Source organism: Pseudomonas rustica, assembly GCF_049959085.1.
Taxonomy (GTDB): domain Bacteria; phylum Pseudomonadota; class Gammaproteobacteria; order Pseudomonadales; family Pseudomonadaceae; genus Aquipseudomonas; species Aquipseudomonas rustica.
The window spans coordinates 1807441-1917879 of record NZ_CP188200.1; the positions used below are offsets into that span (position 1 = coordinate 1807441).

At 59.2% G+C, this 110439-nt stretch carries 110 protein-coding genes and 1 pseudogene (2 of these 111 cut by a window edge); 42 read left to right on the forward strand and 69 right to left on the reverse strand.

The window, feature by feature from the left end; translation table 11 throughout:
* The 30 genes and pseudogenes from ACP3TY_RS08435 to ACP3TY_RS08580 form a co-directional block, all read right to left on the reverse strand.
* On the reverse strand, window positions 1-70 hold the 5' portion of the coding sequence (locus tag ACP3TY_RS08435; RefSeq protein ID WP_027614657.1) for a helix-turn-helix domain-containing protein. 245 nt of this gene lie to the left of the window's left edge; the window shows 70 of its 315 coding nt (coding positions 1-70); its start codon is at window positions 68-70; its stop codon lies off the left edge, out of view.
* The gene (locus ACP3TY_RS08440) at window positions 60-410 is read right to left on the reverse strand and encodes a toxin (protein ID WP_426619711.1); all 351 of its coding nucleotides are present in this window, start codon (window positions 408-410) and stop codon (window positions 60-62) included. Before ACP3TY_RS08440 ends, ACP3TY_RS08435 begins: the two co-directional genes overlap by 11 nt.
* A gap of 844 nt (window positions 411-1254) precedes the next feature.
* Window positions 1255-2718, reverse strand: a complete 1464-nt coding sequence (gene nuoN / locus ACP3TY_RS08445) for an NADH-quinone oxidoreductase subunit NuoN (RefSeq protein WP_159813898.1) — start codon at window positions 2716-2718, stop codon at window positions 1255-1257.
* A 7-nt stretch (window positions 2719-2725) separates the two neighbouring features.
* A complete protein-coding gene (gene nuoM, locus ACP3TY_RS08450; RefSeq protein WP_008082846.1) occupies window positions 2726-4258 on the reverse strand; it encodes an NADH-quinone oxidoreductase subunit M in 1533 nt (510 codons plus the stop codon).
* 39 nt (window positions 4259-4297) lie between these two features.
* Complete coding sequence (nuoL, locus tag ACP3TY_RS08455) at window positions 4298-6151, reverse strand: NADH-quinone oxidoreductase subunit L (RefSeq protein ID WP_008082848.1); 1854 nt, start codon at window positions 6149-6151, stop codon at window positions 4298-4300.
* Window positions 6148-6456 carry an NADH-quinone oxidoreductase subunit NuoK gene (nuoK, locus tag ACP3TY_RS08460; RefSeq protein ID WP_003223790.1) on the reverse strand — a complete coding sequence of 103 codons (309 nt, stop codon included), beginning with the start codon at window positions 6454-6456 and terminating at the stop codon, window positions 6148-6150. Before nuoK ends, nuoL begins: the two co-directional genes overlap by 4 nt.
* A 3-nt stretch (window positions 6457-6459) precedes the next feature.
* On the reverse strand, window positions 6460-6960 hold the full coding sequence (gene nuoJ / locus ACP3TY_RS08465; protein ID WP_426619712.1) for an NADH-quinone oxidoreductase subunit J: 501 nt from the start codon (window positions 6958-6960) through the stop codon (window positions 6460-6462).
* A gap of 9 nt (window positions 6961-6969) precedes the next feature.
* Window positions 6970-7518: an NADH-quinone oxidoreductase subunit NuoI gene (gene nuoI / locus ACP3TY_RS08470; RefSeq protein ID WP_007920177.1), complete on the reverse strand. Its 549-nt coding sequence runs from the start codon at window positions 7516-7518 to the stop codon at window positions 6970-6972.
* Window positions 7519-7529: 11 nt separating this feature from the next.
* Window positions 7530-8537: an NADH-quinone oxidoreductase subunit NuoH gene (gene nuoH, locus ACP3TY_RS08475; RefSeq protein ID WP_008082852.1), complete on the reverse strand. Its 1008-nt coding sequence runs from the start codon at window positions 8535-8537 to the stop codon at window positions 7530-7532.
* Entirely contained in the window at window positions 8534-11248 is a 2715-nt protein-coding gene (gene nuoG / locus ACP3TY_RS08480) for an NADH-quinone oxidoreductase subunit NuoG (RefSeq protein WP_212551195.1), read from the reverse strand. The genes nuoH and nuoG overlap by 4 nt, the downstream gene beginning before the upstream one ends.
* 134 nt (window positions 11249-11382) lie before the next feature.
* A complete protein-coding gene (nuoF, locus tag ACP3TY_RS08485) occupies window positions 11383-12738 on the reverse strand; it encodes an NADH-quinone oxidoreductase subunit NuoF (protein WP_008082856.1) in 1356 nt (451 codons plus the stop codon).
* Window positions 12735-13232 (reverse strand): NADH-quinone oxidoreductase subunit NuoE, encoded by a 498-nt coding sequence (gene nuoE, locus ACP3TY_RS08490; RefSeq protein WP_007920186.1) that lies wholly within the window; start codon window positions 13230-13232, stop codon window positions 12735-12737. Before nuoE ends, nuoF begins: the two co-directional genes overlap by 4 nt.
* A gap of 2 nt (window positions 13233-13234) precedes the next feature.
* Complete coding sequence (gene nuoC, locus ACP3TY_RS08495) at window positions 13235-15019, reverse strand: NADH-quinone oxidoreductase subunit C/D (protein ID WP_008082858.1); 1785 nt, start codon at window positions 15017-15019, stop codon at window positions 13235-13237.
* 73 nt (window positions 15020-15092) lie between these two features.
* Entirely contained in the window at window positions 15093-15767 is a 675-nt protein-coding gene (locus tag ACP3TY_RS08500) for a NuoB/complex I 20 kDa subunit family protein (RefSeq protein WP_053121628.1), read from the reverse strand.
* 10 nt (window positions 15768-15777) lie between these two features.
* Entirely contained in the window at window positions 15778-16191 is a 414-nt protein-coding gene (locus tag ACP3TY_RS08505; RefSeq protein WP_003223812.1) for an NADH-quinone oxidoreductase subunit A, read from the reverse strand.
* Window positions 16192-17245: 1054 nt separating this feature from the next.
* Window positions 17246-18487 (reverse strand): aspartate aminotransferase family protein, encoded by a 1242-nt coding sequence (locus ACP3TY_RS08510; protein WP_426619713.1) that lies wholly within the window; start codon window positions 18485-18487, stop codon window positions 17246-17248.
* A 32-nt stretch (window positions 18488-18519) separates the two neighbouring features.
* Entirely contained in the window at window positions 18520-19431 is a 912-nt protein-coding gene (locus ACP3TY_RS08515; RefSeq protein WP_400755604.1) for a LysR family transcriptional regulator, read from the reverse strand.
* A gap of 42 nt (window positions 19432-19473) precedes the next feature.
* A complete protein-coding gene (locus ACP3TY_RS08520) occupies window positions 19474-20010 on the reverse strand; it encodes a 2,4'-dihydroxyacetophenone dioxygenase family protein (protein WP_159813890.1) in 537 nt (178 codons plus the stop codon).
* A 139-nt stretch (window positions 20011-20149) separates the two neighbouring features.
* Window positions 20150-21574, reverse strand: a complete 1425-nt coding sequence (locus tag ACP3TY_RS08525) for an amino acid permease (RefSeq protein ID WP_426619714.1) — start codon at window positions 21572-21574, stop codon at window positions 20150-20152.
* Between the two features lie 566 nt (window positions 21575-22140).
* The gene (locus tag ACP3TY_RS08530) at window positions 22141-22500 is read right to left on the reverse strand and encodes a DUF6124 family protein (protein ID WP_426620444.1); all 360 of its coding nucleotides are present in this window, start codon (window positions 22498-22500) and stop codon (window positions 22141-22143) included.
* A 136-nt stretch (window positions 22501-22636) separates the two neighbouring features.
* A pseudogene (locus ACP3TY_RS08535) lies at window positions 22637-22903 on the reverse strand (DUF6124 family protein); the annotation flags it as partial.
* Window positions 22904-23016: 113 nt separating this feature from the next.
* A complete protein-coding gene (gene aceA, locus ACP3TY_RS08540; RefSeq protein ID WP_008032724.1) occupies window positions 23017-24342 on the reverse strand; it encodes an isocitrate lyase in 1326 nt (441 codons plus the stop codon).
* A gap of 474 nt (window positions 24343-24816) precedes the next feature.
* A complete protein-coding gene (locus ACP3TY_RS08545) occupies window positions 24817-25578 on the reverse strand; it encodes a secretin N-terminal domain-containing protein (RefSeq protein WP_426619715.1) in 762 nt (253 codons plus the stop codon).
* A gap of 370 nt (window positions 25579-25948) precedes the next feature.
* Complete coding sequence (locus tag ACP3TY_RS08550; RefSeq protein WP_053121618.1) at window positions 25949-26374, reverse strand: GNAT family N-acetyltransferase; 426 nt, start codon at window positions 26372-26374, stop codon at window positions 25949-25951.
* Window positions 26367-27536 (reverse strand): cupin domain-containing protein, encoded by a 1170-nt coding sequence (locus ACP3TY_RS08555; protein WP_053121616.1) that lies wholly within the window; start codon window positions 27534-27536, stop codon window positions 26367-26369. The genes ACP3TY_RS08550 and ACP3TY_RS08555 overlap by 8 nt, the downstream gene beginning before the upstream one ends.
* Window positions 27537-27622: 86 nt before the next feature.
* Window positions 27623-28993, reverse strand: a complete 1371-nt coding sequence (gene purB, locus ACP3TY_RS08560) for an adenylosuccinate lyase (RefSeq protein ID WP_008082884.1) — start codon at window positions 28991-28993, stop codon at window positions 27623-27625.
* Window positions 28994-29119: 126 nt separating this feature from the next.
* Window positions 29120-29743, reverse strand: a complete 624-nt coding sequence (gene hflD, locus ACP3TY_RS08565; protein ID WP_053121613.1) for a high frequency lysogenization protein HflD — start codon at window positions 29741-29743, stop codon at window positions 29120-29122.
* A complete protein-coding gene (gene mnmA / locus ACP3TY_RS08570; RefSeq protein WP_127928939.1) occupies window positions 29740-30864 on the reverse strand; it encodes a tRNA 2-thiouridine(34) synthase MnmA in 1125 nt (374 codons plus the stop codon). The genes hflD and mnmA overlap by 4 nt, the downstream gene beginning before the upstream one ends.
* A 59-nt stretch (window positions 30865-30923) precedes the next feature.
* Entirely contained in the window at window positions 30924-31370 is a 447-nt protein-coding gene (locus tag ACP3TY_RS08575) for an NUDIX hydrolase (RefSeq protein WP_053121609.1), read from the reverse strand.
* Window positions 31371-31570: 200 nt separating this feature from the next.
* Window positions 31571-33796 carry an NADP-dependent isocitrate dehydrogenase gene (locus ACP3TY_RS08580; protein ID WP_426619716.1) on the reverse strand — a complete coding sequence of 742 codons (2226 nt, stop codon included), beginning with the start codon at window positions 33794-33796 and terminating at the stop codon, window positions 31571-31573.
* 481 nt (window positions 33797-34277) lie between these two features.
* Here ACP3TY_RS08580 and icd point away from each other — a divergent pair, with 481 nt between their 5' ends.
* Entirely contained in the window at window positions 34278-35534 is a 1257-nt protein-coding gene (icd, locus tag ACP3TY_RS08585; RefSeq protein ID WP_159813875.1) for an NADP-dependent isocitrate dehydrogenase, read from the forward strand.
* Between the two features lie 76 nt (window positions 35535-35610).
* On the opposite strand, the gene ACP3TY_RS08590 is transcribed toward icd, so the two are convergent.
* On the reverse strand, window positions 35611-35892 hold the full coding sequence (locus ACP3TY_RS08590; protein ID WP_053121605.1) for a cold shock domain-containing protein: 282 nt from the start codon (window positions 35890-35892) through the stop codon (window positions 35611-35613).
* A 224-nt stretch (window positions 35893-36116) separates the two neighbouring features.
* On the opposite strand from ACP3TY_RS08590, the gene clpS reads away from it, so the two are divergent.
* On the forward strand, window positions 36117-36500 hold the full coding sequence (gene clpS / locus ACP3TY_RS08595) for an ATP-dependent Clp protease adapter ClpS (RefSeq protein ID WP_053121602.1): 384 nt from the start codon (window positions 36117-36119) through the stop codon (window positions 36498-36500).
* Window positions 36501-36530: 30 nt separating this feature from the next.
* On the forward strand, window positions 36531-38801 hold the full coding sequence (clpA, locus tag ACP3TY_RS08600) for an ATP-dependent Clp protease ATP-binding subunit ClpA (RefSeq protein ID WP_053121600.1): 2271 nt from the start codon (window positions 36531-36533) through the stop codon (window positions 38799-38801).
* Between the two features lie 947 nt (window positions 38802-39748).
* On the opposite strand, the gene infA is transcribed toward clpA, so the two are convergent.
* The 4 genes from infA to ACP3TY_RS08620 all read right to left on the reverse strand — a co-directional run bounded on the left by infA (window position 39749) and on the right by ACP3TY_RS08620 (window position 41777).
* On the reverse strand, window positions 39749-39967 hold the full coding sequence (gene infA / locus ACP3TY_RS08605) for a translation initiation factor IF-1 (RefSeq protein ID WP_002553999.1): 219 nt from the start codon (window positions 39965-39967) through the stop codon (window positions 39749-39751).
* Window positions 39968-40079: 112 nt separating this feature from the next.
* Window positions 40080-40787, reverse strand: coding sequence for an arginyltransferase (locus tag ACP3TY_RS08610; protein WP_053121598.1), 708 nt, complete (start codon window positions 40785-40787; stop codon window positions 40080-40082).
* Between the two features lie 57 nt (window positions 40788-40844).
* Window positions 40845-41525 carry a leucyl/phenylalanyl-tRNA--protein transferase gene (gene aat, locus ACP3TY_RS08615; RefSeq protein WP_426619717.1) on the reverse strand — a complete coding sequence of 227 codons (681 nt, stop codon included), beginning with the start codon at window positions 41523-41525 and terminating at the stop codon, window positions 40845-40847.
* Window positions 41526-41588: 63 nt separating this feature from the next.
* A complete protein-coding gene (locus ACP3TY_RS08620) occupies window positions 41589-41777 on the reverse strand; it encodes a hypothetical protein (RefSeq protein ID WP_401244588.1) in 189 nt (62 codons plus the stop codon).
* A 297-nt stretch (window positions 41778-42074) separates the two neighbouring features.
* Here ACP3TY_RS08620 and ACP3TY_RS08625 point away from each other — a divergent pair, with 297 nt between their 5' ends.
* The 6 genes from ACP3TY_RS08625 (at window position 42075) to cysG (ending at window position 49714) form a co-directional block, all read left to right on the forward strand.
* The gene (locus ACP3TY_RS08625) at window positions 42075-44483 is read left to right on the forward strand and encodes a DNA translocase FtsK (protein ID WP_053121593.1); all 2409 of its coding nucleotides are present in this window, start codon (window positions 42075-42077) and stop codon (window positions 44481-44483) included.
* A gap of 67 nt (window positions 44484-44550) precedes the next feature.
* Window positions 44551-45171 carry an outer membrane lipoprotein chaperone LolA gene (gene lolA / locus ACP3TY_RS08630; RefSeq protein WP_053121592.1) on the forward strand — a complete coding sequence of 207 codons (621 nt, stop codon included), beginning with the start codon at window positions 44551-44553 and terminating at the stop codon, window positions 45169-45171.
* A gap of 155 nt (window positions 45172-45326) precedes the next feature.
* The gene (locus tag ACP3TY_RS08635; RefSeq protein ID WP_053121590.1) at window positions 45327-46649 is read left to right on the forward strand and encodes a replication-associated recombination protein A; all 1323 of its coding nucleotides are present in this window, start codon (window positions 45327-45329) and stop codon (window positions 46647-46649) included.
* Window positions 46649-47023, forward strand: coding sequence for a fluoride efflux transporter CrcB (gene crcB / locus ACP3TY_RS08640; protein ID WP_053121588.1), 375 nt, complete (start codon window positions 46649-46651; stop codon window positions 47021-47023). The genes ACP3TY_RS08635 and crcB overlap by 1 nt, the downstream gene beginning before the upstream one ends.
* Before the next feature lie 15 nt (window positions 47024-47038).
* A complete protein-coding gene (gene serS / locus ACP3TY_RS08645; RefSeq protein ID WP_053121586.1) occupies window positions 47039-48319 on the forward strand; it encodes a serine--tRNA ligase in 1281 nt (426 codons plus the stop codon).
* Window positions 48320-49714, forward strand: coding sequence for a siroheme synthase CysG (gene cysG, locus ACP3TY_RS08650; protein ID WP_426619718.1), 1395 nt, complete (start codon window positions 48320-48322; stop codon window positions 49712-49714).
* A gap of 95 nt (window positions 49715-49809) precedes the next feature.
* On the opposite strand, the gene ACP3TY_RS08655 is transcribed toward cysG, so the two are convergent.
* The 8 genes from ACP3TY_RS08655 to ACP3TY_RS08690 form a co-directional block, all read right to left on the reverse strand.
* Window positions 49810-50811 carry a glutathione S-transferase family protein gene (locus ACP3TY_RS08655; protein ID WP_426619719.1) on the reverse strand — a complete coding sequence of 334 codons (1002 nt, stop codon included), beginning with the start codon at window positions 50809-50811 and terminating at the stop codon, window positions 49810-49812.
* Between the two features lie 91 nt (window positions 50812-50902).
* Entirely contained in the window at window positions 50903-51904 is a 1002-nt protein-coding gene (locus ACP3TY_RS08660) for a glycosyl transferase family protein (protein ID WP_426619720.1), read from the reverse strand.
* Window positions 51901-52236: a TusE/DsrC/DsvC family sulfur relay protein gene (locus ACP3TY_RS08665; RefSeq protein ID WP_426619721.1), complete on the reverse strand. Its 336-nt coding sequence runs from the start codon at window positions 52234-52236 to the stop codon at window positions 51901-51903. Before ACP3TY_RS08665 ends, ACP3TY_RS08660 begins: the two co-directional genes overlap by 4 nt.
* On the reverse strand, window positions 52233-52526 hold the full coding sequence (gene tusB, locus ACP3TY_RS08670) for a sulfurtransferase complex subunit TusB (protein ID WP_426619722.1): 294 nt from the start codon (window positions 52524-52526) through the stop codon (window positions 52233-52235). Before tusB ends, ACP3TY_RS08665 begins: the two co-directional genes overlap by 4 nt.
* Window positions 52526-52882, reverse strand: coding sequence for a sulfurtransferase complex subunit TusC (tusC, locus tag ACP3TY_RS08675; protein WP_212544686.1), 357 nt, complete (start codon window positions 52880-52882; stop codon window positions 52526-52528). The genes tusB and tusC overlap by 1 nt, the downstream gene beginning before the upstream one ends.
* A gap of 1 nt (window position 52883) precedes the next feature.
* Window positions 52884-53276, reverse strand: a complete 393-nt coding sequence (gene tusD / locus ACP3TY_RS08680) for a sulfurtransferase complex subunit TusD (RefSeq protein ID WP_426619723.1) — start codon at window positions 53274-53276, stop codon at window positions 52884-52886.
* Between the two features lie 181 nt (window positions 53277-53457).
* Window positions 53458-54162, reverse strand: a complete 705-nt coding sequence (locus ACP3TY_RS08685; RefSeq protein ID WP_426619724.1) for a YoaK family protein — start codon at window positions 54160-54162, stop codon at window positions 53458-53460.
* Window positions 54163-54188: 26 nt separating this feature from the next.
* Window positions 54189-54518 carry a DUF6388 family protein gene (locus tag ACP3TY_RS08690; RefSeq protein WP_426619725.1) on the reverse strand — a complete coding sequence of 110 codons (330 nt, stop codon included), beginning with the start codon at window positions 54516-54518 and terminating at the stop codon, window positions 54189-54191.
* Between the two features lie 135 nt (window positions 54519-54653).
* Between ACP3TY_RS08690 and ACP3TY_RS08695 the strand changes: the two genes are divergently transcribed.
* Window positions 54654-55004 carry a hypothetical protein gene (locus ACP3TY_RS08695; RefSeq protein WP_053121569.1) on the forward strand — a complete coding sequence of 117 codons (351 nt, stop codon included), beginning with the start codon at window positions 54654-54656 and terminating at the stop codon, window positions 55002-55004.
* A 103-nt stretch (window positions 55005-55107) separates the two neighbouring features.
* Here ACP3TY_RS08695 and ACP3TY_RS08700 read toward each other — a convergent pair whose 3' ends face one another.
* Window positions 55108-55533, reverse strand: coding sequence for a GNAT family N-acetyltransferase (locus ACP3TY_RS08700; protein WP_212551472.1), 426 nt, complete (start codon window positions 55531-55533; stop codon window positions 55108-55110).
* Window positions 55534-55682: 149 nt separating this feature from the next.
* Between ACP3TY_RS08700 and ACP3TY_RS08705 the strand changes: the two genes are divergently transcribed.
* On the forward strand, window positions 55683-56126 hold the full coding sequence (locus tag ACP3TY_RS08705) for a hemerythrin domain-containing protein (RefSeq protein WP_053121565.1): 444 nt from the start codon (window positions 55683-55685) through the stop codon (window positions 56124-56126).
* 28 nt (window positions 56127-56154) lie between these two features.
* On the opposite strand, the gene ACP3TY_RS08710 is transcribed toward ACP3TY_RS08705, so the two are convergent.
* Window positions 56155-56691, reverse strand: coding sequence for a methylated-DNA--[protein]-cysteine S-methyltransferase (locus tag ACP3TY_RS08710; protein ID WP_426619726.1), 537 nt, complete (start codon window positions 56689-56691; stop codon window positions 56155-56157).
* Window positions 56692-56842: 151 nt separating this feature from the next.
* Between ACP3TY_RS08710 and ggt the strand changes: the two genes are divergently transcribed.
* Together ggt and ACP3TY_RS08720 are read left to right on the forward strand one after the other, a co-directional pair.
* Window positions 56843-58570: a gamma-glutamyltransferase gene (gene ggt / locus ACP3TY_RS08715; RefSeq protein ID WP_212551473.1), complete on the forward strand. Its 1728-nt coding sequence runs from the start codon at window positions 56843-56845 to the stop codon at window positions 58568-58570.
* A gap of 66 nt (window positions 58571-58636) precedes the next feature.
* Window positions 58637-59170, forward strand: coding sequence for a cysteine hydrolase family protein (locus tag ACP3TY_RS08720; RefSeq protein ID WP_426619727.1), 534 nt, complete (start codon window positions 58637-58639; stop codon window positions 59168-59170).
* A gap of 140 nt (window positions 59171-59310) precedes the next feature.
* Here ACP3TY_RS08720 and ACP3TY_RS08725 read toward each other — a convergent pair whose 3' ends face one another.
* Window positions 59311-59952: a TetR/AcrR family transcriptional regulator gene (locus ACP3TY_RS08725; protein ID WP_212551475.1), complete on the reverse strand. Its 642-nt coding sequence runs from the start codon at window positions 59950-59952 to the stop codon at window positions 59311-59313.
* 142 nt (window positions 59953-60094) lie between these two features.
* On the opposite strand from ACP3TY_RS08725, the gene ACP3TY_RS08730 reads away from it, so the two are divergent.
* Together ACP3TY_RS08730 and ACP3TY_RS08735 are read left to right on the forward strand one after the other, a co-directional pair.
* Window positions 60095-60553 (forward strand): N-acetyltransferase family protein, encoded by a 459-nt coding sequence (locus ACP3TY_RS08730; RefSeq protein WP_426619728.1) that lies wholly within the window; start codon window positions 60095-60097, stop codon window positions 60551-60553.
* Window positions 60554-60680: 127 nt separating this feature from the next.
* Window positions 60681-61316 (forward strand): hypothetical protein, encoded by a 636-nt coding sequence (locus tag ACP3TY_RS08735; RefSeq protein WP_159815207.1) that lies wholly within the window; start codon window positions 60681-60683, stop codon window positions 61314-61316.
* Between the two features lie 43 nt (window positions 61317-61359).
* Here the strand turns inward: ACP3TY_RS08735 and ACP3TY_RS08740 are convergent, their stop codons facing one another.
* Both ACP3TY_RS08740 and ACP3TY_RS08745 read right to left on the reverse strand, forming a co-directional pair.
* The gene (locus tag ACP3TY_RS08740; protein ID WP_426619729.1) at window positions 61360-61905 is read right to left on the reverse strand and encodes a hypothetical protein; all 546 of its coding nucleotides are present in this window, start codon (window positions 61903-61905) and stop codon (window positions 61360-61362) included.
* A 51-nt stretch (window positions 61906-61956) separates the two neighbouring features.
* On the reverse strand, window positions 61957-62274 hold the full coding sequence (locus ACP3TY_RS08745) for a DUF7693 family protein (RefSeq protein ID WP_426619730.1): 318 nt from the start codon (window positions 62272-62274) through the stop codon (window positions 61957-61959).
* 157 nt (window positions 62275-62431) lie between these two features.
* On the opposite strand from ACP3TY_RS08745, the gene ACP3TY_RS08750 reads away from it, so the two are divergent.
* Window positions 62432-63877, forward strand: coding sequence for a SulP family inorganic anion transporter (locus ACP3TY_RS08750; RefSeq protein ID WP_426619731.1), 1446 nt, complete (start codon window positions 62432-62434; stop codon window positions 63875-63877).
* A 177-nt stretch (window positions 63878-64054) separates the two neighbouring features.
* Here the strand turns inward: ACP3TY_RS08750 and ACP3TY_RS08755 are convergent, their stop codons facing one another.
* On the reverse strand, window positions 64055-64573 hold the full coding sequence (locus ACP3TY_RS08755; RefSeq protein ID WP_426619732.1) for a carboxymuconolactone decarboxylase family protein: 519 nt from the start codon (window positions 64571-64573) through the stop codon (window positions 64055-64057).
* A 133-nt stretch (window positions 64574-64706) separates the two neighbouring features.
* Between ACP3TY_RS08755 and ACP3TY_RS08760 the strand changes: the two genes are divergently transcribed.
* The gene (locus ACP3TY_RS08760) at window positions 64707-65522 is read left to right on the forward strand and encodes a cupin domain-containing protein (protein ID WP_426619733.1); all 816 of its coding nucleotides are present in this window, start codon (window positions 64707-64709) and stop codon (window positions 65520-65522) included.
* A 3-nt stretch (window positions 65523-65525) separates the two neighbouring features.
* On the opposite strand, the gene ACP3TY_RS08765 is transcribed toward ACP3TY_RS08760, so the two are convergent.
* Complete coding sequence (locus ACP3TY_RS08765) at window positions 65526-66419, reverse strand: DMT family transporter (RefSeq protein WP_426619734.1); 894 nt, start codon at window positions 66417-66419, stop codon at window positions 65526-65528.
* A 90-nt stretch (window positions 66420-66509) separates the two neighbouring features.
* On the opposite strand from ACP3TY_RS08765, the gene ACP3TY_RS08770 reads away from it, so the two are divergent.
* Together ACP3TY_RS08770 and ACP3TY_RS08775 are read left to right on the forward strand one after the other, a co-directional pair.
* On the forward strand, window positions 66510-67841 hold the full coding sequence (locus ACP3TY_RS08770) for a PLP-dependent aminotransferase family protein (RefSeq protein ID WP_426619735.1): 1332 nt from the start codon (window positions 66510-66512) through the stop codon (window positions 67839-67841).
* 65 nt (window positions 67842-67906) lie between these two features.
* Window positions 67907-68293 (forward strand): c-type cytochrome, encoded by a 387-nt coding sequence (locus tag ACP3TY_RS08775; protein ID WP_053121541.1) that lies wholly within the window; start codon window positions 67907-67909, stop codon window positions 68291-68293.
* Between the two features lie 75 nt (window positions 68294-68368).
* Here ACP3TY_RS08775 and ACP3TY_RS08780 read toward each other — a convergent pair whose 3' ends face one another.
* Window positions 68369-69259 (reverse strand): LysR family transcriptional regulator, encoded by an 891-nt coding sequence (locus ACP3TY_RS08780; RefSeq protein WP_426619736.1) that lies wholly within the window; start codon window positions 69257-69259, stop codon window positions 68369-68371.
* 160 nt (window positions 69260-69419) lie between these two features.
* Between ACP3TY_RS08780 and ACP3TY_RS08785 the strand changes: the two genes are divergently transcribed.
* The 3 genes from ACP3TY_RS08785 to ACP3TY_RS08795 all read left to right on the forward strand — a co-directional run bounded on the left by ACP3TY_RS08785 (window position 69420) and on the right by ACP3TY_RS08795 (window position 72245).
* Window positions 69420-70721: an NAD(P)/FAD-dependent oxidoreductase gene (locus ACP3TY_RS08785; protein WP_426619737.1), complete on the forward strand. Its 1302-nt coding sequence runs from the start codon at window positions 69420-69422 to the stop codon at window positions 70719-70721.
* 52 nt (window positions 70722-70773) lie between these two features.
* Entirely contained in the window at window positions 70774-71862 is a 1089-nt protein-coding gene (locus ACP3TY_RS08790; protein ID WP_426619738.1) for a polyamine ABC transporter substrate-binding protein, read from the forward strand.
* 89 nt (window positions 71863-71951) lie between these two features.
* Window positions 71952-72245, forward strand: a complete 294-nt coding sequence (locus tag ACP3TY_RS08795) for a hypothetical protein (protein WP_159815219.1) — start codon at window positions 71952-71954, stop codon at window positions 72243-72245.
* Here ACP3TY_RS08795 and ACP3TY_RS08800 read toward each other — a convergent pair whose 3' ends face one another.
* Window positions 72246-73889 carry a sensor domain-containing diguanylate cyclase gene (locus ACP3TY_RS08800; RefSeq protein ID WP_426619739.1) on the reverse strand — a complete coding sequence of 548 codons (1644 nt, stop codon included), beginning with the start codon at window positions 73887-73889 and terminating at the stop codon, window positions 72246-72248.
* 144 nt (window positions 73890-74033) lie between these two features.
* On the reverse strand, window positions 74034-74600 hold the full coding sequence (locus ACP3TY_RS08805; RefSeq protein WP_426619740.1) for a chorismate mutase: 567 nt from the start codon (window positions 74598-74600) through the stop codon (window positions 74034-74036).
* Between the two features lie 170 nt (window positions 74601-74770).
* Here ACP3TY_RS08805 and ACP3TY_RS08810 point away from each other — a divergent pair, with 170 nt between their 5' ends.
* From ACP3TY_RS08810 to ACP3TY_RS08820, 3 genes are all read left to right on the forward strand, one after another.
* On the forward strand, window positions 74771-76129 hold the full coding sequence (locus tag ACP3TY_RS08810; protein ID WP_053121529.1) for an MATE family efflux transporter: 1359 nt from the start codon (window positions 74771-74773) through the stop codon (window positions 76127-76129).
* Between the two features lie 92 nt (window positions 76130-76221).
* Entirely contained in the window at window positions 76222-76779 is a 558-nt protein-coding gene (locus tag ACP3TY_RS08815) for a YceI family protein (RefSeq protein ID WP_426619741.1), read from the forward strand.
* A 159-nt stretch (window positions 76780-76938) separates the two neighbouring features.
* Window positions 76939-77625, forward strand: coding sequence for a GNAT family N-acetyltransferase (locus ACP3TY_RS08820; RefSeq protein WP_426619742.1), 687 nt, complete (start codon window positions 76939-76941; stop codon window positions 77623-77625).
* On the opposite strand, the gene ACP3TY_RS08825 is transcribed toward ACP3TY_RS08820, so the two are convergent.
* Entirely contained in the window at window positions 77622-78248 is a 627-nt protein-coding gene (locus ACP3TY_RS08825) for a TetR/AcrR family transcriptional regulator (protein ID WP_426619743.1), read from the reverse strand. The genes ACP3TY_RS08820 and ACP3TY_RS08825 overlap by 4 nt on opposite strands.
* An 85-nt stretch (window positions 78249-78333) precedes the next feature.
* On the opposite strand from ACP3TY_RS08825, the gene ACP3TY_RS08830 reads away from it, so the two are divergent.
* Complete coding sequence (locus ACP3TY_RS08830) at window positions 78334-78921, forward strand: NAD(P)H-dependent oxidoreductase (protein WP_426619744.1); 588 nt, start codon at window positions 78334-78336, stop codon at window positions 78919-78921.
* Between the two features lie 96 nt (window positions 78922-79017).
* Here ACP3TY_RS08830 and ACP3TY_RS08835 read toward each other — a convergent pair whose 3' ends face one another.
* Window positions 79018-80136 carry a P1 family peptidase gene (locus tag ACP3TY_RS08835; protein WP_426619745.1) on the reverse strand — a complete coding sequence of 373 codons (1119 nt, stop codon included), beginning with the start codon at window positions 80134-80136 and terminating at the stop codon, window positions 79018-79020.
* Between the two features lie 294 nt (window positions 80137-80430).
* Here ACP3TY_RS08835 and ACP3TY_RS08840 point away from each other — a divergent pair, with 294 nt between their 5' ends.
* Window positions 80431-81204, forward strand: coding sequence for a helix-turn-helix transcriptional regulator (locus ACP3TY_RS08840; RefSeq protein WP_426619746.1), 774 nt, complete (start codon window positions 80431-80433; stop codon window positions 81202-81204).
* 115 nt (window positions 81205-81319) lie between these two features.
* Here the strand turns inward: ACP3TY_RS08840 and ACP3TY_RS08845 are convergent, their stop codons facing one another.
* On the reverse strand, window positions 81320-82261 hold the full coding sequence (locus ACP3TY_RS08845; RefSeq protein ID WP_426619747.1) for a class I SAM-dependent methyltransferase: 942 nt from the start codon (window positions 82259-82261) through the stop codon (window positions 81320-81322).
* A gap of 199 nt (window positions 82262-82460) precedes the next feature.
* On the opposite strand from ACP3TY_RS08845, the gene ACP3TY_RS08850 reads away from it, so the two are divergent.
* Window positions 82461-82874 carry a response regulator gene (locus tag ACP3TY_RS08850; protein WP_053121513.1) on the forward strand — a complete coding sequence of 138 codons (414 nt, stop codon included), beginning with the start codon at window positions 82461-82463 and terminating at the stop codon, window positions 82872-82874.
* Window positions 82875-82930: 56 nt separating this feature from the next.
* A complete protein-coding gene (locus ACP3TY_RS08855) occupies window positions 82931-83596 on the forward strand; it encodes an HAD family hydrolase (protein ID WP_426619748.1) in 666 nt (221 codons plus the stop codon).
* A gap of 111 nt (window positions 83597-83707) precedes the next feature.
* On the opposite strand, the gene ACP3TY_RS08860 is transcribed toward ACP3TY_RS08855, so the two are convergent.
* On the reverse strand, window positions 83708-84367 hold the full coding sequence (locus ACP3TY_RS08860; protein WP_053121509.1) for a methyltransferase family protein: 660 nt from the start codon (window positions 84365-84367) through the stop codon (window positions 83708-83710).
* Window positions 84368-84572: 205 nt separating this feature from the next.
* On the reverse strand, window positions 84573-85520 hold the full coding sequence (locus ACP3TY_RS08865) for a LysR substrate-binding domain-containing protein (protein WP_426619749.1): 948 nt from the start codon (window positions 85518-85520) through the stop codon (window positions 84573-84575).
* 112 nt (window positions 85521-85632) lie between these two features.
* Between ACP3TY_RS08865 and ACP3TY_RS08870 the strand changes: the two genes are divergently transcribed.
* Genes ACP3TY_RS08870 through ACP3TY_RS08880 form a run of 3 tightly spaced genes read left to right on the forward strand, consistent with a single transcriptional unit; the run spans window position 85633 to window position 87883 of the window.
* Window positions 85633-86655 (forward strand): aldo/keto reductase, encoded by a 1023-nt coding sequence (locus tag ACP3TY_RS08870; RefSeq protein ID WP_426619750.1) that lies wholly within the window; start codon window positions 85633-85635, stop codon window positions 86653-86655.
* Window positions 86652-87449: an SDR family NAD(P)-dependent oxidoreductase gene (locus ACP3TY_RS08875; protein WP_053121494.1), complete on the forward strand. Its 798-nt coding sequence runs from the start codon at window positions 86652-86654 to the stop codon at window positions 87447-87449. Before ACP3TY_RS08870 ends, ACP3TY_RS08875 begins: the two co-directional genes overlap by 4 nt.
* 23 nt (window positions 87450-87472) lie before the next feature.
* Entirely contained in the window at window positions 87473-87883 is a 411-nt protein-coding gene (locus ACP3TY_RS08880; protein WP_159814704.1) for an SRPBCC family protein, read from the forward strand.
* A gap of 810 nt (window positions 87884-88693) precedes the next feature.
* On the opposite strand, the gene ACP3TY_RS08885 is transcribed toward ACP3TY_RS08880, so the two are convergent.
* Both ACP3TY_RS08885 and ACP3TY_RS08890 read right to left on the reverse strand, forming a co-directional pair.
* A complete protein-coding gene (locus tag ACP3TY_RS08885) occupies window positions 88694-90088 on the reverse strand; it encodes a sensor histidine kinase (protein ID WP_426619751.1) in 1395 nt (464 codons plus the stop codon).
* Entirely contained in the window at window positions 90066-90749 is a 684-nt protein-coding gene (locus ACP3TY_RS08890; RefSeq protein WP_426619752.1) for a response regulator transcription factor, read from the reverse strand. Before ACP3TY_RS08890 ends, ACP3TY_RS08885 begins: the two co-directional genes overlap by 23 nt.
* 309 nt (window positions 90750-91058) lie before the next feature.
* Here ACP3TY_RS08890 and ACP3TY_RS08895 point away from each other — a divergent pair, with 309 nt between their 5' ends.
* The 4 genes from ACP3TY_RS08895 (at window position 91059) to hcnC (ending at window position 95345) form a co-directional block, all read left to right on the forward strand.
* Window positions 91059-91991, forward strand: coding sequence for a hypothetical protein (locus tag ACP3TY_RS08895; protein WP_053121485.1), 933 nt, complete (start codon window positions 91059-91061; stop codon window positions 91989-91991).
* A gap of 381 nt (window positions 91992-92372) precedes the next feature.
* Window positions 92373-92687 carry a cyanide-forming glycine dehydrogenase subunit HcnA gene (gene hcnA / locus ACP3TY_RS08900; RefSeq protein ID WP_053121483.1) on the forward strand — a complete coding sequence of 105 codons (315 nt, stop codon included), beginning with the start codon at window positions 92373-92375 and terminating at the stop codon, window positions 92685-92687.
* On the forward strand, window positions 92684-94093 hold the full coding sequence (hcnB, locus tag ACP3TY_RS08905; RefSeq protein ID WP_426619753.1) for a cyanide-forming glycine dehydrogenase subunit HcnB: 1410 nt from the start codon (window positions 92684-92686) through the stop codon (window positions 94091-94093). Before hcnA ends, hcnB begins: the two co-directional genes overlap by 4 nt.
* Entirely contained in the window at window positions 94086-95345 is a 1260-nt protein-coding gene (hcnC, locus tag ACP3TY_RS08910; RefSeq protein ID WP_426619754.1) for a cyanide-forming glycine dehydrogenase subunit HcnC, read from the forward strand. The genes hcnB and hcnC overlap by 8 nt, the downstream gene beginning before the upstream one ends.
* Before the next feature lie 134 nt (window positions 95346-95479).
* Here the strand turns inward: hcnC and ACP3TY_RS08915 are convergent, their stop codons facing one another.
* Window positions 95480-97288 (reverse strand): monovalent cation:proton antiporter-2 (CPA2) family protein, encoded by a 1809-nt coding sequence (locus ACP3TY_RS08915; RefSeq protein WP_426619755.1) that lies wholly within the window; start codon window positions 97286-97288, stop codon window positions 95480-95482.
* Window positions 97289-97573: 285 nt separating this feature from the next.
* Between ACP3TY_RS08915 and ACP3TY_RS08920 the strand changes: the two genes are divergently transcribed.
* Window positions 97574-98488, forward strand: a complete 915-nt coding sequence (locus tag ACP3TY_RS08920) for a LysR family transcriptional regulator (RefSeq protein ID WP_053121474.1) — start codon at window positions 97574-97576, stop codon at window positions 98486-98488.
* Here ACP3TY_RS08920 and ACP3TY_RS08925 read toward each other — a convergent pair.
* The gene (locus ACP3TY_RS08925; protein WP_212551500.1) at window positions 98478-99245 is read right to left on the reverse strand and encodes a substrate-binding domain-containing protein; all 768 of its coding nucleotides are present in this window, start codon (window positions 99243-99245) and stop codon (window positions 98478-98480) included. The two genes, ACP3TY_RS08920 and ACP3TY_RS08925, sit on opposite strands and share 11 nt — an antisense overlap.
* A gap of 12 nt (window positions 99246-99257) precedes the next feature.
* Window positions 99258-100550, reverse strand: coding sequence for an MFS transporter (locus ACP3TY_RS08930; RefSeq protein ID WP_426619756.1), 1293 nt, complete (start codon window positions 100548-100550; stop codon window positions 99258-99260).
* A gap of 424 nt (window positions 100551-100974) precedes the next feature.
* Between ACP3TY_RS08930 and ACP3TY_RS08935 the strand changes: the two genes are divergently transcribed.
* Window positions 100975-101280 carry an RcnB family protein gene (locus tag ACP3TY_RS08935; protein ID WP_053121466.1) on the forward strand — a complete coding sequence of 102 codons (306 nt, stop codon included), beginning with the start codon at window positions 100975-100977 and terminating at the stop codon, window positions 101278-101280.
* 8 nt (window positions 101281-101288) lie between these two features.
* Here ACP3TY_RS08935 and ACP3TY_RS08940 read toward each other — a convergent pair whose 3' ends face one another.
* A complete protein-coding gene (locus tag ACP3TY_RS08940) occupies window positions 101289-102368 on the reverse strand; it encodes a diguanylate cyclase domain-containing protein (protein ID WP_426619757.1) in 1080 nt (359 codons plus the stop codon).
* Between the two features lie 163 nt (window positions 102369-102531).
* Here ACP3TY_RS08940 and ACP3TY_RS08945 point away from each other — a divergent pair, with 163 nt between their 5' ends.
* Window positions 102532-102870, forward strand: coding sequence for an FKBP-type peptidyl-prolyl cis-trans isomerase (locus tag ACP3TY_RS08945; protein WP_053121462.1), 339 nt, complete (start codon window positions 102532-102534; stop codon window positions 102868-102870).
* Window positions 102871-103003: 133 nt separating this feature from the next.
* Here ACP3TY_RS08945 and ACP3TY_RS08950 read toward each other — a convergent pair whose 3' ends face one another.
* The 3 genes from ACP3TY_RS08950 to ACP3TY_RS08960 form a co-directional block, all read right to left on the reverse strand.
* Window positions 103004-103354 carry a helix-turn-helix domain-containing protein gene (locus tag ACP3TY_RS08950; RefSeq protein ID WP_426619758.1) on the reverse strand — a complete coding sequence of 117 codons (351 nt, stop codon included), beginning with the start codon at window positions 103352-103354 and terminating at the stop codon, window positions 103004-103006.
* Window positions 103355-103556: 202 nt separating this feature from the next.
* Window positions 103557-103934, reverse strand: coding sequence for a DUF6124 family protein (locus ACP3TY_RS08955; protein WP_426619759.1), 378 nt, complete (start codon window positions 103932-103934; stop codon window positions 103557-103559).
* 433 nt (window positions 103935-104367) lie between these two features.
* Window positions 104368-105471, reverse strand: a complete 1104-nt coding sequence (locus ACP3TY_RS08960) for a cytochrome P450 (RefSeq protein ID WP_401237415.1) — start codon at window positions 105469-105471, stop codon at window positions 104368-104370.
* Between the two features lie 78 nt (window positions 105472-105549).
* Here ACP3TY_RS08960 and ACP3TY_RS08965 point away from each other — a divergent pair, with 78 nt between their 5' ends.
* The 3 genes from ACP3TY_RS08965 to ACP3TY_RS08975 all read left to right on the forward strand — a co-directional run bounded on the left by ACP3TY_RS08965 (window position 105550) and on the right by ACP3TY_RS08975 (window position 108492).
* Window positions 105550-106311: an ArsR/SmtB family transcription factor gene (locus ACP3TY_RS08965; protein ID WP_426619760.1), complete on the forward strand. Its 762-nt coding sequence runs from the start codon at window positions 105550-105552 to the stop codon at window positions 106309-106311.
* A gap of 142 nt (window positions 106312-106453) precedes the next feature.
* On the forward strand, window positions 106454-107674 hold the full coding sequence (locus tag ACP3TY_RS08970; protein WP_212551534.1) for a putative DNA modification/repair radical SAM protein: 1221 nt from the start codon (window positions 106454-106456) through the stop codon (window positions 107672-107674).
* Complete coding sequence (locus ACP3TY_RS08975) at window positions 107671-108492, forward strand: TIGR03915 family putative DNA repair protein (RefSeq protein ID WP_426619761.1); 822 nt, start codon at window positions 107671-107673, stop codon at window positions 108490-108492. The genes ACP3TY_RS08970 and ACP3TY_RS08975 overlap by 4 nt, the downstream gene beginning before the upstream one ends.
* A gap of 129 nt (window positions 108493-108621) precedes the next feature.
* On the opposite strand, the gene ACP3TY_RS08980 is transcribed toward ACP3TY_RS08975, so the two are convergent.
* Together ACP3TY_RS08980 and lpdA are read right to left on the reverse strand one after the other, a co-directional pair.
* Entirely contained in the window at window positions 108622-109641 is a 1020-nt protein-coding gene (locus ACP3TY_RS08980) for a branched-chain amino acid aminotransferase (RefSeq protein WP_053121443.1), read from the reverse strand.
* A 214-nt stretch (window positions 109642-109855) separates the two neighbouring features.
* Window positions 109856-110439: the final stretch of a dihydrolipoyl dehydrogenase gene (gene lpdA, locus ACP3TY_RS08985; protein WP_426619762.1), read on the reverse strand. Its footprint extends 790 nt past the window's final position; 584 of the gene's 1374 nt are visible here — the last part of the coding sequence; the start codon falls outside the window, past its right edge — the gene reads right to left on this strand; its stop codon occupies window positions 109856-109858.

Consider the following 110439-nt stretch of genomic DNA (forward strand, 5'->3'; position numbering starts at 1 on the left):
TTTTGCCTTGGCGTTCATCGGCCAGTGCTTCAAGTCCATCCATCAGTTCGGAAAAAATGTCACGTTTCATAGCGGGTTCTCGCGTTGAGTTCTTTATTGAGTGTTTGTCTGAAAAGTTTTTTCTGGGCAGGCGTCAGATTGTCCTGTTCGTTCTTGCTGTAAACGGTGAAAAGCCAAAACTGGTCGTAACCGGACCACCAGTAATAGATCACCCGCAAACCACCACGCTTGCCTTTGTTTCTGCGCTGGTCGGAAAAACGAATTTTGCGCAGCCCTCCGGTTTCTTCTATGAGGTCGCCTGCTTCCGGGTTTTTCAGCAATTCCAATTGGAAGCTGCGAAACAGCTCATCGTCCAGATAATCGTCTCGATGCTTCTGAAACGCAGGTAGTTCGATAAATAGAGCATCCATGTTCTGTACGTTGCCTGCGTATAGTGTTGTCTCGATAATCGAATAGGTCAAGGCCTGCTGGCCTTGCTCTTCGCCCCTTTTTCAACGGTAGACGTCGGTCGTAAAATCACCTGTAGGACGAGTAGACGGGAGAGGTAGGATCGTTCGACTGATCTGTGAAGAGCCTTCGCAACTCACGTGTCAGAACAATTCGCAGCAGTGTCCAGCACCGAATAGCGATAGCGGCGGGGTGTCAGGCTGTGAAGAGGTTGAATGTGCCGATGCCTTCGCGAGCAGGCTCACTCCCACAATGATCCGGGATGGCCGCAGAATTTATGCACGACACATAACCCGTAGGAGCAGAGCCTGCTCGCGAAAGCGGTGGGTCAAGCAATGAAGATATTTGAATGTGCCGACGCCTTCGCGAGCAGGCTCGCTCCCACAATGATCCGGGATGGCCGCAGAATTTGTGCACGACACATAACTTGTAGGAGCGAGCCTGCTCGCGAAAGCGGTGGGTCAAGCAATGAAGATGTTGAATGTGCCGACGCCTTCGCGAGCAGGCTCACTCCTACAATGATCCGGGATGACCGCAGAATTTGTGCACCACACATAACCTGTGGGAGCGAGCCTGCTCGCGAAAGCGGTGGTTCAGGCAATGAAGATGTTGAATGTGCCGATGCCTTCGCGGGCGAGCCCAGCTCCCACAATGATCCGGGATAACCGCAGAATTTGTGCACCACACATAACCTGTGGGAGCGGGCTTGCTCGCGAATGCGGTGGGTCAGGCAATGAAAATGTTAAATCCCACAAAAACAAAAACGGCACCCGAAGGTGCCGTTTTCATGTGTAGCCAGCCGAGCAATCAGCCCGCCAGACCCGCCTGCTGAACCAGTGTCAGCAATGGCTGCGGGTACACACCCAGGAAGAATGCGACCAGGGCGATGGCCAGCAGCATCACGCCGCCTGCCTTTTGTTCCCAGTGCAGTTGGGCGTCGTGGCGACGCAGGTTTGGTTCGATCAGGTACAGGGTGACCATCACGCGCAGGTAGTAGAAGACGCCGATGGCGCTGCCCAGAACCAACGAACCGACCAGCCACCATTGGTGCGCTTCAACACCGGTGGCGATGATGTAGAACTTGCCGATGAAGCCAGCGGTCAGCGGGATACCCGCCAGCGACAGCATCATCACGGTCAGCACGGCGGTCAGGTACGGACGGCGCCAGAACAGGCCGCGGTATTCGTACAGGGCGTCCGCGTCACGGCCGTTGTACGGCGAGGACATCAGGGTGATCACGCCGAAGGCGCCGAGGCTGGTGATCACATAAGTCACCAGGTACACGCCGATGGCTTCCACCGCCAGACCCTTGCTCGCCACCAGTGCGATCAGCAGGTAGCCGAAGTGCGCGATGGACGAGTAACCGAGCAGACGCTTGAGGTTGCTCTGGGTCAGGGCCAGCAGGTTACCGAACAGGATCGAGGCGATGGCGATAACGGTCAGCACGTCGCTCAGTACACCACTGCTGGCGGCAGGGGAGATCTGGAACAGACGCACCATCACCGCAAACACTGCAACCTTCGACGCGGTCGCAAGAAACGCGGCCACCGGCGCTGGAGCACCTTCGTAGACGTCCGGCGTCCACAGGTGGAACGGTACCAGCGACAGCTTGAACGCCAGACCGATCAGCATCATGCCCAGGCCCAGTTGTGCCAGCGGGCTAGGCAGACCTGTCGCGGCCAGTGCCTGGCCGATACCGGTGAAGCTCAGGGAACCGGCGTCAGCGTAGAGCAGGGCCATACCGAACAACAGGAACGCGGAACCGGCCGCCGACAGCACCATGTATTTGATGCCGGCTTCCAGCGAACGCTTGTTGAAGAAGGCGTAAGCCACCAGACCGTAAACCGGTACCGAGAGCAGTTCCAGACCGATGAACAAACCGGCCAGGTGCTGCGCGCTGACCAGAACCAGACCACCGGCGGCGGCCATCAGGATCAGCAAGTACAGTTCTTCACGGTTGCCCGGGTAACCCGAACCGCCATCACCCAAATAGGCGTGGGCGAGGGTGACGCAGGCGAGGGTGGCGACCAGGATCAGCGCCATGTACAGGCAGGCAAACGAGTCGATCTGCAGCAACGGGGTCACGGCCAGAGGCGCGACTTTCAGGGCTGGCAGGATCGACAACAGGGCCAGGTTCAGACCGGCGACCGAGATCAGGAAGGTCTGCGAGTGGTTGCGGCGCCAGGCGATTGCCAGCATCACCACGATAATGGTGAGGCTGGTGATCAACAGTGGCGCAAGCGCAATAAAGTGTTGAATCGTGAATTCCATAGCGCTCTTACCGGGCCGAAGCGAGTTGAGTGAAGGCGGTGCCGAGCCACTGCTGAACGCCATGCATCGTGGCGGCAGAAGTGTCGAGGAACGGTTGCGGGTAGACGCCGATGTAGATCAGCAACACCGCAAGGCCTAGCACCATGATCAGTTCGCGAGCGTCCATACCGTGTAGGATCGAATCCGATTTCGCCGGGCCGAAGTAGGCACGGTGGATCATGATCAGCGAGTAGACCGAACCGAACACCAGACCGGAAGTGGCAATCGCAGTAATCCACGGCCAGCTCGCGAAAGAGCCGATCAGGATCAGGAACTCACCGACAAAGTTACCGGTACCCGGCAGACCCAAGGACGCGGCTGCGAAGAACAGGCTGATTGCCGGCAGGTAAGCGATACGCGACCACACACCGCCCATCTCACGCATGTCACGAGTGTGCAGACGCTCGTACAACTGACCGCTGAGGATAAACAGTGCCGCCGCCGACACACCGTGCGCGAGCATCTGGATCACTGCACCTTGCAGGGCCAGTTGGCTGCCGGAGTAGATGCCGATCAACACGAAACCCATGTGGGAAACGGACGAGAAGGCGATCAGACGCTTGATGTCGGTTTGCGCGAATGCGAGGAACGCGCCGTAGAAGATCCCGATCAGACCAAGGGTCATGGCGATCGGCGCGAACTCGGCCGAGGCATTCGGGAACAGCGGCAGGGCGAAACGCAGCAGACCGTAAGCAGCGGTTTTCAGCAAGATACCGGCGAGGTCGACGGAACCTGCAGTCGGCGCCTGGGCGTGAGCATCAGGCAACCAGGAGTGGAACGGTACAACCGGCAGCTTGACCGCGAAGGCGATGAAGAAGCCGAGCATCAGGATGTACTCGGTGGTCATCGACATCTTGGTTTTCAACAGGTCGGCGTAGTTGAAGGTAATCACGCCAGTGTTGTTGAAGTTGACCAGCACCAGACCGAGGATCGCCACCAGCATGATCAGGCCGGACGCCTGAGTGAAGATGAAGAACTTGGTCGCCGCGTAGATCCGGGTTTTCTTGCCGTCCGAAGAACTGTGACCCCAGAGCGCGATGAGGAAGTACATCGGCACCAGCATCATTTCCCAGAAGAAGAAGAACATGAACAGGTCGAGGGCGAGGAACACGCCGACAACGCCGCCCAGGATCCACATCAGGTTCAGGTGGAAGAAGCCAACGTGACGTTGAATCTCTTTCCACGAGCAGAGTACCGAGAGGATACCCAGCAGACCGGTCAGCAGGATCATCAACAGCGACAGGCCGTCGAGGGCCAGGTGTACGCTGATGCCGAAACGCGCGATCCAGATGTGCTTGAACTCAAGCGCCCAGGTCGGATCGGCGCCAGGCGCCGGGGCAAATGAATAGTCACCGTGGGCCCACAGCCAGAGGCCGAGGGCGAGTTCCAGGGTCATGGTCAACAGCGCAATCCAGCGCGGGAGGGTAGCGCCGAAGCGCTCACCCATCCAGCACAGCAGGCCGCCGATGAAGGGGATCAGGATTAGCCAAGGCAGAATCATGACGGGCTCGTTTCCTTTCGCAAATTCGCAAGGTTCATATCAGACCGCTACCAGCACGATGGCGCCAATAACCAGCACGGCACCAGCAGCCATCGAAGCAGCGTACCAACGCAGTTGACCGGTCTCGGTGCGGCTCAGGGCGGTGTGACCACCCTTGGCCATACGCGGGATCAGACCGATGGTCTGGTCGAGCGGGTCTTTGCGCAGTACGTGGCTGATCGCCAGGTAAGGCTTGACGAACAGTTTGTCGTAGATCCAGTCGAAGCCCCAGGCAGCGAACCACCAGGCCGAAAGGAAACGGCCGATGCCGCTGTTGGCGATCGCCGTGACGAAGCGACGCTTGCCGAGGAACAGCAGCGCTGCCAGGAGGATACCGGCCAGGGCGATGGCGCCCGAAGCGATTTCCAGACTGTGCTTGGCTTCGCCACCGGCATGGCCAACGCTTTCTGGCAGTACGCCGTGCAGTGGCGGAACGATCATCGCGCCAATGGCGGTGGACAATACGATCAGCACCGACAGCGGCAGCCAGTGAGCGATGCCGTGACCGGCGTGGGCTTCGGTCTTGGCTTCACCGTGGAACGTGATGAAGATCAGGCGGAAGGTGTACAGCGACGTCATGAACGCGCCGACCAGACCTGCGTAGAGCAGACCGTGGTTGCCGCTGGCGAACGCTTCCCAAAGGATTTCGTCCTTGGAGTAGAAGCCTGCGGTGACCAGTGGCAGGGCAGCCAGTGCCGCGCCGCCGACGATGAAGCTGGCGTAGGCCAGTGGCAGTTTCTTCCACAGACCGCCCATCTTGAAGATGTTCTGCTCGTGGTGGCAGGCAACGATCACCGCACCGGAAGCAAGGAACAGCAGGGCTTTGAAGAAGGCGTGGGTCATCAGGTGGAAAATCGCGCCATCCCAAGCACCAACGCCCAGCGCCAGGAACATGTAGCCGATCTGGCTCATGGTCGAGTAGGCGAGGATACGTTTGATGTCGGTTTGTACCAGCGCGGCGAAACCAGCCAGAACCAGAGTCACACCACCGACGATGCCCACCAGATGGAGGATTTCCGGCGCCAGGGTGAACAGGCCGTGGGTACGGGCGATCAGGTAAACACCGGCAGTCACCATCGTTGCGGCGTGGATCAGTGCCGAAACCGGGGTCGGGCCGGCCATCGCGTCCGCAAGCCAGGTTTGCAGCGGCAGTTGTGCCGATTTACCGACTGCACCACCCAGCAGCATCAAGGTTGCCAAGGTGATCCAGAAGTCGCCGACCTGGAATTTCTGCGGTGCCAGCACCAGCAGTTCCTGGATGTTCAGCGTGCCCACTTGCTGGAACAGGATGAACAGGCCGATGGCCATGAACACGTCGCCGATCCGGGTCACGATGAAGGCTTTGAGTGCGGCGTTACCGTTGTTGCGGTTGCTGTAGTAGAAACCGATCAACAGGTACGAGCACAGGCCCACGCCTTCCCAGCCGAAGTACAGGAACAACAGGTTATCGCCGAGCACCAGGAACAGCATGCTGGCGATAAACAGGTTGGTGTACGAGAAGAAGCGCGAGTAGCCCGCTTCGCCGCGCATGTACCAGGACGCGAACAGGTGGATCAGGAAACCGACGCCAACCACCACACCAAGCATGGTGACCGACAGGCCGTCGACGTAGAGGGCGAAGTCAGGCTTGAAGCCTTCGACCGCCATCCACTTCCACAGCACCAGGGTGTAGTGACCGCCTTCGGGTGGTGCGACGTTGAATTGCCAGATGACGTAAGCGGCGACAATCGCCGACAAGCCAATGGAACCGACGCCGATCAGCGCCGAGAGGTTTTCCGACCAGCGTCCACGGGAGAACGACAGCAGCAGGAAACCGATCAGAGGGAATACGAAAGTCAGAAAGATCAGGTTCATCCGCGCATCTCACTGGCAGCGTCGATATCGAGCGTATGGAAGCGGCGATACAGTTGCAGCAGGATCGCCAGACCAATACTGGCCTCGGCAGCTGCAAGGCTGATCACCAGGATGAACATGATCTGTCCATCCGGCTGGCCCCAACGGGCGCCCGCGACAATGAACGCCAGTGCAGAGGCGTTCATCATCACTTCCAGACTCATCAACACGAACAAAATGTTGCGGCGGACCATCAGGCCGACCAGACCAAGGCAGAACAGGATGCCGGCGACGGCCAGTCCATGTTCGAGAGGGATAGCAGGCATGACTTACTCCTTCGCCTCGTTACGGCCCAAATGGAACGCCGTGACGGCTGCAGCGAGCAGCAGCATCGAGGCGAGTTCGACCACCAGCAGGTACGGGCCGAACAGGCTGATGCCCACGGATTTCGCGTCTACGGTGGTGTGGCCGATGGCCTGACCGCTCTGGTGAGCGAACAGCACATACAGCAGTTCGGCCAGCAGCAGCCCGGCGAGAATCACCGGCCCTGCCCAGATACCGGGCTTGAGCCAGGCGCGTTCTTGCTGAACCGCGGCGGGGCCGAGGTTGAGCATCATCACCACGAACACGAACAGCACCATGATGGCGCCGGCGTAGGCGATCACTTCCAGCACGCCGGCGAACGGTGCGCCGAGTGCGAAGAAGGTCATGGCCACAGCGATCAACGAGATGATCAGGTAGAGCAGGGCGTGCACAGGGTTGGTGTTGGTGACCACACGTAGCGTGGCCACAACAGCGATACCCGATGCGAAATAGAAAGCGAATTCCATCGTTCTTCCTTAAGGCAGCAAGCTCTTCACGTTGATCGGTTCGGCTTCGTTCTGTGCGGAGCCTTTCGGCTTGCCAGCGATTGCCATACCTGCAACACGATAGAAGTTGTAATCAGGGTTTTTGCCGGGGCCGGAGATCAGAAGATCTTCTTTCTCGTACACCAGATCCTGACGTTTGAACTCGGCCATCTCGAAATCCGGTGTCAGCTGGATTGCGGTGGTCGGACAGGCTTCCTCGCAGAGACCGCAGAAAATGCAGCGCGAGAAGTTGATACGGAAGAAGTCCGGGTACCAGCGACCGTCTTCGGTTTCAGCTTTCTGCAGCGAGATGCAACCCACCGGGCAAGCCACGGCGCACAGGTTGCAGGCAACGCAACGCTCTTCGCCATCGGGGTCACGGGTCAGGACGATACGACCACGGTAGCGTGGTGGCAGGTAGACCGCTTCTTCCGGGTATTGCAGGGTGTCGCGCTTGCGAAAGCCATGGCCGAAGACCATGACCAGGCTGCGCAACTGGGTACCAGTACCCTTAACGATGTCGCCAATATATTTGAACATGGGTCAAATCCTCACTGAACCGCGACTGCAGGCGTGTTCCACAACACGACCGCAGCGGTCACCAGCAAATTGATCAGGGTCAGTGGCAAGCAGAATTTCCAGCTGAAATCCATCACCTGGTCATAACGCGGACGCGGGATAGACGCGCGCAGCAGGATGAACAGCATGATGAAGAACGCGGTCTTCAGTGCGAACCAGAGGAAGGACAGTTGCGGCAAGATGCCGAACGGACCGTGCCAGCCACCGAAGAATAGGGTGACCAGCAGCGCCGAGATCAAGATGATGCCGATGTATTCACCAACGAAGAACATGCCCCATTTCATACCGGCGTATTCAATGTGGTAACCGTCGGCCAGTTCCTGTTCCGCTTCCGGCTGGTCGAACGGGTGACGGTGAGTCACGGCGACGCCAGCGATGAAGAAGGTACAGAAGCCGAAGAACTGCGGAATGATGAACCACAGGTTCTGCGCCTGGTATTCGACGATGTCGCGCATGTTGAACGAGCCGACCTGCACCACGATGCCCATCAGGGCCAGGCCCATGAACACTTCGTAGGACACGGTCTGCGCCGAAGCACGCAGGGCGCCGAGCAGGGCGAACTTGTTGTTACTCGACCAGCCGGCGAACAACACCGCGTAGACCGACAGACCGGCCATGGCGAAGAAGAACAGCAAGCCGATGTTCAGATCCGCGACGCCCCAGGTCGGGGTGATCGGGATGATCGCAAACGCGATCAGCAAGGCGGACATGGCCACCACCGGCGCCAAAGTGAAGATCACTTTGTCGGCAAACGGCGGCGTCCAGTCTTCCTTGAAGAACATCTTCAGCATGTCGGCGGCGATCTGGAACATACCAAACGGGCCAACGCGGTTCGGACCGTAACGGTCCTGCCACCAGCCCAGCAGGCGACGTTCGACAAAGCTGAGCAACGCACCGGCGACCACCACGGCCAACAGAATGACGATGGCTTTGATGACCGTCAGGATCACATCGATCACTTCAGGGGTGAACCAGGTCATTGCGCTGCCTCCTGCAGACCGTCGACGGATACGCCGGCGAATGCCGGTGGAATGCCGGCGATGCCCGCAGGCAATGCCACCAGACCGGCGCCCAGTTCTTCATTGATGCGCAGCGGCAGACGCAGGGTCTGACCGGCCACGTTCAGGCTCAGCAATGCACCTTCGTTGACGCCCAGACGATCCGCTTCGGATTTCGCCAGTGCCACGTAAGGAGCCGGAATGCGCTCTTGAACCGGTGCGGCTTTCGAAGAGTTTTCTTCGCTGCCGAACAGGTGGAAGAACGGCACGGCTTGCCAGGTGCCCGCTGCCGGGTTGAAGGCACGCGGTGCTGCCGCGAACCAGTTCAGCGAATCGCCAGTGCTTTCGATCAGGCGGGTGCCCGGGTCGCCAGCACGGATGTGACCACCGACTTCGTCCTGGAACTTGTTCCACGCTTGCGGCGAGTTCCAGCCCGGAGACCAGGCGAAAGGAACCTGCTGACGCGGCTCAACCGAACCCGAGTAACCTTCCATGGAGAAGGCGAACGCGGTGTCTTTGTCTTGCGGGGTGCGTGGTTCGTGAACGCTGATGTCGGCGCGCATTGCGGTGCGACCGGAGTAACGCAGCGGCTCACGCGCCAGTTTCAGACCCTTGATGCGGAACGCCGCCGACGGTGCTGCGTCGACGATACGCGCCAGTTGCGCGGTGCTCGAAGCAACGGCAGCGGTGACATGGTCGAGTTGCGTCCAGTCGATCGGCTGGTTCAGCAGGGTCGCGCGCAGGGCGTGCAGCCAGCGCCAGCCTTCGTGAACCAGAATGCTCGCATCCAGATATTGCGGATCGAAAACCTGGAAGAAGCGCTGGGCGCGACCTTCCTGGCTGACCAGCGTACCGTCGCCTTCAGCGAAGCTTGCGGCTGGCAGAACCAGGTGCGCGCGGTCGGTGGTCGCGGTCTTCTGATGATCAGCAACGATCACTACTTTCGCAGCGTTCAGCGCGGCATCGACCTTGTCTTTTGCGGTGCGGGTGAACAGATCGTTTTCCAGCACAACGATCGCGTCAGCCTTGCCGTCGATGACTGCTTGCAGCGCAGCGTCCACCGATTCGCCACCGAGCATGGCCAGACCGAGGCTGTTGGCTTCCGGCACGATCAGGCTGATCGAACCGTTCTTCTCGCGCAGTTTCAGTGCTTTGGCGATGTTCGCGGCGGCTTCGATCAGGGCTTTGGAGCCCAGCGAAGTACCGGCGATGATCAGCGGACGTTTGGCCGCGAGCAGGGCGTCGGCGATGCGCTGAGCCAGTTCCAGTGCTTCGGCGTCCAGACCTTCAACGGCCGGGGCGCTGGCGTCCAGTGCGTGAGCAACGGCGAAACCGATGCGCGCCAGATCGTCCGGAGCGGCGTGAACGCATTCTTCAGCGATGTCGTCGAGCTTGGTTTCCGCCAGGCTGGCGATGAACAGCGGGTTCAGCGCGTGCTGACCGATGTTCTTCACTGCAGCATCCAGCCAAGGCTGAACGCGCATGGCTTCAGCCATGTCTTCAGCTTTGCCCTTGACCGATTGACGCAGCGACAGCGCCACGCGAGCGGCGGTCTGGGTCAGGTCTTCACCGAGGACGAAGATCGCATCGTGGTCTTCGATGTCGCGCATGTTTGGCACAGGCAGCGGGCTGTCGTTCAGCACCTGCAAGACCAGACGAATGCGCTCCAGTTCGGACGCTTCGATGCCCGAGTAGAAGTGTTCGGCGCCAACCAGTTCGCGCAACGCGTAGTTGCTTTCGAGGCTGGCACGCGGCGAACCGATACCGACAATGTTGCGACCGCGCAGCAGGTCAGCGGCTTTATCCAGTGCGGCGTCCAGGCTGAGCTTGGTGCCGTCGGCCAGCAGCGGCTGACGTGGACGGTCGGTGCGGTTGACATAGCCATAACCGAAACGGCCACGGTCGCACAGGAAGTACTGGTTCACCGAACCGTTGAAACGGTTTTCGATGCGACGCAGTTCACCGTAACGCTCGCCCGGGGAGATGTTGCAACCGCTCGAGCAGCCATGGCAGATGCTCGGCGAGAACTGCATGTCCCACTTACGGTTGTAGCGCTCCGAGTGAGTCTTGTCGGTGAACACACCGGTCGGGCAGACCTCGGTGAGGTTGCCGGAGAACTCGCTTTCGAGGGTGCCGTCTTCAACGCGCCCGAAGTACACGTTGTCGTGGGCGCCGAATACACCGAGGTCGGTGCCGCCAGCGTAATCCTTATAGAAACGCACGCAGCGGTAGCAAGCAATGCAGCGGTTCATTTCGTGGGAAATGAACGGGCCCAGTTGCTGGTTCTGGTGGGTGCGTTTGGTGAAGCGATAACGGCGCTCGTTGTGGCCGGTCATCACTGTCATGTCTTGCAGGTGGCAATGACCGCCTTCTTCGCACACAGGGCAGTCGTGCGGGTGGTTGGTCATCAGCCATTCAACAACACTGGCGCGGAACGCCTTGGATTCTTCATCTTCGATGGAGATCCAGGTGTTGTCGGTGGCAGGCGTCATGCAGGACATGACGATGCGACCACGGGTGTCGTTCTCGTCGGTGTACTGCTTGACCGCGCACTGGCGGCAAGCCCCGACGCTACCAAGCGCGGGGTGCCAGCAGAAATATGGAATGTCGAGGCCCAGCGACAGACATGCCTGTAACAGGTTGTCTGCCCCGTCGACTTCGAGCGCTTTGCCGTCTACGTGGATAGTGGCCATGGTTCAAAGGTCTTCGTTGGCCCGGTGTCAGCGGGCGTGGCTAATGGAATCTTGTTATCCGTACGAATCAAACCAGCCTCGAAAGGCGTCATCGCAGGAGGTGAAAGGCCCAGGCCCTTCACCTTATTAAGCGTTTACGCGCCGATTACGATCGGCCTTGCCAGAGGCGGGACGGCGGCGCTGACTGGCGCGATACCGGCTTCGAACTCTGGACGGAAGTATTTGATGGCACTGCCCAACGGTTCCACGGCACCCGGTGCGTGAGCACAGAAGGTCTTGCCCGGGCCGAGGAAGTTGACCAGACCCAGCAGGGTCTCGATGTCGCCTGGCTGACCGCGGCCTTCTTCGATGGCCATCAAGAGCTTGACGCTCCATGGCAAACCATCACGGCACGGGGTGCAGAAACCGCACGACTCGCGAGCGAAGAACTGCTCCATGTTGCGCAGCAAGGAGACCATGTTGACGCTGTCATCCACCGCCATCGCCAGGCCGGTACCCATACGGGTGCCCACTTTGGCGATGCCGCCGGCGTACATTTGTGCGTCGAGGTGCTCAGGCAGAAGGAAACCGGTACCGGCGCCACCTGGCTGCCAGGCTTTGAGCTTGAAGCCGTCGCGCATGCCGCCGGCGTAGTCTTCGAACAACTCGCGACCGGTGACGCCGAATGGCAGTTCCCACAGGCCCGGGTTTTTGACTTTGCCGGAGAAGCCCATGAGCTTGGTGCCCATGTCTTCGCTGCCTTCGCGGGCCAACGATTTGTACCAGTCAACGCCGTCGGCAATGATCGCCGGCACGTTGCACAGGGTTTCGACGTTGTTCACGCAAGTCGGCTTGCCCCACACGCCGACGGCGGCAGGGAAGGGCGGCTTGGAGCGCGGGTTGGCGCGACGGCCTTCGAGGGAGTTGATCAGTGCGGTTTCTTCACCGCAGATGTAACGCCCGGCGCCGGTGTGGACGAACAGCTCGAAATCGAAGCCGCTGCCGAGAATGTTTTTACCCAGCAGGCCCGCAGCCTTGGCTTCTTCCACAGCACGATTCAAGTGCTTGGCGGCGGTGGTGTATTCGCCACGCAGGAAGATGTAGCCACGGTAGGTTTTAAGCGCGCGAGCACTGATCAGCATGCCTTCGATCAGCAGATGGGGCAGTTGCTCCATCAGCATGCGGTCTTTCCAGGTGTTCGGCTCCATTTCATCCGCGTTGCACAGCAGGTAGCGGATGTTGATGGATTCGTCTTTGGGCATCAGGCCCCACTTCACGCCCGTGGGGAAGCCTGCACCGCCGCGACCTTTCAAGCCTGCGTCTTTCACGGTCTGGACGATGGCGTCCTGATCCATGTCAGCGAAGGCTTTGCGCGCAGCGGCGTAACCGTTCTTGGCCTGGTACTCGTCGAGCCACACGGCTTCGCCGTCGTCACGCAGACGCCAGGTCAGCGGGTGAGTCTCGGCCGAACGCTGAATGCGGTTGGCAGGACCGAAAGATGTCAGGGTCATACGTAGCCCTCGAGCAGTTTGGCGACGCCAGCAGGCTGCACATCACCAAAGGTGTCGTCGTCGATCATCAGCGCCGGTGCCTTGTCGCAGTTGCCGAGGCAGCAGACCGGCAGCAGGGTGAAACGACCGTCGGTGGTGGTCTGACCCAGGCCGATGCCCAGATTGTTCTGGATTTCGCTGACCACCGACTCGTGGCCACCGATGTAGCAGACCATGCTGTCGCAGACGCGAATGATGTGACGGCCAACCGGCTGACGGAAAATCTGGCTATAGAACGTCGCCACACCTTCAACGTCGCTGGCCGGGATGCCGAGGATCTCGCCGATTGCGTACAGGGCGCCATCCGGCACCCAGCCGCGTTCTTTCTGAACGATCTTCAGGGCTTCGATCGACGCCGCGCGCGGGTCTTCGTAGTGATGCAGCTCGTGCTCGATGGCCGAGCGCTCGGTTTCACTGAGGGTGAAACGGTCTGTCTGGATAAGCGTGCTGTTCATGCTTAGCGGTCCACGTCGGCCATAACGAAGTCGATACTACCCAGGTACGCAATCAAGTCCGCGACCATGCTGCCTTTGATCACCGAAGGGATCTGTTGCAGATGCGGGAAGCTCGGAGTGCGGATCCGGGTACGGTAGCTCATGGTGCCGCCGTCGCTCGTCAGGTAATAACTGTTGATGCCCTTGGTCGCTTCGATCATCTGGAAGGATTCGTTGGCCGGCATCACCGGGCCCCACGAAACTTGCAGGAAGTGCGTGATCAAGGTTTCGATGTGCTGCAGCGTGCGCTCTTTCGGCGGCGGCGTGGTCAGCGGGTGATCCGCCTTGTACGGGCCTTCCGGCATGTTGCGCATGCACTGGTCGATGATCTTGATGCTCTGGCGCATCTCTTCAACGCGCACCATGCAGCGGTCGTAGGCATCGCCATTGGCAGCCAGCGGCACTTCGAACTCGAAATTCTCGTAGCCGGAGTATGGACGCGCTTTACGCAGGTCGAAGTCGCAACCGGTCGAACGCAGGCCTGCACCGGTGACACCCCATTCCAGGGCTTCTTTGGTGTTGTAGGCAGCGACGCCGATGGTACGGCCCTTGAGGATGCTGTTCTGCAGGGCGGCCTTGGTGTATTCGTCGAGGCGTTTTGGCAGCCATTCAACGAAGTCTTTCACCAGTTTGTCCCAGCCGCGCGGCAGGTCGTGGGCAACACCGCCGATGCGGTACCAGGCCGGGTGCAGACGGAAACCGGTAATGGCTTCAATCACCGTGTACGCCTTCTGGCGGTCGGTGAAAGTGAAGAACACCGGAGTCATGGCGCCGACGTCCTGGATGTAAGTCCCGAGGAACAGCAGGTGGCTGGTGATCCGGAAGAACTCGGCCATCATGATGCGGATGACGTCGACCTTCTCAGGCACTTTGATGCCGGCCAGCTTCTCGACCGAGAGCACGTACGGCAGGTTGTTCATCACGCCGCCGAGGTAATCGATACGGTCGGTGTACGGGATGAAACTGTGCCACGACTGACGCTCGGCCATCTTCTCGGCACCACGGTGGTGGTAACCGACATCCGGCACACAGTCGACGATTTCTTCACCGTCCAGTTGCAGAATGATGCGGAACGCACCGTGCGCCGAAGGGTGGTTCGGGCCGAGGTTGAGGAACATGTAGTCCTCGTTCGTCCCGGAGCGCTTCATGCCCCAGTCTTCAGGACGGAAACGCGCGGCTTCCTCCTCAAGCTGTTGCTTGGCGAGGTTGAGGCTGAACGGATCGAATTCGGTAGCACGCGCCGGGAAGTCCTTGCGCAGCGGGTGACCTTCCCAGGTCGGCGGCATCATGATGCGCGACAGGTGCGGGTGGCCTTTGAAGTCGATGCCGAACATGTCCCAGACTTCACGCTCGTACCAGTTGGCGTTCGGCCAGATACCGGTAACGGTCGGCAAGCTGAGGTCGCTCTCGGACAAGGCGACCTTGATCATCACGTCACTGTTACGCTCCAGCGACATGAGGTGATAGAACACGGTGAACTCAGCGTCGCTCGGCAGCCCTTGACGCTTGGTGCGCAGACGCTCGTCCACGCCGTGCAGGTCATAGAGCATGACGTACGGCTTGGGCAGGTTGCGCAGGAAGGTCAGGACTTCGACGAGTTTGGCGCGCGCCACCCACAGCACCGGCATGCCGGTGCGGGTCGACTGAGCGGTGAACGCTTCGGCGCCAAAACGGTTGTTCAATTCAACGACCACATCCTGGTCGTCTGCCTTATAAGGCGGGATGTACAGAGCGCTGCCTGTAGTCATGGTTATTTTTTCGCTTTCGGTCAACGTAAAGAATGAAGCCAGCTTCTCGTTTCTTTGTCAGAACAGATCTGGATCAGACTTCGTCAGGGCTGCGCAGGTTGGTGACTGCGATTCGCTGTTCGCGGCGCTGTTCCTTCTGCGAAGGCATGTCGGCGCGATAAACGCCTTGATCGCCAACGACCCAGGAAAGCGGACGACGCTCCTTGCCGATCGATTCCTGCAACAGCATCAAGCCTTGCAGAAATGCTTCCGGACGAGGAGGGCAGCCAGGTACGTAGACGTCCACGGGCAGGAACTTGTCCACCCCTTGAACCACAGAGTAGATGTCGTACATGCCACCGGAGTTAGCGCACGAACCCATGGAGATCACCCACTTCGGCTCGAGCATCTGCTCGTAGAGACGCTGGATGATCGGCGCCATCTTGATGAAGCAGGTACCGGCGATAACCATGAAGTCGGCCTGACGCGGCGATGCCCGGATAACCTCGGCGCCAAAGCGCGCAATGTCGTGGGGCGCCGTGAAGGCGGTGGTCATTTCCACGTAGCAGCACGACAAGCCGAAGTTGTACGGCCACAGGGAGTTCTTACGTCCCCAGTTGACCGCGCCACTCAGCACGTCTTCCAGCTTGCCCATGAAAATGTTTTTGTGGACTTGATCTTCTAACGGATCGGAAACGGTTTCCCGTTCGCCAATCGGATATTGCTCGTTAGGAGCATCGGGGTCGATCCTGGTGAGATTGTATTGCATTGCCAAAGCCTCATTGTTTCAGCTTCGCCTGCCGCTTGCGACGAGCTTCCGGAGCCCAGTCAAGGGCGCCCACTCGGAACAGGTAGACAAGACCTGCCAACAGAATTGCTATGAAAACGAGAGCTTCGACGAATCCGGTCCAGCCGCTTTCGCGGACGGACACAGACCATGCAAAGAGAAAGAGGGCTTCGATATCGAAGATCACGAAGAGCATCGCGACCAGATAGAATTTGGCTGAGAGCCGCAAGCGGGCGCCACCGGTAGGTAGCATGCCCGACTCGAACGGTTCGTTTTTGCTGCGGCCCCAGGCTTTTGACCCAAGGAGGCTGGAGACACCGAGCATGAAGGCACACAGGCCGACGACACCCAGAAGGAAAATGGCAAAGCCCCAGTTGTGGGCCATGAGTCCTGTCGCTTCGGGCATGCTGGTAATCCTTAACAGAGAGCAAAGGTCTCTGAGCTTGATAAAGAAATAAGGCAGTGACGATATGTCGCAGCAATCAATCGCGCTGATTTTATGGCTAAACACCCGGCAAGTAAAATTCCTATAGCGAAATTATTTATTGGAATAAGGACATAGCGCACCTCCAAGCCCCGCCAGCCCATGCGTTGCGGGCATTAGCCGGTTTTGCGGGAAATATGTTTTGTTTGAAATGTAACGAACATAGTTGCTGCTAAATGATAATCAATATTGTTTGGCGCGGTTTTGTAACTGTTTAACGGGTGAGGTATTGGGAAGTTGTCTTACTTGCACGTTACTGCAAGTAGCGACGGCGCCCGTTTTACACGATTTTTCCTACGCCGCTACCGCTCTGGATCAATGTTTTGTCCGAGCACCGCAGATCCCTGTGGGAGCGAGCCTGCTCGCGAAAGCGCCAGATCAGCCAACCCGTTTATCGCCTGACACGCCGCCTTCGCGAGCAAGCCCGCTCCCACACTGATTCGTGGTGTGCCAGAGGTTTTGTGTACTACCGAGAACCCCTGTGGGAGCGAGCCTGCTCGCGAAAGCGCCAGATCAGCCAACCCATTTATCGCCTGACACGCCGCCTTCGCGAGCAAGCTCAGCTCCTACAATGATTTGTGGTGTGCCTGGGGTTTTGTGTACTACCGAGAACCCGTAAGAGCAAAGCTTGCTCGCGAAAGCGCCAGATCAGCCAACCCATTTATCACCTGACACTCCGCCTTCGCGAGCAAGCTCAGCTCCTACAATGATTCGTGGTGTGCCCGAGGTTTTGTGTACTACCGAGAACCCCTGTGGGAGCGAGCCTGCTCGCGAAAGCGCCAGATAAGCCAACCCGTTTATCGCCTGACACGCCGCCTTCGCGAGCAAGCTCAACTCCTACATTGATTTGTGGTGCGCCCGAGGTTTTGTGTACTACCGAGAACCCCTGTGGGAGCGAGCCTGCTCGCGAAAGCGGTAAATCAATCACCACCAGCCCCGACGCCTTGCACGCCAGGCCAGTCCCCCTCCAATCCTCTCAGCCAAACCGCCCAGCCAGCTTCGAAGCCGCGACCTCAAAAGCAGCCTTCATTTCCTCAACCACCCCATCATCATGCGCAAACGATAAATAAACCCGCCCATAAGGCGAAGGCATCACCAACACCCCGGCCTCGCGCAACGCCAAATGCAGCGCCTTACTAAACTCCGCATCGCCACATTCCAGCGCCTCGGCATAATTCGTCGGCGCCTGCGTCGAAGGCCAGATCCCGAACACATTGCCGTAACCGCTGGTGCTCACCGTCATCCCGTGCGCTTTGAACGAGGCCTCCACCGAAACGCGCAGCGCCTCACCCCGAGCAATCAAACGCTGATAATCCGCGTCATCCAGTTGCGCCAAGGTGCTGATCACCGCCGCGCACGCCATCGGGTTGCCGCTGAACGTACCGCCACGCAGCACGCGACCTTCCTCAAACCCCGCCAAAATATGCGGCTTGCCGACAATCGCCGACACCGGCACACCATTACCAATCGCCTTGCCAACACTGGCGATGTCCGGATCCAGCCCCGCCTGCAAACCCGCGAGCCCGGCGAACAAACGAAACCCCATCAACACTTCATCACAGATCACCAGCGCCCCATGCCGATGCGCGACTTCCTGCACATGCAGCAAATACCCCGGCGCTGGCATGATGCATCCCGCATTAGCGAGCATCGGCTCAAGAATCACCGCCGCAATGTCGGAATCCTCAGCAAACAGTCGCTCGACATCAGCAAAGTCATTGAAGCGCAGCAACGTAGTGCGCGGCGTAGAAGGTCGCTGGCCATCAGCGAAATTCGCCTCACTGGACGACACATTGCCAAAGCTGACGTCATCAAACCAACCATCGAACCCCGCCGCCATTTTCGCGATACGCCCGCGCCCGGTATAAGCGCGCGCCGCACGGCAGGCGAGGTGCACCGCTTCACTGCCGGAGTTGGTGAAAATCACTTTGCTCAGCGCGCCGGTGTGCGCCGCCAGTGCCGAGGCCGCCGCGTGTTCACGGACATGCGCCCAGGATGGCGCGGCAGAATCGGCCAACGCCGCCGCCACCTGTTCGTTGACGCGATTATTGGCGTGCCCCAACAGCACCGCGCCAAAGCCAAGCGCCGTGTCGATGTAGCGACGACCTTGATCGTCATACACATAGGCATCCTTGCCGTTGCGGATAAACAGGGTTTCGCCATTGAGTTCCGGAAGGATGCGCGCGGCGCTGGAAACATCGCCAATCAGGTTACGCATAGAAGCCTCTGTGCTTATTAATAGGTGAGCGTTCAGCCGCGCTCGGTGTTCCACGGACTCTGTGCGAGTTTCTGTTCAAGAAAGTCGCGGAACACGCGGATCCTGGGGCTGAGGTGCTTGCGATTGGTGTAGATCATGTAAATCGGTTCAAAGCTGTCCGGGCTGTAGCTCTGCAGCAGCGGGATCAAGCGGCCCTCGCGGATGTCGTGGCCGATATGAAACTCGGCCAAGCGCACAATGCCCGCGCCGCTGAGGGCCAGATCGCGCAGCAGATCGCCCTGAGCGAAAGTCGCTTTGGGAATCACCGGGATGCTGGTCGGATTGCCATCGATGAGGAAATCCCAGTCGTTCCACACGCTGTTGAAGCCGAAGCTGAAACAGGTGTGATCGAGCAATTGCTGCGGGTGCTCGGGCGTTCCGTGGCGGGCGAGGTAGTCCGGGGAGGCGCAGATAATCCAGCGACTCTGGCCAATCTTGCGGGCGATGCGCGTGGAGTCCGGTAATACGCCGCTGTGAATCGCCAGATCCAGCCCTTGATCGAACTGATCGGAAAATTGCGCGCCGATCTGGATATCAATCGTCAACCCGGGGTAGGCCGCCAAAAACTCCGGCAGCCACGGAATGATCTGGTGTTTGGCAAACGTCGACATCGTGTGAATCCGCAGCATGCCACTGACCCGCGTCGGAAACGCTTCGGCCAGTGAGTCGGCTTCGGCCATCGCGTTGATCACCGCGCGGGCGCTGACCAGATAGGCGGCGCCTTCTTCGGTCAGCGACAAGCTGCGCGTACCGCGTTGAAACAGGCGCACCTGCAAGCGATCTTCCAGACGCGAGATCAGTTTGCTGATGGCCGACGGCGTCAGACCGTGGGCGCGAGAGGCCGCTGAAAAGTTACCGTGCTCCGTGGCCCAAAGAAACGCCAGCAGCTGCGAGTAGTTATCCAAGACTTGCCTCCCGTGTCGATCCGACGCCTGCCACGGCGTCGATCAGCGAATGAACTGTTCGATGTAATCGTCTGGCAGCCCGAGCGTTTTGTAATGCGCGCGAGCGGTTTCCAGTTTGGTGAAAACGTCTTCGTAGCCGACCGCTACACCTTGTGGGTCAACGTAGGTGTAACCGCCCTGCACGTGGAACCAGGTGATCATCTCTTCGACATCTTCCGGCACGAACAGGGTGTGAGTCTCGCCCGGTGGCTCGAACGCGAACGAACCTTCCTCGGCGACCCAGTCATGCTCCAGATAGTACCAGCGACCTTTAAGCACCATCGCGTGCACGCCGCCGGTATGACGATGACGCGAGAGCACGCCGCTTTTGCGCACGCGCAGCAGGTTGATGTAGTAGCCACCGGACACGCTGAGCAACACCGGTTTGAACGACACCGAATCGGTCACCGGCACCCACAGTTGATCGTCTTCCAGCCATTGGCCGAGGACGCCGGGGTGCACCATGTCGGGCGCCATGTACGGCACTTGCGGCAGTTGATACGGGATGGCCAGTTCGTCAGGTTTAGGCGCAATACTCATGAGGCGTTCCTTGTAAGTTTTGATAACCCCCGGCCGGTTGTTGGCCGGGGTTTCAAGCAGAATAGGGTGGCAATCAGCCGTGAAAAAGCAGGTCGCCGGCACACTCGCTGTGACGCTCAGTCACAGCGGCGGGCGGTGTTCAGGCCAATACTTGCGGGGTGGCGGTTTCAACTGGCGCCATGGCACTGCGTCGGGCCGACAGCTCGGGCTGCGACTTCTGCAAATACGCGCCGATGATCACCAGCACCGCCGTCAGGCCAAGGGTCGAGAGCAGTTCCGCACGCTGACCGGGGAAAGCCGCCATGATCGCGAACACGCCGAGGATGAACACGATTGTGAGGATCGTCAGATACGGAAACATCCACATGCGCACTTCGAGTTTCTTGCCCTGTGCGACCAGTTTGCGGCGCATGCACAGTTGCGTGACGGCGATCACCAGGTACATCAGCAAGGCCAATGCGCCGCTGGTGGCCAGCAGAAACTGAAACACTTGCTTGGGCAGCAGGTAGTTGGCAGTCAGCGCCGTCAGTGCCGCGACCGATGTCAGCGCGACGGCCAACAGCGGCACGCCTTGACGGGTGGTGTGCGACACCGCATTCGGCGCATCACCGCGACGGGCCAGCGAGTAGGCCATGCGCGAAGCGGTATAGATCGCCGAGTTCAGGCAACTGGTGACCGCCACCAGCACAACAATGCCCATGATCTGCGGCGCCCACGGAATGTTCATCGCGCTCAGCACAGCCTGGTAAGAGCCCTGCGCCAGATCCGGCGCGTTCCACGGAATGAGGCACACCACCACAAACATCGAGCCGAGATAGAACAAGCCCAGACGCCAGACCACGGCACGAATGGCTTTTTTGATATTGGCTTTCGGATCCTTGGATTCAGCGGCGGCAATGGTCACCACTTCGCTGCCCTGGAAACTGAACATCGCTGTCAGCAGACCGGCGACAATCGCCACATTACCGTTGGGAGCAAAACCGCCATTGGCGTACAGATTGGAAATCCCGCTGGTCGAGGAACCCGGCAAAATCCCGAAAATCGCCAGCACGCCGAGGATGATGAAACCGACGATCGACACGACCTTGAACAGCGACAACCAATATTCCAGCGTACCGAACGAACCGACGCTGAGGCTGTTACACAGGATCAATGCGAACGTGACGCCGAACGCCGCCACCCAATGCGAAATCCCCAGCCAGTCGCCCAGAATATTGCCCGCAACAATTGCTTCAATGGCAATCACCAACACGTAAAACCACCAGTACAACCAACCGATGGAAAACCCGGCCCAGCGACCAATCGCCTGATCGGCATAGGAAGAAAACGACCCGGTGTCCGGCCGAGCAGTCGCCATTTCGCCGAGCATCTGCATGACCAACACCACAATGATCGCCGCGCAGACATACGACACCAGCACCGCAGGGCCAGCGGTGGCAATGGCATTACTCGAACCCACAAACAGACCGGCGCCAATCACGCCGCCGATCGAAATCATCGTGACCTGCCGTCCTTTCAAGCCATTCCCTAGCTCGTTGTTAGCCTTGTCTTTGTCATCACGCATCGGCTCGTACCTCGAATGAACGTCTTTATTATTGTCTGAAACGCCGCAACGACACGGCGATGGGCCGTACCCTAAGCGCTTAGAGGGGAGGGCATTAGCCCTAAATGGTTCAAAGAGGATGTGAACTGTCGTCACAGGTGGCGGGTGTTAGGTGGGGGAGTGTCAAAGACGGGGGATGGAGGGCGGACGCTCTGCCGAATCCATAATCGACTGGTTTTTTCAGGTCGATGTATAACGCCAGACACCTCGGTCGGCTCCCTATCCCGGAGGGAGAGGGCTGGGGTGAGGGGAAAGGATGTTGGTCTATTACAGGCGTTTACTGAAGATCGCGTGGATGCTGTTGAGCAGATCTGCCTGCGCGATCAGCGGTCAGCCTGAAAAGCCCCTCACCCTAGCCCTCTCCCGGAGGGAGAGGGGACTGAATGGGGGATGCTGGAGGGATACGCCGACTTGAACGTGCCGCTTTGAATCCATAATCGACTGGATTTTTCAGGTCGATGTATAACGCCCAGACAACTCGGTCAGTCCCCAATAACTCTGGGAGAGGTTGGGGTGAGGGTCGCGGTTCACGCACTCGGCACAACATTATCCAGCGCCTTGTTCACCGCCAATTCCCCCAGCATCACCACCTGCGCAATCCCCAGCAACGTATTGCGATTCGGCCCTTCCAGCATCCCGGCAAAATCCCCCAGCATCACCGTGGCCGAGGCCAGCGATTCGCAAGCATTGGCCAGCAAAGTTTCGGTATCAGATTGCGGATTAACCATAAACAGCGTGCTGGGGCTGTACGGTGTGGCCATGATTTTCTCAGGCGCAAGATAATGATCAAGCGCACGCTCAGCCGCTGCGTGAAGCTTTTTCGAATTGAATGATTCATAGGGTGACGCCGGGTCTGTGACCGGTGGATTGCTTGTGGTTTCGGACATCAACTGAAACTCCGATGGATAAATGACACCCTGTAGGAGCTGCCGAAGGCTGCGATCTTTTGATCTTGGTTTTATAAATGCAGATCAAAAGATCGCAGCCTTCGGCAGCTCCTACAGGGGGATTGTGGGGAGTTTGTTAGTGCGGCAGGCGTCGGCCGTCCAGGACTCGATTGACCATGAGTTCACTCAGCATGATTACCTGATGCAGCATCAACAGGGATCGGCGTTGTGTGTTGTCGACGACATCGCCAATTTCACGCGCCATGTCGTTGGCGGCGGCCAACGATTCGCAGGCTTCGACGAGTAAGGTTTCTTCGTCCACGGTGGGGTCGATCAGGAAGATCTTGCTGGTCTTGCGGGAAGGGATTGAGAGTTTCAGTGAGTCGGGGTTGAGATAGAAATCCGCCAAATCCCAGACAAAAAAAACGCCCCGAACCAGTCGGGGCGTCAGTTTTGCGGCTCTGCGGTTAGCTTTCTATCCGATCCGCAGAGGCCGTTTGCTCAGGCGAAGCAGAATCAGTGGAACTGTTCTTCTTCAGTCGAACCGGTCAGTGCGGTTACCGAAGACGAGCCACCTTGAATCACGGTGGTCATGTCGTCGAAGTAGCCGGTGCCCACTTCCTGCTGGTGAGCCACGAAGGTGTAACCCTTGGCGGCGTCAGCGAATTCCTGCTCTTGCAGTTTCACGTAAGCAGTCATGTCGTTGCGGGCGTAGTCGTGCGCCAGGTTGAACATGCTGTGCCACATGTTGTGAATGCCGGCCAGGGTGATGAACTGGTGCTTGTAACCCATGGCGGACAGTTCGCGCTGGAACTTGGCGATGGTCGCGTCGTCCAGGTTTTTCTTCCAGTTGAAGGAAGGCGAGCAGTTGTACGACAGCAGTTGATCCGGGTATTCCTTTTTGATCGCTTCGGCGAAGCGACGAGCCTCGTCCAGATCCGGCTTGGCGGTTTCGCACCAGATCAGGTCGGCGTATGGCGCGTAAGCCAGGCCACGGGCGATGGCTTGATCGAGGCCAGCGCGAACCTTGTAGAAACCTTCCTGAGTGCGCTCGCCAGTTACGAACGGCTGGTCGTACGGGTCGCAATCGGAGGTCAGCAGGTCAGCGGCGTTCGCGTCGGTACGGGCCAGAATGATGGTCGGGGTACCGGCAACGTCAGCAGCCAGACGCGCAGCGGTCAGCTTCTGTACGGCTTCCTGAGTTGGAACCAGTACTTTACCGCCCATGTGACCGCATTTTTTCACGGAAGCCAGTTGGTCTTCGAAGTGAACGCCGGCGGCGCCTGCTTCGATCATGCTCTTCATCAGCTCGTAAGCGTTCAGCACGCCACCGAAGCCGGCTTCAGCGTCAGCCACGATTGGTGCGAAGTAGTCGATGTAGCCTTCGTCGCCCGGGCCTTTGCCGGCTTTCCACTGGATCTGGTCGGCACGACGGAACGAGTTGTTGATGCGCTTGACCACGGTTGGAACCGAGTCCACCGGGTACAGCGACTGGTCCGGGTACATCGATTCGGCGGAGTTGTTGTCCGCAGCTACTTGCCAGCCCGACAGGTAGATCGCCTGGATACCGGCTTTGACTTGTTGCACAGCCTGGCCGCCGGTCAGGGCGCCCATGCAGTTGACGAAATCTTTCTCAGGACGGAAGGACGGCTTGGCGCCCTGGGTGACCAGGTTCCACAGCTTCTCGGCGCCCAGTTTTGCAAAAGTGTGCTCAGGTTGAACCGAGCCACGCAGGCGGACGACGTCAGCAGCGGAGTAAGCGCGTGTCACGCCTTTCCAGCGCGGGTTTTCAGCCCAGTCTTTTTCGAGGGCTGCAATTTGCTGTTCGCGTGTCAGTGCCATGGAGATAAACCTCGTCGCGTCTTTTATGAAAAGTTGTTCTGCGGTGGAAAATTCCTGCGCTCGCTGACCAGAAGCTTAGGGGGTCAAGTCGGATTCGGCGGGGTAGGCGACGGGATGAACGATGGGCTCGAGGGGAAGTGAGCAGGTAGTGGCGGACTGCGGGCGCATTCGGGCGTCGTGGGCCTCTATACGGTCTACAGCGTGGAGCCGGGTTACCTAATTACGCTTCCGTCCCTCGGGACAACTTCGTTCCAGTCGGCAACCTCGTCAAACACACCTTGTGGGCGGTACAGACACGAAGCGGTTCGCGGGGTAGGTGCGAACATCGCTTCGAAGGCCCTTGCCAGGGCCTCTGATTAGCGGGAGCGAGGCCATCATGCCTTTGCTTTTTTGCCTCGTCAAACGTTTTGTAGTGCTTTTTTTCAAGCACTACATCTTTCGTCTAATACGACTAATCAGTCAGTTTTCGGTGAGTTAGTCCAAGGTGTCGACTTTCACCCGCAAGGTCATGTCATCCCGGCCTTGAGTAGAGTAGCTGCGGGTCAGGCCCTGTTTGTCAGCCTGGGTCTGGCTGTTGACACCGGCGAGGGTGATCCACTCGCCGAGGCGGCCGGTGACGGTTGTGTCAGTGCTTTGCACGTTCACTACATCGGGACGTTCCTGGCTCATGCGGTCACGGTTGGTACTGATCGCCAGGTGAACGGTGTCGCCGGTGACGCTGGCGGTGACGTAGAACCCTTGAGTGACGTTGCGATACTGGGTCTGGCTGCTGTAATCGCCGTAGGAATTGCTCTGGCTGCTGGTGATTGGCACGCTTTGGCCTACTTGAATCAGCGCCGGTGCGCCTTCACTGGCCTGCACTTGCTGAATGCCACCGTTACGGCTGGTGGTGCTGCGGCTGATGATGCGGGTCTGGTTGGGCGGGGCGCCGTTGACTGCATAGCCTTCGTCGCCGCGACCATTGTTTTCGTTGGTGTCGACGGTGATCAGCAGGCGTTTGGGCGCGGTGTCGAGTTGTGACAGCAGATCCTTGAGTTCCTGAATCTTGCCCGGCTCGGCTTTGACGATGAGCTGGTTGCCGTAGGCGCTGACCTGGCCATCCTGACCGATAAAGTCCTGCGCCACCGGCAACATATCGGCGCTGGTGTGGTACTTGAGGGGCACGATTTCTGTGGCTGCCATCACCGAAAAACTGCAACCGAGCAGCAGGGTGGTGAGCAGGGTGCGTAGGGACATGTCCGTTATCTCCGCTGAATAGATTTCTGTAGGAGCTGCCGAAGGCTGCGATCTTTGGATCTGGCACTTGCTCCTCAGCCCAAGATATCAAAACGACGCCGCGTTTATTGTGCTGAAGCTTAAAAGATCGCAGCCTTCGGCAGCTCCTACAGGTTTGCTGTTGTTGCAGTTTGTCGGCCTGGGGTGGGGCAAGTTGAGTCGTAGACAGCAAAACGCCCCGGCATCGTTGGATGCCGGGGCGTTTTGCATGATCGTTCCCACGCTCTGCGTGGTAATGCAGCCAGTGACGCTCTGCGTCAAATGCCGCAAGGGACGCGGAGCGTCCCGAGAGGCATTCCCACGCAGAGCGTGGGAACGATCAGGGCGGGGTTCAGGCCGAATGGCGAACCATGTCGACGTGCGGAATCCCGGCTTCGAGGAATTCCTCGCTGACCAGGCTGAAGCCCAGGCGCTCATAGAACGCCGTGGCTTGCACTTGCGCGCTGAGCATTTGCTCTTTCAAGCCGCGTGCTTCTGCTTCGGCGATGACCGCTTGCATCAGCGCATCACCGACCTTCATCCCGCGCCAGTCTTTCAGCACCGACACGCGGCCGATGTGGCCGTCAGGCAACAGGCGCGCAGTGCCGATCGGGAAGTCGCCTTCAAACGCCAGGAAATGCACGGCGCTGGCGTCGTCCGCGTCCCATTCCAACTCAGGTGGCACCGATTGCTCGGCAATGAACACCGTTTCACGAATGCGCCGGATCTCGGCGATGTCCTTCTGCCAGTCTGCGACACGAACGCGAATCTTATTCATCAGCGAACCCCAGGCTGCCTTGCTTGACCAGTTCGCAGAGCAGGCCGGCACCGTCTTCGTCGTTCAGCCACTCGCCGAGGTTGTCGGCGTGCAGGGCGTCGGCGGCGCAGATCAGTTTCAGCAGCTCGCGCAGTTTGCCCGGCAGGTAGCGGCTCTGGCCGCTGGCGAACAGCAGCAGGTCGTCATCGACTTCCGACCACGCCAGACGCGCGCTCGGATTGCGGATCAGCACGGCGCCGTCTTGCAGAGCGTTAAGGAATTCTTCTTCCTCGACGTCGTCAGGGCCGCTGACCAGTTCCGGGTAGCGCGGCTCGGTCATGTACTGGCCGAACCAGGTCAGCAGCAGACGCTCGTCGCTCATGTGTTCAGCGAGCAGGGCTTTGAGGCGATCCAGCGCATCGTGTTGAATCTGATGCGGGTCAGCGGCTGGCTGCGCGTCGGCGTCGGTGTAGCGCTCTTCGTCAGTCAGGAACTGGCTGAGGAAGTCGGTGAAGTGGGTCAGCACCTCAGAGGCGCTCGGCGCGCGGAAACCGACCGAGTAGGTCATGCAGTTGTCGACCGCGACACCGCAGTGAGCCAGACGTGGCGGCAGGTAGAGCATGTCGCCCGGTTCCAGCGTCCACTCTTCGGTCTCGTGGAATTCAGCGAGGATGCGCAGATCTGCGTGTTGCAGCAGCGGGCTTTCGGAATCGCACATCTGGCCAATTTTCCAGTTGCGCTTGCCGTGACCTTGCAGCAGGAACACGTCGTAGTTGTCGAAGTGCGGGCCGACGCTGCCACCCGGGGCGGCGAAGCTGATCATCACGTCGTCGACGCGCCAACTCGGCAGGAAGCGGAAGTTTTCCAGCAGCTCGCTGACTTCCGGCACGAACTGATCGACGGCCTGAACCAGCAGCGTCCACTCTTTTTCCGGCAATTTGCTGAATTCGTCTTCAGCGAACGGGCCGCGACGCAATTCCCATGGGCGCTCGCCGTGCTCGATCACCAGACGCGATTCGACTTCTTCTTCCAGGGCCAGACCCGCCAGCTCGTCGGCGTCGATCGGGCTTTCGAAGTCAGGGATTGCCTGGCGGATCAGCAGCGGTTTTTTCTGCCAGTAGTCGCGCAGGAATTCGCGTGCGGTGATGCCACCCAGAAGTTGCAGAGGAATATCAGGATTCATGTGTAACCTATTGAAAAAAAGCACTTTTCAGACGGGAATAAAAACGCCCGGCGCGGCCGGGCGTCTCAAACGGGGCAAACGGTCGATCAGATGCGTTTGGCTTGCGCTACAGCGTTGCCGATGTAGTTGGCCGGGGTCAGTTGCTTGAGCTCGGCTTTCGCTTCGGCTGGCATGTCCAGACCATCGATGAAAGTCTGCAGCGCTTCAGGGCTGATGCCCTTGCCGCGGGTCAGTTCTTTCAGCTTCTCGTACGGGTTTTCGATGTTGTAGCGGCGCATCACGGTCTGGATCGGCTCAGCCAACACTTCCCAGCAAGCGTCGAGGTCAGCGGCAATCTTCTGAGCGTTCAGCTCGAGTTTGCTGATGCCTTTGAGGCTGGCTTCATACGCGATCACGCTGTGGGCGAAGCCGACACCGAGGTTACGCAGTACGGTGGAGTCGGTCAGGTCGCGCTGCCAGCGGGAGATCGGCAGTTTGCTCGCCAGGTGCTGGAACAGTGCGTTGGCGATACCCAGGTTGCCTTCGGAGTTTTCGAAGTCGATCGGGTTGACCTTGTGCGGCATGGTCGACGAACCGATTTCGCCAGCGATGGTGCGCTGCTTGAAGTAACCCAGGGAGATGTAGCCCCAGATGTCACGGTCGAAGTCGATCAGGATGGTGTTGAAACGTGCGATCGCGTCAAACAGCTCGGCGATGTAGTCGTGCGGTTCGATTTGCGTGGTGTACGGGTTGAAACCAAGGCCCAGCTCGTCTTCGATGAAGGCGCGGGCATTGGCTTCCCAGTCGATCTGCGGGTAGGCCGACAGGTGCGCGTTGTAGTTGCCGACAGCGCCGTTGATCTTGCCCAGCAGCGGTACGGCAGCGACTTGAGCAATCTGACGCTCGAGACGGTAAACCACGTTCGCCAGCTCTTTACCCAGAGTGGTCGGCGAGGCCGGTTGACCATGGGTGCGCGACAGCATCGGCACGTCAGCGAAACGGATGGCCAGTTCGCGGATGGCTTCGGCGGTCTGGCGCATGAGCGGCAGCATCACGTCGTCACGGCCTTCGCGCAGCATCAGGGCGTGGGACAGGTTGTTGATGTCTTCGCTGGTGCAGGCAAAGTGGATGAACTCGCTGACCTTGGCCAGCTCCGGCAGCTTGGCCGCCTGCTCTTTGAGCAGGTATTCGATCGCTTTGACGTCGTGGTTGGTGGTGCGCTCGATCTCTTTGACGCGCTCGGCGTGCTCCAGCGAGAAGTTTTCAGCCAGTTCATTGAGAACGGCGTTGGCCTCGGCGGAGAAGGCTGGCACTTCTGGGATACCAGCGTGGGCGGCCAGGCGCTGGAGCCAGCGCACTTCAACCAGAACTCGGGCACGGATCAAACCGTACTCGCTGAAAATCGGGCGCAGGGCCTGGGTTTTGCCGGCGTAGCGGCCGTCAACAGGGGAAACCGCAGTGAGCGAAGAAAGCTGCATGGGGTGTTCTCGGACAGTCGGGCAACGAAATGGGGCGCGTATCATACATGAAAAAATCCGCCGGTCCGTTGCCAACTGACCGGCGTATTACGCGTTACAGACTACAAAGCGTTTATTGCGTAGCGTTTACTCGCTGCGCATCAATGGATACAGCTCTTTGAGCAGCTTGCGCCGGCTGATCACCAACTGCCAGCGATGGCCGCCGAGCTGCCGCCACAGGCGTGCCGAACGGATGCCGGCGAGCAGCAGGGCACGAATTTTTGAGGCGTTGCTCGGCTGTTGCAGGTTGCGCATGTCGCCGTGCACCTGAATCCGTTGGCGCAGGGTGCTCAGGGTGTCCTGATACAGCGCGCCGCAGGCGGCAATCACGTTTTCATGGGCCGGGCCGAAATGTTCGACCTGCGACTGAATCTGCGGCAGACGTTTGCCGATCACATCGAGCATGTCGCCGCGTTTCGCCAGTTGGCGTTCCAGACCGAGCATCGACAGCGCATAACGCAATGGCTCGCGCTGCAAAGTGCTCGGGTCGCGTTCGAGGGCGCCGATCAGCGCCCGATAACCTTCGCGCAGATTGAGGTCGTCGCCGCCGTACACGTCCAGCGTGTCTTTCGGGTCGCGCACCAACAGACTGCCGAGCATGCACGTCAGGCCGGCTTCGCTGGTCTGGCCGCTTTTGGCGATCCGGTCGACCAGCACGGCGGCGAGAAACACGCCGCCCAGCGCCGTCAGTTGCTCCTGAGTCGGGCTCATGCCTGGCCGCTCCACGGCTCGGCCACTTCGATCACGCCGCCGCCGAGGCAGATTTCACCGTCATAGAACACCACGGACTGGCCCGGCGTTACCGCGCGTTGCGGCTCGTCGAACACGGCGCGGTAGCCGCTGGCGGTTTTTTCCAGGGTGCAGGCTTGATCGCTCTGGCGATAACGTACTTTGGCGGTCAGGCGCAGCGGCTGGCTCAGGTCGATCGGGTTGACCCAATAGATTTCCGAAGCGAGCAGGGCGCCGGAGAACAGCCACGGGTGGTTGTTGCCCTGGCCGACGATCAACTCGTTGGTGTCGAGATCCTTGCGCAGCACGTACCACGGCTCGTCGCCGGCGTCTTTCAAACCGCCGATGCCGAGGCCCTGACGCTGACCGATGGTGTGGTACATCAAACCGTGGTGACGGCCGATGACTTCGCCTTCGGTGGTTTTGATTTCGCCCGGTTGCGCCGGCAGGTATTGCTTGAGGAAGTCGCTGAAACGACGCTCGCCGATGAAGCAGATCCCGGTGGAATCCTTCTTCTTGGCGGTCGCCAGCTCATATTTCTCGGCAATTGCACGGACTTCCGGCTTTTCCAGTTCGCCGACCGGAAACAGGGTCTTGGCGATCTGTTCACCGCCAACGGCGTGCAGGAAGTAGCTCTGATCCTTGTTCGGATCGAGGCCTTTGAGCAGTTCGGTGCGCCCATCGATGTCACGGCGGCGGACGTAGTGGCCGGTGGCGATCAGGTCGGCGCCGAGCATCATGGCGTAGTCGAGGAACGCCTTGAACTTGATCTCGCGGTTACACAGGATGTCCGGGTTCGGCGTACGCCCGGCCTTGTATTCGGCCAGGAAGTGCTCGAACACGTTGTCCCAGTACTCGGCAGCGAAGTTGGCGGTGTGCAGTTTGATACCGATTTTGTCGCAGACAGCCTGGGCATCCGCCAGGTCGTCCATGGCGGTGCAGTATTCCGTTCCGTCGTCTTCTTCCCAGTTCTTCATGAACAGGCCTTCCACTTCATAGCCCTGCTCGATCAGCAGGAGAGCGGAAACGGAAGAGTCCACGCCGCCGGACATGCCGACAATGACGCGCTTCTTGGATGTGTCAGAAGGGGCTGGATCACGCATAGGGATTCAATGAGTGTCTTGAAAAAGGACGCGATTCTAGCAGGCTCGCGGCCTCAAGGCTAAAGAGAAGGGCGGATCAGTTCGAGGCTGAAGTGATGCCCGGCCAGATAATCGTCGATGCAACGGATGATCAGCTCACTGCGCCAGTTGTCGCGCTGGGCGATTAATTCGTCGCGGGTCAGCCACTTGGCGCCGACGATGCCGTCGTCCAATTGGTAATCCGGGTGGTGTTTAACGGCTTTGGCGCTGAAGCACACGCGCTGGTATGTCACGCCGTTGCTCGGGGCGGTGTAGAGGTAAATGCCGATGACGCCGGTGGGCTCGACGTCCCAGCCGGTTTCTTCAAGGGTTTCGCGGATGGCGGCGTCGATCAGGGTTTCGTCCGGGTCGAGATGACCGGCGGGCTGGTTGAGCACATTGCGCCCGGCTTTGTGTTCTTCAACCATCAGGAAGCGACCGTTGTCCTCGACGATGGTGGCGACGGTGATGTGGGGGAGCCATTCCATAAAACCTTCCTCAATTCTGGGATTGAAATGCAATCCAATGTAGGAGTGAGCCTGCTCGCGATAGCGGTATACCATTCAACAACTATGGTGCCTGAAATTACGCTATCGCGAGCAGGCTCACTCCTACAGGGGATTTGTGTTGTATTCGGAAACACAAACCCCGGCACTAGGCCGGGGTTTGTGATGTTCCCTTTACAACCTTAAACCAGCGCAGCAATCGCCGCGTTGAGGGTTGCGCTTGGGCGCATGGCCTTGCTGATCAGCTCGGCATTGGCGTGGTAGTAACCGCCGATGTCGACTGGCTTGCCCTGAACGGCGTTGAGCTCGGCAACGATGGTTGCTTCGTTCTCGGTCAGGGTTTTTGCCAGAGTCGCGAACTGCGCTTGCAGTGCCGCGTCTTCAGTCTGGGCAGCCAGGGCCTGAGCCCAGTACATCGCCAGGTAGAAGTGGCTGCCGCGGTTGTCGATGTTGCCGACTTTGCGCGATGGCGACTTGTTGTTGTCGAGGAACTGGCCAGTCGCCTGATCCAGGGTTTTCGACAGCACCAGCGCTTTCGGGTTGTTGTAGTTCACGCCCAGATGCTCAAGGGACGCTGCCAGTGCGAGGAACTCGCCCAGCGAATCCCAGCGCAGGAAGTTCTCTTCAACCAGTTGCTGCACGTGCTTCGGCGCCGAACCGCCAGCGCCGGTTTCGAACAGGCCACCGCCGTTCATCAGCGGCACGATCGACAGCATCTTGGCGCTGGTGCCCAGTTCCATGATCGGGAACAGGTCAGTCAGGTAGTCGCGCAGTACGTTGCCGGTCACCGAAATGGTGTCCTTGCCCTCGCGGGTGCGCTGCAGGGTGAACTTCATCGCGTCGACCGGCGCCATGATCTGGATGTCCAGACCGGACGTGTCGTGATCCTTCAGGTACGCCTGAACTTTCTCGATCACTACGCCGTCGTGAGCGCGCATTGGGTCGAGCCAGAAGATCGCTGGCGTGCTGCTGGCGCGAGCACGGTTGACGGCCAGTTTGACCCAGTCCTGGATCGGCGCGTCTTTGGTCTGGCACATGCGGAAGATGTCGCCGGCTTCAACAGCCTGTTCCATCAGCAGAGTGCCTTTGCTGTCGGTTACGCGAACCACGCCGTCAGCCTTGATCTGGAAGGTCTTGTCGTGCGAGCCGTACTCTTCGGCTTTCTTCGCCATCAGACCAACGTTTGGCACGCTGCCCATGGTGGTCGGATCGAAAGCGCCATTGGCTTTGCAATCTTCGATCACGGCCTGGTAGATGGTTGCGTAGCAACGATCCGGAATCACAGCCTTGGTGTCGTGCAACTGACCGTCAGTGCCCCACATTTTGCCGGAGTCACGGATCATCGCTGGCATCGAGGCGTCGACGATAACGTCGCTCGGCACGTGCAGGTTGGTGATGCCTTTGTCGGAGTTGACCATCGCCAGCGACGGACGAGCGGCGTACACGGCGGCCATGTCGGCTTCGATCTGCGCTTGCTGCTCAGCCGGCAGGGCTTTGATGCGCGCGTACAGATCGCCGATGCCGTTGTTCAGGTTGAAGCCGATCTCGGCCAGCACGGCAGCGTGCTTGGTCAGCGCGTCTTTATAGAACTCGGCAACGATCTGACCGAACATGATCGGGTCGGAGACCTTCATCATGGTTGCTTTCAGGTGAACCGAGAGCAGCACGCCTTGGGCCTTGGCGCTGTCGATTTCAGCAGCGATGAACGCGCGCAGGGCGTTTTTGCTCATCACGGCGCAGTCGAGGATCTCGCCAGCCTGAACGGTGGTTTTTTCTTTCAGAACGGTCGCGGTGCCGTCTTTGGCGATCAGCTCGATCTTCACGGCGTCAGCGGCGTCGATCAGGGCAGCTTTTTCGCTGCCGTAGAAATCGCCGGTGCTCATGTGAGCGACGTGGGACTTGGAGTCTTTGGCCCAGGCGCCCATTTTGTGCGGGTGCTTGCGCGCATAGTTCTTCACCGACAGCGGAGCGCGACGGTCGGAGTTGCCTTCACGCAGAACCGGGTTCACGGCGCTGCCCTTGACCTTGTCGTAACGCGCCTTGGCATCTTTGTCGGCGTCGCTGGTCACGGTTTCCGGGTAGTCCGGCAGGTTGTAACCCTGGGCTTGCAGCTCTTTGATCGCGGCTTGCAGCTGAGGCACCGAAGCGCTGATGTTCGGCAGCTTGATGATGTTGGCTTCAGGCGTAACGGCCAGGTCGCCCAGTTCGGCGAGGTGGTCGGCTACGGCTTTGTCACCCAGTTGCTCGGGGAAGCTGGCCAGAATACGTGCTGCAAGAGAGATATCGCGGGTTTCCACGGCGATATCGGCCGAAGCGGTGTAGGCCTCGATGATCGGCAGCAGGGAATAGGTGGCGAGGGCTGGGGCTTCGTCGGTGAAGGTATAGATGATCTTCGAGCGGGTGGGCATATTCGGATTAACTCTCTCTTCTTTGCTAAAGCGTGCGCAGAAACTCGAGGGGCGCCGGGTAAGCGCGTTCGTTCAAAGTCATCCATGAACCGAATGTCGAGATTCTTCGCGGTGATGTTGGGTGCATCAGTAGAGCGTCAAGCAGTCAGGCTGCGGTAACAACCCGACCAATCAGGCGGAAAGTCTCGTTCTAGAGAGGCCAGCCGTCGTGACCCTGTGGTCAGCGGCGGGCATTATACATAGGTAGCTGGCAATCTGCCGATGGTTCATATGCAACCAATCTCGTCCATTGGTCTAAAGGTCGCAGGGCAGGGTGGCGCGTAGAGTCGTTGCGAATGCTTGAGTTTGGCGCTTTTCCCTTTGCTTTCAGGGTTGTACGAAACGAGTTGTGCGATTGCCGGGAACAGAGGGTTTGCGTGTTGATTTAACTGGGTTACGCTCGAACCAAGCCAGATGTTCAATCCAAACAATGGAGTTCAGCATGGGTTACAAGAAGATTCAGGTTCCAGCCGTCGGCGACAAAATCACCGTCAATGCAGACCATTCTCTCAATGTTCCTGATAACCCGATCATCCCCTTCATCGAAGGTGACGGCATTGGTGTCGACATCAGCCCGGTGATGATCAAGGTTGTCGATGCTGCAGTTCAAAAGGCATACGGCGGTAAACGCAAGATTTCCTGGATGGAAGTCTTCGCCGGGGAAAAAGCCACTCAGGTTTACGATCAGGACACCTGGCTGCCTCAGGAAACGCTGGACGCAGTCAAGGATTACGTGGTTTCCATCAAAGGCCCGCTGACCACGCCGGTCGGTGGCGGCATCCGTTCGCTGAACGTGGCCCTGCGTCAGCAGCTCGATCTGTACGTCTGCCTGCGCCCGGTGCGCTGGTTCGAAGGCGTGCCAAGCCCGGTGAAAAAGCCTGGCGACGTCGACATGACGATCTTCCGCGAGAACTCCGAAGACATCTATGCCGGCATTGAGTGGAAGGCCGGTTCGCCGGAAGCCACCAAGGTCATCAAATTCCTTAAAGAAGAAATGGGCGTCACCAAGATCCGTTTCGACGAAAACTGCGGCATCGGCGTCAAGCCGGTTTCGCTGGAAGGCACCAAGCGTCTGGCGCGCAAGGCTCTGCAATATGTGGTCGATAACGACCGCGATTCGCTGACCATCGTGCACAAAGGCAACATCATGAAGTTCACCGAAGGTGCCTTCAAAGAGTGGGCCTACGAAGTGGCCGCTGAAGAATTCGGCGCGACCCTGCTCGACGGCGGCCCGTGGATGCAGTTCAAAAACCCGAAAACCGGCAAGAACGTTGTGGTCAAAGACGCCATCGCTGACGCCATGCTCCAGCAGATCCTGCTGCGCCCGGCCGAATACGATGTGATCGCGACCCTCAACCTTAACGGTGACTACCTTTCCGATGCCCTCGCGGCAGAAGTGGGCGGTATCGGCATCGCGCCGGGCGCCAACCTGTCCGACACCGTGGCGATGTTCGAAGCCACCCACGGTACTGCACCGAAGTACGCCGGCAAGGATCAGGTCAACCCGGGTTCGTTGATTCTTTCGGCAGAAATGATGCTGCGCCACATGGGCTGGACGGAAGCGGCGGATCTGATTATCAAAGGCACCAACGGCGCTATCTCGGCCAAAACCGTGACTTATGACTTCGAACGTCTGATGGATGGGGCCAAACTGGTGTCGTCTTCGGGCTTCGGTGATGCGCTGATCTCGCACATGTAAAACGCAGGTACACAAAAACCGCCTGACTCGATGAATTGAGTCAGGCGGTTTTTTTTATGGCTGAATGTTTGCGGCGTCAGCTGGTCGCTGTTTGTTCCTCGGCGGCGACCGTGCTCGACACCGGCGAGACTTCGGCCGAAGTAATCTTCACCGCATGCAGGCCTTTGGGGCCTTGCACGATATCGAATCTCACCGCTTGACCTGCTTTAAGGGTTTTGTACCCGTCCATTTCAATGGCCGAATAATGGGCAAAGAAGTCGATGTCTTTGCCATCCTCATCGCGGCCCTCATGGGTGTCGGTGTTGATGAAACCGAATCCCTTGGCATTGTTGAACCATTTCACCTTGCCGACTGCCATGCTCAAATCCCTCTGCAACAGATTCCATCGCTGGAGTATCATCCAATTCATCCGCAATCTAATCCGTTAAAAGGATTGACTCCGCGGATCTTTTTTACCCACTGTGGGCTCTATTGGTTGTAACACCGTTTTCCCGATAGTCAAGGTGACCGGGCAGTCGGAGTTGAAAACGTGTACAACCGCCCCCACCACTGTATTTGCACAACTGACGAACCTTTCTTTCCATGCATGCAATCAGCCAGATTCGACTAACATTCAATCAGGATCGCCCGACTTTCCAAAAGGATCACCCGGAGGAACACGACGACGGTTCGGCGGGCGTTGCTGTTCAGGAAGCAAAGCCTGCATTACAGGCGCCGCCGATGTACAAGGTGGTTTTGTTCAACGATGACTACACACCGATGGATTTCGTCGTCGAAGTGCTCGAGGTGTTTTTTAACCTGAATCGCGAGCTGGCGACCAAGGTCATGCTGGCCGTTCATACAGAAGGACGGGCAGTATGTGGAGTGTTTACCCGCGACATCGCCGAGACAAAGGCCATGCAGGTCAACCAGTACGCCAGGGAAAGCCAGCATCCGCTACTCTGTGAAATCGAGAAGGACGGTTAATCGCCGACCACTTGGGTATGAGGTGAAGCTATGTTAAACCGCGAGCTCGAAGTCACCCTCAATTTAGCCTTCAAGGAGGCTCGTTCGAAGCGTCATGAATTCATGACCGTCGAACATCTCCTGCTGGCCCTATTGGATAATGAGGCTGCCGCCACCGTTTTGCGTGCCTGCGGCGCAAACCTCGACAAACTCAAGCATGACCTGCAGGAGTTCATCGACTCCACCACGCCATTGATCCCCGTTCATGACGAAGATCGCGAAACCCAGCCAACCCTGGGCTTCCAGCGTGTACTGCAGCGTGCTGTTTTTCACGTACAGAGCTCGGGCAAACGCGAAGTAACCGGCGCTAACGTGCTGGTTGCCATCTTCAGTGAGCAAGAGAGTCAGGCGGTGTTCCTGCTGAAACAGCAGAGCGTTGCGCGCATCGATGTCGTCAACTACATCGCCCATGGCATTTCCAAAGTGCCGGGGCATGGCGATCACTCTGAAGGTGAACAAGATATGCAGGACGACGAGGGAGGTGAGTCTTCTTCTTCAGGCAATCCTCTGGATGCGTATGCCAGCAACCTCAACGAACTCGCGCGCCAGGGTCGCATCGATCCACTGGTCGGTCGTGAGTCGGAAGTCGAGCGTGTCGCGCAGATTCTCGCGCGTCGGCGCAAAAACAATCCGCTGCTGGTCGGCGAAGCAGGCGTGGGTAAAACCGCGATTGCCGAAGGCCTGGCCAAGCGTATTGTCGACAACCAGGTGCCGGATCTGTTGGCGGGTAGCGTCGTTTATTCGCTTGATCTCGGTGCTCTGCTCGCGGGCACCAAGTATCGCGGTGATTTCGAGAAGCGCTTCAAAGCGCTGCTCAATGAACTGAAGAAACGTCCGCAGGCCATTCTGTTTATCGACGAGATCCACACCATTATTGGTGCGGGCGCTGCGTCGGGCGGGGTCATGGACGCTTCGAATCTGCTCAAGCCGCTGCTGTCGTCTGGCGATATTCGCTGCATCGGTTCGACCACGTTCCAGGAATTCCGCGGCATCTTCGAGAAGGATCGTGCCTTGGCGCGTCGCTTCCAGAAGGTTGATGTCGTCGAGCCGTCGGTGGAAGACACCATCGGTATCCTGCGCGGCCTGAAAGGGCGTTTCGAGCAGCACCACAACATCGAATACAGCGATGAAGCACTGCGTGCCGCTGCTGAACTGGCGTCGCGCTACATCAATGACCGGCACATGCCGGACAAGGCCATTGATGTGATTGACGAGGCGGGCGCCTATCAGCGTCTGCAACCGGTCGAGAAACGCGCCAAGCGCATCGAAGTACCGCACGTCGAAGACATCGTCGCGAAAATCGCGCGGATTCCGCCAAAGCACGTCACCAGCTCCGACAAGGAACTGCTGCGTAACCTGGAGCGTGACCTGAAGCTGACGGTGTTTGGTCAGGACGCGGCGATCGATTCGCTGTCGACTGCGATCAAACTGTCCCGTGCCGGCCTCAAGTCGCCTGACAAGCCAGTCGGTTCGTTCCTGTTCGCCGGCCCGACCGGTGTCGGTAAAACCGAGGCCGCGCGGCAATTGGCCAAGGCGTTGGGCATTGAGCTGGTTCGTTTCGACATGTCCGAGTACATGGAGCGCCACACCGTATCGCGTCTGATCGGTGCACCTCCAGGCTATGTTGGTTTCGACCAGGGCGGTCTGTTGACCGAAGCGATCACCAAGCAGCCGCATTGCGTATTGCTGCTCGACGAAATCGAGAAAGCGCATCCGGAAGTCTTCAACCTGCTGCTGCAGGTGATGGATCACGGCACACTGACCGATAACAACGGGCGCAAGGCGGACTTCCGCAACGTGATTGTGATCATGACCACTAACGCCGGTGCTGAAACGGCGGCGCGGGCTTCGATCGGTTTCACCCATCAGGACCACTCGTCTGATGCGATGGAAGTGATCAAGAAGAGCTTCACGCCGGAGTTCCGTAACCGTCTGGACACCATTATTCAGTTTGGTCGCCTCAGTCATGAGGTTATCAAAAGTGTGGTGGACAAGTTCCTTACCGAGCTGCAGGCGCAACTGGAAGACAAGCGTGTGTTGCTGGAAGTGACTGACGCGGCGCGTAGCTGGATTGCGGCGGGTGGTTATGATGCGGCGATGGGTGCGCGTCCGATGGCTCGTCTGATTCAGGACAAGATCAAGCGTCCGCTGGCGGAGGAGATCTTGTTTGGTGAGTTGGCTGAGCATGGTGGGGTTGTTCATATCGATATCAAGGATGGTGAGTTGACCTTTGATTTCGAGACCACTGCTGAGATGGCTTGATCGTTGTTGTTACGCTGAGGGCGCCTTCGGGCGCCCTTTTTGTTGTTTGTCGTTTGGGTTTTTTGGGTGAATATCCGTAGTTGTGGTGATGGCTGGTTAGGGTTCCGCCCTTACGGCGGGTCACTTTTGGCAAACGCCCCAAAAGTAACCAAAAGGTCTGTGCCCTGACGTTCGGCCCTCGCTGTGGCTCGGGTTCCTTCGCTCCGGGATTGATCCGGGGTTCAGCGCCTACGGTTTGCTTCGCTGCACCTCCTCTCGCTGTGTTTGGCTGCGCCAAACGGTCGCTGCGCTCCCACCCCCGGATCAATCCCTCCACTCAGCCTGCCGACGGGCTCTAAGATCAAAAGCAGGCGAGCTGACACTCGGCCTATTGAGTGGTGAAGAGCACAGCGCGCACGGTTTTAGTTTTTGTGGTGCTCTTGCCCCTCACCCCAGCCCTCTCCCGAGGGAGAGGGAGCCGATTGGGGGCTTTTCAAAATATGCATTCAATTCGGTCTTTCACGTCGGCGTATCTCTCCCAATCCACGCGATCAGTCCCCTCTCCCTCCGGGAGAGGGCTAGGGTGAGGGGCTTTTGATCTTGATCTGGCTTTTGATCTCAAGCCCCTTCGGCAGGCCGAGCGTAGGTGTCCATCAGGGGTAGGCGCGTAGCGCCATGCGGCGCAGCCGCATACATCGAGAGGAGGTGCAGCGAAGCAAACCGTAGGCGATGCCCCCTGATGGGCACCGGAGCGAGGGAACACTGAGCCTAAGCGAAGTGCCGTACGCCGGGGCCAAGCCTTTTGGGTTACCTTTTCGGCGTCTGGAAAAGGTGACTCGCTGTAAGAGCGAAACCGCCAGCGGCATCACCCGCAGCAACGGATATGCCCCCAAAACCCAACATCCAAAACCCAAAAAACGCAGACACAAAAACGCCCGGCATAAACCGGGCGTCTTGTATTGACCTGATTAACGAGCGCGGTAAGTAATGCGCCCTTTGCTCAAGTCATAGGGCGTCAGCTCGACGCGCACTTTGTCACCGGTAAGAATACGAATGTAGTTCTTGCGCATCTTGCCGGAAATATGCGCGGTTACGACGTGCCCATTTTCCAACTCCACACGAAACATGGTGTTGGGCAGGGTGTCGACGACAGTGCCTTCCATTTCGAAGCTGTCTTCTTTCGACATGCAGTAAAGCCCTCGGTATCCAATGAATGGCCCGGTGCAACTGCGCCAGGCAAAAGCGGCGTGCATTGTGCCCGAAAAATGGGGTTTACGCCAAGGGGTTTAGGGCTTTGGTTTAGTTGAGGATGACCCAACGCTGATTAATCAGCAGTTCGATGGGGCGATATTGGGTTTTGTAGTTCATCTTTTTGCAGTTCTTGATCCAGTAACCAAGGTAAACCGCCTCCAGCCCCAGGCGCTGGCTCTCGCTGATCTGCCAGAGGATGCCGAAGCGGCCAAGGCTACGGCGCTCTTCCGCCGGTTCGTAAAAGGTGTACACCGCCGACAAGCCATTAGGCAGCAAATCGGTCACCGCGACGGCGAGCAACCGTCCGTCGAGACGAAACTCATAAAAACGCGAGAAGGGCAGATCACGCACCAGAAACGTCGAGAATTGATCACGGCTCGGCGGGTACATGTCGCCGTCGGCGTGGCGTTGTTCGATGTAGCGCTGGTACAGATCGAAATATTCTTCGCTGAATTGCGGTTTGACCGGGCGCACCTGCAAATCGGCGTTGCGCTTGAAAATGCGTTTCTGCTGACGATTGGGGGTGAACTGTGCGACGGGGATGCGCGCAGGCACGCACGCATTGCAGTTCTGGCAATGCGGACGGTACAGATGATCGCCGCTGCGACGAAAGCCCATTTCCGACAGGTCTGCGTAGACATGCACATCCATGGGCTGACTCGGGTCGAGAAACAGGGTGGTAGCCTGCTCCTCAGGCAGATAACTGCAAGAGTGAGGTTGAGTGGCATAGAACTTCAGACGCGCCAACTCGGTCATGATCAACCCTCGGGATAAGCTGGTGAATTAAGTGTAAGCCACGCGCGCAAAAGTCGCTCAGCAAACCCAAGTGGCGCGACTGGGTTGATCCAGATGTCGGGCCAGATAGTCAGCAAATTCCTGACGGGGAATCGAGCGGGCGCCAAGGCTGTGCAGATGATCGGTCGGCATCTGGCAGTCAATCAGCACGAAACCCGAATCTTGCAGATGGCGCACCAGCGTGGCGAAACCGTACTTGGAGGCGTTGTCGGCGCGGCTGAACATCGACTCGCCAAAGAACAGTTGACCCATCGCCAGCCCATACAGGCCGCCGACCAGTTCGCCCTGATCCCAAACCTCCACCGAATGCGCGAAGTCGCGTCGATGCAATTCAACGTAGGCGTCCTGCATCGCTTCGGTGATCCACGTGCCGTCGGCGTAATCGCGGGGTGCGGCGCAGGCGCGAATGACGGCGTCGAAGTCTTTATCGAAGGTGACTTGATAGCGTTCCTTGCGCAGCAATTTGCCCAAGCTGCGCGAGACGTGCAGTTCGTCGGGAAACATCACCGTGCGCGGATCCGGCGACCACCAGAGAATCGGCTGGCCTTCAGAAAACCACGGAAAGCAGCCATGACGATACGCCTGAATCAAACGATCGGCGGACAGATCACCACCGGCGGCGAGCAGTCCGTTGGGTTCGCGCATGGCCTTTTCCAATGGCGGAAAAGTCAGGGAGTTGCGTTGTAACCAAGTCAGCATGGCATCCAGGCTTGCAGAAGGGGAGGGCGGGGCGGGCTGTTCGGCCCGCGATAAAGTGTGCCGTTAAATGACAGGAATGTCGTCCAGAGACTGCTCGCTCATGCAGCCGAATGGACGCGGCTGCAACTTGGCGTCGAGGCTGTGGTCGTAAACGATCGCTATGGCAGCCCGTGTGGCGTGTTGATGCAAGCGTTCCATCAGCGCCGGGCCGGAGTTGAGGATGATCAGGCGTGAATGCTTCGCTGCGTTCATCAAATACACCTCATAAGCCTTTGTCACAAAAGGTAATGCATGCTCAAATTGGCCCGCGGGTTTTGTGTGCTTGACTATGCTTTACCCTGGGGTTTGAAGCATGGCATCGCACGTACAAACCCGTACAATGCCGGGCTGTTACAGAATATTCGCGTTGTGCCGTGTTTTTAAAAGCCACGGCGCAGTGTTAAAAGTAGTCTCAGTTGCGCTCGTTCACTTTGTTACCTGCCTGGATTGGGCAGTTTTTTATCGTCATTCAATAGATGGACGCGCCATTGGCGCAGGAAAAGTAGCGTTTTGAAGAAATCCACCGCAGCACCCAAAACAGTCGTTCCGCTCTGGCGCCAACAGTTGCACTACCGGCTCAAGGAAGGTGCATTGATCGCCATTGGCGCTTTGTGCCTGTTCCTGATGATGGCCTTGCTCACCTACGGCAAGGACGATCCGGGCTGGAGCCACAACAGCAAAATCGACGACGTACAGAATTTCGGCGGCCCGGCGGGCTCCTACAGCGCTGACATCCTGTTTATGGTGCTGGGTTACTTCGCCTATATCTTCCCGTTGCTGCTGGCGATCAAGGCTTATCAGATCTTCCGTCAACGCCACGAACCGTGGCAGTGGAGCGGCTGGCTGTTCTCCTGGCGCCTGATCGGTCTGGTGTTTCTGGTGCTGTCCGGCGCTGCGCTGGCGCATCTGCATTTCCATGCCGCGTCGGGTCTGCCGGCCGGTGCCGGTGGTGCGTTGGGTGAAAGCCTCGGCAATCTGGCGAAGAACGCGCTGAACATTCAGGGCAGCACATTGCTGTTCATCGCGCTGTTCCTGTTTGGTCTGACGGTGTTCACCGACCTGTCGTGGTTCAAGGTGATGGACATCACCGGCAAGATCACCCTCGACCTGTTTGAACTGTTCCAGGGCGCGCTCAATCGCTGGTGGTCGGCGCGTACTGAGCGCAAACAACTGGTCGCGCAACTGCGTGAGGTCGATGATCGCGTGCACGACGTGGTCGCGCCGACGGTGACCGACAAGCGCGAGCAGGCCAAAGTCAAAGAACGCCTGATCGAACGTGAGCAAGCCCTGAGCAAGCACATGTCCGATCGCGAGAAACAGGTGCCGCCAGTCATCGCTCCGGCCCCGGCCAAAGCGCCCGAGCCAAGCAAGCGCGTGCAGAAAGAGAAACAGGTGCCGTTGTTCGTCGACAGCGCCGTGGAAGGCACCTTGCCGCCGATCTCGATCCTCGATCCGGCGGAAAAGAAACAACTCAATTACTCGCCGGAATCCCTGGCTGCGGTCGGCCACTTGCTGGAGATCAAGCTCAAGGAATTCGGTGTTGAAGTGACCGTCGACTCGATCCACCCGGGTCCGGTGATTACCCGTTACGAAATTCAGCCTGCCGCCGGCGTCAAAGTCAGCCGCATCGCCAACCTCGCCAAAGACCTTGCGCGTTCGCTGGCCGTGACCAGTGTGCGGGTGGTTGAGGTGATTCCGGGCAAGACCACGGTCGGTATCGAGATTCCCAACGAAGACCGGCAGATCGTGCGTTTCTCGGAAGTGCTGTCGACGCCTGAGTACGACAACTTCAAATCGCCGGTCACCCTGGCGCTGGGTCATGATATTGGCGGTAAGCCGGTCATTACTGACCTGGCGAAGATGCCGCACTTGCTGGTGGCCGGTACGACCGGTTCAGGTAAGTCGGTGGGCGTGAACGCGATGATTCTGTCGATCCTGTTCAAGTCTGGCCCGGAAGACGCCAAGCTGATCATGATCGACCCGAAGATGTTGGAACTGTCGATCTACGAAGGCATCCCGCACCTGCTGTGCCCGGTCGTGACCGACATGAAGGACGCTGCCAACGCCCTGCGCTGGAGCGTTGCCGAGATGGAACGCCGCTACAAGCTGATGGCGAAGATGGGCGTGCGAAATCTGTCCGGCTTCAACGCCAAGGTCAAGGAAGCGCAGGACGCCGGCGAGCCATTGAGCGATCCGCTGTACAAGCGCGAAAGCATCCACGACGAAGCGCCGCTGTTGCAGAAGCTGCCGACCATCGTCGTGGTCGTCGACGAATTCGCCGACATGATGATGATCGTCGGCAAGAAGGTTGAAGAATTGATCGCCCGTATTGCGCAGAAGGCGCGTGCGGCCGGTATTCACTTGATCCTCGCGACCCAGCGGCCGTCGGTGGACGTGATCACCGGTCTGATCAAAGCGAACATTCCGACGCGTATGGCGTTCCAGGTGTCGAGCAAGATCGACTCCCGGACGATCATCGATCAGGGCGGCGCCGAACAATTGCTCGGCCACGGTGACATGCTTTACATGCCGCCGGGCACCAGCCTGCCGATCCGGGTTCACGGCGCGTTCGTCTCCGACGAAGAAGTTCACCGTGTGGTGGAAGCGTGGAAACTGCGCGGCGCTCCTGAATACAACGACGACATCCTCAACGGTGTCGAAGAGGCGGGCAGCGGCTTTGAAGGCAGCAGCGGTGGCGGCGATGGCGATGATCCGGAAGCTGACGCGCTGTATGACGAAGCCGTGCAATTCGTCCTCGAAAGCCGTCGCGCCTCGATTTCCGCTGTGCAGCGCAAGCTGAAGATTGGCTACAACCGCGCCGCCCGGATGATCGAAGCCATGGAAATGGCCGGGGTCGTCACCTCAATGAACACCAACGGTTCGCGTGAAGTCCTGGCCCCGGGCCCGGTTCGCGACTGAAGCCAGAAGCAAGAGGCGGGACAATGATGTTCCGCCGCTCTCCCAACAAGTATTCAAGAGGACTCCCATGCGTCTTATCCGCATGCTGTTGCCAGTACTGGCGTTGACCACCCTCACGGCTCACGCCGATGACAAGGACGTGGCGCGTCTGACCCAATTGCTGGAAACATCGAAAACCCTGACCGCCAACTTCTCGCAGCTGACCCTCGACGGCGGCGGCACGCAGTTGCAGGAAACCACCGGCAACATGACCTTGCAGCGCCCGGGCCTGTTCTACTGGCACACCAACGCGCCGGCCGAGCAGACCATGGTTTCCGACGGCAAGAAAGTCACCCTGTGGGATCCGGATCTGGAACAGGCGACCATCAAGAAACTCGACGAGCGTCTGACCCAGACCCCGGCGCTGCTGCTGTCCGGTGACGTGTCGAAGATCAGCCAGAGCTTCGACATCACCGCGAAAGAAGCGGGCGGCGTGATCGACTTCACGCTGAAGCCGAAAACCAAAGACACCCTGTTCGACAACCTGCGCCTGTCGTTCCGCAACGGTTTGCTCAACGACATGCAACTGATCGACAGCGTCGGCCAGCGCACCAACATCCTGTTCACCGGGGTGAAGGCCAACGAGCCAGTGCCGGCCTCCAAGTTCAAGTTCGACATCCCCAAGGGTGCGGATGTGATCCAGGAATAAAATGCAAAATCCTTTGTAGGAGTGAGCCTGCTCGCGATAGCGGTGGGTCAGACAATGCATCTGTGACTGACAAATCTAATCGCGAGCAGGCTCACTCCTACAAAATCAAAAGCATGATCGGCAACCGATTCAAATAGAGGTTTCAACGCTACGTGATGGATCTGTTTCGCAGTGCACCGATTGCCCAGCCACTGGCCGCGCGTTTGCGCGCGACCAATCTGGATGAGTACGTCGGTCAGGAGCACGTGCTCGCTCGCGGCAAGCCTCTGCGTGAGGCGCTGGAGCAGGGTGCCCTGCATTCGATGATTTTCTGGGGCCCGCCGGGCGTGGGTAAAACCACGCTGGCACGGTTGCTCGCGGAAGTTTCAGACGCGCACTTCGAAACGGTTTCGGCGGTACTCGCCGGGGTCAAAGAGATCCGTCAGGCGGTTGAAATCGCCAAGCAGCAGGCCGGCCAATACGGCAAGCGCACAATTCTGTTCGTCGATGAAGTGCACCGTTTCAACAAGTCGCAGCAGGACGCATTCCTGCCGTACGTTGAAGACGGCACGCTGATCTTCATCGGCGCCACCACCGAAAACCCTTCGTTCGAACTCAACAACGCCTTGTTGTCGCGGGCCCGCGTCTACGTGCTGAAAAGCCTCGACGAAGCGGCGCTGCGCAAACTGGTGCATCGCGCACTTACCGAAGAGCGCGGGCTGGGCAAGCGCAATCTGACCCTCAGCGACGAAGGTTTCCAGATGCTGCTGTCCGCCGCCGATGGCGATGGCCGGCGTCTGCTCAACCTGCTGGAAAACGCTTCCGATCTGGCCGACGACAACAGCGAGATGGGCATTGATCTGCTGCAGAGTCTGCTCGGCGATACGCGTCGGCGCTTCGACAAGGGCGGCGAAGCGTTCTACGACCAGATCTCGGCGCTGCACAAATCGGTACGCGGTTCCAACCCCGACGGCGCGCTGTACTGGTTCGCGCGGATGATCGACGGTGGTTGCGATCCGCTGTACCTGGCTCGGCGCGTGGTGCGCATGGCCAGCGAAGACATCGGCAATGCCGACCCGCGCGCGCTGAGCCTGTGCCTCGCCGCGTGGGAAGTGCAGGAGCGCCTCGGCAGCCCGGAGGGCGAGCTTGCCGTGGCGCAAGCCATCACCTATCTGGCCTGCGCGCCGAAAAGCAACGCGGTGTACATGGGTTTCAAAACTGCCCTGCGCGCCGCCGCCGAGCACGGTTCGTTGGAAGTACCCCTGCATCTGCGCAACGCGCCGACCAAACTGATGAAACAGTTGGGCTACGGCGACGAATACCGTTACGCCCACGATGAACCGGACGCTTATGCCGCCGGCGAAGACTATTTTCCGGACGAACTCGACCCGATCCCGTTCTACCAACCGGTGCCGCGTGGCCTGGAGTTGAAGATCGGCGAGAAGCTCAACCACCTCGCCCAACTCGATCGTTTAAGTCCTCGGCAGCGGAGAAAATAGTGCTTCCATTGATCATTGCGGTGTCTGCCGGCGGCGTTGCTGGCACTTTGTTGCGCTTCGCCACCGGCAATTGGATCAACGCCAATTGGCCGCGGCACTTCTATACCGCGACGCTGGCCGTTAATATCGTGGGCTGCCTGCTGATCGGCGTGTTGTATGGCCTGTTTTTGATACGCCCGGAAGTGCCGATCGAGGTGCGTGCCGGGTTGATGGTCGGCTTCCTCGGGGGGCTGACGACTTTTTCATCCTTTTCACTGGATACGGTGCGTCTGCTGGAAAGCGGGCAAGTGCCGCTGGCCCTGGGCTATGCGGCACTCAGCGTATTCGGCGGGCTGCTCGCGACGTGGGCTGGCCTGTCTTTGACCAAACTTTGATAACGAGAAACCGACATGCTCGATTCCAAACTGTTACGTAGCAACCTTCAGGACGTAGCGGACCGCCTGGCTTCCCGTGGCTTTGCCCTGGATACCGCGCGCATCGAAGCGCTGGAAGAACAGCGCAAGACCGTCCAGACCCGCACCGAAGCACTGCAGGCTGAGCGTAACGCGCGTTCCAAATCCATCGGTCAGGCCAAGCAGCGCGGCGAAGACATCGCGCCGTTGATGGCGGACGTCGAGCGCATGGCGGGCGAATTGAGTGCCGGTAAAGTCGAACTGGACGCGATCCAGACCGAACTGGACTCGATCGTGCTGGGCATTCCTAACCTGCCGCACGAATCCGTGCCGGTCGGCAAAGACGAAGACGACAACGTCGAAGTGCGCCGCTGGGGCACGCCGACCGCTTTCGATTTCGAAGTGAAAGACCACGTTGCCCTCGGCGAGAAGTTCGGCTGGCTGGACTTTGAAACCGCCGCCAAGCTGTCCGGCGCGCGTTTCGCTCTGCTGCGCGGCCCGATCGCCCGTCTGCACCGCGCACTCGCGCAGTTCATGATCAATCTGCACGTCAACGAGCACGGCTACGAAGAGGCTTACACGCCTTATCTGGTTCAGGCCCCGGCGCTGCAAGGCACCGGTCAACTGCCGAAATTTGAAGAAGACCTGTTCAAGATCGCCCGCGAAGGCGAAGCCGATCTGTACCTGATCCCGACTGCCGAAGTGTCGCTGACCAACATCGTCGCTGGCGAAATCGTCGATTCGAAACTGCTGCCGATCAAATTCGTTGCCCACACCCCGTGCTTCCGCAGCGAAGCCGGTGCGTCGGGTCGCGACACCCGCGGCATGATCCGTCAGCACCAGTTCGACAAAGTTGAAATGGTGCAAATCGTTGAGCCGTCGACCTCGATGGAAGCGCTGGAAGGCCTGACCGCCAACGCTGAAAAAGTCCTGCAACTGCTCGGTCTGCCGTATCGCACCCTGGCGCTGTGCACCGGCGACATGGGCTTCAGCGCGGTCAAGACTTACGACCTCGAAGTGTGGATCCCGAGCCAGGACAAGTACCGCGAAATCTCGTCGTGCTCGAACTGCGGCGACTTCCAGGCCCGTCGTATGCAAGCGCGTTTCCGCAACCCGGAAACCGGCAAGCCTGAGCTGGTGCACACGCTGAACGGTTCCGGTCTGGCCGTAGGCCGTACCCTGGTTGCCGTGCTGGAAAACTACCAGCAGGCCGACGGTTCGATCCGTGTGCCGGACGTGCTGAAGCCGTACATGGGTGGCCTTGAGGTCATCGGCTAAATGAAATATCTGCCGCTGTTTCACAACCTGCGCGGCAGTCGTGTGTTGGTCGTCGGTGGGGGGGAAATTGCCTTGCGCAAATCCCGCCTGCTGGCCGATGCCGGTGCGCTGCTGCGGGTGGTCGCACCTGAAATCGAATCGCAGCTGCGTGAGCTGGTCGCAGCTTCCGGCGGCGAATGCCTGTTGCGCGGTTACGTCGAGGCGGATCTGGACGGTTGCGGGCTGATCATCGCCGCCACCGACGATGAAACGCTGAACGCACAAGTCTCCACCGATGCTCACAAGCGCTGCGTGCCGGTCAACGTGGTCGACGCGCCTGCCTTGTGCAGCGTGATCTTCCCGGCGATCGTCGATCGCTCGCCGCTGATCATCGCCGTGTCCAGTGGCGGCGATGCGCCGGTGCTGGCGCGCCTGATTCGCGCCAAGATCGAAACCTGGATTCCATCGACTTACGGTCAGTTGGCCGGGCTCGCCGCACGTTTCCGTAATCAGGTGAAAAGCCTGTTTCCGGATGTGCAGCAGCGTCGCGGATTCTGGGAGGACGTGTTCCAAGGGCCGATTGCCGACCGCCAACTGGCCGGGCAGGGCGCCGAGGCCGAGCGTCTGTTGCAAGCCAAGATTGATGGCGAAGCAACGGTTACCACCGGTGAAGTGTATTTGGTCGGTGCAGGGCCGGGTGATCCGGATCTGCTGACGTTCAAGGCTTTGCGTCTGATGCAGCAAGCCGACGTGGTGTTGTACGACCGTTTGGTCGCGCCAGCGATTCTTGAGTTGTGCCGTCGCGATGCCGAGCGCGTGTACGTCGGCAAGCGCCGTTCAGATCACGCCGTGCCGCAGGATCAGATAAACCAGCAACTGGTTGATCTGGCCAAGGCCGGCAAGCGTGTGGTGCGCTTGAAGGGCGGTGATCCGTTTATCTTCGGCCGTGGCGGCGAAGAGATCGAAGAACTGGCGGCGCACGGGATTCCATTTCAGGTGGTGCCTGGGATTACCGCAGCCAGCGGTTGCGCGGCGTATGCCGGGATTCCACTGACCCATCGTGATTACGCGCAGTCAGTGCGCTTTGTCACCGGGCATTTGAAGGACGGTTCGACCGACCTGCCCTGGGCCGACCTCGTCGCCCCGGCGCAGACGTTGGTGTTCTACATGGGCCTGGTGGGCTTGCCGGTGATCTGCGAGCAGTTGATCAAGCACGGTCGTGCGGCGGATACCCCGGCGGCGTTGATTCAGCAGGGCACCACGGTCAATCAGCGGGTCTTTACCGGCACGCTGGCGGATCTGCCACGCATGGTGGCGGAACATGAAGTGCATGCGCCGACATTGGTGATCGTCGGGGAAGTGGTGCAACTGCGCGAGAAACTGGCTTGGTTTGAAGGGGTTCAGGCGCAGGTCTGAGTCAGATCAAAAGATCGCAGCCTTCGGCAGCTCCTACAGGGAAACGCATTCTCATGTAGGAGCTGCCGAAGGCTGCGATCTTTTGCTTTTTGCTGTTAGCCCTTCAACCAAACCCCTTTGCCAGCCAACCGCGCCCGATCATGGGCCGCCGTGAAATCCTGCTCCGGCCCCTTCGGCACAATTCCCGTCGGGTTGATCGTCTTGTGACTGCCGTAGTAGTGATTTTTGATGTGCTGAAAATCCACCGTCTCGCCAATCCCCGGCAGCTGATACACCTCACGCAGCCAGTTCGACAGGTTCGGATAATCGGCAATCCGCCGCAGGTTGCATTTGAAGTGCCCGTGATACACCGCGTCAAAACGAATCATCGTGGTGAACAGGCGCACATCGGCTTCGGTCAGGTACTCGCCGGTCAGATAGCGATTCGCACCTAAAACCCGCTCCAGATGATCGAGCTCAGCAAACACCTCATCGAACGCTTGTTCATAGGCCTGTTGCGACGTGGCAAACCCGGCGCGGTACACGCCGTTGTTTACGGCTGGATAAATTCGATCGTTCAGCGCATCGATCTCGCTGCGCAGTGGCGCCGGGTAGAAGTCCAGCTCATTGCCGGTCAAGCCATCAAACGCGCTGTTGAACATGCGGATGATCTCCGCTGACTCATTACTGACGATGCGTTTGAGCTTTTTGTCCCACAGCACCGGCACGGTGACGCGGCCGGTGTAGTCGGCGGTGTCGGCGGTGTAGCGCTGATGCATGAATTCAAAGCCATCGAGTTTGTCGCCGGTCGAGCCCAGCGCGTTGTCGAACGTCCAGCCGTTTTCCAGCATCAACCAACTGACCACCGAAACGTCGATCAGACTTTCCAGACCTTTGAGTTTGCGCAGGATAAGTGTGCGATGCGCCCATGGACAGGCGAGTGACACATAGAGGTGATAGCGACCGGCCTCGGCGGCAAAACCACCTTCACCGCTCGGGCCAGGCTCGCCGTTGGCGGTCACCCAGTTGCGGCGTTGTGCCTGTTCGCGCTGGAACGCGCCGTCTTTGCTGCTTTCGTACCACTTGTCCTGCCAGTGGCCATCGACGAGTAAACCCATGATCAAGACTCCGTAAATCAGTAAACGTTGGAGTCGAGTCTATTCCTGTGAGTTCGAACAAAAAGCGCAAAGATCGGGCGTGAATGATCGGTTAAATCGATTTGTCCCGCGCAGCCCAGTATTGCTCGGCGGTTTCGAAGGCTTGTTCACGCGGTTGGCCAAGCCCGCGCAGGGCCAGCGCCATCGTCGAGATCAGCGCCATTTGTGGGTAGCTGTCGACCACGTCGCCGCGCCACACGGCTTTCAAGTGCTCGACATCCAGCGACGATGGTTTGACGTGACGTTGCGCCGACAGTTGCGGCCATTCCTCGTCCCAGCTCTCGCCACCCTTGGTGCCGTAGAGATGACTGTCGGCATCCGGGTTGATCTCGATTTCGCCGCCATCACCCTTGACCACAATCGCTGTGTCGCCGAGCAGGCCGCTGGCATCGCGGTGCACCGCTTGGTAGCCGGGGTGGAAAATACTTTGCAGCCCGCAGCGAGCGCCCAACGGATTAAGAATCCGCGCCAGCGAATGAATCGGCGAGCGCAGACCCAAGGTGTTGCGCAGATCGATCATGTTCTGCAACTGCGGCGCCCAGTCCACCAGCGGCATAAACGCGAGGCCACCGTTGTCCAGTGCCGTGCCGACCTGTTGCCACGTGCGGGACAACGGGATGTTCAACTCGCCGAGCAGTTGCTCGCTGTACAGCCGCCCGGCGGTGTGCGCGCCGCCGCCGTGCATGAAGATGCGCACGCCGTTCTGCGCCAGGCACTTGGCGGCCAGCAGGTACCACGGCAGATGGCGCTTTTTACCGGCGTAGGTCGGCCAATCCAGATCGACGTTCAGCGCCGGCGCCTGCAAGCGTTCACGCAAGGCTTCGGTGAAACCGGCCATTTCCTCGGCGCTTTCTTCCTTGTGGCGCAGCAACATCAGGAACGCACCGAGCTGGGTGTCCTCGACCTTGTCGTCGAGCACCATGCCCATGGCTTCGCGCGCTTCTTCGCGCGTCAGGTCACGGGCGCCGCGTTTGCCCTTGCCGAGGATGCGTACGAATTGGGCGAATGGATGTTCAGCAGGCGTTTCGAGGGTCAGCGCTGGAAAGTCGGTCATAAGCAATTCGTCGGTTTGGGCAGGCCCGCCAGTTTTGCGGCGAGTTTGGCAGGGGTGCCTTTGAACAGTCGGTTCAGGTGCAGGCTGTTGCCTTTTTCCACACCGAGTTTCAGCGCGGTGTACTTGATCAGCGGCCGCGTGGCCGGGGACAACTGGAATTCGGCGTAGAAGCTGCGCAGCAGTTCGAGGACTTCCCAGTGTTCGGCGGTCAACTCGATGTCTTCGGCGGCGGCGAGGGCGCCGGCGACCTCCTGCGACCAGTCGCTGAGGTCAACGAGGAAGCCGTCCTTGTCCAGTTCGATGGCGCGGGCGCCGACGGTCATGGAATTCATAGCCAGCTGTTGACCTTGTCGTGATGGATCGACAGTTCGACGAAGGCCGGGTAATCGATCACTTCGGCCCAGTCAGGAACTTGGAGGGCGCGCGCCTGCGCGTCTTCGGCCAGAACGAACAATTTGATCTGGCGGTTGTGTAGCGCAGTGAACGGCACGGTGCCCGGTTGCAACGCGTAGACCGCATCGCCGGACAGCAATAAAGCATCAGCGCCGCCGATCACGCGCAGGCAACTGGTCAGGCGATCGTCGCCGAACGGGGAATGAGACAACACATGCAAAGTCGACATCAGAGGGTGATCACCTGGTCGTAGCGGTCAATAAGGGCGGTGATTTGCTCGGCGGCCAGCGGCGCGGCTTCGTCCAGCGACAACGTGCTGAGGCCGCGGGCGCTGGCGCTGTCGGCGCAATAGAACAGCTCTTCAACACCGAACATCGGCAGCGCTTGCAGGTTGGCGCTGAGGTCTTTCTGCTGCAGCGCTTTCGCGTTTTGCCCGGCGCTGAGTTGCAGCACGCCGTCATCGAGAAACAGCAAACCGATCGGCAGATCGAAAGCGCCGCCGGCCAGCACGATGTCCAGCGCTTCGCGGGCGCCGGGGCCCGACCATGGCGACTGGCGGCTGATGATCAACAGGGATTTGGCCATCTCACGCACCTCCGAAGCAGATCAGGCGATCGGCATCTTGCACCGCATCATGCAACTGACCGAGGCCGGACAATTCCCACGGCGTGCTGACCGAAATCGCGTCACGCTGATAACGCTTGGCTTCTTCCGCGTTCAGGGCGCCACGGCGCAGGGCGGCGGCGATGCAGACCACGCCGTCGAGCTTCTGCTCGGTAATAAACGCGCGCCATTGCTTGGGCAAGTCGAGTTCGTCCTGCGGGGTGACCACCGCGTCGGAGGCGTTGTAGACGCCGTCCTGATAGAAAAACAGCCGGACAACTTCATGCCCACCGGCCAGTGCCGCCTGCGCAAACAGCAGGGCACGGCGCGAGGAGGGCGCATGGGCGGCGGAAAACAACGCGATGGCGAACTTCATGACGGACTCGATCAGCAAAACTGCGGCCATGATAAAGCATTGCGACCGCCAAAGGATCGCGTAAACCCGATCCCTGTAGGAGCTGCGGCACGCTGCGATCTGTTGATCTTGATTTAAAAAAAAACCAGATCAAAAGATCGCAGCCTCGTTTCACTCGTCAGCTCCTACAGGGGATTTGCGGTTAGCGGGGCATGTAGCCGAGTTGCCAGCGTCGCGGGATTCTGAGGGAAAGCACGCCGATCAACGCGGCCAGCACAGCGCTGACAAACATGGCTTTGAGGCCCAGATGCTGTTCCAGCACCGCCCCGAGAATGGCGCCGATAAACATCCCGCTCCATGGCACCAGTTGCACCCGCCAGCCGCTGCGCCGTTCGCCGAGCATCCAGCGGCCCAGTCCTCGGCCAAATCGCGACAGCGCGCCGGTCACGTAGGTCAGCCCGACCGGCAGGCCATTCACTTCCTCGACCGCCGCGTTGAGCATGCCCATCGCAATGATCGCGGCCAGCAGTGCCGGCAGTTGCGTGTCGAACGGCCACGCTGCCGAGGTGCAGAGCAGGGTGGCGATGCACAGCAGCAGCGGCAGCGCGCGTCGCCCGCCGAGGCGCGCAACGAGCACGCCCAGGGCATTACCGACGATGAACGTCGCGACAAGAATCACCAGGCGCAAGGTCAACCCGAGATCACCTTCACTGATCGCCACCGCCAGTCGTGTCGTGTTCCCGCTCATGAACGAAACGAAATCGCCGCTGGCCATGAAACCGATGGCATCGGTCATGCCGGCCAGTACCGACAGGCTGGCGACCAGCGCCAGACCCACGCGTCCGCGCCATTTTTGCGTGTGCAGATGACCTGGGCTGGCGCGATGAGTCGAGGCGGAAGGCAGCATCGGCGAAAGGATCCTTGGCGTGGCGGTTAAGGTTCTATCGCGTACAGGTCGCAGTATTCCAGCCAGTCCATGCCGGCCATTTCCGCCACCTCGCGATGCACTTCCAAACGCTGCGCCTGATATTCCTCAGGCGAATCAGCGGTCAGTTGCAACGTCAGTTCCCAGGCGAACAACCCCAGCTTGTCCGCCTCTTCTTCAAACGCCTCATGCAGGCGTTCTTCGCGGTATTGCGCTTGGGTTTCGCCCTTGGCCTGAGCCAGCAGAGGATTAAGGTGGTCGAGGCTTTCGCGCAACTCGGGGCGCGCGTCGAGAAACAGTTTCAGGGCGTGTTCATGTCGCTGATCGGTAGGCGCCATGGGTTCTCCTTGTGAGGCTGATGACCTTAGGTTGCCGCAGCAGCGAGTGCCTGTCTCGTTATAAATGCAGTAAAGCAGAACGATTTCCGCTTGCGGCGGTGATACAGTCCGCTTTTTTCTGAATGAGCGAATGCAATGCGAATTCTGATGGTAGCGCTGGCGGCGACGGTTCTGGCCGGTTGCGCAGGTTCGGCGATGGACGATGCGCGCACCCAGGCGCCTTATAAAGTCATGACCTCGGACAAAGCCGAGAAGCTCGTGGCGCAGTGCGTGCAATTTGCCTGGCAAGACGAGGCGGTGTTTGGCGTGGACGCGGGGGCTTATCTGCAACCGGGCAAGAAGGGCGGTTCGACGGTGTATACCCGTTCGGCGGAGTCGTTCGTTGACCTGAGCACGGAGCCGTCGGGGACGACGCTGAATTACTACGCGCAGAAAGATGATTTTGTCGCGAAGCGGCGGTTGGCGGCGTTGGCGACTTGCCTCTGATTATTGGGTGAATTGACGGCCGCCTTCGCGAGCAGGCTCGCTCCCACAATTTGGAATGCATTCCAATGTGGGAGCGAGCCTGCTCGCGAAGGGGCCAGTCCATTCAACCTATAAGCCGCTTCTGGAAAAAATGCCGCTTATGCCCCAGCGGATAATCAACAATCTCGCCGCACTCGGTATACCCGACCTTCTTGTAAAACTCCGGCGCCTGAAACGAAAAGGTGTCGAGCCAGATCCCCACGCAATCCTTCTCTCGCGCAAAATCTTCAGCCATCTGCATCAATTTCGAACCGATGCCCTGACCGCGCCCCTCAATCGGCACGGCCAACAATTCGATAAACAACCAGCGATAAAACGTGTGGCCATACAGGCCGCCGAGCACAGCGTCGTGCTCGTCGCGCACCAACAGCGCGATCGGTTCCCACGCCGATGGGCCGGCCTGGGAGACGTTATGTGCGCGCAGTGGCGCCAGAATCGCCGCGCGGTGTTCTTCCGTGGGTGTTTGCGTTAACTCGATGCGCAAGTTCATGCAGGACTTCCTTGTAGGATAATTCGCCAGCGTATCCTGCCCGGTGGTCTGCTTCCAAGTCCCTGCGCAAAACCGGTGGAACCGTCGCTCGCGCGTCGCGGTCTAGCTTTTACAGCGTCATTCCAGCACGCGGTTGATGAGGACACGCCATGAATATTTTTGAAGCCCTTCGTGAAAGCCATGACCGCCAGCGCACTTACGCGAAAAGCCTGATCAAAACCAGCGGTGACACCCCGGAGCGGGTTGAGGCTTACAAACTGCTCAAAGATGAACTGCAAGCCCACGAAACCGCCGAAGAACGTCACTTCTACATTCCGTTGATGGAGTGCGATGCCGGTGTCGACCTCAGTCGTCACGCGATTTCCGAGCACCATGAAATGGACGAGATGATGGAAGAGCTCGACGAGACCGAGATGTCGAGCCCGGCGTGGTTGGCGACGGCGAAGAAGTTGTCGGAGAAGGTGCATCACCACCTGGAGGAAGAAGAGCAGAAGTTCTTCCAGATGGCCGGCAAATTGCTCAATGAGAAGCAGAAGGTGCAGCTCGCCGGGCAATATGAAAAAGAGTATCAGGAGCAGGTCGAGGCTAAGTAGATCAAAAGATCGCAGCCTTCGGCAGCTCCTACAGGAGATCGAATTGCAAATGCAGGAGCTGCCGCGGGCTGCAATCTTTTGACGTTAAAGCTCCCTCCAGCGTCAGCAAATGCTCCTTGGCCTCCAGCCCGCCCGCAAACCCGGTGAGTTTCCCCGACGCACCGATCACCCGATGGCACGGCGCCACAATCGAAATCGGATTACGCCCATTCGCTGCGCCCACTGCCCGCACCGCTGAAGGATTGCCGATCTGCGCGGCAATCTGGCTGTAGCTGCGCGTCTCGCCAAACGGAATCGTCAGCAACGCCGCCCACACCTGTTTCTGAAAATCAGTGCCGACAAAATCCAGCTCCAGATCGAAGCGATCGCGGGTGCCGGAAAAATATTCCTCCAGCTGCCGAGCGGTTTTTATCAGGATCGGATTGTCTGGTGCTGCGCTCATCGGCCCGAGGCGCACGCGGTTCGGTTTGTCGTTTTCCCAGAGGATGGCCGCCAGTCGTGAACCGTTCGCGACCAGCTTCAACTCGCCGACGGGCGAGGGCAGGGTGATGAAGGTAAAAGCCATGCAGGCCAGCTCCGGTTCAGGGCATCAATGGCGCTCAGCATACTGCCTGCGCGGGGAGGCGCAATGCGCAATCGCGACCATACTGCTTGTTGCTCTTGAAGCGTTCGCCTCTGTTTTGCACAGACCCTAAAAACAAAAAAGAGATCGACTCATGAAGTACGAACCTTTGGCCAAATCGCTGATAGCGACCTCATTGGCACTCAGCTGTCTGATGGCTCACGCGGCCTCGGTCGCACCGGTCGCTGCCGAAAACGGCATGGTGGTCACCGCGCAGCATCTGGCGACCCACGTCGGCGTCGATGTGTTGAAAAGCGGCGGCAACGCGGTGGATGCCGCCGTCGCGGTGGGTTATGCGCTGGCGGTGGTTTACCCCGCAGCCGGCAACCTCGGCGGTGGCGGTTTCATGACCATTCAACTGGCCGACGGACGCAAGACCTTCCTCGATTTCCGCGAAAAAGCGCCGTTGGCCGCGACCGCCAATATGTACCTGGACAAGGAAGGCAACGTCATTCCTGATCTGAGCACGCGCGGCCACTTGGCGGTCGGCGTACCGGGCACCGTGTCCGGCATGGAACTGGCGCTGAGCAAGTACGGCACCAAACCGCGCAAAGACATGATCGCCCCGGCCATCAAACTGGCTGAAGACGGTTTCGAACTGGAGCAGGGCGACGTCGAGCTGCTGGAATACGCCACCGATGTGTTCAAAAAGGACATTCGCGATTCCGGCTCGATCTTCCTGCACAACGGCGAGCCGATGCAGGTCGGGCAGAAACTGGTGCAGAAGGATCTGGCTAAAACCCTGCGCACCATTTCCGAGAAAGGCGCCGACGGCTTCTATAAAGGTTGGGTCGCCGATGCGATCGTGACGTCGAGTCAGGCCAACAAGGGCATCATCACCCAGGCCGACCTCGACAAATACAAGACCCGCGAATTGGCGCCGGTCGAGTGTGATTACCGTGGCTACCACGTGGTTTCCGCGCCACCGCCAAGCTCCGGCGGTGTGGTGATCTGCCAGATCATGAATATTCTTGAAGGCTATCCGATGAAGGATCTGGGCTTCCATTCGGCCCAGGGCATGCACTATCAGATCGAAGCGATGCGCCACGCGTACGTGGATCGCAACAGCTATCTGGGTGATCCGGATTTCGTCAAAAACCCGATCGAACATCTGCTCGACAAGAACTACGCAACGAAACTGCGCGACGCGATTCAACCGCAAAAGGCTGGCGTCTCGGCCGAGCTGAAACCGGGTACCGCACCGCATGAAGGCAGCAACACCACGCACTATTCGATCGTCGACAAGTGGGGTAACGCGGTTTCGGTCACTTACACCCTCAACGACTGGTTCGGCGCGGGCGTGATGGCGAGCAAGACCGGGGTGATCCTCAACGATGAAATGGACGACTTCACCTCCAAGGTCGGCGTGCCGAACATGTACGGTCTGGTGCAGGGCGAAGCCAACGCGATCGCGCCGGGCAAGGCACCGCTGTCGTCGATGAGCCCGACCATCGTCACCAAGGACGGCAAAGTGGTGATGGTGGTGGGCACGCCGGGCGGTAGCCGGATCATCACCGCGACCTTGCTGACCATGCTCAACGTCATCGACTACGGCATGGGCCTGCAGGAAGCAGTCGATGCGCCGCGCTTCCACCAGCAGTGGATGCCGGAGGAAACCAACCTCGAAGACTTCGCGGCGAGTCCCGACACGAAGAAGATTCTCGAGAGCTGGGGCCACAAGTTTGCCGGCCCGCAGGATGCCAACCATATCGCCGCGATTCTGGTCGGCGCACCGTCGCTGGGCGGTAAACCGGTTGGCAAAAACCGCTTCTACGGTGCCAACGATCCACGGCGTAATACCGGGTTGTCATTGGGTTACTAAGGCGCGTAAAAACGGGGCGGGCTCACTTCCGCCCCTGTTTCAAGGACTGATCAAGGAAGGCTCATCATGACCACCGCATTGCTGATCATCGACGTCCAGCAAGCTCTCTGCTCGGGCGAGTATGAGTGCCATGACATTCACCGGGTGATCGACACCATCAACGGCCTCAGCCGCCGAGCGCGCACGGCCGGCGTGCCGGTGGTGCTGATTCAGCATGAAGAAAAGGACAGTCCGTTGGCTCATGGCGCGGAGGGCTGGCAACTGGCCGAAGGGCTGGAAACATCGAGCGAGGATTTACGCGTGCGCAAGACCACGCCCGATTCGTTCTATCAGACTGATTTACGCAAACTGCTGCCGAGCGAGGATTTCGAACGCTTGGTCATTTGCGGGTTGCAAACCGACTATTGCATCAACGCGACCGTGCGCCAGGCCCATCAACTGGGCTACGACGTAGTGCTCGCCGCCGACGCACACTCCACCGTCGACAACGGCCCGATGAGCGCCGACGACATCATCGCCGAACACAACAAAGACCTCGCGCATTTGACCGGCTCCGTTGCCCGCATCGACGTGAAACCCGCCGCAACCATTACGTTTTGAAAACACCACACCCCCTGTAGGAGCTGCCGGGGGCTGCGATCTGTTGATCTTGAAAATCATGATCAAAGATCGCAGCCTCGTTTCACTCGACAGCTCCTACAGGGGTTGTGTTTGCAGATGTACTGCGGTCATTCTGCGGTTCAAGTCGCAAACAACACCCCACGAATCTCCCCAACCCTTGGCGGCACAACCCCCTCCAGCACCAACCGCGTAATCGTCTCCGCCGCCCGTTCGTAATCCTCATCCAGCGGCTCTTCGCGTTCCATGATTCGGCCCATCTGCCAGCCAATGTTGGTGTACGTGCGCGTCGCCGACCAGATGAACAGCATCAAATGCTCCGGATCCACCGGTGCCAGCAAACCGCGCTCGATCCAGCTGCGCAAACACTCGACATTCCGTCGCGCTTCAGCGTGCAGCAGGTCGCGGCACTCGTCTGGCAACTGCCGCCCGCCGAGCAACAACTCTCCACTGAAAACCTTGGCAATCGCCGGATGCTCGCGGGCAATACGAATCCGCGCAGCGACGTAGGCGCGCAAACCCACCAGCGGATCATCGCTTTCACGCAGCACCGCCGACGCCTCCAGCAACGGTTCGACAAACCCCAGCAAGACTTTCGAGTAGAGGTTTTCCTTGGTCTGGAAGTAGTAATACAGGTTCGCCTTGGGCACGCCAGCGCGGGCGGCGATGTCGCGGGTCTGGGTGGCGTCGAAGCCGTTGGCGGCGAATTCTTCACTGGCAGCGTTGAGGATCAACTGCTCGTTGCGTACGCGGATGGCGCTCATGGAAAAACAGTCTGAATAAACAACATGGAAAGATTCTGGCAATTTCGGTTTCGCAATATACAAAACTATATAGCGGTGAAGCCAGCTTACTCGACAGACAGCGCTATGCTGCTTCGATCATTGAATAAACGAGGAAGGGGTCATGACGATTAAGGCATTGCACGCCGATACCGCACAGCTGGACGCGGTGGCGCAGTTATTCGACGCTTATCGGGGTTTCTACGAGCAACCGTCGAATCTGGCACAGTCGCGCGCCTTCATCGCTGAACGCATGGCGGCGGGTGAGTCGGCGATTTTTCTGGCGCAGGACGAGCACGGTGAAGCGCTGGGATTTGTGCAGTTGTACCCGACGTTTTCCTCCATCGACGCCCACCGCACGTGGCTGCTCAGCGATCTGTTCACCACGCCAGCCGCCCGGGGTCGCGGCGTTGGCCGATTGCTGATGAACACCGCCCGGGCGTTTGCGCTGGAAACCGGCGCGAAGGGGTTGGTGCTGGAAACCGCCACCGACAACTACACCGCGCAGGGTTTGTACGAGTCGTTGGGGTATGTGCGCGATACGGGTTACTACACCTATATGCTCGACTTGCGTGAAAGTTGAGAAATTATTTCTGAAAAATCCCGAATTGAGGCTTTCCCCGAGCAACAGGTCTCTCTAGAATCCGCTCGGCCTCCTTGATGGAGGCTCATTGCCATCATTTGGCGGTGTTTACTTAGGGACGGATATCATGCAATTCGGGAAAATTCTGGCCTTGGGCCTGGTGCTCACACTGGGCGGTTGTGCCAGTTTCACCAAAGACGAAGTGGCGCCGGTGAAACTGCCATCGATGGCCAACTACGCCAACAAGCCAAACGTCTACGTGGATTTCGACTTCTATCAGGGCGAGCCGAAAAGCGCTTCCGCCGTTGAAGTGCCGCAGGCGCGCGATCACCTCAAGCCGCAGTTGCAGAAAATCCTCAGCGATTCCGGTCTGTTCGGTCGTGTCACGCTGGACGAGTTCCAGAAGCAGCCGGGCGATTACAATCTGCGTTTGAAGGTGTACAACCATCCGCCTAACGGTGGGCAAATGGTGCTGGCGTTCATCAGTGGGTTCAGCATGACCATCATTCCGGCTTATGCTACCGATCAGTACAGCATGAGCCTGGAAAATCTCGATCCGCAAGGTCAACCCCTGACCGCCGCGAGCAACCACGATGCGATTGGCACCTGGTTGGGGATCTGGTTCATCCCGTTGATGGCGAATACGCCGGCAGACGCGATGAGTGACACGTTCACCCGTCAGGTCAACGCGCTGCTCAAGCAGATGGTCGAAAGCAACAGCCTGAAATACTCCGCACTCGAAACCCGCATTCCACGGGCGTGAGGCGAAAAAAAAAGAGCCGCGATTGCGGCTCTTTTTTTGTCTGTTACTTCAGCGCTTGAATGAACTGTGGATCGCTGTACAGATCCTTCAGCAGATCACGCAACATCGGGTTGTAAGCATTGACCGCGTTCGGGATCGCGATGAAACCAAAGAAGCTGCTGCTCCATTGGCTGCTGACAGCCTTGGTCGCGTCGTAGACCACGTCATTGCCGTTAAGCAGCGTGAAGCGCGCGGCCAGTTTGCCGTTACCCGTGCCCATGCCGGCGGACATTTCGTTTTTTACCACCAATACTTTCAACTGACGCTGGGCTTGCGGATCAAGCAGACCGGCCTTGCGCAGCTCTTCAATGATGGCATCCTGGATGTGTGCCGGGATGCTGCCCGACGGCGAGCGAATCGGGTTGGCGCGTACCGACAACGAACCCTCACCGGATTCGGCGGTTACCTGAGGATTGCTGATCGCATGCAGCGGCGGCGTTTGCTTGAGCTTCTGCACGTTCTCGTAGCTCGGCTCGTAGCGGGTCATGGTCATGCCACAACCTTGTAGCAACAACGCCAACAGCGGGATCAACAACAGCGACTTCTTCACGGCAGTTCCTTGCGTGGGAATGTAGGGATGCGGATTATGGGCAGAGTGCCATCATCGAGCAACCGTGTTCGTTGCTGCTGCGAGCAATCGTTCGATCTGCGCCAATTCCCAAGTACTGAGCAAACTCACCGGATCAGTGCCGTAACGCTGCCAACCCTCGAGCGCGCCTTCGCGCCCATCGGTATCGCGCGCGTACTCACAGTGATGCAACCGGCCGCCGTCAAAATCCAGCAACAAGCGCCAGCCTTCGATATCGACGGCAACCAGCCCGGACGCGGAGGGCGCCTCGCCTACTTTAAAGGCGAGCACCTCCAGCGCCGCGTCACGCAAACGCTGACAAACTTCGCGAGCGGTTAAAAATGCAGACATGTTCGAACTCGATGAGGACTGAGCGCGCCAGCATAAAGCGCAGGTCGATAACTGTCAGCGATCACTGGCCGCTGCGGGGACAATTCCGTAACATCCGCAACCCACTTTTCCCCGAACACCTGCGGTCACCGACGTTGGCCGCTCAGTCAGGTAAGCCATGAAACCGATTCGTCTGCGCGCCGATGTCCTGGCCGGACTCACCACCTCGTTTGCCCTGTTGCCCGAATGCATCGCCTTCGCGCTGGTGGCACACCTCAATCCGCTGATGGGCCTGTACGGTGCTTTTATCATCTGCACGCTGACCGCTTTGTTCGGCGGTCGGCCGGGTATGGTCTCCGGGGCGGCGGGTTCGATGGCGGTGGTGATTGTTGCGCTGGTGGTGCAACACGGCGTGCAATACCTGCTGGCGACCGTGCTGCTCGGCGGTTTGATCATGATGGCGTTCGGTTTGCTACGCTTGGGCAAACTGGTGCGCATGGTGCCGCACCCGGTGATGCTCGGCTTCGTTAACGGTCTGGCGATCATCATTGCCCTGGCGCAACTGGAGCATTTCAAGAACGGTGAGGAATGGCTCAGCGGCACGCCGTTGTACCTGATGGCGGGGCTGGTGGCGCTGACCATGGCGATCGTTTACATCCTGCCGCGCCTGACCAAAGCGGTGCCGCCGGCGCTGGTGGCGATTCTCGGCGTCGGCCTGCTGGTCTATCTGTTCGGCCTGCCGACCCGCACCCTCGGCGACATGGCGCACATCGCCGGTGGTCTGCCGACTTTCGCTCTGCCGGACATCCCGTGGACTCTCGAAACCCTGCGCATCATCGCCCCCTACGCGATTCTGATGGCGCTGGTCGGGCTGCTGGAAACCCTGCTGACGCTGAACCTCACCGACGAAATCACCGAAACCCGTGGCTACCCGGATCGTGAATGCGTGGCGTTGGGCGCGGCGAATATGGTCTCGGGCGCATTCGGCGGCATGGGCGGTTGCGCGATGATCGGCCAGACCGTGATCAACCTCAGCTCCGGCGGGCGCGGACGTTTGTCCGGTGTGGTCGCGGGCGTGCTGATTTTGTTGTTCATTCTGTTTCTGTCGCCGCTGATCGAGCGGATTCCACTGGCGGCGTTGGTCGGCGTGATGTTCGTGGTCTCGCAACAGACCTTCGCCTGGGCGTCGTTGCGCGTCATCAACAAAGTCCCGCTCAACGATGTGATGGTGATCATCGCCGTGACCACCATCACCGTGTTCACCGATCTGGCCACCGCTGTGCTGTGCGGCATCATCATCGCTGCGCTGAATTTCGCCTGGCAGCAGGCCCGCGAGTTGTACGCCGATGAGCACTTGGAGGCCGACGGCAGCAAACTCTATCGCCTGCACGGCACACTGTTCTTTGCCTCGACCACGCCGTTCCTCAACCAGTTCGACCCGGCGACCGATCCGCAAAAAGTCACCCTCGACTGCCGGCATCTGAGCTTTGTTGATTACTCGGCGATTGCCGCGCTGAAAACCTTGCGTGAGCGTTACGCCAAAGCGGGTAAGGATCTGCAGGTGTTCCACCTGTCCGAGCGCTGCAAAAAACTGCTCAAGCGCGCCGGCGTCGATCATGACTGACACACGGCGCTACACGACTTTGTGATGAATGTGGACTTGTGGCGAGGGGATTTATCCCCGATGGATTGCGAAGCGATCCCTCTTTTAACTAGAAAACAGGGGCCTGCTGCGCAGTCCAACGGGGCGGTGCGACGTTTCGCTAAATCCCCTCACCACAGGTCTTGCATTGGTCTTTGATCAGGCGTCGATGGCCGGGAAGTCGATCTCGGTCAGCGCCACGTTGTTCAGGTAGTTGGTCAGGGTCTGCACCGCGACCACGGCAATCACTTCGATGATCTTGCTGTCGTCAATCCCGGCGGCGCGAGCGGCGGCGATCTGCTCGTCACTCAAGTGGCCACGGCTTTCCGTCAATTGATAGGCGAGGGCGGCGTAGGCGTTCAGTTCACCTTGGCGCGCCGCGACGATGTCCTCGGCCGACAACCCGACCTTGCTGCCGAAAAAGGTGTGCGCCGCCAGGCAGTAATCGCAGCCGTTAACCTGCGAGGTCGCCAGGTACACCGCTTCTTTTTCCTTGGCGCTAAGCGACGATTTGCCCAGTGTCGCCGATGCCTGCACGTAGGTGTCGAGCGCGACCGGCGCCTTGGCCAGTGTGGCGAACAGGTTCGGCAGGAAACCGATTTTCTTCTTCACACCTTCCAGCACGGGGCGGGTGGCGTCGGTGGCGGTTTCGAGGCTGATGGCGTTGATGCGGCTCATGGTGATTCTCCGAAAGTCCGGCGCGAACTGCGTCGGCGATGGAATGAATGTTAGTGAGCGCAACTGGTGCTTTGGCGGCAAATCGTCGACGATATGCGGCAGATCGTCCAGATTCGCCCGCAGGAGTCGCCCAATGGATCGCCTTTCTACTCTGCTCAGCCACTTCGGTGTGAATGCCGGCACCTTTCACAGCGGCGCGTTTTGCGGCATCAGCGTGCATGAGGGCGAGCCGTGCGGGCATGTGCATCTGTTGCAGGCGGGCGAGTTACGGCTCAGGCCGGGTAACGAACGCGAGCTCAGGCTGAGTGAACCTTCGCTTATTTTCTTTCCGCGACCGTTTCCCCATCGAATATCTGCCGACGAGTCCATGGGCACCCGCGTGGTCTGCGCCACGCTGACGTTCGACGGCGGTTCGGGAAATGCACTCGCCACTGCGTTGCCGGATTATCTGGTGCTGAAACTCAGCGACATTCCCGAACTGGGCAGCACGCTGGAATGGTTGTTCAAGGAAGCCTTCGAAGAACATTGCGGACGGGTTGCGGTGATGGATCGGCTGTTTGAACTGCTGGTGATTCTGCTATTGCGCCACCTCATCAGCAGTCGCGATCAACAACCGGGGATGATGGCCGGGCTGGCCGATCCGCGTTTGTCGCGCGCGTTGATCCAGATGCACGAGCAGCCGCATAAACCGTGGAGCGTGGCCGAGCTGGCCAGCGTCGCCAACCTCTCGCGCGCCAGTTTTGCCGAGCAGTTTCGCCGCGTGGTCGGGCAGACGCCGGCTGATTATCTGCTGAGCTGGCGGGTCAGCCTGGCGCAGAAACGTTTGCGCGAGGGCAAGCCAATTGCGCTGATCGCCGCAGAGGTCGGTTACGAAAGCCCTTCGGCGCTGGCTCGCGCGTTTCGCCGCAAGACCGGGCTCAGCCCGCGCGAGTGGAAGGCTGGCGCTTAGGGATTATTTGGCGAACTTCTTCGCCCCGGCGACACACAGAATGACGCCCAACGTCACCGCGAGCATGCCGACGCTGACGTGTTCGTGCAGCAACGTCGCCGCCAGCGCCAAACCAAAAAACGGCTGCAACAACTGCAACTGACCCACCGCCGCAATCCCGCCCTGCGCCAAGCCGCGATACCAGAACACAAAACCGATCAACATGCTGAACAGCGACACATAGCCCAGACACAGCCATGCCGACAGGCTGATGGTGCTGAACGAGGCGGGCGCCAGCCACAGACTGAGCACCGCCATCAGTGGCAACGACAACACCAGCGCCCAACAAATCACCTGCCAGCCGCCGAGGCTGCGCGACAATTTCGCCCCTTCGGCGTAGCCCAGACCGCAGGCGACGATGGCGGCCAGCATCAGCAAGTCGCCGGTTGGCGAAGCGGTCAGGCCTTGAGAGATCGCAAACCCCACCACCAGCGCACTGCCGAGTACCGAGAAAACCCAGAACACCGGACGCGGCCGTTCACCACCGCGCAACACGCCGAAAATCGCTGTCGCCAGTGGCAGCAATCCTACAAAGACAATCGAATGCGCTGACGTCACGTGTTGCAAAGCCAACGCAGTCAGCAGCGGAAATCCGAGCACCACGCCCATTGCCACAATGAATAACGACAGCCACTGATCGCGTATGGGGCGCCGTTCGCGAAACAGCCACAGCAGTGCCACGGCCAATACCCCAGCGATGGCGGCACGCAATACCGTGAGAAACACCGGATCGAACTCCAGCACCGCCAATCGCGTGGCGGGCAGTGAGCCGCTGAAAATCACCACGCCAATAAAGCCGTTGATCCAGCCGCTGGTTTTTTCCAGTGCCGGGTTTGTCAGATTCGAGGTTCGTTCCATGCTAGGTCGCGCTCAAAAGTGGGGTTGCGTCATTTGAATCCTATGGCTGAGAATCAGGACAATCAAAGAATTGTCATGGATACAGCCGACATGCCGCGCTCCCGATACAAGACACTGGTTGATACCTACGCCGATGACATTCGCTCGGGTCGCCTGTCGCCGGGCACGCGCCTGCCGACGCACCGGCAACTGGCGGCGAGCGAAGGGCTGGCGCTGGTCACCGCATCACGGGTTTATGCCGAACTGGAGGCGATGGGCCTGGTCAGTGGCGAGGCCGGGCGCGGCACGTTTGTGCGGGAAACCTCGTTGCTACCGGGGCAGGGCATCGATCAGAAGGACGTCGCGGTCGGCATGATCGACCTCAATTTCAACTACCCGTCGTTGCCCGGTCAGGCGGATCTGTTGCGCACGGCGCTGCGGCAGTTGGCATTGTCGGGCGATCTCGAAGCGTTGCTGCGTTATCAGCCGCACGCCGGTCGCGCTCATGAGCGCGCGTCGGTCGCGCAACATCTGCTAAGCCGTGGCGTGCAGGTCGAGACCGAGCAAGTGCTGATCGTCAACGGTGCACAGCAAGGGCTGGCGGTGACGCTGATGGCGTTGCTCAAACCGGGTGATGTGATTGCCGCTGACGCGTTGACCTATTCCGGGTTCAAAGTGCTGGCCGAAGCGCTGCATCTGGAAGTGGTGGCGATCCCGCTGACCGCGCACGGCCCGGATTTGCAGGCACTGGACAAGCTTTGTCGGCAGCGCTCGGTACGCGCGGTGTACAGCATGCCGACGTTGCACAATCCGCTGGGTTGGGTAATGCCGATTGATCAACGTGAACAACTGGTGGCGATCGCCCGACGGCATGATCTGACAATCCTCGAGGATGCGGCCTACGCCTTTCTGGTGGAAAACCCACCGCGCCCGCTGATTGATCTGGCGCCGGAGCGCACTGTGTACGTGTCGGGACTGTCGAAAAACATCGCCACCGGTTTGCGCGTCGGATTTATCGCCGCGCCCGTGGGGATGGTGCCGGCGCTGGAACGCGTCATTCGCGCCACGACCTGGAACACTCCGGGGGTGATGACTGCGATTGCCTGCGGCTGGCTCGACGATGGCACCGTCATTGAGCTTGAGGAACAGAAGCGCAATGACGCCAAAGCACGGCAAACCTTGGCCGCGGAATTGCTCAAAGGGCTGTCGTGGATCGGCCATCCGTCTTCGTACTTTTTATGGCTGCCACTGCCGGAAGATGTGCGCGCCGATCAGATCGTCGTGGAACTGCAGCAGCAACAGATCTCCGTCACCACGGCCGAACCGTTTGCCGTGTCCGCCCATGTGCCGCATGCGATTCGGCTGGCGCTGGGCTCGGTGGACATGGCCGTTTTGCGTCAGGCATTGATCACCGTCAGAAAGATCATCGGCGCTTACCTGTAAAAAACTGCCGTGCACAAAATGTTAGGCTTGCCGCAATTGTGTAGCGCCTGTTTCTGGATCGTTCGATGAAAACCACTGCCTTACTGTCCCTGGCCTTGAGCCTTATCGCCACCTGTTCAACTGCCCAAGCCGCCGGCGACCCTGAAGCGGGGGCAAAAATCTTCCCGCGTTTGTGTGGTGGTTGCCATCAGGTCGGTGAGTCGGCCCGCCCCGGTTTCGGCCCGGAACTCAACGGCATCGTCGGTCGGCCTGCCGGTACTTCAGCCAATTACGTCTATTCCGACGCAATGAAAAACTCCGGCGTGACCTGGGATGCCGACACGTTGAGGGCGTATCTCAAAGACCCGAAAGGCGTGGTGCCAGGCACGCGGATGATTTTCTGGGGCCTGAGCGATGAAGAGAAACTCGACAACCTGCTCGCCTACCTGCAGACCTTCTCGGAACACCCGTAGGAGCTGCCGAAGGCTGCGATCTTTTGATCTGGTTTTTTAAGGGCAAGATCAAAAGATCGCAGCCTTCGGCAGCTCCTACGGGGATTGGGGGTTGAGGGTTTGTTTGGTGAACCATTGCATCACCGATGCACACGCCGGGTGCGTCGCCGCTGACGGCTGCAAGCACAGCGAATAAATGCCGCCGGTTTTCAGCGGTGGGCCGAACGGCACCACCAACACGCCGCGCTCCAGCGACTCCGCCGCCAGCGTCATGTCCGTGACCGCCACGCCCAACCCGCGCGCCGCCGCATCCAGTGCCAACTCATCAAGGTTGAACGGGATGTGCCGGTAATCCTCCAGCGGTTTTCCATTATTCGCCGCCAGCCATTCGAACCACGCCTGACGATCAGCCGAGCGATGCAGCAAGGCAAAACGCTGCAACTCGTCCACTGATCGCGGTGCGCCCGGCAGATTGGGCGCGCACACCGGCACCAGCGTTTCTTCAAACAGCGTCAGATACGCCGGGTCGCTGGTCGCTTGAGGCAGATACAGAATGTACGCGTCGCTGTCGCTGGCCGGCTCAACCACTTCGGTGGCGACCGTCTCAATCGCCAAGGAAACCTCGGGATGGCTGCGGTAAAAGTCGCTGAGTTTGGGCAGCAGCCAGCGCACCGCCAGTGACACGTGCATGCGGATGCGGAATGGCCGCTCCTGTGGGGCGAGGCGCTCTTCGAGATTTTTCAGTTGTTCGAGAATACTGCGCGCGCTGGCCAGCACCTGTTCGCCTTCTGCGGTCAGGCGCAGGCTGCGGCTGGTACGGATAAACAGCGCAACATTGAAGTGGCCCTCCAATTGCTGGATCTGCCGACTGACCGCGCTTTGGGTCAGGCACAGCTTCTGCGCCGCCAGAGTGAAGCTGCCGCAATCGGCGACTTCGACCAGTGCCTGCATGGCTTGAAGGGACGGTACGTGGCGAATTTTATCCATGCGATTTCAGAATGGCTCGATGATTTTATAACGTTGGTCGGTCTGACGAAGACCTTATAGATTCTAGCTCTGGCGGAGATCTTCTCAAGGTGTCCATGCGATTCACGCATGCACTTTACACAGAGGCAAGCCGTTGAACGACAGTCCTATGAGGTGATGCATGGAAAACATATGCGGCTGGATCGCGCAGGCAGGCCACTCGCCGGAGCGCGGTCGCCTGAGCGGCGCGCAGAAGGCCGATTGGCTGGTGATTGGCGCCGGCATTACCGGCCTCAGTGCCGCACACACGCTCGCCGACATGCACCCGCAGGCGCGCATCGTCGTGGTCGACCGGCAGCGCGCGGCGCAAGGCGCGTCGGCGCGTAACTCGGGGTTTGTCGTTGCTCACGAACACCCGGCGCACAGCGAATTGATCGGCACCGCCGGATTTGCCGGGTTTGAAACCGACACGATGATTTCTCGGGCGGCCAGCGAAGAAGTCCGCCAACGCATCAGTCAACACGGGATCGAATGCGACTTTCGCGACAGCGGTTATTACTTTGCGGTCAATGACGCGGCCAAGCTTGATCATGTCGAGGCCAAACTGGCGACGTTGCGCGCGCTCGGTGCCCGGGCCGAGTTTCTGCAAGGTGAACCGTTGGCGCAGAAACTTGGCACCCGTCACTACGCCGCCGCTATCTGGTGTGGCCACGGCAATGCGCTGCTGCAACCGGCCAAGTATGTGAAAGGTTTGCTCAACGCACTGCCGGGCAACATCACCGTGTATGAGGACACCGACATCGCCAGTGTCGAGCGTCTGAGTCAGGGCGGGCTGCGCGCCAACGCGGCTAACGGCAGCGTTGAAGCGAAGAAAGTGCTGGTGTGCCTGAACGCGTTTATTCCTCGGGTCGGCATCAACGACAGCGGCACATTCCCCATGGAACTCAGCGCCAGCCTGACGCGGCCGCTGACCGATCACGAGTTTCAGGCGATTGGCGCGGTCGAGCCGTGGGGCGTGCTCTCGACCCGGCCACTCGGCGCCACCGTGCGCCTGACCCCGGATCGCCGCGTGATGATCCGCAACACCGCCGAATACCGCACGCGCGACCTGTCCAACGGCGCACTCGCGCAACGTCGCCAGCATCATGTACTTGGATTGCAGCGGCGTTTTCCCTTCCTCGACGAGCGCGACATTCAATTCACCTGGACCGGCCACTTGAGCGCTACCCGCAGCGGTCAGGCGTATTTCGACCGGGTGGAAGAGGGCGTATACGCCGTGGCGGGCTGCAATGGTTCCGGCGTTGCGCGCGGAACCTTGTGGGGCCGACTGCTGGCAGAACTGGCCTCGGGCGTTGACTCGCCACTGTTGCAATCGGTGATGCAGCGCGCCGAACCCGGCTGGTTGCCGCCGCGGCCTTTCTTCGACATCGGTGCCATGCTTCGCATGCGCGTGGAGGCGGTCAGGGCCAGAACAGAAATCTGAAAATCCGCGTACCGCACAAGAACAAAAGCCACTTCCTTTCAGGTGATAGAACATGCGCATCAATACGCTCACCCTGGCGATCGCCCTCGCTGCAACGTCGGCGGCCGCTTGTGCCGACGAAACCGTCAATATTTCCAACTGGAACAGCTACATCGCCCCGGACACGCTGGCCAATTTCACCCAGACCAGCGGCATCAAGACCACTTACGACATCCACGACAGCAACGAAGTGCTGGAGTCGAAGTTGATGACCGGCAACACCGGTTATGACGTGGTCAACCCGTCGAACCACTTTCTCTCGCGACTGATCAAGGCCGGGGCGATCCAGAAACTCGACAAGTCGCAACTGCCGAACTGGAAAAACCTCGACCCGGTGTTGATGAAGAAACTCGAAGTCAACGATCCGGGTAATCAGTACGGCTACCCGTACATGTGGGGCACGGCCGGCATCGGCTACAACGTCGAAAAAATCAAAGCGATCTTCGGCAATACCGATATCACTCGCTCGTGGAAGATGTTTTTCGACGAAGAGAACATCAAGAAGCTGAGCCAGTGCGGTGTGGCGATCATCGACAACCCGACACAGGTGCTGCCAATCACCCTCAACTACCTCGGCTTGCCGCCGCACAGCCACGAAGCGGCCGACTACAAACAAGCCGAGCAGGCCTTGCTGAAAATCCGCCCGTACATCCAGTATTTCCACGCCTCGAAATACATCAGCGACCTGGCCAACGGCAACGTCTGCGCGGTGATCGGTTTCAACGGTGACATTGTTCAAGCGGCGGCGAGCGCCAAGGAAGCCAAAAACGGCATCGACATCGCCTATTCGATCCCGACCGAAGGCACGACATTGTGGTTCGACATGATGGTCATGCCGAAAAGCGCGCCGCATGAAAAGAACGGCTACGCCTACATGAACTACCTGCTCGAACCGAAGGTGATTGCCAATATCAGCAACAGCATCCATTACGCCAATCCGAATGCGGCGGCCAATGAGTTTCTCAATCAGGACGTGATCGGCGATCCGGCGATTTATCCGCCAAAAGAAGTGATGGACAAATTGTTCACCGTCGAAGAACTGCCGGCAGCGATTGCGCGGCTGACGACGCGGTTGTGGACGAAGTTGAAGACCAATACCTGACCCCCCGCGACAACGGTGACACTGGTGGGATGGGCGATTTTGGGTTATTGCTGACAGCGCGGCATGTCGCCGAAACCAAGGAGCTTTCCATGAAATCTTTGTTGCTGGCAGCACCTTTGTTGCTCATCGCATCAGTGGCCCACGCGGGCATTCCGATGCTCAATGCCACTTGCCCGGGCAAGATCGAAGTTCACGCGGATGAAGGCGGGCCGATCTACATCAATGGCAAGGAAGCCAAATTGAAGAAATTCAACGACAACTATTTCGAGGCCAAAGGCGCGGGCGTGACCATTTCGCTGAGCATCAATCCCGATGGTTCACCGGGGGTGTCGTACACCGGGAAGAACAAGGCCAACGGGATCTGCGAAGTGAAGCAGGGCTGATCAGGCGATCTGGTTACGCCCGGCGGCTTTTGCCCGGTACAGCTGTTGGTCAGCGCGTTTGATCAGCAGGGTCTGGATGTTGTCAGCGGGATCCGCCAGGCCGATGCCGATGCTGACGGTCATGTTGCCGACATGAGGGAAATGCGCGTTGGCGATGGCTGTGCGGATTTTCTCGGCGACCACTTCAGGGGTATCCGGTTGCGCGACTTCCGGCAACAACACTGCAAACTCTTCACCACCGTAGCGCGCCACGAAATCGGTGCTGCGGGTGCTCTCGCGAATCAGTTGCGCCAGTTGCACCAGCACGTCATCGCCGATGGCGTGGCCGTAGGTGTCGTTGATCCGTTTGAAATGATCGGCGTCGATCAGCAGCAAGGCAAACGGGCGGCCGGTACGGCGGAACAGCAGGTTGTACTCGGTAAGCTTTTCGTCGAAGCGACGACGGTTGAAAACGCCGGTCAGGGAATCGTGGGTCGCCAGACTGAGCAATTCGGCGTTGGCTTGGGTGAGGGCCGCCGTGCGCTGCGCGACGGTGGCTTCCAGCGAGGCATTGGCCTCCTGCAACTGACGTTCTTTGCCGAGCAGTGATTGCGTCATCGCATCGATCGACTGGCCGAGTTGGGCAATTTCCTGCACTGGATGTTGCAGCGGGAAGTGTGCGCCGGGCTGATTGTTCTGTACGCGTTTGGCCGAGCGAGCGAGTTGTTCAATCGGGCGGCTGAGGTACAGCGCCAGGTAGTACGCCACCAAGCCACAACCGATTGCCGCGAACACGCCCAACAGCAACAGTTTGTAGAGCAGCAGACGCGCCGGTTGCAGGGCAGTGTCCAGCGGTTGGCGCACAGCAATCGACCACGACAATGCAGTGCTCGACGGTGTCGGCACGGTCACGCGACTGGTCAGATAACCATCGCCGACCGTCCAGCCCGGCGAGTTCGGATCGTTGGCCGCGACCTGTTGGCCCATTAACGCCTCCGGGTACAGCACTTTACCGTCATGATCGATGATCAGCGCTTCGAGATCCGGCGCCGAATCCTTGTGCGACACCGCCGCCGATTCGACAATCCGCGTCACCCAGCTCCAGTGTGCGTGAGCCCCCAGCACACCAATCACTTGGCCCTCGGCGTTGTGAATCGGCGCGGCGAAGTCAATGAAGCGCAACGGTTCGCCATTCGGCAATCCCGGCAGCAATTTGGCGAGTAACACGGCTTCGTGCGGATCACCGGTGTACTCATTGCGCAGACCAGCCTGGAACCACGGGCGTTGTTGCACCGATTGACCGACCAGCAAACCGTTTACGGCCTGATGCACGAGGCCCTCGGCATCGGCCACGCCCATCCACGCGTATTCGGCACGGGCCTGGGTGCGCAACTGCATCGACTTGAGAATCGCCGGGTTGTCCAGATCGCCGCGCTCCAGATGCGGCGCTCGACTGAGCAAATAAACCTCAAGTTGCCGCTCGCGCAACTGTTCGCCGAGCAATGCCGCCGCCGAGCGCGCGGTGCTCAGCAGCGCATTGCCACTGGCCTGTTTCATCTGCTCGGTGGCGATATGACCGACGTAGAAACCCACGCTCAGCAGCGTCAGCAGGGATAAACCGGCAAACCAAAGAGTGAGATGGCTACGCAGACTGGCTTTGAGCATGGGCGAGCGGATTCTGTTTTGAAGTTGTGGCCGGATGGTATGCGCAATGATCGACCGACCGCCAGTCGTCACTTGCGCCAGGATTTGTCAGACCCGTCGCTGACCCTCGTAGGAGCTGCCGCAGGTTGCGATCTTTTGACTTTATTACCTCGCCGCCCGCACACACAATTCACCGGTGCTCCGCATCAACGCCAACTCGTGCAGCGCATCCTGCGCCAACCCCTTGCGCGCTTCCGCCAGCCAGCTCGAACAATTCGGATCCCGACGGTAAGGCGCGAAATCAGCGTACTGCTGCAACAATCGGCTCTGCAGCTCATCCAGTCGCGGCCGAATCTGCTTGCCCAGATCCGGGCGTGCAGTGTCCGGCGCCACACCCGCCGCTTGCCATTGTGCGAGCAAACCGTACTGCACCAGTTTATTGGCCTCCACTTGCGCAGCAATCAATTGCGCCACGTCTTCAGCATCAAGTTTGCGCTCGGCGGCCAGCGTGCGCGCATTGGCAATCACCTGCGCTTCACGCGCGCTGTCCTGAATCGGCTTGCCGCTGTCCCACTTGGTCAGCGCTACCAGATCGCCGATGTTCAGGCGCTCGTTCAATGTCATCAACAACGGCTTCAAGGCTTCGGGAGCAGCACTGGGCGTGGCGGCGCAAGCGCTGCCGGCGAGGAGAGCGAGGAGGGCGCTGGTCAGCAGATTTGTAACGTGCGGCATGAGCAAAATCTCAATCACGAACAATGGGTGGAGTGTTGTTTACCACAGACTCCGGCATCGCTTCAGGGCGAAATTAAACACGAAGCTTAAATGTTAATTGCGCCCCGCTGACAACTCATCGAAGCTATCCTCCTTAAGCCTTCCTGCCGTCGAGATGGACCTCCTGCCCCATGCAAACCCCAGCCGTCACCAAACCCCTCTGGCAAACGTATTTGTTGTTCCTCGCCCCGATGGTGTTGTCGAATTTTCTGCAGTCGATGTCGGGCACGGTGAACAGCATTTACATCGGCCAGATGCTCGGCACTCAGGCGCTGGCGGCGGTGTCGGGGATGTTTCCGATCATCTTCTTCTTTATCGCGCTGGTCATCGGCCTTGGCGCGGGCGCGGGCGTGTTGATCGGTCAGGCGTGGGGCGCGCGCGAGCCGCACATGGTTAAAGCCATCGCCGGCGCAACGTTGTTGCTGGGTGTGCTGATTGGTTTGATCGCGGCGGTGCTCGGCAGTGTGTTCGCGCGGCAGGCGTTGACCGGATTGGGCACGCCGGCGGATGTGCTGGACGACGCGGTGGCCTACGCGCACGTGATGATGTGGATTCTGCCGTCGATGCTGGTGTTTGTGCTGTTCACCCAGTTGCTACGTGGGGTGAGTGACACGTTGTCGCCGCTGCTGGCGCTGATCGTCTCGACCAGTGTGGGCCTGGCGCTGACCCCGGCGTTGATTCGCGGCTGGTTTGGCCTGCCGCAACTGGGCATTCAAAGTGCGGCGTACGCGGGCCTGGCCGGTAACCTCGCGGCGATGGCATGGCTGGCGTGGCGCTTGATCCGCAAGGGCCATCCGCTGGCGCCGGATCGAGAGTTTTTTGCAGCGCTGCGGCTTAACGGTGCAATCCTCGGCAAGGTGCTGCGTATCGGCCTGCCGACCGGCGTGCAGATGATTGTCCTGTCGTTGTCGGAACTGGTGATTCTGGCGCTGGTGAATCAGCACGGTTCGCAGGCAACGGCGGCGTATGGCGCGGTGACGCAGATCGTTAACTACGTGCAGTTTCCGGCGTTGTCGATTGCCATCACTGCGTCGATTCTGGGCGCACAGGCGATTGGTGCCGGGCGTCTGGAGCGCATGGCGCCGATTCTGCGCACAGGTTTGCTGATCAACGTGTGCCTGACCGGTGGACTGATTGTGCTGGGTTACCTGCTGTCGCACTGGTTGCTTGGCTTGTTCCTGACCGAAGACTCGACCCGGGCGATGGCCGAGCATCTGCTGCACATCATGCTCTGGAGCCTGTTGGTGTTCGGCTTCCAGGCGATCATCGGCGGGATCATGCGCGCCAGCGGCACAGTGCTGGTGCCGGTGATCATTGCGATTATTTGTGTGGTCGGCGTGCAGTTGCCGGCGGCGTACTGGCTTGATGGCCAGTACGGTTTGCAGGGTGTGTGGATGGCGTTTCCGGTGGCGTATCTGGGGATGCTGGTGTTGCAGACGCTGTATTACAAATTGGTGTGGAAGCATCAGAAGATCGAGCGGATGGTTTGAACTTCAAACCCTGATCCCGAAGTGGCGTAACTGTCGGTTGTTTGCTTTAGTCAATCGAGGCCCTCGACGGTAAGCGCTGCCCGGAGAATCTCATGTCGATCCGATTGCTGCTCGCTGCCGCGTTTTGCCTGTGCGCCGTGCCGATTGCCCAGGCGGTCGAATACAACCGGGTCAACACGACCGCCAGTCAGATCAGCTTCACCTATAACCAGATGGGCTCGCGGATGTACGGCACGTTCGGCAAGTTCGAGGCGACGCTGAGCTTCGATTCCGACAATCTCGCCAACGCCCGCACGACGCTGCACATCGACCTCACCAGCATCGATGCCGGCAGCGAAGACGCCAATACCGAACTTGTGAAACCGGCGTGGTTCGACACGGAAAAATTCCCCGTCGCGGTATTCGAATCGAGCCATTTCACGCAAGTGGCCGAAAACCGCTACCTGATCGCCGGCCAGCTCACCCTCAAAGGCATCACCCGCGACGTGCAGGTGCCGGTTGAATTGAAGCCGGAGAACGCCATCGGCATTTTTGACGGTGAGCTGCTGCTCAAGCGCGACGAGTTTGGGCTCGGCGCGGGGGAGTGGGCGGACACGGTGGTGTCGAAGGACATCGCGATCAAAATCAAAGTGGTGGCACCGCAGCAGTAATACCCCGATTTTCCCAATGTAGGAGCTGCCGAAGGCTGCGATCTTTTGATCCTGTTTTTAAAAGACAAGATCAAAAGATCGCAGCCTTCGGCAGCTCCTACAGGGGTTGGCGCAGGGACAAGGTATGATGTCGCGGTTTTCTGCCGGAGTTCAGCTGCCATGCCTCGCATCACCCACTACAAATCCCCATGCCCCGAAGGCGTCAACAGCCAGATTCTGCAAATGGTCGTCGACTACCTGACCGACATCAGCGCGGTTGGCCTGGGCCCGAGCAACCTGCTGTACAACGTGTATCAGTACGCGGTGGGCTACGAGGTGCATTTGTATCTGGAAGCGTTGAATGGCGACAAGGGCACCGAAGTCGAGTTGCTGGTGGCGACCGCCGATGAAGATCCGGAACAGGTGATCGGTTTCCTTTTGTACCTGCCGGTGCAGGGCGACTGGGAAGCGTGCAGCGTCGCCTACATGGCGGTGCGCGAAGGGCACCGGCGGCAAGGCGTGGCGCGGGCGATGATCGGCGAAATGCTCGGCCGTTATCCGCATGCGGAGCTGGGCTGCACCGTCGGCAAAGTCCCGTATTTCGATGCGCTTGGTTTTGAGGTGATCGGCTCGCGCGAGACCCAGGTACTGATGAGCACCCGGCATTACCGCAGCAACGGCTTGCGCGGTTTCATCGACACCACGCCGATTTACCGCTCACTGGAAGTGCAGCAGATTCACACGTATCTGCTACAGAAAAACAGCAAGCGCGCGATGCTCGATGCCGAGAAGCAGCGCGATCGCCATCTGGATCAAACCACTCGCCACACGGAAGAATTTGTCCGCCAGCGTTTGACTCTGCACTAGCTCCTGACAGCGGCGCGTTCGACCATTGCGATGATGGTTGCGTACAACTCGTTGATCGCGTCCTCGGCGCTGATTTCACCGTTGGCGGCAGCGTGCGACAGCGCTTCGGCGGCGCCGAGCATTGCACGTAGTCCGGCAGCAGTGATCGTCCCGCCATTGGCGTAAGGCGCCAGGTCGCGGCGGCACTTTTCGAGGAAGATCGCCTCGTACTCCCGCTTGATTTTCTCCAGTTCCGGGGTGCTCGCCAGCGCGGCGATGATCCCCGGAATTTCCGTTCCCTGAAACATCACACAATCGACATACGCCTTGGCAATCACTGAGGCGGTGCCGACGAGTGTCGGCTCGCATTCGGCGATCGCGGCGTCCATCACCACGGTCTGGCGTGCATCGAAATCGCGGTAAAGCGCCGCGAGTAACCCTGCGCGGGTGACGAAATGGTCGTAGACCACGGGTTTGGTCACGCCGGCCTTTTCGGCGAGATAGCCGAGGGTCAGCGCATCGGTGCCCTCGGCGCGGATGATCTGCCAGGCGACATCAAGCAACTGGCGCAGGCGATCCTCACGGGAAAGGCGTTTGCGCGGTTGCGCGGGGGAATTCTGTTTGGTCAGTTGATCAGTTGACATGGTTTATATACCAAAGGTAACTTAAGCTCCGTAACTTACCAAGAGTATATAAGCCTTGGTCAGCCTCACCAACCGGAGAATTGCCATGCACGCATTGATTGTTGTTGCTCATCACGATCCGCGCTCACTGACCCACAGCGTTGCCACACAAATTGCTGCCGGCCTGACCGAAGCCGATCCGGCCAACACCTTCGAGATCGCCGATCTCTACGCTGAAGGCTTCGAACCGCGTTTCGGCGCAGCGGATTTTGCCGTGCATCATCGCGAGGCCTCGCCGCCGGAGGATGTGCTGGCGGAACAGGCACGCATTGATCGCGCCGATGCGTTGGTGCTGGTTTACCCGGTGTATTGGTGGTCGATGCCGGCACTGCTCAAGGGCTGGATTGATCGGGTGTTCAGCAATGGCTGGGCGTTCGATTTTGCGGGTGACTTGAAGCATGTGAAGTTGCTGCAGCGTTTGCGCGTGCACCTTGTACAACTCGCCGGGGCAGACGAACGCACCTATGAACGCCACGGTTACGGTGCGGCGATGAAGGCGCAGATAGAACACGGGATTTTCGATTACAGCGGGGCGACGGTGCTGAGCTCGACGTTGCTGCCGGAGTCGGAGTTGCGCGAGCCGCAGTTGCAGCTGCAAGTGGCCCGGAAACTCGGTTATCAGATGTTCACATAACTCCTGTAGGAGCTGCCGAAGGCTGCGATCTTTTGATCTTGAAAAACAACATCAAAAGATCGCAGCCTTCGGCAGCTCCTACAGGGATTTGTGGGGTTATCGCGAGCCAGGCCAGCCTGCCTTTTCGAGGGCGGCGAGCAAGGTTTGTGCATCCAGCCCCTGAACCGAATGGCCATTGCCTTCAGTGCTCTCGCTGGCCAGCAAGGCATTGATGATCGCTTCCTCAACCGCCTCGGTGGCGGCCAGAAACAGCTCGCTGATGTGATCGTTATTGACCATCCGCAAGCCGTCACACGTCGGCGCACCTTTGCTTTCATAGGCCGCCGGCGGCACGTGATCATTACCCGTGGCGAAGGCGATAAAGATGTCGCCGCTTTGATCTTCATTGCCGCCACCGGTGCGCGCCAGACCGACGCTCGCCCGTTGCGCCAGGCGTGTGCACTGATGCGGCAACAACGGCGCATCGGTGGCCAGGCAAACCACGATCGAACCCATGCCAGGATGCGGCAATGCGGCGCGCAAAAACGGTGAATCCTTCTGTTCCATGTAGCGCCCGACCGGGTAGCCGTCAACCCGTAACTGGTTGCGAATGCCATAGTTGGCCTGGACGATCGCACCCACTGTCCAGCCGCCCTGCGCAGCGCTCAATCGCCGCGACGAAGTGCCGATGCCGCCCTTGAATTCATGGCAGATCATGCCGCTGCCACCGCCGACCGTGCCTTCCACAACCGGGCCGTCGACCGCGTTGTGCAGGGCTTCGGCGACATGTTCAGGTTTGACGTGGAAGCCGTTGATGTCATTGAGCAACCCGTCGTAAGTCTCCAGCACCACCGGCATGTTCCAGTAGAGACGGCCATCGTCCGGTTGCTGCTGACGATCCAGCACAATCAGCGCATCGCGCACCACGCCGAGGCTGTGGGTGTTGGTGAAAGCGATCGGACTGGTCAACAAGCCCGCCTCGCGAATCCACTCAAGACCGCTGGCGTCACCGTTGCCATTGAGCACATGCACGCCAGCGAAACACGGTTGCTGGTTGGTCGAACCCTGACGCGGTTCGATCAGGGTGACGCCGGTGCAAATGTCACGACCGGCCGTGCTTTTACCGCGCACGTTGCTGTGGCCGACACGCACACCGGGCACGTCGGTGATCGCATTGAGCGGGCCGGGCTGCATCTGGCCAATGCGGATGTTGAGGTCACGGGCACGAGGTTTCATTGATTTCTGTCTCTCCATAAAAATCTTACATGTGTCGCGATCTCTGTAGGAGCTGCCGCAGGCTGCGATCTTTTGATCTGCAAAAACAACGTCAAAAGATCGCAGCCTGCGGCAGCTCCTACAGGAAATGCGTTGGTCTTGCTGATCAGTGGTCACCGGTTGATATCCCCTCGATGACCCCGCATGATTCGGCACTTCCGGCCGCTGCGGCCGGTGTTGATCAAGTGCGGTCAGCCTATCGATCCGATCGCGCCTGACCCATTCCCATCATGGGTTACACAAAAGGGGTAGAGCGTGGACGCGTTGTTGCAGGAATTGCCTGTGCATCAAAGTCTGGCGCGGGTCTTCACCTGTGTCGGGCAGGACGGATTCTGGCGGGCGCTGGTCGACACTTTGCGCCTGCTGGTGCCGATGGATAACGCCTTGGTCGCGGTGATGACGGCGGGCCAGGCGCCGCAATTGCTGATTGATATCGACAGCAAGGGCGCTGTCGAGGAGCAGGAAAACCTCGCCGATTACACCGCCGGCATGTACCTGCTCGATCCGTTTTATCAGGCCGCTTCGGCGGGGCTCGCTGATGGCTTGCACAGCCTGGCGTCGGTGGCGCCTGACCAGTTTTTGCAGAGCGAGTACTACCAGAGCTACTTCCGCTCGGTGGTGGGCGCGGATGAGTTGCAGTTCATGATTAACGTTGATGGCAGCGTGTTGGGCTTATCGATGGGGCGTTCGACGCCGTTCGAAATGGCCGAGCAGGGCCGGCTGCTGTGTGTGCGCGACTGGGTGCTGGCAGCGATGCGCCGGCATGTGCAGCTATTGCCGCCGCAAGGGGCGGTTGCTGAAGTGCTGGTCGGCGATCTGGCGACGTTGCTGGATCGCTTCGATGCGCGGCTGACCGTGCGTGAAAACGACACGGCGCGGCTGATCTTGCAGGGTTTCTCGAGTAAGGCGATCGCCCAGCAGATGGGGATTTCGCCGGAAACGGTGAAAGTGCATCGGCGCAATCTCTATCAAAAGCTCAATGTCACCGGACATGGTGAGCTGTTCGCACTGGTGCTGCGCCCGAACTGACTCTCCACCCCCCCTGTAGGAGCTGCCGAAGGCTGCGATCTTTTGATCTTGTTTTTAAGAGATCAGGATCAAAAGATCGCAGCCTTCGGCAGCTCCTACAGGGATTTGGGTTGTGTCAGGAACTGCGTTTGAAGACCAGGGCTTTCAGGCCGCTTTCGGGATCGATGTCGGGAAATTCCGGCGGGTTCTCCAGCCGCTGTTCAAAGCGCAAACTCGGCGCCTCCTGCGTCACGCCATCAATCAAAAAGTCCGAACCAAACGCCGGGTCATTCATGCAGGCCAGCACCGTGCCGTCCGCCGTCAGCAACTCCGGCAGACGCCGCAACACGCGCTGATAATCCTTGGTCAGCAAAAAACTGCCTTTCTGAAACGACGGCGGGTCGATGATCACCAGATCGTAAGGGCCGCTGTTGATCACCTTGCCCCAGGACTTGAACAGGTCGTGGCCGAGGAAGCTGACTTTGCCGGTGTCATGGCCATTCAAACGGTGATTGTCGCGACCACGGCTGAGCGCGGCGCGGGACATGTCCAGATTGACCACATGACTGGCGCCACCCTCGATGGCCGCCACGGAGAAACCGCAGGTGTAGGCGAACAGGTTCAGCACGCGCTTGCCGTCGGACTGTTCGCGCACCCAGTTGCGCCCGTAACGCATGTCGAGAAACAGCCCGGCGTTCTGCTTGCGGCCCAGATCGACGCGGTATTGCAGACCGCCTTCGACGATGGTCATTTCATCGATCTCATCGCCCAACAGCCATTCGGCGGTGCTCTGCGGCAGATAACGGTGCTGGATCAGCAACGTGTGCGCTTTGGACTGCTGCCATTCGGCCGAAGAAGTGATGTCGAGCAACACGCGCTTGAGATCTTGCAGTTGCTCCGGCGCCGGTTCCTTGAACAGCGACACCAGCACCACGCCTTGCAGCCAATCCACCGTGACCTGTTCCAGCCCCGGCCAGCAACGCCCGCGCCCATGAAACAAGCGACGGGTTTCGCCCGGTGCGCTGGCGAGTGCCGGCAGCAAATGGGCGTGGAGGGTGGCGAGGGCTTCAGGGTTCATCGGTCACGGTCGGCAAGCAAATGGGCCGGCATTTTAACCACAATTACGCCACTTCGAACGTTTGTCTCAGGATTGCCAATCCGACCATTTGGAAAACTCCTGTATCAAAAATGAATTTCTACAGAACGCGCTGCTCATACCAGATAAGCAGCGGATTCAAGCCGCTAAATCGTTAATGCTATTCAGGGAGTGCAGTTTCATGTGCCCATCACCAACGGCGGACGCGCACCTTCCTGGCGGGTTGATTCTGGTAGTTGAGGATGATCCGTTGATTCTGGAGTTTCTTTGCGAAATTCTTCAGGAGGAAGGTTTCAAGGTCGAGCCGCATAGCAGCGCCGACGCAGCCAAATTATATCTGGACGAACACGCGCCGGAAGTGAATCTATTGCTGACCGACATCACCATGCCCGGCACCCTCAACGGCGCCGATCTGGCCAACCTGGTCGGCGATCGCTGGCCGGACAAACCGGTGATGGTCATGTCCGGTTATGAAACGCCGGAGACGTCTGGGGTCAAGCACTCGGTCGCGTTCATCAAGAAACCCTGGGCGATCGGCCAGTTGCTCGATTGCGTCGAGAGTGCCTTCAAGTCCAAGGCTCCGCGTCTGCACTGACAAGTGCTACATTGCCGGGCAAATTTGCCCGGCCCCTTGCCAGAGGATGCGACCCTTTGTCTGCTCACAATGATCTTTTCGACCGCGCGTTTGGCGCGTTCCTGTTCGACATGGACGGCACCGTCCTCAACTCCATCGCCGCCGCCGAGCGGATCTGGTCAGCCTGGGCCGTGCGCCATGGCGTCGATGTCGAGACGTTTCTGCCGACCATTCATGGCGCGCGGGCGATCGACACGATCAATCGCCTGAACCTGCCGGGCGTGGACGCGGAGGCACAAGCGGCGTTTATTACCGCAGCGGAGATCGAGGATGTTGAAGGCATTGTCGAGATTCCGGGGGCGGCGGCGTTTCTCAATCAATTGCCAAAGGATCGTTGGGCCATGGTGACGTCGGCGCCGCGCGATCTGGCGTTGCGGCGGATGGCGGCGGCGGGGATTCCCGAGCCGGCGGTGATGATTACGGCTGAGGATGTGAAGGCGGGTAAGCCGGATCCGGCGGGTTATCTGCTGGCGGCTAAACGCTTGGGGCTGGAACCGGCGGGGTGTCTGATTTTTGAGGATGCCGCTGTCGGGATCCAAGCCGCTGAAGCGGCGGGCGCGTCGTTGATGATCATCACCACGACGCATCAGCATCCGCTTGAAACCGAGCACGCGACACTGGCCAGTTACGACGCGATCCGCCTCCAAATCGACAACGACGGCCTGCACCTACAGCCTGCCTGAAGCTGTCCCCCTGTAGGAGCTGCCGAAGGCTGCGATCTTTTGATCTTGTTTTTTTAAAAGACCAAGATCAAAAGATCGCAGCCTTCGGCAGCTCCTACAGGGGGTGCGGCGTTAGTAGACACCCGGTAACAAGCGCCAGCTCCGGGCGCAGTATGCGTCATACTCGGCGCCAAACTGCCCGCGCAGCAGCGCCTCTTCAGAATGGATACGCGCGATCAACGGGATCAACGTCAGCGCCGCCAGCAGCAACCCGACAGTTGAACGAAACGCCAACGCCCATCCCAGCGCATTCACCACCAACCCCAGATAACTAGGGTTGCGCAGGTGTTGATAAATCCCATCCGTGACCAACCGATGCCCCGGCTGAATCGCCACCAACCCGCTGAATCGGTGGCCCAAGACAAACACCGGCCACAAGCGCAGCGCCCCGCCAATGATGAACAACAACGCGCCAAGCCAGCGCACACCTTCGCCGCCAAACGTCCAGAAATTCAGCCGATCGCAGTACGCGGGTAGAAATCCGCTGAGCAAACCAATCACGCCAAACGCCGGAAGCACCCAGCGATTGGCGCGATCCTCGCGTTCGCCGGAGCTCAGGTTGACCTCGGTAAACATCGACGCGATCACCATCGCCACGGTGGCCAGCGCGACCACCACCAGCGAGCCGTGGGAAAAGAACATCCCCACGCCACCAATGCCCCACACCGCCAGGCCCAGATAGGCGAGGGTGGCGAGCACGGCGACCACGGTCATTTGCGCTGACATTCTCATGGCGTTCTCACGGCGGCATACACACTTTTGCAGTGTAGATCCCCGTAGGAGCTGCCGAAGGCTGCGATCTTTTGATCCTGTTCTTTTAAAAACAAGATCAAAAGATCGCAGCCTTCGGCAGCTCCTACAGGGATTTGCGGTGCACACGGAATTTGCGTACGCCACAAACCCCTGTGGGAGCGAGCCTGCTCGCGAATGCGGTGGTTCAGTCAATATTGCCGGTAACTGGCAGACCGCTTTCGCGAGCAGGCTCGCTCCCACAAGGGACAGGTTGTGCGGCGGTGAGGATTTTGCGGAAAGTTTCCACCAACGGCCGCAAATTAATCCGGTGCCACGCCGCCCACAACGGCGTAGTAAACGCCAGCCAAGGCACCTCACGCAGCACGACCCCGGGAGGCGCGTTATGGCTCAGGCCTTTCTGAATCATCGCAATCCCCAGCCCCGACGCCACCAGCCCCAGCGCGGTAAACGGCTCAGTCGCCTGCATGCGCACATCCGGCGTGAAACCCGCTCTGATGCACGCGCTAACAAACTCATCACTCGCATCCTGACGTGGCTGCACGCCGATCCATTCCTGATCCGCGAGATCCTGCGGACTCAACACCGCCTGCTGCGCCAGCGGATGCTGTTCCGGCAGCGCCAGCAGCATCGGATCATCCAGCACCTGAAAACCCAGCAGATCCGGGTCGTCATCGGTCGGCGGCTCACTCACCAATGCGATATCGAGACTACGCTGACGCAGGCCTTCGAGTTGCTCGGCGGAACTCAAGTTGTACAGCGCGACGTGAACATTCGGCCGATCGACCCGCAACACACGCAAGGCATTGGGCAAAACCCCGGCGTGCATGGCGTTCTCGATATAGCCGATGCACAAACCGCCTTCTTCGCCACGACCCAAGCGCTTACCGAGGGATTCGAGGCGATTGGCGTGCGTGAGCAGTGCGCGGGTTTCGGCGAGAAAGGTCTGGCCATCGCGGGTCAGGCGAATGCGCTGCTGGCTGCGTTCGAACAGCGTCAGGCCGAGGCGCTCCTCAAGCTGAGCGATCTGCCGGCTCAGCGGCGATTGGGAAATGTGCAGCCGTTCGGCGGCGCGGCCGACGTGTTCTTCCTCGGCGACGGCGACGAAGTAGCGCAATTGGCGGATGTCGATCATGTCAGACCTATAGGGACTCAAGTGCTGCGCATTATGTCTTGGACGGTCTCGGTGTCGCAATCTAGGATCTGCTCAACGGTCACGCAGACCACCAACGAATGAGGACAATCCGATGAGCTTGAAAGACAAACTGCCCGGCAAACTGGGCTTCGGCACCGCACCACTGGGCAACATGTTCCGCGCCATTCCCGAAGCAGAAGCGCAGGCCACTGTGCATGCTGCGTGGGATGCCGGCGTGCGTTACTTCGACACCGCACCGTTTTACGGCTCGGGCCTGTCGGAAATTCGCCTCGGCGAAGCCTTGAAGCAATACAAACGCGACGACTATGTGCTGAGCAGCAAGGTTGGTCGGGTGATTCTCGATGAAGTCGAAGACGCAGCAGCCCGCGATCTCGGCGAAAAAAGCGGCGTGTTCGAACACGGTCGCCCGAACAAAATCGTTAACGATTACAGCGCCGATGCGACCCTGCGCTCGATTGAAGATAGCCTCAAACGCCTGCAAACCGATCGCCTCGACATCGTCTGGGTACACGACATCGCTCAGGACTTTTACGGCGATCAATGGCTGGAATACTTCAATCAGGCTCGTACTGGCGCGTTCAAAGTGCTGACCCGTTTGCGCGAAGAAGGCGTGATCATGGGCTGGGGTCTGGGCGTAAACAAAGTCGAACCGTGCGAGCTGACCCTCGATCTGACCGAAGCGCAGCCTGATGGCTTCCTGTTGGCCGGGCGCTACACGCTGCTCGATCACGAACGTCCGTTGCAACGTTTGATGGACTCGGCGCTGGCGCAGAATGTCGAAATCGTCGTCGGCGGCCCTTACAGCTCGGGCATTCTGGCCGGTGGTTCGCACTTCGAATACCAGAAGGCCAGCCCGGAAGTGATCGCTAAAGTTGAACAGATCAAACGCATCGCCGCCGCTTACAACGTTGATGTGAAAGCTGCCGCGCTGCAATTTTCGTTGGCCAATCCTGCCGTTGCTGCGGTGATTCCCGGCGCGAGCAAACCGGGCCGCATCGCTGAAGATGTCGCGGCGTTGTCGGCGGTGATTCCTGCCGGGTTCTGGCAGGCCATGCGTGAGGCAAAACTGGTTTCTGAACGTGCACCATTACCCATCGATGAGGTGAAAGCATGAAGATTGATCTGAGTGGAAAACTGGCCATCGTCAGCGGCAGCACCGCTGGGATCGGTCTGGGCATCAGCCAGTCGCTGGCGGAAGCCGGCGCCACCGTGGTGGTGATCGGCCGCGACAACGGCAAGGTCGAGCAGGCGCTGGCGAGCATTCGCGAAAAAGTGCCGGGCGCGCAATTGCGCGGTCTGGCGGCCGACCTCGGCACGGCGGAGGGCGCGCAGACACTGTTCGCCGCCGAACCGCGCGCGGACATTCTGGTGAATAACCTTGGCATCTTCGACGCCGTCGATTTCTTCGAAGCGCCGGACAGCGAGTGGACGCGGTTCTATGAGGTCAACGTGATTTCCGGTGTGCGCCTGGCGCGGCATTACGTGCCGGCGATGGTCGAGCAGGGCTGGGGGCGGGTGATCTTTCTGTCCTCGGAATCCGGGGTGGCGACGCCGGCCGACATGATCAATTACGGCGTGACGAAAAGCGCCAACCTCGCGGTGTCCCACGGTTTGGCCAAGCGCTTGGCGGGCACTGGTGTGACGGTGAATGCGATTTTGCCGGGGCCGACGTTCACCGATGGCCTGCAAGACATGCTCAAGGATGCCGCCGCCGAGTCTGGCCGCAACTTGCGCGATGAGGCCGACGCCTTTGTGCTCAAGGCTCGCCCGACCTCGATCATCCAGCGTGTTGCGGATGTTGAAGAAGTCGCGCACCTGGTGACTTACATAGCTTCGCCGCTGTCCTCGGCTACCACGGGCGCTGCGTTGCGCGTCGATGGCGGCGTGGTCGACAGCCTGACTATTTGAATTCTTGAGAGAGACGTTTATCCATGGCATCTGCATCTGCACATATCGACATCCCGGCCTCGGCCGATCAGGTCTGGCAATTGATCGGCGGCTTCAACACGCTACCGGACTGGCTGCCGTTCATTCCCAAGAGTGAATTGAGCGACGGCGGTCGTGTTCGCACCTTGCAAACCGCTGACGGCGCCGTGGTGATCGAACGCCTGCAAGCGTTCGATAACGCCGCCAAGACCTACAGCTACTCGATCGAACAGGCACCGTTTCCGGCAACGGATTATCTGGCGACGATCAAGGTTGAAGCTCAGGGGCAGGGCGCACGGGTCACGTGGTCAGGGCGCTTCACCGCCAAAGGCGTGAGCGATGAAGAAGTGGTGGCGCTGTTCACCGGCATCTACCAGGGCGGCCTCGAAGCCCTGCGGGCCAACTACCCAACCTAAGCCACCGCAAAATCCCTTGTAGGAGCCGAGCTTGCTCGCGAAAACGGAGGATCAGACGATACATTTATTGCCTGACCCACCGCCATCGCGAGCAAGCTCAGCTCCTACACTGATTTGTGGTGTGCACGGGATTTTTTGTGCGACTAAGAACCCTGTAGGAGCCGAGCTTGCTCGCGAAAGCGGTGGATCAGACGATACATTTATTGCCTGACCCACCGCCTTCGCGAGCAAGCTCAGCTCCTACACTGATTTGTGGTGTGCACGGGATTTTTTGTGCGACTAAGAACCCTGTAGGAGCCGAGCTTGCTCGCGAAAGCGGAGGATCAAACGATACATTTATTGCCTGACCCACCGCCATCGCGAGCAAGCTCAGCTCCTACACTGATTTGTGGTGTGCACGGGATTTTTTGTGCGACTAAGAACCCTGTAGGAGCCGAGCTTGCTCGCGATAGCGGTGGATCAGACGATACATTTGTTGCCTGACACACCGCCTTCGCGAGCAAGCTCAGCTCCTACACTGATTTGTGGTGTGCACGGGATTTTTTGTGCGACTAAGAACCCTGTAGGAGCCGAGCTTGCTCGCGATAGCGGAGGATCAGACGATACATTTATTGCCTGACCCACCGCCATCGCGAGCAAGCTCAGCTCCTACACTGATTTGTGGTGTGCACGGGATTTTTTGTGCGACTAAGAACCCTGTAGGAGCCGAGCTTGCTCGCGAAAGCGGTGGATCAGACGATACATTTATTGCCTGACCCACCGCCATCGCGAGCAGGCTCACTCCCACATTGATTGCATTCCAAATGGACGTCAGGAATTAGTGATCAGGCTCTGCCGGCAGTCGAGCACCAGTTTCGCGCCGCCAAGGTCGCTGGTGCCGACTTCAAGGTTGAAGCCGTGCAAGCTGACAATCGCCGCAACGATCGAAAGCCCCAATCCGAACCCGCTCTGCGGCTGCCCACCCTCGGTGCGATAGAAACGTTGAAACACCGCCTCACGCTCTGACTCGGCAATCCCCGGCCCCGAATCGTGCACTTCGATGCGCGTATGCCCTGCGTCATTCACACCGCGCAAAACCACAGTTCCGCCCGCCGGAGTGAACTTGATCGAGTTGCTCAACAGGTTCGCCAGCGCCTCAAACAACAACGCCCGATCGCCATTCAGCGCCGGCAATGTTTCCGGCATGTTCAGTTCGAAATGCAGTTCATCTTCTTCAGCCAGCGGCAGATAAAACTCATGCAGTTCCTGCAGCAATTGCACCGGGTCCAGCTCGACAAAACCGGAGCGGCGCTGGCGATCTTCCAGTTCGGAAATCCGCAACAAACCACGAAACCGCGCCATCAGCGTATCCGCTTCGGCCAGTACCAAATCCAGTTGCGCTGCTTCCTGCGAGCCTTCACCCGCCTGTTGCTGCATGCGATACAACTGCGCGCGCAAGCGGGTCAACGGTGTGCGCAAGTCATGGGCGATGTTGTCGCAAACCCCCTTGACCTCGTTCATCAAACGCTCGATGCGCTCAAGCATGGCGTTGACGATGGCGGCGAGCATATCCAGTTCATCACGGCGATTGGACAGTGGCAGGCGATGGGTCAAGTCGCCCGCGACGATCGCCTGAGCGCTGTCCTGAATCGCTCTGATCCGCCGCAAAGGTCGGCGTCGCAGCAAGTGCCAACCGGCGATCCCCGGCAGAATCGTGAATGACACCCCCCAGAACAACGCATGCAGAATGATCCGCGTCACCGCGAACAGCGAACCGTTGTCGCGCAGCAGCACCAGCCAGCGGCCGTCGCGGGTCTGCGTGGCGACGGCATCGCAACTGTCGTTGGGCAGGGTCGGATCATCGGAGCCCGCGCAGTCGGCGAGCATGTGAATCTTGCCGTCCAGCGGCAGACCTTCGGGGATTTGTTGCAGGGCGCCGCCAAGATAACGGCCTTCGACGTCGAACAGGCCATAAGCGTCGATGCCACGAATGTCGAAAGTCATGCTCGCGGCGAGGGCGTCTTCCAATTGTTCGCCGCGAAAGTGCGAGAACAGATGCTGACGTTGCATCAGCGAATGCTTGGCGAGGTTATCGAGGTAGCTGGACACCTCGTAATACATGACCCCCATGAGGATCGCGCTCCAGGCCACGAACAACGAACTGTACAGCGCCAGCAAGCGGCTGCTGGAAGAGCGCCAGCCGTCAGATGGGTTCGGCAATGACATAACCGGAGCCCCGTACCGTGCGGATCAATGGAACATTGCCCACCGCGTCGATTTTCTTGCGCAAGCGGCCGATGTGCACGTCAATCAGGTTGGTGCCCGGGTCGAAGTGATAACCCCAGACTTCCTCGAAAATCATCATCCGCGAGAGGATCTGGCCGCTGTTGCGCATCAGAAACTCGAGCAATTTATATTCGGTCGGCAGCAGCGTCAGCACTTGTTCGGCGCGGCGTGCTTCGTGGCTGATCAAATCCAGCTCAAGGTCGGCGACTTGCAACGTGGTCGGTGGCGTATCGGCGCTGCTTTGGCGGCGCAACAGCACTTCAACCCGCGCGGCCATCTCATCGGTGGCGAACGGTTTGGTCAGGTAGTCATCACCACCGGCGCGCAAACCGCGCACGCGTTCATCGACATCGGAGAGGGCGCTGATCATCAGAATCGGTGTCGACACGCCCATGGTGCGCAGCGTTGTGACGATGGCCAGGCCATCCAGTTCGGGCAGCATGCGATCGAGGGTGATCAGGTCGTAGTTGCCGCTGACGGCACGGTCCAGGCCTTCTCGGCCATTGTCGACCCAATCCACGTCGAGGCCATGGCTGCTCAGTTCGGCAACGATTTCCCGGGCGGTCACGGCGTCGTCTTCGATGGTCAAAATGCGAGTCATGGGCAGGCCTGCTGATCGGTTGAAACGGAATGGCAGCATTTTGCCAAGATTTTTGCCTGACGCTTTAAATTAACTTTCATGTAGGGGCTGTCAGAAACGCAGATTCGCTTGCTGCGGATCAATGCAGACTAATGCATAAAACCCGCTGTAATTCACAGCTTGTTGCAATTTGCATGGTCTTAGGAAGTTCATTCTTTGTAACTTATTGAAAATAAACGATTTATTAAATCTCTGCATCTGGCACGGTCGCTGCAATTCCTCTCTCGAACGAGTTGTAACACCATTTTTCATGCCTGGAGCAGAACAACAATGAATAGATCCTCTGATGGGTTTTATCCTGCCTTTGAAGGAGATTCGAGCAACGTCTCAGGGGTGTCCTGGGGCGCGATCTTCGCTGGCGCGGCGGCGGCTGCGGCATTGTCGTTGATCCTTGTACTGCTCGGTTTCGGTCTGGGTTTCTCCGCTGTTTCACCGTGGGCCGGGGAGGGCGTGAGTGCCAAGGGCCTGGGTATTTCAACAATCGTGTGGCTGGCGGCGACGCAGATTATCGCTTCCGGCATGGGCGGTTATGTGGCCGGGCGTCTGCGCGTCAAGTGGGCGAACATGCACGGTGACGAGGTTTACTTCCGCGACACCGCGCACGGTTTCCTCGCCTGGTGTGTGGCAACGTTGGTCACCGCAACATTAGTGGTCGGCTCGGTCAGCAGCATTGTCAGCGGCGGTGTGCAGGCCGGTGCCAGCGTGGCGGGCGGTGCAGCCAGTGCCATGACCCAGGCGGCCGGTACCGCTGCGGCGAACACCGACAGCAACCAGTACGGTTACTTCATCGACAGCCTGTTCCGTGATGATCGCCCGGCTTCGGTCAGCGATGACGCTGCCCACGGCGCCGTGGCCCGCATATTTGCGCAAAGCCTGGCCAACGGTCAGCTGAGTGCCGAGGATCGTACCTACCTGGCGCAGTTGGTCGCTCAACGTACTAACTTGTCGCAGGCTGATGCCGAGCGCCGCGTAGATGAAGTCTATGCCCGCACTCAGAAAGCCATCGCCGACGCCAAAGTCAAAGCTCAACAAGCGGCTGACACCGCTGCGAAAGTCGCTGCCTGGACTTCGCTGTGGATGTTCATCGCGCTGCTGGCCGGTGCCTTCTTCGCCAGCCTCGCGGCCACCTTTGGCGGTCGTCGTCGCGATGCAGTCGAGTACGTTGAAGTCGATACCTACACCACGACCACTCCAGTCCGTTAAACAAGGAGCATCACCATGCGCTCACTTCTACTGTTTTTTCTCGGCGTACCGATCCCGATCATCATCCTGATTGCGCTGTTCGTACACTGATCTATTGGGGCTTATGCCTCGGCCGCTTGCACCTTCGGGTGCAAGCGGCTTTTTCGTTTCTGCCTGAATGACCGGCTACCGATCTGGGTCAATATTTCTCTCTGGAATATTCACTAACGTATTTGATCCAGACCTTGGCTGGGCGTGAGCTACAGTGCAACAGGCGCAAGTACTGCGCTGACGTAGTAGCCGAAGCGACGCACGAATCAAATGAAGTGAACACGTCGACACGCTGTAGTACAGCAAGGAGCGGACGCACAACTCCCCTGAACTTTTCACGGATGAATTGCAATGCACTGCCTAGTAAGAACCTTCGATATCCAGCCCTTGGCGCAGGCGGATATGACTGTCCATATCAACGGCCAGGCGGTCGATGCCGCCATCGGCGAAACCGTCCTCAGCGTCATTCAAGCCCTCGGCATGCGCCAGATCGCACGCAACGACCATGAGCAGATCAGCGGTGCCTACTGCGGCATGGGCGTGTGCCAGTGCTGTCTGGTGAAAATCGATGGCCGGCACAAGCGCCGCGCCTGCCAGACGGTAGTGCGCGACGGTATGCAAATTGAAACTCAAGTCAACCGCATCACTGCGCAGGAGGTCGTATGAACCTGCATCCGGTGATTGTTGGCGGTGGGCCGGCGGGCATGGCCGCGGCCATTGAACTGGCTCGCCACGGCGTGCGCTGCACGGTGCTGGAAGAGGCTTCGCGTCTGGGCGGTGTGGTCTATCGCGGGCCATTGCGCGACGGCGTGCAACTGGATTACCTCGGGCCGCAGTACGCGGAAGCGCTGGGCAAATTGCACGGTGAATTTCAGCAGCATGCCGGGTTGATCGACGTTCGTCTCAACCACCGCGTGGTCGGCGCTGAGGGTACACGAGCATTGGTAGTGCTTGATGGCGACGAACAGTTGCACGAAATCCAATACCCACAATTGTTGCTCGCGGCCGGTTGCCACGAACGCAGCGTGCCGTTTCCTGGCTGGACGCTACCGGGCGTGATCATGCTCGGCGGCCTGCAGTTGCAGATTAAAAGTGGCGTGGTCAAACCCCAAAGCCCCGTGATCATTGCCGGCACCGGGCCCCTGCTGCCGTTGGTGGCGACGCAACTGCATGCGTCCGGCGTCAAGGTGTCTGGCGTTTATGAGGCCTGTGCGTTCGGCAAGATCGCCCGGGAGAGTCTGGCGCTGCTGAACAAACCACAGCTTTTTCTCGACGGCTTGAGCATGCTGGCCTATCTGAAACTGCATGGCATCCCGATGAGCTACGGCTGGGGCGTGGTCGAAGCCCACGGCGAGGGCGGGCTGAAAAGCGTCAGCGTCGCGCCGTACTCGGCCACTTGGGAGCCGGACATGGCCCGCGTCGAGCGTTTCGAAGCGCAGACATTGGCCGTCGGTTACGGCTTTATCCCGCGTACGCAGCTCAGTCAGCAAATGGGCCTGGATCACGGTTTCAGTGACGACGGTTATCTGCGTGCCCATTCGAATATCTGGCAGCAAAGCAATCAGCCTCACGTGCATCTGGCCGGTGACATGGGCGGGATTCGCGGCGGTGAAGCGGCGATGCTCGCCGGCAAAATTGCCGCCACGTCGATCCTCTTGCAACGCGGCGTCTTCGAAGAGGAACTGGCGCAGATTCGCCGCGACCGCTTTCTGAGCAAACTCAAAGCCATTGTGCGATTCCGTGCGGCGGTCGATCGCTACACCGAACGCGGGGTTGGCCAAACGGCATTGCCCGCGGCCGACACGGTGATCTGCCGCTGCGAGCACGCCACCCGTGCCGACATCGATCTGGCGCTGGAGCAAGGCGTGCAAGACATCGCCAGTCTGAAAATGCGCACCCGCGTGAGCATGGGCGATTGTCAGGGGCGCATGTGCGTCGGCTATTGCAGCGACCGTTTGCGCCAGGCCACCGGGCGGAAGGATGTCGGCTGGCTGCGCCCGCGTTTCCCGATTGATCCGATTCCCTTTTCCGCGTTTCAGTCCGTCGGCACGGAGGCCGTTTCCCATGAGTAAGTTCTACGACGTGATCATCGCCGGTGGTGGCGTGATCGGCGCGTCCTGCGCCTATCAATTATCAAAACGCAAAAATCTTAAAGTCGCGCTGATCGACGCCAAGCGCCCGGGCAACGCCACCCGTGCTTCCGCCGGTGGTTTGTGGGCGATTGGCGAGTCGGTCGGCCTCGGTTGCGGGGTGATCTTTTTTCGCATGATGTCGGCCAACCGCAAGCGCGAAACCCAAGGTGCCGCTGTTGCAGTCGACTCGAGCACGCCGCACATTCTGCCGCCGTCATTCTTCGACTTCGCCCTGCAATCCAACGCGCTGTACCCGGCGCTGCACCGTGAGTTGAAGGACAACCACGGGATGGATTTCAAGTTCGAAAAAACCGGGCTGAAATTCGTTATTTATGACGATGAGGATCGGTTGTACGCCGAGCATATCGTTGGCTGCATTCCGCATCTGGCCGATCAAGTGCGCTGGCTTGATCAAGCCGAGTTGCGCGCGGCTGAACCGAGTGTCAGCCACGAAGCACGCGGAGCGCTTGAATTCCTCTGCGATCATCAGGTCAGCCCGTTCCGTCTTGCCGATGCCTACACCGAAGGTGCGCGGCAGAACGGCGTCGATATTTACGTCAACACTAACGTGACCGGGGTGTTGCATCACGGTTCGCGGGTGACCGGCGTGCAAACGGCGGAAGAAGGTGTGTTCCATTGCAAAACCCTGATCAACGCGGGCGGTGCCTGGGCGGCAGATTTGAGCGAATGGGCGACCGGTATCCGCATTCCGGTAAAACCGGTGAAGGGCCAGATTCTGCTGACCGAACGCATGCCGAAAATCCTCAACGGCTGCCTGACCACCAGCGATTGCTACGTGGCGCAAAAGGACAACGGTGAAATCCTGATTGGCAGCACCACCGAAGACAAAGGCTTCGACGTCACCACCACCTATCCGGAAATTGCCGGGCTGGTGCAGGGCGCGGTGCGCTGTTTGCCAGAGCTCAAGGATGTGAACCTGAAACGCACGTGGGCGGGATTGCGCCCGGGTTCGCCGGATGAGTTGCCGATTCTGGGGCCGATGCGCGGCGTGGAAGGGTATTTGAATGCCTGCGGGCACTTCCGCACCGGGATTCTGACCTCGGCGATTACCGGCGTGTTGCTGGACAAACTGGTCAATGACGAACCGTTGCCGTTGGACATCACGCCGTTTCTGGCGGATCGCTTTGAACCCGCGCCGGTCAAGCAAGCCCTGAAACTCGAACTGGCCTGACACAATCCCCTGTAGGAGCTGCCGAAGGCTGCGATCTTTTGATCTAGATCTTTAAAATCAGAGTCAAAAGATCGCAGCCTTCGGCAGCTCCTACAGGGTTGGGTTACCACATCATTTCGGTATTGAACACGGGCTCAGGTTTTGCGCGATTCCTCTTCCAGCTGATCCGACTCAAACAGCCGCGCCAGCTCGGCCCTGGCTTCCTGTGCCGTTTGCAGGACTTTGGCCATGTCGTCATAAACCGCATGTTGCGCTTCCAGCACCTGTTCGTCGTGATGCTTGAAGCGTTTGATCCGCGCATCGGCCTGCGCTTGCGTCAACCCGAGCCCCACCAACGTGCGCCGGCTCATTTCCAGACTCGAATAATACGTCTCACGAATCGCCTCAGCCCCGACGTCCACCAAACGGTGAACATGCTGACGGTTACGCGCGCGAGCGATGATTTTCATGTGCGGATACAGCTTGCGCACCACTTCGGCGGTCTTGATGTTGGTCTCCGGATCGTCCGTGGCAATCACGAAGTATTCCGCCTCGCCAACCTTCGCCGCACTCAGGATTTCCGCGCGCATCGGGTCGCCGTAGAACACCGGCACACCGCCGAAGCTGCGCGACAGTTCGATGGTTTCTACCGACGTGTCGAGGGCGACAAACTTGATGTTCTGTGCACGCAAAATCCGCGCGATGATCTGACCCATCCGTCCCATGCCAGCGATCACCACGCGCGGGCTGTCGGTATCGATCTCGCGGAATTTCTCCGGCACTTCCACCGGCTGCACTTTCGGGCTGACCATTTTTGCGCAGATCAACAACAGCAGCGGGGTCACCGCCATCGACAGGGTGATGGTCAGTACCAGCAAATCATACAGGCGCGGATCGAACAGGTTCTGATCGCGTCCGATCTTGAACACTACAAAGGCAAACTCACCGCCAGCCGCCAACACGATACCGAGACGAATCGCACTGACCTTGTTCAGCCCGCCGGCCAAGCGTCCCACGATAAACAACAGTGGCAGTTTCAGACCAATCAACAGCAGCGTCAGCCCCAGTACAGTAATCGGCGCGCTGAGCAGCAAACTGAGGTTGGCGCCCATGCCGACGCTGATGAAAAACAGACCGAGCAGCAAACCTTTGAACGGTTCGATCTGAGCTTCCAGCTCATGGCGATATTCCGAATCCGCCAACAGCAGGCCGGCGAGAAACGCGCCCAGTGCCATCGACACGCCGACCAGATCCATCAGCCACGCCGTGCCGATCACCACCAGCAACGCGGTGGCGGTCGAGACTTCCGGCAGTCCGGTTTTCGCGACAATACGAAACACCGGGCGCAACAGATAACGGCCGCCGACCACGACCACGGCAATACTGCCCAGCACCTGTAAACCGTGGTTCAGGTCTTGAGCGGCGCTGGTGGTGTGATCGCCGCCGGCCAGCATTGGCACCAGCGCAATCAACGGGATCGCCGCAATGTCCTGAAACAGCAAAATCGCAAACGCCAGCCGACCGTGAGGGCTGGTCAGCTCCTTGCGCTCGGCCAGGCTTTGCAGGCCAAAAGCGGTGGACGACAAGGCCAGACCGAGGCCGAGCACAATTGCGCTGTTGAGCGGTTGGCCGAAGGCGAACAACGCCAACACACCGATCACCGACGCCGTCAGCAGCACCTGCGCCAGGCCAACGCCGAACACCGATTTACGCATCACCCACAACCGTCGCGGCGACAGCTCAAGGCCGATGATGAACAGCAACAACACCACGCCCAATTCGGAAATATGGCTGACGCTTTGCGGGTTACCGATCAGCCCCAGCACGGACGGGCCGATGATCACCCCGGCAAACAGATAACCGAGCACAGCGCCCAATTGCAGACGTTTGGCCAAAGGCACGATAAGCACCGCCGCCAATAGAAAGACGACGATGGCTTGTAACAAATTGCCTTCATGGGGCATGGGTTTACTCCTGACAACGGTACGGCGAATGCGGCAAGGATAAGGGCTGGCCTCGCGATGCACCACAAAGCCGCGCATCGCATCCCTTGGACACACCCTGTAGGAGCTGCCGAAGGCTCGGGCCGCGATCGGACGATCTTTTGATCTTTGTTTTGCCTCCAAAAATGAAAGATCAAAAGATCGCAGCCTTCGGCAGCTCCTACAGGGATCCAGATGTGCTCTGTAATAATTTGCATCAATTGGTTACATTTATAACCCCTGCGTATCAATCCCTGCGAGTCCGCCATGGCCATCAACTTCGACCTCAACGACCTGCAAGCCTTTCGCGCGGTGGTCGAGCAGGGCAGTTTTCGCAAGGCCGCCGACACCGTGCGGCTGTCGCAACCAGCCCTGAGCCGGCGCATCGAGAAGCTCGAAGACGCGCTCGGGGTAAAACTGTTCGAACGCACCACTCGCAAAGTCAGCCTGACTCAGGCCGGACGCGGGTTTCTGCCCAGCGTCGAGCGTTTGCTGGATGATCTGGATGTTGCGCTGCTCGGCATCAGCGAAGTCGCCTCGACCCGATTGGGCCACGTCACCGTCGCCTGCGTGCCGTCTGCGGCCTACTTCTTCATGCCGCGCGTGGTCGCCCGCTATCACCAGCAATTTCCGCGGATCAAGGTCAAAGTCCTCGACTCCAGCGCCCACGATGTCCTTACCGCCGTGGTCAACGGCGAGGCGGATTTCGGATTGAGTTTTATGGGCACGCAGGATGCCAAAGTCGATTTCGAACCGCTTGTGCAGGAGTGCTACGTGGTCGCTTGTCGCCGCGATCACCCGTTGGCCGGGCGCAGCAGCGTGACGTGGGATGAGTTTTATCAGCAGGATTACATCTCGCTGGACAAGACCTCGGGCAATCGCTTTTTGCTCGATCAAGCGTTGAGCCGTGTGGTGCCGCAGCGTCAAAGTATCTGCGAGACCCTGCATGTGACGACGATGATTGGTTTGGTGGAGGCCGGGTTGGGCGTGGCGGCGGTGCCGTTGATGGCGATGCCGGGGCCGGATCATCCGATTCTGACGCGAGTGCCGCTGACCGATCCGCAGGTGATGCGCAGTGTCGGCATCATCAAGCGCCGGGATCGTACGTTGACCCCGGCGGCACTGGAACTGGAGCGGCTGGTGGTGGAAATGAAAGTCTTGCCGCCAGAAGTCAGCGCTTGACCGAATCCAGCCCGGTCGCTTGCACGTCAGCCTGGGCGGCGGGCGCGGCGAGATAAGCGAGCAAGGCTTTCGCTTCGGCTGGATGCTCTGCGTTCACCGGAATACCGGCAGCAAAACGCGTCACCGACTGCACCGATTCCGGAATCTTCGCGACAAAACTCACCCCCGGCACCGGCAGCAATTCGCTGACTTGCTGAAAGCCCAGTTGGTAGTCGCCGGTGGCCACCACCGAACCCACCGGGACTTTCGGGATCATCTTCGCTTTCGGTTTCAGTTGATCTTCGATGCCGAGTTTCTTGAACAACTGCTGCTCGATGTACACGCCGCTAGCGCTGTCGGAGTAAGCCACCGACTGTGCGTCGAGCAGGGTTTTCTTCAGGTTGTCGACGTTGCTGATGTCCGGTTTCGCCGCGCCTTCGCGCACCACCAGGCCGATCCGCGAATCCGCCAGTTCAACGCGGGAAGCCGGGTCGACCTTGCCTTGTTTGATCAAGTCATCGAGGGCATAGCCGACCATGATCACCACGTCGGCGTGTTCACCGCGCGCGAGGCGATTGGGGATCGCTTCCGGTGCCTTGCCCATCGACGGGCCGAGTTGGGTGTCGAGGGTGTTGCCGGTGGCGGCAGCGAATTTCGGGCCGAGGATTTTGTAGGCAGCGGTGAAGCCCCCCGACGTCATCACGTTCAGTTGTTCGGCGTGTGCCAGAGCGCTGAACGCGAAGAGGGCGAGGGCGGTGAGGTTGAAGAGTTTTTTCATGGTCATTATTCCTTATGCGGCAACCGGTTGCAGACGGCCGCCCGCGCGGCGATAGAGGTACAGCGTCGCGCACAATGCGCACAGCGCGCCGATGCTCATCCAGTAACCCGGCGCAGCTTTGTCGCCGGTGTACTGAATCAGGAAGGTCGACATGGCCGGGGTGAAACCGCCAAAAATCGCGGTCGCCAGGCTATACGCCAGAGAGAAACCGGCCACACGCACTTCGACCGGCATGATCTCGGTCAGCGCCGGAATCATCGCGCCGTTGTACATGCCGTAGATAAACGACAGCCACAACAGCGACAGCAACATGTGGCTGAAGCTTGGCGCCTGCACCAGATACGACAGCGCCGGATAAGTCGTAGCCAGTGCCAGCAGCGACATCGCGATCAGCACCGGGCGACGGCCGATGCGATCCGACAACATGCCGCCGACTGGCAGCCAGAAAAAGTTCGAAACGCCGACCAGCAAAGTCACCAGCAGCGCATCCGAGGTACTCAGGTGCAGCACGGTTTTGCCGAACGTCGGCGCATAAACGGTGATCAGGTAAAACGCGGTGGTGGTCAGGGCGACCATCAACATCCCGCCGAGCACCACCACCCAGTTCTGGCCAAGGGTGCGGAACACTTCGCCCATTTTTGGACGGTGTTTGCGCGCGGCGAACTCTTCGGTTTCCGCCAGATTACGACGCAACAGAAAGATGAACGGCACGATCATGCAACCGACGAAAAACGGAATGCGCCAGCCCCAATCGGCAATCACGTCCGGCGCCATCCACGCGTTCAGCGCGAAGCCCAACGCGGCGGCAACGATGATCGCCACTTGCTGACTGGCCGACTGCCACGCGGTGAAAAAGCCCTTGCGGCCCGGCGTAGCGATTTCGGACAAATACACCGAAACCCCGCCCAATTCCGCACCGGCGGAGAAGCCTTGTAACAGACGCCCGATCAGCACCAGCGCCGGCGCAAACAGGCCGATGGTTTCGTATCCGGGCACCAACACAATCAATATCGTGCCGCTGGCCATGATCGACAACGTGACGATCAAACCCTTACGGCGACCGACGTCATCGATGTACGCACCGAGCACGATTGCCCCCAGCGGACGCATCAAAAAGCCTGCGCCGAACACCGCGAAGGTCATCATCAGGGACGCGAATTCACTGCTCGCCGGGAAGAACACCGACGCGATTTGTGTGGCATAGAAGCCGAACAGAAAGAAGTCGAACTGTTCGAGGAAGTTGCCCGAGGTCACCCGGAAAATGGCGCCGGCCCGCGAGCCGCCGTGAGGGATTGTGGCTGTCATAGCAAAGTACTCCACCGCTTTTATGACGTGCGCCACGGAGAGTCTGCGCACGGATGTTATTGGGGCGGATGGTGGCGCAGGTGTAACAATATGTTAATTGCATTGTTGGCATGCATTGATGTGTAAAGCGGATCAATACGCCAGCAAACGCTTTTGTACGAGCCGAGCTTGCTCGCGAAAGCGGTAGATCAGTTGATGAAGAGGTTGGCCGTGCCGACGCCTTCGCGAGCAAGCTCGGCTCCTACAGATTTTGTGGTGTTCACGAAATTCGTAGACACCTGAAAATCTTGTAGGAGCAGAGCTTGCTCGCGAAGGCGGCATGACCGGCGACTACAATTTCCCGGCCAGCCATAGCAAAAACACGGAATGATTCCCGCGCCCCGCAGTCGGAGTTCAGGTATCACACATCAATAGAGGTTCACCGATGAACAGCAAAACCCTAATCGCCAGCCTGGCCCTCGTCGCCGGCATTGCCGGGATCAGTCCACTTGTTCAAGCGGCGCAAACCTCAAGCGATCCCTCCGTTCAATCCCCGGTCAGCGACCGCGAATTGAAGGTCAACGACCGCGCCCCGGATATCTATCAACGCAGCGAAAAAGCCATCGACTGGAAAGCCAAAGGCCTGAAAAAACCGGTTGAGCAGGCGCAATGGGTGCAGATCAATGATCAGTACGTCATGGTGATGATTACCAACGGGACGATTGTCGAGATGAAACCGGTTCCGCGTTAAGTCCGGATTCAAAAGCCCTGCGCATGCACTCGCGCAGGGCTTTCCCCGCCCAACCGATACTGATTATTCCCACTGCGCTTAGCCTCATACATCGCCAGATCGGCAATGTGCAGCAGCCGATCCATCGCCGTCGCATGATCCGGAAACACCGCCACCCCAAGGCTGGTGCCGATGTGGCGTTGGTCGTTGCCGATGCTGATCGGTGGCGACAGTTCGATGAAAATTTTCTGACAGATGCTGCGGGCTTCGTCCTGCAGGTTGAGGCTGGGTGACAGGCCCTGCAGGATGACCACGAATTCGTCACCGCCAATCCGCGCGACGGTGTCGGTGCTGCGCAGGATGCGTTTCAGGCGGGTGGCGGTGGTGATCAAAACGCGGTCGCCGGCGGCATGGCCGTAGTGGTCGTTGATGTTTTTGAAACCGTTGAGGTCGACGAACACCAACGCGACGCGGGTTTCAGTTTGTCGCGCCTGATCCAGTGCTTCGGACAGCCGTTGCTCCAGCACCAGACGATTGGGCAAACCGGTCAGCGGATCGAAGTGGGCGAGGTGCTGGAGGTAACTGGCCGAGGCCTTTTCTTCAGTGATGTCGCGCACCACGCCCATCATTTTGATCACCGCATCATGGTCGTTGCGCACCACGTTGCCGGTCTCGCGCAGCCAGCGAATCGTGCCGTCGGGCCAGACCACGCGGTATTCCTCGTCATGGTTTTCCCCGGTTTCCAGGCAACGCAACTCACCGTCGCGCACCCGCACGCGGTCATCCGGGTGTACGCAGGAGCAGAAGAGGGCGTAGGACGGGGTGATGTCACCGATCTTGAAACCGAACATGCCGTAGATGGCGTCCGACCAGTACAACCGATCGGTATCGACCTCCCAATCCCAAGTGCCAATGCGCGCGAAATATTGGCTACGTTTAAAGCGCTCGGCATCGCCGTCTTGATGAATGTACTGGCCATCGGCTGCGCGGGTCAGCAGCTCTCGGTACTCGGCGAGTTGCCGACGCAATTCACGTTCGCGCCAGAACAGCACGGCAATCACGGCCAGCAAAATCACGCCAACGGCGAGGCCGATCCAGAGCTGGGTCATTGGGGCGCTGCCGGCATGGCGAATCGATCCGTGAAGTAGTGGCGGTTGGCTATCTTAATTCGTCATCACTCGATTCGGATACAGCGTTGATCTGCGTGTTCGGGTTGCCAACAGCCAGCAATTCTGGGAAAACGGCGGCCTGCTGAACAATAGAGCGAATGTTATGAATGATGAACTGCAGGTAATCGATCTTCAGGTAGGCGAGGGCAAAGCCGCAGTCAAAGGCGCGCTGATCACCACCCAATACACAGGCTGGCTGGAAGACGGCAGCGAGTTCGATTCTTCCTACAGCCGTGGCAAACCTTTTCAGTGCGTGATTGGCACCGGTCGTGTGATCAAGGGCTGGGATCAAGGGCTGATGGGGATGCAGGTGGGCGGTAAGCGTAAATTGCTGGTGCCGGCGCATTTGGGTTATGGCGAACGGACGATGGGCAAGATTCCGCCGAATTCGAATCTGGTGTTTGAGATTGAGTTGCTGGAGGTTTTAACTCGGGAGGATTGAGGTGGGTGGCTTAGGTGTTTTTATTTGAGCCGTGAACACAAGGAATGCGCCTCTATCATCCAGCGAAGCGTTGCCCTCACTGGATGATGTTGAGGTTATCCAAAAAGCCTGCGCATTCTAACTTTGCGGACTTCTAGCGGTGGTTGGGTTGAAGTGCCTTTAGGCGATAGCTGATATCAGGCCCATTGCAGTGGCGGAGCCAAGGGCAGATATCTACTTCTAATTTCGCAGCGGCGGACAGATTGACCAATGCATCCAGCGAGAACTTGTCGATTTTACCGTTGAGTACATCATTGAGGCGTGGCTGAGTGATGCCCAACCGTTTCGCTGCGTTCTTCTGAGGAAGCTCCCAGGCGCGAATGGTCTCGCAAAGCGTACGCATCAGTTTGGCTCGCCGACGCATATCGGCTGCGTGCTGCGGGGTGTCTTCCAGTGCATCCCAAATACTTGAAAAGCATTGATTGTGGTCTGGATGATCCTTCATGGGTTCATAGCCTGTTTCCTTGGTTTCAGACGGCCTGCTTTTTTGTGGCGAGGGAACTTGCTCCCGCTGGGTTGCGTAGCGACCCTAAAACCATTCGATCCGGGTAATTCAGATACACCGCAGATACCGGTTTTGCGACTGTTTCGCAGCCGAGCGGGACGGTGCGACGATTCGACAAGCTCCCTCGCCACAGTTTTCAGTCTCAGTTTCGGGTGGGCGGTTCGAGGTTGTCGAGGGCGCGGTTGACGGCGAGTTCGCCGAGCATGACGACTTGCTGGATGCCGAGCAGGGTGTTGCGGTAGGGCGTTTCGAGCAGGCCGGCGAAGTCGCTGAGCATGATGCTGGCCGAGGCCATGGATTCGCAGGCGTGGGCTAACAGGGATTCGGTTTCCATGTCCGGCGCGACGATGAACATGGTGCTGGGTTGTCGCTGTGGCGGGACGTGGGGTTTGAGGTAGTGATCGAGGGCGCGTTCGGCGGCGTCGCTCAATTTTGTCGGGTCGAGAGTGGAGTAGGGGGACGTTGGATCGGATTCGGGTATGGCATCCGCTTCTGGCGGATTTGGTGTCGGCTTAATCATTTGCTTAGAGTCTCCAATATTGCCGTCACCCGCATCGCGACTAAACGAACGGGTGGCAGCTATGCGCAGGTTAGTCGACCGGGACTCCAAGCTTTACCGGCGCACCCGAAGGCGCCCTACGCATAGCCACCATTACGCACAGCTATAAAAGCCTGACTGAATGACTGCGTGCGACTTGGAGAAAAACCGAGCGACTAAACCCGATCACTGAACATTCAGTGACGCGAACCAAGTTACCGGCAGCCCCCAAACCGCACAAGCCGGCGGATTCTGGCGTAGTTGTAGGCAAAGGCGCAAGGCGCTGTAGCCTTGTGGATGATGCCGAAATGATGCTGCGTTTTTCCGGGGCTTTCGCGAGCAAGCTTTGCTCCTACAGTTGATCGGCGACGCGCAAATCCTTGTAGGAGCCGAGCTTGCTCGCGAAGGCGGTCTATCAGTCACTCAAGAAACTGAACATCGGCATCCGTCCATTCAGCGAAGGCCGGTAATGCCAGGCCAGTCGCTCCAGATTCACACCGTGATCGAGGATTTCTCTGACAGTCGCACCGGCAATTTCCATCGCCAGCGCTTGCCCGGGACACTGATGCCGTCCGCTGCCGAAACTGAAACTGCGCCGGTTCGGGCGATCCGGCAAAAACTGGTCAGGATGCTCGTTCAACGCCGGATCCCGATTGGCCGAGGCCAACAACAGCAGAATCACATCTCCAGCCTCAACCCGCACCCCATCAATCTCGCAGGACTGCGCCACAAACCGTCGCGTGTTCTGCACTGACGGATCAAAACGCTGCACTTCCGCCAACACCGCTTCCATCGACGCCTCACGCAAATCGGGCCGACTCTTTAGCGCCACCAAAGCATTGCCAATCAACCCGGCAGTGGCTTCATAAGTCTGTGAACACAGCCCGATCAAATTGGCGATCAGCGCTTCTTCATCGCCTTCAAACCGCCGCTGAATTTCCGTCAGCAAAGCGCTGTCCGCCTCAGCCAGCAACTCGATGAAATACCCGCGCAACTGCTCAGCCGCCGCATGCGCCGCCGCCAATTGCAGGTCATTGCTCAACGGCGAGAGACAGGCGACGAAATCCGCCGTCAGCGCACTGATCGCCCGGCCCTGCGCCGGGGTAAAACCAAGCAGCGCCGCGACCACGCAAACAGGCCCGCGAAACATGGCTTTATATAAGCCGTCGGCGTCCACGTTTATTAACCGTGCAGCCACCAATGCGCGAACCTCGGCTTTATTGATCAGCTCAAGCGCAGGCTCGATTGCCGAACGCGGGCAACGCTGACGCTCGCCATCATTCATCCGCATCAACTGGCCGAACACCTTGCCGGCCATGCCATCGGCAATCGCTTTCGGCACGGGTTCCTGTGCAGGACGCACGCGGCAATCGGCATGCGCCAACACCGCGCACACCGCACGGGCGCTGCTGGCGAGCCACAATTTCAGTTCCTGATGAAACACCAAGCCTCCTTGAGCACGCAGCGATGCGTAATAAGGATAGGGATCGGTATGAGTCGCAGCGTTGATCGGATCCATGGTTCGCAGCCTTGTCGTCAGGAAAGTCATGCGAGTATCGTCAGTCCTCAGCGGCGACGATTCGTCCGGGAGCGAAATATGCACGCAGAACATCAAGACATCGGCGTTTCTCAAGTGGCCGCCGCCATCGCGGAACCGGCGCGTACGAAAATGCTCTGCTCGCTGATGGACGGCCACGCCCGCACCCCTACGGAGCTGGCAGCCATCGCCGAGGTCAGCGCCTCCACGGCCAGTGCGCACCTGGCCAGACTCAAGGATCTCGCGCTGGTGCGTCTGCATGTGCAGGGCCGTCATCGTTATTACAGCCTCGCCGACCAGCGTGTCGCCCAGGCGTTGGAAGCCTTGATGGTGATTGGCCAAAGCGCCGCGCCGACGTTCAAACCGCACACGCCGGATCGTCTGCAATTCGCCCGGACTTGCTATGACCATATGGCGGGGACGCTGGCGGTGTTGCTGCATGACCGATTTATCGAGGCCGGATGGCTGGTGGAGACGGACGAGCAGGCGTATCGCTTGAGTGACAGTGGCGCGTCGCTGTTTGAAGGTCTGGGTATCGAGGTTCAGGATTTGAGCACGTTGCGCCGCAAGTTTGCTTGTCCTTGTCTGGACTGGAGCATGCGTCGGCCGCATCTGGGTGGCTCGTTAGGGGCGGCGTTGTTGCAAGCGGCGTTGAGGCGTAAGTGGGTGACGCAGGATCTGGACAGTCGGGCGTTGGCGTTGACGGCCGTAGGGCGCAAGGAAATCAGTGTGCGGTTTGGTGTTGAGGTGGCGATTGACAAAGGCCAGATCAAAAGATCGCAGCCTTCGGCAGCTCCTACAGGAGGTGTGTACACCCGATGAACCCCGATCCCGAATCGACGTAGGAGCTGCGGAACGCTGCGATCTTTTCATCTTCGCTCCAAGCCGACGAGGGGTCGTGCCCAACCTTGTGCCCAAGCTCGCGACGCTATACTGTATATCCAAACAGTAAAGAGCCCGCGCCATGCAAATCATCGACAAGCTGAGCATTCTCGCCGACGCCGCCAAGTACGACGCGTCATGTGCGAGCAGCGGTGCGCCCAAACGCAGCTCCGAGGGCAAGAGTGGCCTGGGCTCGACCGATGGCATGGGCATTTGCCACAGCTACACGCCGGACGGGCGCTGCGTGTCGCTGTTGAAGATTCTGCTGACCAATTTCTGTCTCTACGATTGCCAATACTGCGTCAATCGCCGTTCCAGTGACGTCCCCCGCGCACGTTTCACGCCGGAAGAAGTGGTGGCGCTGACCATGGATTTCTACCGGCGCAACTGTGTCAGTGGGCTGTTTCTCAGTTCCGGAATCATCCGCTCGGCGGACTACACCATGGAGCAACTGGTGCGCGTCGCGAAGCTGCTGCGCGAAGAACATGAATTTCGCGGTTACATCCACCTTAAAACTATCCCTGAAGCCGATCCTGCGCTAATCGAAGAAGCGGGGCGTTACGCCGATCGCCTCAGCGTCAATATCGAACTGCCCACCGACGCCAGCCTGCAGACGTTGGCGCCGGAGAAGGATATCGGTTCGATCAAGCAGGCCATGAACACCATCTACACCGGTGTGCAAACCGTCCTTAACGAACCCCGTTCAGCGAAGTTCGCACCCGCCGGACAAAGCACGCAAATGATCGTCGGCGCCGATGACACCGACGACAGCACAATTTTGCACAGTGCGCAGTCGCTGTACGGCAACTTCCGTTTGCGCCGCGTTTACTATTCGGCATTCAGCCCGATACCCGACAGCCCGAAAAGCGTGCCACTCGCCGCGCCGCCACTGATGCGTGAACACCGTTTGTACCAAGCCGATTTCCTCCTGCGCAGCTACGGTTACAGCGCTGACGAACTGCTCAAGGGCCCGGGCAATCTGGCCTTGGACATCGATCCGAAACTGGCGTGGGCACTGCAGAATCGTGAAGTGTTCCCGCTGGATCTGAACCGTGCCGAAGCGTCTCTGATCTCACGCATCCCCGGCATCGGTCTACGCACCACCGAACGCTTGGTCGAGCTGCGTCGTCAGCGCCGAATCCGCTACGAAGACGTCGCGCGCATGCGCTGCGTGCTGGCCAAGGCCAAGCCGTTCATCATCACCAGCGATTACCACCCACAGCAGGCCGAAGTCACCAGCCATTTGCTCTATCAGCAATTGCGCGACCGGCCGATGCCGCAACAGATGGGGTTGTGGGGATGATCAATCTTGATTGCGACGATCTGTTCGAGACGTGGCGTCAGCAAGCACGTTGGCTGCTGAGCCATGAAATCGATCCAAGTCTGGTGAGTTGGGCGTCGGAAGGGGTGGGAGATCTGTTCGCCAGTGATGATCCAGTTCCAGAGGGTCAGGGGCCGTTTATGGCGAGGATCCCGCGTGCATTGCTCGATACGCTGGAACAAGCGGCGCAATACCGCGGCGATCAACGCTGGAGCCTTTTGTATGAAGTGCTGTGGCGGGTCAGCCATGGCGATCGCACGGCCATGCTTGCCGGAGACAAGCTTGGCAGCGAGCTACAGCGGCGTATCAAACAGGTGCGCCGCGAAGCCCATCACCTGCATGCGTTTGTGCGTTTCATCGAACGCCCGTCAGCCAGCGCTGGCCCGCAATACGTGGCGTGGCACGAACCGGCCCACGACATCCTGCACAGTGCCAGCGAACATTTCATCGGGCGCATGGGCCGCCATCGCTGGCTGATCGCGACGCCGCGTGACGGGGTTTATTACGATGGCGAGCAACTGATTCACCAGCGTCAATGCCCCGTGGAATGGCAGCAACTGGCGCAGAACGTCGATGATCCACATGGTGATCTGTGGTTGACGTATTACAGCCACATCTTCAATCCGGCGCGGTTGAATCCGAAGGTCATGCAGGGACATTTGCCGGTGCGGTTCTGGAAGAATCTGCCGGAGGGCGAGTTGATTCCTGGACTGATTACGCAGGCGCGGATGGGGAAGCAGCAGAACGGGCAGGCGAGTGGGATCGCCAGTCGTGCCGGGAAAAGGATTGCCTTGAAATAGAAGATCAAAAGATCAGGCGATCATGTAGGAGCTGCCGAAGGCTGCGATCTTTTGATCTTTATCACCACAACAAAAAAGCCCCCCACCAATCACTCGGTGGAGGGCGTTCATACATCCAGAGCCGTCAAATCAAACCTTAACGATCCAACCCGCTGGCGCTTCGATGTCGCCGGTCTGTACACCGGTCAGCTCTTTATAAAGCTTCTGGGTTACAGGGCCGACTTCTGTCTCGCTGTGGAAAACATGCAGATGATCGTTGTAGCTGATGCCACCAATCGGCGTGATCACTGCTGCAGTACCGCAAGCGCCGGCTTCTTTGAAGTCCGACAGTTTGTCGATCAGCACGTCGCCTTCAACCACTTCCAGGCCCAGACGCGATTTCGCCAGTTCGATCAGCGACAGGCGGGTGATGCCTGGCAGAACCGACGGCGAGTTCGGGGTGATGAACTTGTTGTCGTGGGTGATCCCGAAGAAGTTGGCCGAACCGACTTCTTCGATCTTGGTGTGGGTCATCGGATCCAGGTAGATCGCGTCAGCGAAGTTGGCTTTCTTGGCTTTCGAGCCCGGCATCAGGCTGGCCGCGTAGTTGCCGCCGACTTTGGCTGCGCCGGTGCCTTGTGGGGCGGCGCGGTCGTAGCTGGAGATCTGGAAGTTGTGCGGGGTCAGGCCGCCCTTGAAGTAGGCGCCGACCGGGATGCAGAAGATCGAGAAGATGAACTCGGGGGCAGTGCGCACGCCGATGTTGTCACCCACGCCGATCACGAACGGGCGCAGGTACAGCGCGCCGCCGGTGCCATAAGGCGGAATGAAGCGCTCGTTGGCACGAACCACTTCCTTACAGGCTTCGATGAACTGCTCGGTATCAACGGTCGGCATCAGCAGACGCGCGCAGCTGCGTTGCATACGCAGGGCGTTCTGATCCGGGCGGAACAGGTTGATCGAGCCGTCCTTGCAACGATAGGCCTTCATGCCTTCGAAGCACTGCTGGCCATAGTGAAGGGCAGTCGAGCCTTCGCTGATGTGCAGCACGTTGTCTTCGGTCAGGGTGCCTTTGTCCCACTCGCCATCGCGAAAGTACGACAGATAGCGCTTGTCGGTCTTGATGTAGTCAAAACCCAGCTTGTCCCAATTGATGCTTTCGTTACCCATGACACCCTCTATCACTGAACAACCGTCGAAACGGTTCAAGGCTTCTGACGTTTTTTGGATGGGCACAACAATACTTCATTCTTGAGCGGTTTCGCAGCCCGGACTATCGGATGACAGACAGATAAATCGCGTTGGCCTCAAGAATTCGCGAGCAGGCTCGCTCCCACAGGGAAACTCATTCCCAATGTGGGAGCGAGCCTGCTCGCGAAGGGGCCTACAGGTGCAACGCATGCCCGAGGGCACGCAACGCCGCTTCCTGCACCGCTTCTCCCAAGGTCGGATGCGCATGGATGGTGCCGCCGATGTCCTCGAGCCGCGCGCCCATTTCCAGGCTTTGCGCAAACGCTGTCGACAACTCGGACACGCCAACGCCCACCGCCTGCCAGCCGACAATCAGATGATTGTCCCGACGAGCGACCACGCGCACGAAGCCGCTTTTCGACTCCAGCGTCATCGCCCGGCCATTCGCCGCGAACGGGAAACTGGAAACGATGCAGTCCAGACCGGCAGCCTTGGCTTCGTCCGGCGTCTTGCCGACCACCACCAATTCCGGATCGGTAAAGCACACCGCAGCAATCGCCGTCGGGCTGAATTCGCGGGTTTTGCCGCTGATCAACTCGGCAACCATTTCGCCCTGCGCCATCGCGCGGTGGGCCAGCATCGGCTCGCCGCTCAAATCGCCAATCGCGTAGACATTGCGCATGCTGGTCTGGCAGCGGCTGTCGATCTTGATCGCCGAGCCGTTCATGTCCAGATTCAGCGCTTCCAGATTCCAGCCTTGGGTATTCGGTTTACGAC

What these genes read in the sequence shown, in the direction of transcription:
- nuoC (WP_008082858.1), bottom strand. Translation starts at nt 15,019, where the DNA reads ATGACTACAGGCAGCGCTCTGTACATCCCGCCTTATAAGGCAGACGAC.
- ACP3TY_RS08500 (WP_053121628.1), bottom strand. Translation starts at nt 15,767, where the DNA reads ATGCAATACAATCTCACCAGGATCGACCCCGATGCTCCTAACGAGCAA.
- ACP3TY_RS08850 (WP_053121513.1), top strand. Translation starts at nt 82,461, where the DNA reads ATGTGCCCATCACCAACGGCGGACGCGCACCTTCCTGGCGGGTTGATT.
- ACP3TY_RS08620 (WP_401244588.1), bottom strand. Translation starts at nt 41,777, where the DNA reads ATGAACGCAGCGAAGCATTCACGCCTGATCATCCTCAACTCCGGCCCG.
- ACP3TY_RS08575 (WP_053121609.1), bottom strand. Translation starts at nt 31,370, where the DNA reads ATGGAATGGCTCCCCCACATCACCGTCGCCACCATCGTCGAGGACAAC.
- ACP3TY_RS08870 (WP_426619750.1), top strand. Translation starts at nt 85,633, where the DNA reads ATGAGCTTGAAAGACAAACTGCCCGGCAAACTGGGCTTCGGCACCGCA.
- ACP3TY_RS08775 (WP_053121541.1), top strand. Translation starts at nt 67,907, where the DNA reads ATGAAAACCACTGCCTTACTGTCCCTGGCCTTGAGCCTTATCGCCACC.
- clpA (WP_053121600.1), top strand. Translation starts at nt 36,531, where the DNA reads ATGTTAAACCGCGAGCTCGAAGTCACCCTCAATTTAGCCTTCAAGGAG.
- aceA (WP_008032724.1), bottom strand. Translation starts at nt 24,342, where the DNA reads ATGGCACTGACACGCGAACAGCAAATTGCAGCCCTCGAAAAAGACTGG.
- ACP3TY_RS08820 (WP_426619742.1), top strand. Translation starts at nt 76,939, where the DNA reads ATGCCTCGCATCACCCACTACAAATCCCCATGCCCCGAAGGCGTCAAC.
- ACP3TY_RS08860 (WP_053121509.1), bottom strand. Translation starts at nt 84,367, where the DNA reads ATGAGAATGTCAGCGCAAATGACCGTGGTCGCCGTGCTCGCCACCCTC.
- ACP3TY_RS08745 (WP_426619730.1), bottom strand. Translation starts at nt 62,274, where the DNA reads ATGTCTGCATTTTTAACCGCTCGCGAAGTTTGTCAGCGTTTGCGTGAC.
- ACP3TY_RS08930 (WP_426619756.1), bottom strand. Translation starts at nt 100,550, where the DNA reads ATGACAGCCACAATCCCTCACGGCGGCTCGCGGGCCGGCGCCATTTTC.
- ACP3TY_RS08590 (WP_053121605.1), bottom strand. Translation starts at nt 35,892, where the DNA reads ATGGCAGTCGGCAAGGTGAAATGGTTCAACAATGCCAAGGGATTCGGT.
- ACP3TY_RS08730 (WP_426619728.1), top strand. Translation starts at nt 60,095, where the DNA reads ATGACGATTAAGGCATTGCACGCCGATACCGCACAGCTGGACGCGGTG.
- ACP3TY_RS08720 (WP_426619727.1), top strand. Translation starts at nt 58,637, where the DNA reads ATGACCACCGCATTGCTGATCATCGACGTCCAGCAAGCTCTCTGCTCG.
- nuoL (WP_008082848.1), bottom strand. Translation starts at nt 6,151, where the DNA reads ATGAACCTGATCTTTCTGACTTTCGTATTCCCTCTGATCGGTTTCCTG.
- nuoE (WP_007920186.1), bottom strand. Translation starts at nt 13,232, where the DNA reads ATGAACAGCACGCTTATCCAGACAGACCGTTTCACCCTCAGTGAAACC.
- ACP3TY_RS08755 (WP_426619732.1), bottom strand. Translation starts at nt 64,573, where the DNA reads ATGAGCCGCATCAACGCCATCAGCCTCGAAACCGCCACCGACGCCACC.
- ACP3TY_RS08950 (WP_426619758.1), bottom strand. Translation starts at nt 103,354, where the DNA reads ATGAAGGATCATCCAGACCACAATCAATGCTTTTCAAGTATTTGGGAT.
- lolA (WP_053121592.1), top strand. Translation starts at nt 44,551, where the DNA reads ATGCGTCTTATCCGCATGCTGTTGCCAGTACTGGCGTTGACCACCCTC.
- ACP3TY_RS08635 (WP_053121590.1), top strand. Translation starts at nt 45,327, where the DNA reads ATGGATCTGTTTCGCAGTGCACCGATTGCCCAGCCACTGGCCGCGCGT.
- infA (WP_002553999.1), bottom strand. Translation starts at nt 39,967, where the DNA reads ATGTCGAAAGAAGACAGCTTCGAAATGGAAGGCACTGTCGTCGACACC.
- ACP3TY_RS08875 (WP_053121494.1), top strand. Translation starts at nt 86,652, where the DNA reads ATGAAGATTGATCTGAGTGGAAAACTGGCCATCGTCAGCGGCAGCACC.
- nuoG (WP_212551195.1), bottom strand. Translation starts at nt 11,248, where the DNA reads ATGGCCACTATCCACGTAGACGGCAAAGCGCTCGAAGTCGACGGGGCA.
- ACP3TY_RS08505 (WP_003223812.1), bottom strand. Translation starts at nt 16,191, where the DNA reads ATGCCCGAAGCGACAGGACTCATGGCCCACAACTGGGGCTTTGCCATT.
- ACP3TY_RS08895 (WP_053121485.1), top strand. Translation starts at nt 91,059, where the DNA reads ATGAATAGATCCTCTGATGGGTTTTATCCTGCCTTTGAAGGAGATTCG.
- hcnA (WP_053121483.1), top strand. Translation starts at nt 92,373, where the DNA reads ATGCACTGCCTAGTAAGAACCTTCGATATCCAGCCCTTGGCGCAGGCG.
- ACP3TY_RS08785 (WP_426619737.1), top strand. Translation starts at nt 69,420, where the DNA reads ATGGAAAACATATGCGGCTGGATCGCGCAGGCAGGCCACTCGCCGGAG.
- ACP3TY_RS08955 (WP_426619759.1), bottom strand. Translation starts at nt 103,934, where the DNA reads ATGATTAAGCCGACACCAAATCCGCCAGAAGCGGATGCCATACCCGAA.
- ACP3TY_RS08530 (WP_426620444.1), bottom strand. Translation starts at nt 22,500, where the DNA reads ATGTCCGAAACCACAAGCAATCCACCGGTCACAGACCCGGCGTCACCC.
- ACP3TY_RS08940 (WP_426619757.1), bottom strand. Translation starts at nt 102,368, where the DNA reads ATGACCCAGCTCTGGATCGGCCTCGCCGTTGGCGTGATTTTGCTGGCC.
- hcnB (WP_426619753.1), top strand. Translation starts at nt 92,684, where the DNA reads ATGAACCTGCATCCGGTGATTGTTGGCGGTGGGCCGGCGGGCATGGCC.
- hflD (WP_053121613.1), bottom strand. Translation starts at nt 29,743, where the DNA reads ATGAGCCCGACTCAGGAGCAACTGACGGCGCTGGGCGGCGTGTTTCTC.
- ACP3TY_RS08925 (WP_212551500.1), bottom strand. Translation starts at nt 99,245, where the DNA reads ATGAAAAAACTCTTCAACCTCACCGCCCTCGCCCTCTTCGCGTTCAGC.
- ACP3TY_RS08810 (WP_053121529.1), top strand. Translation starts at nt 74,771, where the DNA reads ATGCAAACCCCAGCCGTCACCAAACCCCTCTGGCAAACGTATTTGTTG.
- ggt (WP_212551473.1), top strand. Translation starts at nt 56,843, where the DNA reads ATGAAGTACGAACCTTTGGCCAAATCGCTGATAGCGACCTCATTGGCA.
- ACP3TY_RS08705 (WP_053121565.1), top strand. Translation starts at nt 55,683, where the DNA reads ATGAATATTTTTGAAGCCCTTCGTGAAAGCCATGACCGCCAGCGCACT.
- ACP3TY_RS08805 (WP_426619740.1), bottom strand. Translation starts at nt 74,600, where the DNA reads ATGCCGCACGTTACAAATCTGCTGACCAGCGCCCTCCTCGCTCTCCTC.
- ACP3TY_RS08665 (WP_426619721.1), bottom strand. Translation starts at nt 52,236, where the DNA reads ATGAATTCCATGACCGTCGGCGCCCGCGCCATCGAACTGGACAAGGAC.
- ACP3TY_RS08725 (WP_212551475.1), bottom strand. Translation starts at nt 59,952, where the DNA reads ATGAGCGCCATCCGCGTACGCAACGAGCAGTTGATCCTCAACGCTGCC.
- ACP3TY_RS08880 (WP_159814704.1), top strand. Translation starts at nt 87,473, where the DNA reads ATGGCATCTGCATCTGCACATATCGACATCCCGGCCTCGGCCGATCAG.
- purB (WP_008082884.1), bottom strand. Translation starts at nt 28,993, where the DNA reads ATGCAGCTTTCTTCGCTCACTGCGGTTTCCCCTGTTGACGGCCGCTAC.
- mnmA (WP_127928939.1), bottom strand. Translation starts at nt 30,864, where the DNA reads ATGCGTGATCCAGCCCCTTCTGACACATCCAAGAAGCGCGTCATTGTC.
- ACP3TY_RS08830 (WP_426619744.1), top strand. Translation starts at nt 78,334, where the DNA reads ATGCACGCATTGATTGTTGTTGCTCATCACGATCCGCGCTCACTGACC.
- ACP3TY_RS08970 (WP_212551534.1), top strand. Translation starts at nt 106,454, where the DNA reads ATGCAAATCATCGACAAGCTGAGCATTCTCGCCGACGCCGCCAAGTAC.
- ACP3TY_RS08555 (WP_053121616.1), bottom strand. Translation starts at nt 27,536, where the DNA reads ATGAATCCTGATATTCCTCTGCAACTTCTGGGTGGCATCACCGCACGC.
- ACP3TY_RS08945 (WP_053121462.1), top strand. Translation starts at nt 102,532, where the DNA reads ATGAATGATGAACTGCAGGTAATCGATCTTCAGGTAGGCGAGGGCAAA.
- ACP3TY_RS08825 (WP_426619743.1), bottom strand. Translation starts at nt 78,248, where the DNA reads ATGTCAACTGATCAACTGACCAAACAGAATTCCCCCGCGCAACCGCGC.
- ACP3TY_RS08915 (WP_426619755.1), bottom strand. Translation starts at nt 97,288, where the DNA reads ATGCCCCATGAAGGCAATTTGTTACAAGCCATCGTCGTCTTTCTATTG.
- tusB (WP_426619722.1), bottom strand. Translation starts at nt 52,526, where the DNA reads ATGTCGACTTTGCATGTGTTGTCTCATTCCCCGTTCGGCGACGATCGC.
- ACP3TY_RS08695 (WP_053121569.1), top strand. Translation starts at nt 54,654, where the DNA reads ATGCGAATTCTGATGGTAGCGCTGGCGGCGACGGTTCTGGCCGGTTGC.
- ACP3TY_RS08795 (WP_159815219.1), top strand. Translation starts at nt 71,952, where the DNA reads ATGAAATCTTTGTTGCTGGCAGCACCTTTGTTGCTCATCGCATCAGTG.
- ACP3TY_RS08610 (WP_053121598.1), bottom strand. Translation starts at nt 40,787, where the DNA reads ATGACCGAGTTGGCGCGTCTGAAGTTCTATGCCACTCAACCTCACTCT.
- ACP3TY_RS08935 (WP_053121466.1), top strand. Translation starts at nt 100,975, where the DNA reads ATGAACAGCAAAACCCTAATCGCCAGCCTGGCCCTCGTCGCCGGCATT.
- ACP3TY_RS08710 (WP_426619726.1), bottom strand. Translation starts at nt 56,691, where the DNA reads ATGGCTTTTACCTTCATCACCCTGCCCTCGCCCGTCGGCGAGTTGAAG.
- ACP3TY_RS08690 (WP_426619725.1), bottom strand. Translation starts at nt 54,518, where the DNA reads ATGGCGCCTACCGATCAGCGACATGAACACGCCCTGAAACTGTTTCTC.
- ACP3TY_RS08960 (WP_401237415.1), bottom strand. Translation starts at nt 105,471, where the DNA reads ATGGATCCGATCAACGCTGCGACTCATACCGATCCCTATCCTTATTAC.
- nuoH (WP_008082852.1), bottom strand. Translation starts at nt 8,537, where the DNA reads ATGACCTGGTTCACCCCTGAAGTGATCGATGTGATCCTGACGGTCATC.
- ACP3TY_RS08965 (WP_426619760.1), top strand. Translation starts at nt 105,550, where the DNA reads ATGCACGCAGAACATCAAGACATCGGCGTTTCTCAAGTGGCCGCCGCC.
- ACP3TY_RS08580 (WP_426619716.1), bottom strand. Translation starts at nt 33,796, where the DNA reads ATGCCCACCCGCTCGAAGATCATCTATACCTTCACCGACGAAGCCCCA.
- ACP3TY_RS08975 (WP_426619761.1), top strand. Translation starts at nt 107,671, where the DNA reads ATGATCAATCTTGATTGCGACGATCTGTTCGAGACGTGGCGTCAGCAA.
- ACP3TY_RS08920 (WP_053121474.1), top strand. Translation starts at nt 97,574, where the DNA reads ATGGCCATCAACTTCGACCTCAACGACCTGCAAGCCTTTCGCGCGGTG.
- ACP3TY_RS08550 (WP_053121618.1), bottom strand. Translation starts at nt 26,374, where the DNA reads ATGAATAAGATTCGCGTTCGTGTCGCAGACTGGCAGAAGGACATCGCC.
- ACP3TY_RS08545 (WP_426619715.1), bottom strand. Translation starts at nt 25,578, where the DNA reads ATGTCCCTACGCACCCTGCTCACCACCCTGCTGCTCGGTTGCAGTTTT.
- ACP3TY_RS08735 (WP_159815207.1), top strand. Translation starts at nt 60,681, where the DNA reads ATGCAATTCGGGAAAATTCTGGCCTTGGGCCTGGTGCTCACACTGGGC.
- ACP3TY_RS08520 (WP_159813890.1), bottom strand. Translation starts at nt 20,010, where the DNA reads ATGAGTATTGCGCCTAAACCTGACGAACTGGCCATCCCGTATCAACTG.
- ACP3TY_RS08685 (WP_426619724.1), bottom strand. Translation starts at nt 54,162, where the DNA reads ATGCTGCCTTCCGCCTCGACTCATCGCGCCAGCCCAGGTCATCTGCAC.
- ACP3TY_RS08980 (WP_053121443.1), bottom strand. Translation starts at nt 109,641, where the DNA reads ATGGGTAACGAAAGCATCAATTGGGACAAGCTGGGTTTTGACTACATC.
- tusD (WP_426619723.1), bottom strand. Translation starts at nt 53,276, where the DNA reads ATGAAGTTCGCCATCGCGTTGTTTTCCGCCGCCCATGCGCCCTCCTCG.
- ACP3TY_RS08885 (WP_426619751.1), bottom strand. Translation starts at nt 90,088, where the DNA reads ATGTCATTGCCGAACCCATCTGACGGCTGGCGCTCTTCCAGCAGCCGC.
- cysG (WP_426619718.1), top strand. Translation starts at nt 48,320, where the DNA reads ATGAAATATCTGCCGCTGTTTCACAACCTGCGCGGCAGTCGTGTGTTG.
- ACP3TY_RS08780 (WP_426619736.1), bottom strand. Translation starts at nt 69,259, where the DNA reads ATGGATAAAATTCGCCACGTACCGTCCCTTCAAGCCATGCAGGCACTG.
- tusC (WP_212544686.1), bottom strand. Translation starts at nt 52,882, where the DNA reads ATGGCCAAATCCCTGTTGATCATCAGCCGCCAGTCGCCATGGTCGGGC.
- nuoN (WP_159813898.1), bottom strand. Translation starts at nt 2,718, where the DNA reads ATGGAATTCACGATTCAACACTTTATTGCGCTTGCGCCACTGTTGATC.
- ACP3TY_RS08510 (WP_426619713.1), bottom strand. Translation starts at nt 18,487, where the DNA reads ATGCGTAACCTGATTGGCGATGTTTCCAGCGCCGCGCGCATCCTTCCG.
- nuoJ (WP_426619712.1), bottom strand. Translation starts at nt 6,960, where the DNA reads ATGGAATTCGCTTTCTATTTCGCATCGGGTATCGCTGTTGTGGCCACG.
- ACP3TY_RS08890 (WP_426619752.1), bottom strand. Translation starts at nt 90,749, where the DNA reads ATGACTCGCATTTTGACCATCGAAGACGACGCCGTGACCGCCCGGGAA.
- nuoM (WP_008082846.1), bottom strand. Translation starts at nt 4,258, where the DNA reads ATGATTCTGCCTTGGCTAATCCTGATCCCCTTCATCGGCGGCCTGCTG.
- hcnC (WP_426619754.1), top strand. Translation starts at nt 94,086, where the DNA reads ATGAGTAAGTTCTACGACGTGATCATCGCCGGTGGTGGCGTGATCGGC.
- serS (WP_053121586.1), top strand. Translation starts at nt 47,039, where the DNA reads ATGCTCGATTCCAAACTGTTACGTAGCAACCTTCAGGACGTAGCGGAC.
- ACP3TY_RS08760 (WP_426619733.1), top strand. Translation starts at nt 64,707, where the DNA reads ATGGATCGCCTTTCTACTCTGCTCAGCCACTTCGGTGTGAATGCCGGC.
- ACP3TY_RS08700 (WP_212551472.1), bottom strand. Translation starts at nt 55,533, where the DNA reads ATGAACTTGCGCATCGAGTTAACGCAAACACCCACGGAAGAACACCGC.
- nuoF (WP_008082856.1), bottom strand. Translation starts at nt 12,738, where the DNA reads ATGACCCTGACATCTTTCGGTCCTGCCAACCGCATTCAGCGTTCGGCC.
- ACP3TY_RS08865 (WP_426619749.1), bottom strand. Translation starts at nt 85,520, where the DNA reads ATGATCGACATCCGCCAATTGCGCTACTTCGTCGCCGTCGCCGAGGAA.
- ACP3TY_RS08770 (WP_426619735.1), top strand. Translation starts at nt 66,510, where the DNA reads ATGCCGCGCTCCCGATACAAGACACTGGTTGATACCTACGCCGATGAC.
- ACP3TY_RS08845 (WP_426619747.1), bottom strand. Translation starts at nt 82,261, where the DNA reads ATGAACCCTGAAGCCCTCGCCACCCTCCACGCCCATTTGCTGCCGGCA.
- ACP3TY_RS08525 (WP_426619714.1), bottom strand. Translation starts at nt 21,574, where the DNA reads ATGCGTGATGACAAAGACAAGGCTAACAACGAGCTAGGGAATGGCTTG.
- ACP3TY_RS08440 (WP_426619711.1), bottom strand. Translation starts at nt 410, where the DNA reads ATGGATGCTCTATTTATCGAACTACCTGCGTTTCAGAAGCATCGAGAC.
- clpS (WP_053121602.1), top strand. Translation starts at nt 36,117, where the DNA reads ATGCATGCAATCAGCCAGATTCGACTAACATTCAATCAGGATCGCCCG.
- ACP3TY_RS08655 (WP_426619719.1), bottom strand. Translation starts at nt 50,811, where the DNA reads ATGGGTTTACTCGTCGATGGCCACTGGCAGGACAAGTGGTACGAAAGC.
- ACP3TY_RS08660 (WP_426619720.1), bottom strand. Translation starts at nt 51,904, where the DNA reads ATGACCGACTTTCCAGCGCTGACCCTCGAAACGCCTGCTGAACATCCA.
- ACP3TY_RS08765 (WP_426619734.1), bottom strand. Translation starts at nt 66,419, where the DNA reads ATGGAACGAACCTCGAATCTGACAAACCCGGCACTGGAAAAAACCAGC.
- ACP3TY_RS08835 (WP_426619745.1), bottom strand. Translation starts at nt 80,136, where the DNA reads ATGAAACCTCGTGCCCGTGACCTCAACATCCGCATTGGCCAGATGCAG.
- icd (WP_159813875.1), top strand. Translation starts at nt 34,278, where the DNA reads ATGGGTTACAAGAAGATTCAGGTTCCAGCCGTCGGCGACAAAATCACC.
- ACP3TY_RS08815 (WP_426619741.1), top strand. Translation starts at nt 76,222, where the DNA reads ATGTCGATCCGATTGCTGCTCGCTGCCGCGTTTTGCCTGTGCGCCGTG.
- aat (WP_426619717.1), bottom strand. Translation starts at nt 41,525, where the DNA reads ATGCTGACTTGGTTACAACGCAACTCCCTGACTTTTCCGCCATTGGAA.
- ACP3TY_RS08790 (WP_426619738.1), top strand. Translation starts at nt 70,774, where the DNA reads ATGCGCATCAATACGCTCACCCTGGCGATCGCCCTCGCTGCAACGTCG.
- ACP3TY_RS08750 (WP_426619731.1), top strand. Translation starts at nt 62,432, where the DNA reads ATGAAACCGATTCGTCTGCGCGCCGATGTCCTGGCCGGACTCACCACC.
- nuoI (WP_007920177.1), bottom strand. Translation starts at nt 7,518, where the DNA reads ATGTTCAAATATATTGGCGACATCGTTAAGGGTACTGGTACCCAGTTG.
- nuoK (WP_003223790.1), bottom strand. Translation starts at nt 6,456, where the DNA reads ATGCCTGCTATCCCTCTCGAACATGGACTGGCCGTCGCCGGCATCCTG.
- ACP3TY_RS08800 (WP_426619739.1), bottom strand. Translation starts at nt 73,889, where the DNA reads ATGCTCAAAGCCAGTCTGCGTAGCCATCTCACTCTTTGGTTTGCCGGT.